The sequence below is a fragment of the Nonomuraea rhodomycinica genome (genome assembly GCF_013363995.1).
Classification (GTDB): Bacteria; Actinomycetota; Actinomycetes; order Streptosporangiales; family Streptosporangiaceae; genus Nonomuraea; species Nonomuraea rhodomycinica.
The window spans coordinates 283,032-398,374 of the sequence record NZ_JABWGO010000002.1 but is presented as its reverse complement, the minus strand read 5'-3'; the positions used below and the strand labels follow the sequence as shown (position 1 = coordinate 398,374).

The 115,343-nt window shown below is 72.1% G+C and carries 90 protein-coding genes and 1 pseudogene (1 of these 91 only partly in view); 34 read left to right on the top strand and 57 right to left on the bottom strand.

Annotated elements, in window-relative coordinates:
• The first annotated feature begins 179 nt into the window (after positions 1-179).
• The gene (locus tag HT134_RS12870; protein ID WP_175600590.1) at positions 180-740 is read left to right on the top strand and encodes an SMI1/KNR4 family protein; all 561 of its coding nucleotides are present in this window, start codon (positions 180-182) and stop codon (positions 738-740) included.
• Between the two features lie 170 nt (positions 741-910).
• On the opposite strand, the gene HT134_RS12865 is transcribed toward HT134_RS12870, so the two are convergent.
• The 3 genes from HT134_RS12865 to HT134_RS12855 all read right to left on the bottom strand — a co-directional run bounded on the left by HT134_RS12865 (position 911) and on the right by HT134_RS12855 (position 10,018).
• Entirely contained in the window at positions 911-7,744 is a 6,834-nt protein-coding gene (locus HT134_RS12865; RefSeq protein WP_175600589.1) for a DNRLRE domain-containing protein, read from the bottom strand.
• 315 nt (positions 7,745-8,059) lie between these two features.
• Entirely contained in the window at positions 8,060-8,722 is a 663-nt protein-coding gene (locus HT134_RS12860; RefSeq protein ID WP_175600588.1) for a DUF4240 domain-containing protein, read from the bottom strand.
• A gap of 132 nt (positions 8,723-8,854) precedes the next feature.
• On the bottom strand, positions 8,855-10,018 hold the full coding sequence (locus HT134_RS12855; protein ID WP_175600587.1) for an acyl-CoA dehydrogenase family protein: 1,164 nt from the start codon (positions 10,016-10,018) through the stop codon (positions 8,855-8,857).
• A gap of 96 nt (positions 10,019-10,114) precedes the next feature.
• On the opposite strand from HT134_RS12855, the gene HT134_RS12850 reads away from it, so the two are divergent.
• Complete coding sequence (locus HT134_RS12850) at positions 10,115-11,458, top strand: UDP-glucose dehydrogenase family protein (protein ID WP_205302018.1); 1,344 nt, start codon at positions 10,115-10,117, stop codon at positions 11,456-11,458.
• A 221-nt stretch (positions 11,459-11,679) separates the two neighbouring features.
• Here HT134_RS12850 and purE read toward each other — a convergent pair whose 3' ends face one another.
• The 3 genes from purE to HT134_RS12835 all read right to left on the bottom strand — a co-directional run bounded on the left by purE (position 11,680) and on the right by HT134_RS12835 (position 14,385).
• Entirely contained in the window at positions 11,680-12,177 is a 498-nt protein-coding gene (gene purE / locus HT134_RS12845; RefSeq protein WP_175601092.1) for a 5-(carboxyamino)imidazole ribonucleotide mutase, read from the bottom strand.
• Between the two features lie 97 nt (positions 12,178-12,274).
• Positions 12,275-13,423, bottom strand: a complete 1,149-nt coding sequence (locus HT134_RS12840) for a 5-(carboxyamino)imidazole ribonucleotide synthase (RefSeq protein ID WP_175600586.1) — start codon at positions 13,421-13,423, stop codon at positions 12,275-12,277.
• A gap of 83 nt (positions 13,424-13,506) precedes the next feature.
• Entirely contained in the window at positions 13,507-14,385 is an 879-nt protein-coding gene (locus HT134_RS12835) for a hypothetical protein (RefSeq protein WP_175600585.1), read from the bottom strand.
• A 293-nt stretch (positions 14,386-14,678) separates the two neighbouring features.
• Between HT134_RS12835 and HT134_RS12830 the strand changes: the two genes are divergently transcribed.
• On the top strand, positions 14,679-15,158 hold the full coding sequence (locus HT134_RS12830; protein WP_175600584.1) for a GtrA family protein: 480 nt from the start codon (positions 14,679-14,681) through the stop codon (positions 15,156-15,158).
• A gap of 19 nt (positions 15,159-15,177) precedes the next feature.
• Here the strand turns inward: HT134_RS12830 and HT134_RS12825 are convergent, their stop codons facing one another.
• The 9 genes from HT134_RS12825 to HT134_RS12785 all read right to left on the bottom strand — a co-directional run bounded on the left by HT134_RS12825 (position 15,178) and on the right by HT134_RS12785 (position 22,414).
• A complete protein-coding gene (locus HT134_RS12825; protein ID WP_175600583.1) occupies positions 15,178-16,455 on the bottom strand; it encodes a sensor histidine kinase in 1,278 nt (425 codons plus the stop codon).
• 3 nt (positions 16,456-16,458) lie between these two features.
• On the bottom strand, positions 16,459-17,127 hold the full coding sequence (locus HT134_RS12820) for a response regulator transcription factor (RefSeq protein WP_043620820.1): 669 nt from the start codon (positions 17,125-17,127) through the stop codon (positions 16,459-16,461).
• 359 nt (positions 17,128-17,486) lie between these two features.
• On the bottom strand, positions 17,487-17,966 hold the full coding sequence (gene bfr, locus HT134_RS12815) for a bacterioferritin (RefSeq protein ID WP_175600582.1): 480 nt from the start codon (positions 17,964-17,966) through the stop codon (positions 17,487-17,489).
• A 16-nt stretch (positions 17,967-17,982) separates the two neighbouring features.
• Entirely contained in the window at positions 17,983-18,159 is a 177-nt protein-coding gene (locus tag HT134_RS12810; RefSeq protein ID WP_175587630.1) for a (2Fe-2S)-binding protein, read from the bottom strand.
• Between the two features lie 107 nt (positions 18,160-18,266).
• On the bottom strand, positions 18,267-18,887 hold the full coding sequence (locus HT134_RS12805; RefSeq protein WP_175600581.1) for an MBL fold metallo-hydrolase: 621 nt from the start codon (positions 18,885-18,887) through the stop codon (positions 18,267-18,269).
• Positions 18,887-19,972: an S-(hydroxymethyl)mycothiol dehydrogenase gene (locus HT134_RS12800; protein WP_175600580.1), complete on the bottom strand. Its 1,086-nt coding sequence runs from the start codon at positions 19,970-19,972 to the stop codon at positions 18,887-18,889. Before HT134_RS12800 ends, HT134_RS12805 begins: the two co-directional genes overlap by 1 nt.
• 15 nt (positions 19,973-19,987) lie before the next feature.
• Entirely contained in the window at positions 19,988-21,022 is a 1,035-nt protein-coding gene (locus tag HT134_RS12795) for an adenylate/guanylate cyclase domain-containing protein (RefSeq protein ID WP_175600579.1), read from the bottom strand.
• Entirely contained in the window at positions 21,019-21,531 is a 513-nt protein-coding gene (locus HT134_RS12790; RefSeq protein WP_175600578.1) for a PH domain-containing protein, read from the bottom strand. The genes HT134_RS12795 and HT134_RS12790 overlap by 4 nt, the downstream gene beginning before the upstream one ends.
• Positions 21,532-21,592: 61 nt before the next feature.
• Positions 21,593-22,414, bottom strand: a complete 822-nt coding sequence (locus HT134_RS12785) for a biotin--[acetyl-CoA-carboxylase] ligase (RefSeq protein WP_175600577.1) — start codon at positions 22,412-22,414, stop codon at positions 21,593-21,595.
• A gap of 80 nt (positions 22,415-22,494) precedes the next feature.
• Here HT134_RS12785 and HT134_RS12780 point away from each other — a divergent pair, with 80 nt between their 5' ends.
• From HT134_RS12780 to HT134_RS12765, 4 genes are all read left to right on the top strand, one after another.
• Positions 22,495-24,699 carry an FdhF/YdeP family oxidoreductase gene (locus tag HT134_RS12780; RefSeq protein WP_175600576.1) on the top strand — a complete coding sequence of 735 codons (2,205 nt, stop codon included), beginning with the start codon at positions 22,495-22,497 and terminating at the stop codon, positions 24,697-24,699.
• Entirely contained in the window at positions 24,696-25,535 is an 840-nt protein-coding gene (gene fdhD / locus HT134_RS12775) for a formate dehydrogenase accessory sulfurtransferase FdhD (RefSeq protein ID WP_175600575.1), read from the top strand. The genes HT134_RS12780 and fdhD overlap by 4 nt, the downstream gene beginning before the upstream one ends.
• Positions 25,536-25,563: 28 nt before the next feature.
• On the top strand, positions 25,564-26,028 hold the full coding sequence (locus HT134_RS12770) for a hypothetical protein (protein WP_175600574.1): 465 nt from the start codon (positions 25,564-25,566) through the stop codon (positions 26,026-26,028).
• 91 nt (positions 26,029-26,119) lie between these two features.
• Positions 26,120-27,229 (top strand): epoxide hydrolase family protein, encoded by a 1,110-nt coding sequence (locus HT134_RS12765; protein ID WP_175600573.1) that lies wholly within the window; start codon positions 26,120-26,122, stop codon positions 27,227-27,229.
• Positions 27,230-27,240: 11 nt separating this feature from the next.
• On the opposite strand, the gene HT134_RS12760 is transcribed toward HT134_RS12765, so the two are convergent.
• Complete coding sequence (locus HT134_RS12760) at positions 27,241-28,452, bottom strand: MFS transporter (protein ID WP_175600572.1); 1,212 nt, start codon at positions 28,450-28,452, stop codon at positions 27,241-27,243.
• A 126-nt stretch (positions 28,453-28,578) separates the two neighbouring features.
• Here HT134_RS12760 and HT134_RS12755 point away from each other — a divergent pair, with 126 nt between their 5' ends.
• Positions 28,579-28,929 (top strand): ArsR/SmtB family transcription factor, encoded by a 351-nt coding sequence (locus HT134_RS12755; protein WP_175600571.1) that lies wholly within the window; start codon positions 28,579-28,581, stop codon positions 28,927-28,929.
• 124 nt (positions 28,930-29,053) lie between these two features.
• Here HT134_RS12755 and HT134_RS12750 read toward each other — a convergent pair whose 3' ends face one another.
• From HT134_RS12750 to HT134_RS12740, 3 genes are all read right to left on the bottom strand, one after another.
• On the bottom strand, positions 29,054-31,675 hold the full coding sequence (locus tag HT134_RS12750; RefSeq protein WP_175600570.1) for a phosphoenolpyruvate carboxylase: 2,622 nt from the start codon (positions 31,673-31,675) through the stop codon (positions 29,054-29,056).
• A gap of 80 nt (positions 31,676-31,755) precedes the next feature.
• A complete protein-coding gene (locus HT134_RS12745; RefSeq protein WP_312888100.1) occupies positions 31,756-33,324 on the bottom strand; it encodes a hypothetical protein in 1,569 nt (522 codons plus the stop codon).
• On the bottom strand, positions 33,321-34,166 hold the full coding sequence (locus tag HT134_RS12740) for an ABC transporter ATP-binding protein (protein WP_175600569.1): 846 nt from the start codon (positions 34,164-34,166) through the stop codon (positions 33,321-33,323). Before HT134_RS12740 ends, HT134_RS12745 begins: the two co-directional genes overlap by 4 nt.
• A 36-nt stretch (positions 34,167-34,202) precedes the next feature.
• Here HT134_RS12740 and HT134_RS12735 point away from each other — a divergent pair, with 36 nt between their 5' ends.
• The 3 genes from HT134_RS12735 (at position 34,203) to HT134_RS12725 (ending at position 37,033) form a co-directional block, all read left to right on the top strand.
• The gene (locus tag HT134_RS12735; protein WP_175600568.1) at positions 34,203-35,786 is read left to right on the top strand and encodes an acyl-CoA carboxylase subunit beta; all 1,584 of its coding nucleotides are present in this window, start codon (positions 34,203-34,205) and stop codon (positions 35,784-35,786) included.
• Positions 35,783-35,983 (top strand): acyl-CoA carboxylase subunit epsilon, encoded by a 201-nt coding sequence (locus HT134_RS12730; protein ID WP_175600567.1) that lies wholly within the window; start codon positions 35,783-35,785, stop codon positions 35,981-35,983. Before HT134_RS12735 ends, HT134_RS12730 begins: the two co-directional genes overlap by 4 nt.
• 108 nt (positions 35,984-36,091) lie before the next feature.
• Positions 36,092-37,033 carry an NYN domain-containing protein gene (locus HT134_RS12725; RefSeq protein WP_175587645.1) on the top strand — a complete coding sequence of 314 codons (942 nt, stop codon included), beginning with the start codon at positions 36,092-36,094 and terminating at the stop codon, positions 37,031-37,033.
• On the opposite strand, the gene HT134_RS12720 is transcribed toward HT134_RS12725, so the two are convergent.
• From HT134_RS12720 to HT134_RS12705, 4 genes are all read right to left on the bottom strand, one after another.
• A complete protein-coding gene (locus HT134_RS12720; RefSeq protein WP_175600566.1) occupies positions 36,991-39,261 on the bottom strand; it encodes an MMPL family transporter in 2,271 nt (756 codons plus the stop codon). The two genes, HT134_RS12725 and HT134_RS12720, sit on opposite strands and share 43 nt — an antisense overlap.
• A gap of 120 nt (positions 39,262-39,381) precedes the next feature.
• Positions 39,382-39,651, bottom strand: a complete 270-nt coding sequence (locus HT134_RS12715) for a hypothetical protein (RefSeq protein ID WP_175600565.1) — start codon at positions 39,649-39,651, stop codon at positions 39,382-39,384.
• The gene (locus HT134_RS12710; protein WP_175600564.1) at positions 39,648-39,977 is read right to left on the bottom strand and encodes an ArsR/SmtB family transcription factor; all 330 of its coding nucleotides are present in this window, start codon (positions 39,975-39,977) and stop codon (positions 39,648-39,650) included. The genes HT134_RS12715 and HT134_RS12710 overlap by 4 nt, the downstream gene beginning before the upstream one ends.
• Before the next feature lie 53 nt (positions 39,978-40,030).
• Complete coding sequence (locus HT134_RS12705) at positions 40,031-41,002, bottom strand: ArsR/SmtB family transcription factor (protein WP_175600563.1); 972 nt, start codon at positions 41,000-41,002, stop codon at positions 40,031-40,033.
• A 61-nt stretch (positions 41,003-41,063) separates the two neighbouring features.
• Between HT134_RS12705 and HT134_RS12700 the strand changes: the two genes are divergently transcribed.
• The 4 genes and pseudogenes from HT134_RS12700 (at position 41,064) to HT134_RS12680 (ending at position 44,562) form a co-directional block, all read left to right on the top strand.
• Positions 41,064-42,308 carry an MFS transporter gene (locus HT134_RS12700; protein WP_175600562.1) on the top strand — a complete coding sequence of 415 codons (1,245 nt, stop codon included), beginning with the start codon at positions 41,064-41,066 and terminating at the stop codon, positions 42,306-42,308.
• Between the two features lie 143 nt (positions 42,309-42,451).
• Positions 42,452-43,000, top strand: a pseudogene (locus tag HT134_RS48065) (bifunctional transcriptional activator/DNA repair enzyme AdaA); the annotation flags it as partial.
• 222 nt (positions 43,001-43,222) lie between these two features.
• Positions 43,223-44,059, top strand: a complete 837-nt coding sequence (locus HT134_RS48060) for a DNA-3-methyladenine glycosylase family protein (protein WP_376768093.1) — start codon at positions 43,223-43,225, stop codon at positions 44,057-44,059.
• Positions 44,056-44,562, top strand: coding sequence for a methylated-DNA--[protein]-cysteine S-methyltransferase (locus tag HT134_RS12680; RefSeq protein ID WP_175601090.1), 507 nt, complete (start codon positions 44,056-44,058; stop codon positions 44,560-44,562). The genes HT134_RS48060 and HT134_RS12680 overlap by 4 nt, the downstream gene beginning before the upstream one ends.
• On the opposite strand, the gene HT134_RS12675 is transcribed toward HT134_RS12680, so the two are convergent.
• Positions 44,502-45,713 carry an MFS transporter gene (locus HT134_RS12675; RefSeq protein ID WP_175600561.1) on the bottom strand — a complete coding sequence of 404 codons (1,212 nt, stop codon included), beginning with the start codon at positions 45,711-45,713 and terminating at the stop codon, positions 44,502-44,504. The genes HT134_RS12680 and HT134_RS12675 overlap by 61 nt on opposite strands.
• Positions 45,714-45,802: 89 nt before the next feature.
• Between HT134_RS12675 and HT134_RS12670 the strand changes: the two genes are divergently transcribed.
• Positions 45,803-46,234 carry a MarR family winged helix-turn-helix transcriptional regulator gene (locus HT134_RS12670; protein WP_175600560.1) on the top strand — a complete coding sequence of 144 codons (432 nt, stop codon included), beginning with the start codon at positions 45,803-45,805 and terminating at the stop codon, positions 46,232-46,234.
• A gap of 156 nt (positions 46,235-46,390) precedes the next feature.
• Here HT134_RS12670 and HT134_RS12665 read toward each other — a convergent pair whose 3' ends face one another.
• The 12 genes from HT134_RS12665 to HT134_RS12610 form a co-directional block, all read right to left on the bottom strand.
• Positions 46,391-47,458, bottom strand: coding sequence for a hypothetical protein (locus tag HT134_RS12665; protein ID WP_175600559.1), 1,068 nt, complete (start codon positions 47,456-47,458; stop codon positions 46,391-46,393).
• A complete protein-coding gene (locus HT134_RS12660; RefSeq protein WP_175600558.1) occupies positions 47,455-48,150 on the bottom strand; it encodes a hypothetical protein in 696 nt (231 codons plus the stop codon). Before HT134_RS12660 ends, HT134_RS12665 begins: the two co-directional genes overlap by 4 nt.
• A 275-nt stretch (positions 48,151-48,425) precedes the next feature.
• Positions 48,426-51,410, bottom strand: a complete 2,985-nt coding sequence (locus tag HT134_RS45485) for a hypothetical protein (RefSeq protein WP_312888099.1) — start codon at positions 51,408-51,410, stop codon at positions 48,426-48,428.
• A gap of 851 nt (positions 51,411-52,261) precedes the next feature.
• The gene (locus HT134_RS12650) at positions 52,262-52,654 is read right to left on the bottom strand and encodes an Rv3654c family TadE-like protein (RefSeq protein WP_175600557.1); all 393 of its coding nucleotides are present in this window, start codon (positions 52,652-52,654) and stop codon (positions 52,262-52,264) included.
• 266 nt (positions 52,655-52,920) lie between these two features.
• Positions 52,921-53,289 carry a TadE/TadG family type IV pilus assembly protein gene (locus HT134_RS12645; RefSeq protein ID WP_175600556.1) on the bottom strand — a complete coding sequence of 123 codons (369 nt, stop codon included), beginning with the start codon at positions 53,287-53,289 and terminating at the stop codon, positions 52,921-52,923.
• A gap of 158 nt (positions 53,290-53,447) precedes the next feature.
• The gene (locus HT134_RS47605; protein WP_312888098.1) at positions 53,448-53,840 is read right to left on the bottom strand and encodes a TadE family protein; all 393 of its coding nucleotides are present in this window, start codon (positions 53,838-53,840) and stop codon (positions 53,448-53,450) included.
• 350 nt (positions 53,841-54,190) lie between these two features.
• On the bottom strand, positions 54,191-54,412 hold the full coding sequence (locus tag HT134_RS12635) for a Flp family type IVb pilin (protein WP_175600554.1): 222 nt from the start codon (positions 54,410-54,412) through the stop codon (positions 54,191-54,193).
• Entirely contained in the window at positions 54,412-55,332 is a 921-nt protein-coding gene (locus HT134_RS12630) for a type II secretion system F family protein (protein WP_175600553.1), read from the bottom strand. The genes HT134_RS12635 and HT134_RS12630 overlap by 1 nt, the downstream gene beginning before the upstream one ends.
• 335 nt (positions 55,333-55,667) lie before the next feature.
• Positions 55,668-56,510 carry a type II secretion system F family protein gene (locus tag HT134_RS12625; protein WP_175600552.1) on the bottom strand — a complete coding sequence of 281 codons (843 nt, stop codon included), beginning with the start codon at positions 56,508-56,510 and terminating at the stop codon, positions 55,668-55,670.
• Positions 56,510-57,805 carry a TadA family conjugal transfer-associated ATPase gene (locus HT134_RS12620; RefSeq protein WP_312888097.1) on the bottom strand — a complete coding sequence of 432 codons (1,296 nt, stop codon included), beginning with the start codon at positions 57,803-57,805 and terminating at the stop codon, positions 56,510-56,512. The genes HT134_RS12625 and HT134_RS12620 overlap by 1 nt, the downstream gene beginning before the upstream one ends.
• The gene (locus HT134_RS12615; protein WP_175600551.1) at positions 57,802-58,518 is read right to left on the bottom strand and encodes a CpaE/TadZ family protein; all 717 of its coding nucleotides are present in this window, start codon (positions 58,516-58,518) and stop codon (positions 57,802-57,804) included. The genes HT134_RS12620 and HT134_RS12615 overlap by 4 nt, the downstream gene beginning before the upstream one ends.
• Before the next feature lies 1 nt (position 58,519).
• On the bottom strand, positions 58,520-59,185 hold the full coding sequence (locus HT134_RS12610) for a hypothetical protein (RefSeq protein WP_175600550.1): 666 nt from the start codon (positions 59,183-59,185) through the stop codon (positions 58,520-58,522).
• A gap of 1,112 nt (positions 59,186-60,297) precedes the next feature.
• Here HT134_RS12610 and HT134_RS45475 point away from each other — a divergent pair.
• Positions 60,298-66,063, top strand: a complete 5,766-nt coding sequence (locus HT134_RS45475; RefSeq protein WP_246364372.1) for an FtsK/SpoIIIE domain-containing protein — start codon at positions 60,298-60,300, stop codon at positions 66,061-66,063.
• Between the two features lie 469 nt (positions 66,064-66,532).
• Here the strand turns inward: HT134_RS45475 and HT134_RS12595 are convergent, their stop codons facing one another.
• Together HT134_RS12595 and HT134_RS12590 are read right to left on the bottom strand one after the other, a co-directional pair.
• Positions 66,533-67,468: a DUF418 domain-containing protein gene (locus HT134_RS12595; protein WP_246364371.1), complete on the bottom strand. Its 936-nt coding sequence runs from the start codon at positions 67,466-67,468 to the stop codon at positions 66,533-66,535.
• 829 nt (positions 67,469-68,297) lie between these two features.
• Entirely contained in the window at positions 68,298-69,164 is an 867-nt protein-coding gene (locus HT134_RS12590) for a TetR/AcrR family transcriptional regulator (RefSeq protein ID WP_175600548.1), read from the bottom strand.
• A gap of 454 nt (positions 69,165-69,618) precedes the next feature.
• Between HT134_RS12590 and HT134_RS12585 the strand changes: the two genes are divergently transcribed.
• Both HT134_RS12585 and HT134_RS12580 read left to right on the top strand, forming a co-directional pair.
• Positions 69,619-70,515, top strand: coding sequence for an ABC transporter ATP-binding protein (locus HT134_RS12585; RefSeq protein WP_312888096.1), 897 nt, complete (start codon positions 69,619-69,621; stop codon positions 70,513-70,515).
• Complete coding sequence (locus tag HT134_RS12580) at positions 70,512-71,846, top strand: FtsX-like permease family protein (protein ID WP_175600546.1); 1,335 nt, start codon at positions 70,512-70,514, stop codon at positions 71,844-71,846. Before HT134_RS12585 ends, HT134_RS12580 begins: the two co-directional genes overlap by 4 nt.
• A gap of 297 nt (positions 71,847-72,143) precedes the next feature.
• On the opposite strand, the gene HT134_RS46880 is transcribed toward HT134_RS12580, so the two are convergent.
• Positions 72,144-73,592: a WXG100 family type VII secretion target gene (locus tag HT134_RS46880; RefSeq protein ID WP_175600545.1), complete on the bottom strand. Its 1,449-nt coding sequence runs from the start codon at positions 73,590-73,592 to the stop codon at positions 72,144-72,146.
• A gap of 18 nt (positions 73,593-73,610) precedes the next feature.
• Positions 73,611-73,991 (bottom strand): hypothetical protein, encoded by a 381-nt coding sequence (locus HT134_RS12570; RefSeq protein ID WP_175600544.1) that lies wholly within the window; start codon positions 73,989-73,991, stop codon positions 73,611-73,613.
• A 128-nt stretch (positions 73,992-74,119) separates the two neighbouring features.
• Between HT134_RS12570 and eccB the strand changes: the two genes are divergently transcribed.
• From eccB to HT134_RS12555, 3 genes are all read left to right on the top strand, one after another.
• Positions 74,120-75,544: a type VII secretion protein EccB gene (gene eccB / locus HT134_RS12565; protein ID WP_175600543.1), complete on the top strand. Its 1,425-nt coding sequence runs from the start codon at positions 74,120-74,122 to the stop codon at positions 75,542-75,544.
• A gap of 81 nt (positions 75,545-75,625) precedes the next feature.
• Positions 75,626-75,970, top strand: a complete 345-nt coding sequence (locus HT134_RS12560) for a hypothetical protein (protein WP_175600542.1) — start codon at positions 75,626-75,628, stop codon at positions 75,968-75,970.
• The gene (locus HT134_RS12555; RefSeq protein ID WP_175600541.1) at positions 75,967-77,439 is read left to right on the top strand and encodes a LysM peptidoglycan-binding domain-containing protein; all 1,473 of its coding nucleotides are present in this window, start codon (positions 75,967-75,969) and stop codon (positions 77,437-77,439) included. The genes HT134_RS12560 and HT134_RS12555 overlap by 4 nt, the downstream gene beginning before the upstream one ends.
• An 81-nt stretch (positions 77,440-77,520) precedes the next feature.
• Here HT134_RS12555 and HT134_RS12550 read toward each other — a convergent pair whose 3' ends face one another.
• The 6 genes from HT134_RS12550 to HT134_RS12525 form a co-directional block, all read right to left on the bottom strand.
• Positions 77,521-78,282 carry a hypothetical protein gene (locus HT134_RS12550; RefSeq protein WP_175600540.1) on the bottom strand — a complete coding sequence of 254 codons (762 nt, stop codon included), beginning with the start codon at positions 78,280-78,282 and terminating at the stop codon, positions 77,521-77,523.
• Positions 78,283-79,539, bottom strand: coding sequence for a hypothetical protein (locus tag HT134_RS12545; protein ID WP_175600539.1), 1,257 nt, complete (start codon positions 79,537-79,539; stop codon positions 78,283-78,285). It abuts the gene before it with no gap.
• Positions 79,540-79,544: 5 nt separating this feature from the next.
• Positions 79,545-80,996, bottom strand: coding sequence for a WXG100 family type VII secretion target (locus HT134_RS12540; RefSeq protein WP_175600538.1), 1,452 nt, complete (start codon positions 80,994-80,996; stop codon positions 79,545-79,547).
• A complete protein-coding gene (locus tag HT134_RS12535; protein WP_175600537.1) occupies positions 80,996-81,400 on the bottom strand; it encodes a hypothetical protein in 405 nt (134 codons plus the stop codon). The genes HT134_RS12540 and HT134_RS12535 overlap by 1 nt, the downstream gene beginning before the upstream one ends.
• A 77-nt stretch (positions 81,401-81,477) precedes the next feature.
• The gene (locus HT134_RS12530) at positions 81,478-81,798 is read right to left on the bottom strand and encodes a WXG100 family type VII secretion target (protein WP_175600536.1); all 321 of its coding nucleotides are present in this window, start codon (positions 81,796-81,798) and stop codon (positions 81,478-81,480) included.
• Between the two features lie 26 nt (positions 81,799-81,824).
• On the bottom strand, positions 81,825-82,223 hold the full coding sequence (locus HT134_RS12525; protein WP_175600535.1) for a WXG100 family type VII secretion target: 399 nt from the start codon (positions 82,221-82,223) through the stop codon (positions 81,825-81,827).
• 319 nt (positions 82,224-82,542) lie between these two features.
• Between HT134_RS12525 and HT134_RS12520 the strand changes: the two genes are divergently transcribed.
• Together HT134_RS12520 and HT134_RS12515 are read left to right on the top strand one after the other, a co-directional pair.
• On the top strand, positions 82,543-84,438 hold the full coding sequence (locus HT134_RS12520; protein ID WP_175600534.1) for a hypothetical protein: 1,896 nt from the start codon (positions 82,543-82,545) through the stop codon (positions 84,436-84,438).
• A gap of 13 nt (positions 84,439-84,451) precedes the next feature.
• Positions 84,452-85,174 (top strand): hypothetical protein, encoded by a 723-nt coding sequence (locus HT134_RS12515; RefSeq protein ID WP_175600533.1) that lies wholly within the window; start codon positions 84,452-84,454, stop codon positions 85,172-85,174.
• Between the two features lie 59 nt (positions 85,175-85,233).
• On the opposite strand, the gene HT134_RS12510 is transcribed toward HT134_RS12515, so the two are convergent.
• Together HT134_RS12510 and eccD are read right to left on the bottom strand one after the other, a co-directional pair.
• The gene (locus HT134_RS12510) at positions 85,234-85,677 is read right to left on the bottom strand and encodes a YbaB/EbfC family nucleoid-associated protein (protein WP_175600532.1); all 444 of its coding nucleotides are present in this window, start codon (positions 85,675-85,677) and stop codon (positions 85,234-85,236) included.
• Positions 85,678-85,738: 61 nt separating this feature from the next.
• Positions 85,739-87,118, bottom strand: a complete 1,380-nt coding sequence (eccD, locus tag HT134_RS12505; protein ID WP_312888095.1) for a type VII secretion integral membrane protein EccD — start codon at positions 87,116-87,118, stop codon at positions 85,739-85,741.
• Positions 87,119-87,409: 291 nt separating this feature from the next.
• On the opposite strand from eccD, the gene eccCa reads away from it, so the two are divergent.
• Both eccCa and HT134_RS12495 read left to right on the top strand, forming a co-directional pair.
• Positions 87,410-91,390: a type VII secretion protein EccCa gene (eccCa, locus tag HT134_RS12500; protein ID WP_175600530.1), complete on the top strand. Its 3,981-nt coding sequence runs from the start codon at positions 87,410-87,412 to the stop codon at positions 91,388-91,390.
• 10 nt (positions 91,391-91,400) lie between these two features.
• The gene (locus HT134_RS12495; RefSeq protein ID WP_175600529.1) at positions 91,401-93,782 is read left to right on the top strand and encodes a WD40 repeat domain-containing protein; all 2,382 of its coding nucleotides are present in this window, start codon (positions 91,401-91,403) and stop codon (positions 93,780-93,782) included.
• Here the strand turns inward: HT134_RS12495 and HT134_RS12490 are convergent.
• Positions 93,740-99,787 carry a WXG100-like domain-containing protein gene (locus HT134_RS12490; protein ID WP_175600528.1) on the bottom strand — a complete coding sequence of 2,016 codons (6,048 nt, stop codon included), beginning with the start codon at positions 99,785-99,787 and terminating at the stop codon, positions 93,740-93,742. The two genes, HT134_RS12495 and HT134_RS12490, sit on opposite strands and share 43 nt — an antisense overlap.
• A gap of 6 nt (positions 99,788-99,793) precedes the next feature.
• The gene (locus HT134_RS12485) at positions 99,794-100,099 is read right to left on the bottom strand and encodes a hypothetical protein (protein WP_175600527.1); all 306 of its coding nucleotides are present in this window, start codon (positions 100,097-100,099) and stop codon (positions 99,794-99,796) included.
• An 86-nt stretch (positions 100,100-100,185) separates the two neighbouring features.
• On the opposite strand from HT134_RS12485, the gene HT134_RS12480 reads away from it, so the two are divergent.
• Complete coding sequence (locus tag HT134_RS12480) at positions 100,186-100,497, top strand: hypothetical protein (RefSeq protein WP_175600526.1); 312 nt, start codon at positions 100,186-100,188, stop codon at positions 100,495-100,497.
• Positions 100,494-101,684 carry a WXG100 family type VII secretion target gene (locus HT134_RS12475; protein WP_175600525.1) on the top strand — a complete coding sequence of 397 codons (1,191 nt, stop codon included), beginning with the start codon at positions 100,494-100,496 and terminating at the stop codon, positions 101,682-101,684. The genes HT134_RS12480 and HT134_RS12475 overlap by 4 nt, the downstream gene beginning before the upstream one ends.
• 10 nt (positions 101,685-101,694) lie before the next feature.
• Here the strand turns inward: HT134_RS12475 and HT134_RS12470 are convergent, their stop codons facing one another.
• Together HT134_RS12470 and HT134_RS12465 are read right to left on the bottom strand one after the other, a co-directional pair.
• A complete protein-coding gene (locus HT134_RS12470) occupies positions 101,695-102,516 on the bottom strand; it encodes a WXG100 family type VII secretion target (protein WP_175600524.1) in 822 nt (273 codons plus the stop codon).
• Between the two features lies 1 nt (position 102,517).
• Positions 102,518-102,841 (bottom strand): hypothetical protein, encoded by a 324-nt coding sequence (locus HT134_RS12465; protein ID WP_175600523.1) that lies wholly within the window; start codon positions 102,839-102,841, stop codon positions 102,518-102,520.
• Positions 102,842-102,964: 123 nt separating this feature from the next.
• Between HT134_RS12465 and HT134_RS12460 the strand changes: the two genes are divergently transcribed.
• Positions 102,965-103,390, top strand: coding sequence for a YbaB/EbfC family nucleoid-associated protein (locus HT134_RS12460; protein ID WP_175600522.1), 426 nt, complete (start codon positions 102,965-102,967; stop codon positions 103,388-103,390).
• Positions 103,391-103,465: 75 nt separating this feature from the next.
• Here the strand turns inward: HT134_RS12460 and HT134_RS46875 are convergent, their stop codons facing one another.
• The 3 genes from HT134_RS46875 to HT134_RS12445 all read right to left on the bottom strand — a co-directional run bounded on the left by HT134_RS46875 (position 103,466) and on the right by HT134_RS12445 (position 107,390).
• Positions 103,466-105,673: a serine/threonine protein kinase gene (locus tag HT134_RS46875; protein WP_175600521.1), complete on the bottom strand. Its 2,208-nt coding sequence runs from the start codon at positions 105,671-105,673 to the stop codon at positions 103,466-103,468.
• A 147-nt stretch (positions 105,674-105,820) separates the two neighbouring features.
• The gene (locus tag HT134_RS12450; protein ID WP_175600520.1) at positions 105,821-106,987 is read right to left on the bottom strand and encodes a S8 family serine peptidase; all 1,167 of its coding nucleotides are present in this window, start codon (positions 106,985-106,987) and stop codon (positions 105,821-105,823) included.
• 130 nt (positions 106,988-107,117) lie between these two features.
• Positions 107,118-107,390: a WXG100 family type VII secretion target gene (locus HT134_RS12445; protein ID WP_175587694.1), complete on the bottom strand. Its 273-nt coding sequence runs from the start codon at positions 107,388-107,390 to the stop codon at positions 107,118-107,120.
• A gap of 195 nt (positions 107,391-107,585) precedes the next feature.
• On the opposite strand from HT134_RS12445, the gene HT134_RS12440 reads away from it, so the two are divergent.
• The 3 genes from HT134_RS12440 (at position 107,586) to HT134_RS12430 (ending at position 111,760) form a co-directional block, all read left to right on the top strand.
• Positions 107,586-109,340: an acetyl/propionyl/methylcrotonyl-CoA carboxylase subunit alpha gene (locus tag HT134_RS12440; protein ID WP_175600519.1), complete on the top strand. Its 1,755-nt coding sequence runs from the start codon at positions 107,586-107,588 to the stop codon at positions 109,338-109,340.
• 321 nt (positions 109,341-109,661) lie between these two features.
• Positions 109,662-111,119, top strand: a complete 1,458-nt coding sequence (locus HT134_RS12435; RefSeq protein WP_312888094.1) for a hypothetical protein — start codon at positions 109,662-109,664, stop codon at positions 111,117-111,119.
• A 284-nt stretch (positions 111,120-111,403) separates the two neighbouring features.
• Positions 111,404-111,760, top strand: a complete 357-nt coding sequence (locus tag HT134_RS12430; RefSeq protein ID WP_175600518.1) for a nuclear transport factor 2 family protein — start codon at positions 111,404-111,406, stop codon at positions 111,758-111,760.
• A gap of 319 nt (positions 111,761-112,079) precedes the next feature.
• Here HT134_RS12430 and HT134_RS44665 read toward each other — a convergent pair whose 3' ends face one another.
• Both HT134_RS44665 and HT134_RS12420 read right to left on the bottom strand, forming a co-directional pair.
• Positions 112,080-113,852: a histidine kinase gene (locus HT134_RS44665; RefSeq protein ID WP_217707793.1), complete on the bottom strand. Its 1,773-nt coding sequence runs from the start codon at positions 113,850-113,852 to the stop codon at positions 112,080-112,082.
• 231 nt (positions 113,853-114,083) lie between these two features.
• Positions 114,084-114,860 (bottom strand): CPBP family intramembrane glutamic endopeptidase, encoded by a 777-nt coding sequence (locus HT134_RS12420; protein ID WP_175600517.1) that lies wholly within the window; start codon positions 114,858-114,860, stop codon positions 114,084-114,086.
• Between the two features lie 136 nt (positions 114,861-114,996).
• Between HT134_RS12420 and HT134_RS46870 the strand changes: the two genes are divergently transcribed.
• Together HT134_RS46870 and HT134_RS12415 are read left to right on the top strand one after the other, a co-directional pair.
• On the top strand, positions 114,997-115,125 hold the full coding sequence (locus HT134_RS46870) for a hypothetical protein (protein WP_281387481.1): 129 nt from the start codon (positions 114,997-114,999) through the stop codon (positions 115,123-115,125).
• An 11-nt stretch (positions 115,126-115,136) separates the two neighbouring features.
• Positions 115,137-115,343, top strand: partial view of a sensor histidine kinase gene (locus tag HT134_RS12415; RefSeq protein ID WP_175600516.1) — the 5' portion only. Its footprint extends 822 nt past the window's final position; the window shows 207 of its 1,029 coding nt (coding positions 1-207); its start codon is at positions 115,137-115,139; its stop codon lies off the right edge, out of view.

Below are 115,343 nucleotides of genomic sequence, written 5' to 3'. Positions count from 1 at the left end.
GCCGACCACGAACGGTGTGCACGAAGCAGGCGATCATCACCACATCAGCCAACCGGCATCGCGCTTAGGAGAGCTGTGCTCCCAGGGTCCGGTGTGCTGGGTGAGCTGCGGGGACGCCAAGCATCCAGCGAGCCATGCCTGACATGCAGTACCCACTCGAAGCGGGATATTTTCCTTCCATGAGCGCCAAGTACGCATGGTCTGAATACTTCCCTGCAAGGCCTCCGGTGAGCGAGAATTCTGGTCATCCGGCGGTCAGTCCACTCGGCGATCTGTATCCCCCGGCTACCGAGGCAGAGATCCTCCAGCTTGAAGAGCGGCTGGCCACGGAGTTGCCGCCAAGTTACCGGCAGTTTCTCCTGTTCGCCAACGGGTGGGGCAGCGACGATGACTGCTGTCTCCTGCGTGTCGAAGAAGTCGGCTGGCTTCGCGATGTCGATCCCCCGGTCGCCGAGAGCTGGTCAGCACCCAAGCGGGAGAACTCCTGGAGCGTGCCCGACGAGCGTTACTTCGTCTACGGACCGGAGCAGGACTCCATCCATTACAGAGGGGAGTATGTGCGAGACACTCTTTTGGTCGGATATTGGGCTGACGGAGTCGCTCTCCTCAATCCCCACGTCAGCACCGCTGAAGGCGAGTGGGAAGCCTGGTATCTCGCGCCAGGGCTGCCAGGGGCCAACCGTTACAGGTCCTTCTGGGACCTCGCGATGGACGAGCTGAGAATGCGATACGCCCATTGACGTCCCTTTCTTCGTTACGACATGGCCTGCCTTTCACGTGATCCGCACTCGCTGGAGCGAAGGCAACCCTTGATCGGCAGCGGCCGATCAAGGGTTGCGCGGAGAGGTTCAACCCTGGATGCCGGATTCGACGCCGGCCTCGAATCCGGCCCCCAGCACTGCGTCGACCCCTAGTCGATCATCACCCAGAAAGAGTTCTCATTGCCGACCCTGAAGTCGGCGTAGAATCTACCCAGGGCATTGCCCTGGTCCTGGTTGTCCTTCGCCTTGATCGCGCGAATCGAGAAGTCCCAGTCGGTGCTCGCAGCCCCTTCCAGCGTGGACTTGAATGGATATTCGTCGCAGTTCAGATCCTTGAATCTGGCCTGGGCGACATACTTTTCCCACTGGTAGTACTTGCAGTAGTTGCTTCCGTAGTTGTCCGGCCATTCCTTCTCATTCGCCGTGCCTGGCTCAGAGATGAACGCGCGTTGCGCAAAGACGCGATTGTTCGAGTTGATCCTGATCTTGTCGGTGGTCCTGTGCAGCGGTTCGCCTGCATCGCTCCCCACAGGAGCCGCCCAGTTCCCCGGGATGCGCTTGGGCTGCTCCGTGCCGAGGACAGCCCTGATCGGCGGATTCGGGACCTCGTACTCCCCTGCGCGTTTGGGCGGGTAGGTACTCTTGTTCGTCGCGGGGTTGAGAGCGTCCTTGATGTGCTGGGCCGTCTCCGGGAATTCCGCCCCGCTGCCGGTGGACATGACGAATACGCGTTTCGACCTGGTGTTGATGCAGCCGCCGACGCGATCCTCGACCTGCGGGTCACTCGCGCCGAACGCGAGACTGTCACAACGGAAGTGGGGCATCCATCGCTTCCAGCCCACGGGCATGTCGTCGCCATGGCGCGCGACGCCGACCCATTTGCCCTTGACGTCGATGACCTTCTCGCTGAAGAGGGGCAGGCGCAACCACTCCACCCCGAGGTCGGTGTAGAGCACAGCCTCAGGGCTGAACGCGCAGGTGACTACGCCCGGATCATCGATGGTCGTTCGAATGTTGAAGATATCGTACGGGCTCGATTGCCAGCCAGAGATGTCCTTCTTCTTCTCTCCGTCACCGGTGGCGCAGCCCTCATCCGTGTGAAGAGGATCTGGAATATAGACTCTCGTTGTGATGGGTAGGCCGTTCAACTGGTCTCCGGGCTTGAGCACGCGCCCGTCTTCACCGATGAGCACGAAATCATCGAGCTGGATGAACATCTTCATGTCCGTCGGCTTGAGGCCGGTCCCGGATCCACCCACCACACCGGTCCCGGTCGCGTTCCCGAGATAGCTGTGGATGACCACCGTGGCCCGGAACCGGAGGGCGATGTCTTCATCGAACGGCTCGTCCAGCTGCTTACAGGCCCATTTGAGAACCGGATTCTTGAACACGCTCTTGCAGCCGGCTTTCACCCATCTGCCGCTCGACTCGTCCTCCACGTAGTCGTTCACTTGAAGGTAGGAGGACCAGCAGGAGTTGTACGGCAGCTCACGGATTCGCGCATCGTACTCGCCATGCCCGGTCTCACTTCCGCTGACCTGGCATGTCTGCAGATTGATGCGCTCGTAATCGAAGCCGCCGGTCGCGGCCACGGCCTGGGTGGACGTGGTCTTCTGCGGTGCGGGCTCGGCCACAGGCGTCGGAGCCGAGGCCATCGCACTGGCGACCTCATCAGCGCTGAGCGGGCGTTGGAAGATGCGGACCTCGTCGATGCTCCCTGCCATCGCCGCGCCGATCCGTAGCGAGGCCTGGGCGTTCCAGACGGGAGTGGACAACTGCGCGGTCCCGGCCTGTGCGCCGTTCACGTACAAGGTCGCTGTACGGGTATCCGCGTCGTACACGCCGGCCACGTGGAACCACTCGCCCACCGGTGGCTCGACGCCGGACAGCACGCCTTCGACCGTCGCGTCGGCGGTGTCGGCGCTGGTGAAGGTGAACACCAGTCCGTGGTCCGGGGTGTTGCCAAGGCGGAAGGGCGCCTGGTGGGTGCCCTTCTGCTCGAGGACGGAGTGGTCGCCGTCCTTGTCGCTCCAGCGCAGCCAGGCGGCGGCGGTGAAGCTCTGGTCGGTGCGGATCACCGGTCCGGTGGTCTGGGCCAGGGGCTCCTGGCCGGGCTGGGTGACGTCGACGGTGATCTGCTGCCAGTCCGACCAGGCCGAGGAGACGTCGCCGGCCACCGCGCGCAGGCGCCAGCGCACCTTCCACCCGTCGGCCAGCTTGCCCGCCGGGACGGTCATGCTCACCTGGGTGCCGGAGGCGACGTTGTCCGTGGCGCCGGTCCAGATCTGGCCAGTGCCCTGGCCGGTCGCGGCCGGGTCGTGCTCGATCTCGGCCTCGGCGCGCGACGCCTGGCCGGCGGGGTGGGTGAGGGTGGCCTGCAGCGTGGGGGTGAGCGCGGTGGTCACCGTTACGCCGTTCACCACCTTCGACGGGGTGACGGTCAGACCGGTGGCGGTGGGCTTGGGCAGGCTGACGGTGAAGGACTGCCACTCCGACCAGGCGGAGGCGGCGGTGGATGAGACCGCGCGGGCCCGCCAGCGCACCTTCCACCCGTCGGCCAGCTTGTCCGCCGCGACCGTGATGGTCGCCTGGGTACCGGCCGGGACGTTGTCGGCGCTGCCGGTCCAGATCTGGCCCGATCCCTGGCCTTCGGGTGCGGCCGGGTCGTGCTCGATCTCGGCCTCGGCCCGCAACGGCTTGTTCGCCGGGTCGCTGACCTGCGCCAGCAGAGCCGGGGTGCGGGTCGGGGTGACGGTGGTGCCATCCGCCTGTGTGGACGGAGTGACCTGCAACACGCCCACGGCCGGTTCAGAGACCTGGTCCGGCACATCCACGGTCAGGGCCTGCCAGTCCGACCATGGCGAGCCCACCGTGGTGACGGGGTTCACCGCCCGCACCCGCCAGCGCACCTTCCACCCGTCGGTCAGCTTCCCGTCGGCAATGGTCGCCGAGGCTTGGGTACCGGAGGGGACGTTGTCGACGGCGCCCGTCCAGATCTGGCCGGTGCCCTGCCCGGTCGCGGCCGGATCGTGCTCGACCTCGAACTCTGCCCGTACCGGCTGGGCGGCCGGGTCGGTGACCGTGGTGCGCAGGGCCGGGGTCAGGCTCGTGGTCACGGTAACGCCGTTCACCACCTGGGAGGGGGTGACCTGGAAGGCGCCGACCGTCGGATTCGGCACGTCCACCGTGGCCGTCTGCCAGGCCGACCAGGCCGAGGTGGTCGCTGCGGTGGCGTTGGCCGCGCGGGCCCGCCAGCGGATCTTCCAACCGTCGGCCAGTCTCCCGGTGGGGACGCTCACCGTGGCCTGGCCGCCGGAAGTGACCACCGCGGAGGCTCCGGCCCAGATCTGGCCGGTGCCCTGCCCGGTCGCGCCCGGATCGTGCTCGACCTCGAACTCGCCGGTGAGACGTCCGCTCGCGGTGTCGGCGACGGTCGCGGCAAGCTGCGGGGTGAATGAGGTGGTGACGGTGACGCCGTTCACGCTCTGCGCCGGCGTGATGGCCAGGTTGGAGACGACCGGCTGCGAGGCGGGTCCGCTGGTGGTGATGGTCAGCGTGGGCGGCTGGTTGAAGTCGGTGTCTTCGGATGCTGTGAGGTAGCGCCAGTTGGTCGTGGTTCCCTCGGTGGGTGACTGCACCACCAGACCGTGGTCGGCGGCTCCTGCTGCCCAGTCCTGGGCGATGGCGGTGACGTTCCACCCCAGGTGTTTGGCACCCTCGGCGCATGACTGGTCGTAGCCGGCCTTGTTGATCTGCGCGTCCTCGGTGGTCGCCGCAGGCTTGTTCGCCCAGTAGAGGTTGTCGGCGTTCCAGGCGCCGGTCACCCGGCGGACCTGAAGGCCGTCACTGACCGACGCCCCGCAGGCCGAGCTGACGATGTTGTACAGCGACAGCTTCGCGTCGGTCACTGTCTGCCCCTGCAGACTTCCCGTGGGGAAGCGCAGGTACGAGCGCATCTTCTGCCCCTGCTGCACGCCGGCGATCATGACAGGGCCGTCGGGGTACGCCGGTGAGTCCACCGTGTCGGTGCTGGCGAGTGTGAGGTCCTCACTGCTCGTCGACGCCGCCATCGGCTGAATCCGGACGGGGTAGGTGGTGGCGGAATCGGCCATGAAGTGGTGGTCGGGCTTGACCACCAGCTCGGTGCGGCCATCCCGTGTCGTCACCTCGGTGCTGACCGGGACGCTCTTGGCCAGCGGGCGCCGTCCCTCGGCGCTGCCGTCCCACATGAGCGGGCGCGGCGCCGAAACGACAGTCTTCTTGTCCTTGCCCTTCAACAGCAGCCGGCCGCCCTTGCCCCGAGTCAGGGTCAGGCCGTCGTCTTCGACGCCGATACGCAGCTCCAGCGGCTTGGCCGGCCTCTGCCGCAGCACCACCTCGTGCCGGAACCCGGCAGGCAAAGCCGTCACCACCAGATCGGCGCCCACGCCCGCCGCGTCGGTGTAGGTGGCCACACTGCCCTTGACCGTCGGCTTGGGCAGCGGCGTCGGCCAGCGCAGCGCGTACGACTTACCGTCAGCGGACATCTTCACGAACGGATCCGTGCCACCGGCGGAGATCTCCACGACCGCGCCCTCGGCGAGGGTCTTGGGCCGCAGCTTGCCGCCCTGCTCGGCCAGGGTGGTGTCGATCGGCGTCCAGCCGCTGCCCTGCCTGGCCCGGACCGGACCGGTCGTGACCTCGGTCTTGAACGTCTTCCCGTCGGGCTGTGCGTAGGTGATGCTGGTCGCGGTCGTCTCGTCGGCGACCGCCACGGCCTTGCCTTGCTGGGCAGCCGCCCTGGAAGCGGCGATCCGCGCCTGAGACGGCATGTTGGAGATCGCGTGCCCGCTCTTCCCGGTGATCCACGCCGCCGTGTCGCTGAGCGATGCTTTGTGATCATTGCCGGACGAGTCGGCAGCGATCTCCCCAGTGCCCTCGTCGAACGTCCAGTGGGCGGCCGCCTGGTCGATGGTGCGGAAGGACCAGGTGTACGGAACCATCTCGTTCTCCGAAGCATCGATCGCTCCTGAGATCTCAACGGTGTACGCCGTGCCGGGGTGGAGCGGCTGCGTGGGACTGAAAGTCGCGATTTTCTTCGTGTCGTCCAGCGTGGTGGTGCCCTGGATCTGGACGCCTTGCGCGCTCTTCACCACGACCTGTGGATCGAAGATCTCCTCAGAGAACGTCACCCGAACCCGAGAGTCCAGGGAAACATCGGTGGCTCCACTGGCTGGCTCTGTCGCCAGCACCCGTGGCGGCGTCGTGTCCTCACCCTCGGGATTGGTGGTGTCGTCGCTGTCGCCGGGATACGGCACTGCGGGGGAGAGCTTGTCGGTTCCGATCAAGGTGCCTACCCCGTCCCGCTGCCCTTCATTCGCAGCGATCAGCTCATCGCTCAGCGGTTCGATCAGCTCATCGGGTTGTGGCACGTAGACGGACTTGGTGAGAGCTTCCTCGTATTCAGGAATCGAGGTGAGCGGCTCCCGTGAGGTGGTGACCACCGTCTCCAGTCGTGGCGGCGTGGGTGCCTCGAAGTCGATGGTGAGGATGGGTGGATGGAGTTGCCCCTTGCAGGCCTCCAGCGGGGTGCTCCTGCAGCCGCCTGCTTCGTCGGTCCGATAGCGGCGCCAGTTGGTGCTGTCCGATTCGCTGCCGGCAGTGAGTTGGACACCGTAGTTGGCTTCGCCGTTCGACCACGCCTGAACGATCTCGTCGATCGAGTAGACCAGGTCCCATTCTTTACCTGCCCAGCTCGCGGCCCCACTGGTGCAGTTGGGGCTGTAGGCGGCATATTCGGTGATCTGCCCTGTGGAGGTGACCGACGGCTGGCTGTTCCACGTCATGGTCGCTTCGTCCCAGGCCGACGTGATCCGCCGGGTGGTGATCCCGGAGCCGACGTAGGTCCCGCAGTCGCTGGACAGGTGGTTCCACAGGATCAGGTCAGCGTTCTGGACCTTGAGGCCGCGGAACTCGGCGGGCATGTCGGGGAACTTGATGTAGCTGCGCCAGCGGACGGTGCCGCTGTTGGACTTGCCGACGAGAATTCGGTCCAGCCGGAAGTTGTCCCAGCTGTCCGGGTAATCCTTGTCGTTGACGAAGGTGTCCGAGCCCTGTTTGGGCAGGCCGCCTGCGCCGGTATGGCTCTCCCACCAGTCGGCTGCCACGGCCGCCATGGTCACGGGGTAGGTGACCGCAGGGTCGGCCAGGAATGTGGCGTCCGGGGTGAACACCAGCGACTTGCCGTCGTCATCGAGGCTGACGGCGGCCTTGCCGACCTTGCCCGCGTCGATGGGGGCGTAGGCGTCGGCGGCCGTGGCGTCCTGCAGGAGCGTCGGCCGCACCTCGGTCAGCGTCTTGCTGTCCTTGCCCACGATGATGGGCCGGCCTTGAGCGTTCTTGCTGAAGGAGAGTCCGGCGGGCAGTGCCACCGGCATGGTGAAGGTGACCGGGCCGGTGGGCCGTTCGGTGATGACAACCTGCTGCCGGAAGCCGGTCGCGGTCGCGGTCACCAGGAGGTCGCGGCCCTTGCCGTAGGCGGCCGGATATCGCGCGGTGTTGCCCTTCAGCGTGGGCTTGGGCAACGTCGAGGGTGTGGTGATCTTGGCTGTGTCGGCGCCTGCTGTTGCTCGGCTCTTGAGCAGAGTCTTGTCCTGCCCGGCAGACAGCGTGAGGGTGCCGTTGATCGCCTTGGGCTTGATCACGCCGCCCTGCTCGACGAGCGTGGTGTCGATCGCGGTGAAGCCCTTGCCGTCGGTGTTCTTGACCCGGACCGGCTGGCTGTGCAGCTCCATCCGGAGGGTCTTGCCGTCGGGGTTGGCGTAGACGGTGGCACTTTCTGAGCGTAGCGACTCGATTTCGACGCGACGGTTGTCCTTCTTCGCCTGCGTCAGCGCTTCGCTGGTGGGGGAGTCATGCGCGCTTGGCGGGGGTGTCGTGGCGGTGCTTGGAGGAGTGGTGGTGGGGGGTGGCGTGGGGCCCTGGGCGATCGCGGGTGCGCTCATCAGCGAGAGCGGCAGTGTCAGAGCCGCGAGCAGGGCAGCGCGACGGCGCGTCCGGCCGGATAAGCCCGACGCTGTTGGTGATGTGTTCACTCCAGCCTTTCGAACATAAGTGGCAAAACGGAGTGATCATCACATGTGTTGCGATCTTAGTAAAGATCCTTTCGGTGACGGAGCAGGTGGTCTTCGGTGAGCATCGGCCGCGTGGATCGGCATCGTGCTGGACGCCTGCGTCATGCAGGCAGACGATCGATAACCGGCTTTCCAGCCTTCGGCCACCAGGATTGAGACCAAGGATCTCGGCTGACACTCGACGCATCAGCCAAGGCCGTAGTGCCGTGCCAGCCGTGGAAGACGACGAGCGAACTCCGCCTCGTCACCGAAATCCCAATCCTCGCCATCAGGCTCCGCGTGGTAGGTCAGAAAGGGAAACTTGCTGCGGACGCCTCGTGCGCGAACGGCATCCCCCAAGCCGTCCGTTTCGAGGCCGGTCGCTCGCTTGTAGGGCTCGAAGGTGACGTAACGCAGGAGCTCGAACTTGGGGTAGTCCTCACCTGGCCACAGCTCTCGCCGGATGCGAGTGACCCGCCTCAGGCGGAACTCGCCATCCCGGCCCCAGGTCGTCCTCTCGTGAGAGAAGTTCTTCGACAACTCGAAGAGGCGCTGTACTTGCGGCAGCTCAAGGATCCGATCAGGACAGTCGGCGACCTTCTCGAAGGCATCGCGGCCCAGGCTGATCAGCCAGTTCATGAAGTATTCGAAGCCATCGGACGACCCGAATCCGGTGATGGTCCAGAACACCGCGTACATGTCCCAGGAGCAGGCCCGGTTGGCGCACACCGTGAACCAGACGTCGAAGTCCACGATCTCCTCGGCGGACAGGCCGCAGAGCTGGTCCTTCAGCCATGCCACTCGTGCTTGCCGGTTCTCGGTCTCGCGGGCCGAGCGCTCCACCAGCTCCCAGAAGCCGTCGATGTCCACGGCTGTGATCATGACACCCTCACGGGCCTCTTGCCCAGTGATCACGGAACAGCGCACTTCCGATCCGCTCGACCGACATACCGAAACCCGGGGCCGTACGCGCTCAGCCCCGGGTTTCTGCTGGTCATGGACCTACTTGAGAAGCTGACGGGCCATCACCATGCGCTGGATCTGGTTGGTGCCCTCGTAGATCTGGGTGATCTTGGCGTCGCGCATCATGCGCTCCACCGGGAAGTCCCTGGTGTAGCCGTACCCGCCCAGCAGTTGCACCGCGTCCGTGGTGATCTCCATGGCGGCGTCCGAGGCGGCGCACTTGGCGGCGCTCGACAGGAACGTGAGGTCCTTCTGCGGCTGCCCGTGCATGGCGAGCTCCGACTTGGCCGCCGCGTGGTAGGTGAGCTGCCGGGCCGCCTCCAGCTTCATGGCCATGTCCGCGAGCATGAACTGCACGCCCTGGAAGTCCGCCACCGGCTTGCCGAACTGCTTGCGCTCCTTCACGTACCCGACCGCGAAGTCCAGGGCGCCCTGGGCGATGCCGAGGGCCTGGGCGGCGATGGTGACGCGGGTGTGGTCGAGCGTGGCGAGGGCGGTCTTGAAGCCCGTCCCCGGGTCGCCGATCATGCGGTCGGCGGGGATGCGGACGTCGTCCAGGATGACCTGGCGGGTGGGCGACGCCTTGATGCCGAGCTTGCGCTCCTTCGGGCCGAAGGAGACGCCCTGGTCCGACTTCTCCACGACGAACGCGGAGATGCCGCGCGCCCCGGCGGAGGGGTCGGTCACGGCCATGACCGTGTAGTACTCGGACACGCCCGCGTTGGTGATCCACATCTTGGTGCCGTTGAGCACGTAGTGGTCGCCGTCGAGGACGGCGCGGGTCTTCATGGACGCCGCGTCCGAGCCTGCCTCGGGCTCCGACAGCGCGTACGAGAACATCGCCTCGCCCCGGGCGACCGGCGCCAGGTAGCGGGCCTTGAGGTCCTCGGAGGCCGACAGGAGCAGCGGCACGGTGCCGAGCTTGTTGACGGCCGGGATGAGCGAGGACGACGCGCAGGCCCGCGCCACCTCCTCGATGACGATGACCGCGGCGAGCGCGTCCGCCCCCGCGCCGCCGTACTGCTCGGGGACGTGGACGGCGTGCAGGTCCGCCGCGACGAGCGCCTTGTAGACGTCCCAGGGGAACTCCCCGGTCTCGTCGGCCTCGGCGGCCTGCGGGGCGATCTTCTCGTCGGCGAGGGCCCGGACCGTCTCCCGGAGCATGTCGTGCTCTTCGGCGGGCGCGTAGAGAGGGAAGCTCATGCTCAGATACTAGGACGTCCGACCAGTTTGTTACCAGCCGGTACGGTTTGTGAAATGGCACAGGTGGCACAGAACGAGATAACGCGGGCCGGTAACATGCCCTGGCGCATCGAAAGGAGCCGACACGTGCCATATCGCCTCACGGTGATCGGGACCGGATACCTGGGCATCACCCATGCGGCCTGCATGGCGGATCTCGGATTCGACGTCCTGGGCCTCGACATCGACGCCGACAAGATCGATCGGCTCAACAACGGTGAGCTGCCGATCCACGAACCGGGGCTCGAACCCGTGCTCCGCCGCGGGCTGGACTCGGGACGCCTGCGTTTCACCACCTCCTACGAGGAGATCGCCGAGTTCGGCGACGTCCACTTCATCTGTGTCGGCACCCCGCAGAAGCGCGGCGAGTACGCCGCCGACGTCTCCTACATGGACGCGGCCATCGACTCCCTCGCCCCGCTGCTGAACCGGGAGTGCCTGGTCGTCGGCAAGTCCACGGTGCCCGTCGGGACCGCCGGCCGCCTGGCCGACCGGCTCGCCCGCCTCGCCCCCGCCGGGGTCCAGGCCGAGCTGGCCTGGAACCCCGAGTTCCTGCGCGAGGGCTTCGCCGTCCAGGACACCCTCAAGCCCGACCGCATCGTCATCGGCGTCCGCTCCGAGCGGGCCGAGAAGGTGCTGCGCGAGGTCTACGAGCCGCTGGGCGAGGTGCCCATGGTGGTCACCGACTTCGCGACGTCCGAGCTGGTCAAGACCGCGGCCAACGCCTTCCTCGCCACCAAGATCTCGTTCATCAACGCGATGGCCGAGGTCTGCGAGGCCGCGCACGCCGACGTCAAGCAGCTCTCCGAGGCGCTGGCGTACGACGACCGCATCGGTGGCCGGTTCCTCAACGCCGGGCTCGGGTTCGGCGGCGGCTGCCTGCCCAAGGACATCCGGGCGTTCATGGCCCGGGCCGGTGAGCTGGGCGCCGACCAGGCGCTGACGTTCCTGCGCGAGGTGGACGCGATCAACATGCGCCGCCGCGCCCGCATGGTGGACCTCGCGCGCGAGCTGGCGGGCGGCTCCTTCCACGGCTGCACGGTGGGCGTGCTGGGGGCGGCGTTCAAGCCGAACTCCGACGACATCCGCGACTCCCCCGCGCTCGACGTGGCGGTCACGATCGGCCACCAGGGCGGCCGGGTCACGGTCTACGACCCGATCGCGCTGGACAACGCCCGCAAGGCGCACCCCGAGCTCAGCTACGGGGAGTCGGCGCTGGAGGCGGTGCGCGGCGCCCATGTGGTGCTGCTGCTGACGGAGTGGCAGGAGTTCGTGGAGCTGGACCCGGAGGAGCTGGGCGCCGCCGTGGCCACCCGCCGCATCGTGGACGGCCGCAACGCGCTCAACGCCGAGGCGTGGCGGTCGGCGGGCTGGCATTATCGCGCCCTCGGGCGTCCTTGATCTTTCTCGTTACGGCACAGCCCCGCCGGCGCCACCCGCCGCACGGGGCTGGGGGCCTCCAGGGAGACGGCCGCTGACCGGATGACGGCGGGGCGCCGTCACGGCGTCTTCCAGGCCATGGCTTCCGTCAAAGCGTGACCATGGCTTCCTCCTGAGCCTGACCATGGCTTCCGTCAAAGCCTGACCGGGGCCTCCACCAAGCGGCGGAGGCCCCGATCGGCTCAGTTCTCGCCGGCCCCGGCGCCCATCGTGGACGCCTCGGCGCGCAGCCGTTCGCCCTTGGCGTGGGCCTGTTCCTTCAGCCGGTCCTGGAACTCCTCCATGCGGCGCCGCAGCTCCGGGTCGGCGGCGGCCAGGATGCGCACGGCCAGCAGCCCGGCGTTCCGCGCCCCGCCCACGGCGACCGTGGCCACCGGCACTCCGGCGGGCATCTGGACGATGGACAGCAGCGAGTCCATCCCGTCGAGGTACTTCAGCGGCACCGGCACCCCGATGACCGGCAGCGGCGTCACCGAGGCCAGCATGCCCGGCAGGTGGGCCGCGCCGCCCGCCCCGGCGATGATGACCTTGAGGCCGCGCCCGGCCGCCTGCCGGCCGTAGTCGATCATCTCGACCGGCATCCGGTGCGCGGAGACCACGTCGGCCTCGAACGGCACGCCGAACTCGGCCACGGCCTCGGCCGCCGCCCGCATGACGGGCCAGTCGGAGTCGCTGCCCATGACGATGCCGACGCTCACGCCGCTCCCTCCGTCGACACGGTCCCGCGAGCCGTCGACGCGGTCCCGGAAGCCGTCGACGCGGTCCCGCGAGTCCGGCTCACGTGTACTCCCCCGTGGTCAGGTAGACGGCGGCGTGGCGGGCGCGGGCGCGGACCTCGTCGAGGTCGTCGCCCAGCGCGGTCACGTGCCCGATCTTGCGGCCGGGCCGCACCTGCTTGCCGTAGAAGTGCACCTTGACGCCCGGGTCGTGCGCCATCACGTGCTCGTACCGCTTGAACAGGTCGGGGTCGTCGCCGCCGAGCAGGTTGGCCATGACGACCACCGGGGCGGCCATGGCGGGCGAGCCGAGCGGCAGGTCGAGAACGGCCCGCAGGTGCTGCTCGAACTGCGACGTCCGGGCGCCCTCGATGGTCCAGTGGCCGCTGTTGTGGGGCCGCATGGCCAGCTCGTTGACGACCAGCCCGGCACCCGAGTCGAACAGCTCCACCGCGAGCAGCCCGGTCACGTCGAGCTCGTGGGCGATGCGCAGCGCGATGTTCTGCGCCTGGGCGGCGCGCTCCGGGTCGAGGCCGGGCGCGGGGGCGAGCACCTCGACGCAGATGCCGTCCTGCTGGACGGTCTCGACGACGGGGTAGCTGACGCCCTGGCCGTGCGGCGAGCGCGCCACGAGGACGGCCAGCTCCCGCTCGAACGGCACGAACGCCTCGGCCATCAGCGGCACGCCGGCGGCGAACGCCTCGGCGGCCTCCTCGGCCGTGCGGCACACCCACACGCCGCGGCCGTCGTAGCCGCCCCGGACCGCCTTCAGCACCACGGGCCAGCCGTGTTCGCCGGCGAACCGGGTGACGTCCTCGACGCCGGACACCCGGGCCCAGGCGGGGCAGGGGGCGCCGATGGCGGTCAGCCGCTCGCGCATGACGGCCTTGTCCTGCGCGTGGACGAGCGCGTCGGCGCCGGGGTGGACGGTGAAGCCGTCGGCGGCCAGCGCCCTGATGTGCTCGGTGGGCACGTGCTCGTGGTCGAAGGTGATGGCGTCGCAGCCCTTGGCGAAGTCGCGCAGGTCGGACAGGTCACGGTAGTCGCCGATGCGCGTGTCGACGATCACGCGCGCGGCGCTCTCGTCGGGGGCGTTGGCCAGCACCCGCAGCTCGACTCCGAGCGCGATGGCGGGTTGCTGGGTCATCCGGGCGAGCTGACCCGCGCCGACCATGCCGACGACCGGGCCGATGGGGCGGTAGGAACTCACGTGTCGTGAGCATACCCGGCCCGACCAGGCAGGCAGCAGGCGAGGCCGGGCCGGCTCCGGAGTCGCCAGGGCCCCGCGGGCGGTCAGTCGGCGATGCCGCGGCGCGTCCCCACGGTCGTCAGGCCCTTCGTGGCGCTCAGCACGCTGGCCAGCTCCACCAACTCGGTCCCCTCCGGCGACAGGCCCTCCAGGGGGTGCCGGAGAGCCGTCCTCCCGGCCTGGGGCCGCTGCCGGTAGGTGAGCCGTACGACGTCGAAGACCAGCATGGAGTCGGCCGACAGCGCGACCGCGCGGGCCGGCCCGTCGACCAGCTCGACGTCGATGTCCAGCCGGTCCGGCCGAACCTGCGCGGGCCGGGCGAGGATCTCGTCCAGCAGGCCGCGCATGGGGTCGCCGGCGGGGAAGCGCACGCCGTTGACGCCGGCGGGGTCGGTCAGGAACGTGAGGTGGCGCTGCGGCACGAGCGCGGCCTCGGTGACCAGGTCCGGGTCAGCGGTGACGCCGGCGTCGCCGGGCCGGACGGGCTCGCCGCGGGCGGGGATCGGTCCCGCGCCGAGCCGCCAGCGCCCGTCCTCGAAGACGAACACGAAGTACGCGGGCGACGGCTTCCTGGCCAGGGCCGCGAACCAGCCGGGCTCGTCCGGCAGGAAGAAGACGGGGTCGCTGTGGAGGGCTGGGCGGCCGTTCCGGGTGCCCTCGCAGGCACGGCCGCCCAGCGGCTTCTCCGCCCACGCGGTGAGGTCGGCGATGCCGATGCAGTCACGCTGCTCCCAGGCCTCGTCGAGCTCGGTGAGCACACCGAACGCGGGCTCGGCCGTGGTCGCGTCCACCCGGGGCGGCGGGGAGGCCGGGGCCGTGGGCGGCTCCCGCTCGGCCACCACGACGTCGGCGGGCGTCGTCCCCCCGCATCCCGCCGCCAGCACGGAGAGGCCGGCGAGCAGCGCGAGCAGTCGTAACGGCACGGTGGGGTCCCGAGGGTCGTGGCCGTGAGAACGGCGGTCCGTCTGAGCCCGACATCGGCGCGCGGGGACGCGCCGATGATCTGCCTCCGCAGCGTAATACCCAAGATTCACATTTGTCCGGGCATAAGCCCATATTCGTGGGGCTGTTGGTAGGGGCCCCGATCTTTACCGCTCGGGACCGCGCGCGGGGGTTCGCCAGTACGCTGGAGTGGTCAGGCCCGGCTGCGGGCAACTGTCACATATGCGGACACCTGACAGTCAGGACGCAGAGCGGGAAGGACCGAGCCGGAGACGTGGATTTCATCAGGGTCCTGTACCAGCGGTTCTCGTCCCTGCTGCACGAGCTGACCAAGTTCGGGCTCATCGGAGCCGCGGCGTTCGTCCTCGACACGGGCCTCTACAACGCCTTCCTCGTGCTGTTCGAGGGGCCGCTGACGTCCAAGGTGCTCGCCACGACCATCTCGGCCACCTTCGCGTACGCGGGCAACCGGTTCTGGACCTTCCGCCACCGCGAGCAGAGCGGGCTCGGCCGTGAGTACTTCCTGTTCTTCCTGCTCAACGGCATCGCGCTGCTGTTCGGCCTGCTGGTGATCGGCTTCACCAAGTACACCCTGCACCTGCACGACCTGTTCAGCCTCAACGTCGCCAACTTCGTCGGCGTCGGGCTCGGCACGCTGTTCCGCTACTGGTCGTACAAGCGGTGGGTGTTCCTGGAGGCCACGGAGCCCATCCCGACCGAGCTGCCCGACGCCGAGGTCCGCCAGGACCGCTGAGCCAGGCAGGCTCCCGAAGTCAGGCGGGTCCGCTCACCACCCGCGTCCGGTTCTCCTCCTCGGCGGGCCGCAGGAAGATCGCGAACGTCGCCGGGCGGCGGCGCACCAGCTCCAGCCGTCCCCCGTCGGCCGCGGCCAGCGCGCGGGCCAGCGTCAGGCCGAGGCCCGTGCCGCCTCCCCCGCTCACGTTCCGCTCGAAGACCTTGGGCGCGATGTCGTCGGCGATGCCGGGCCCCTCGTCGGCCACCTCGATGACGATGTAGCTGTCGCCCTGCGTGGTCGTGACGACGACGGTGCCGCCGCCGTGCCGCAGGGAGTTCTCCAGCAGGGTGGCGATGACCTGCCCGAAGCCGCCGGTGGTGGCCAGCGCCTTCAGCCCGCGGGTGCCCTCCAGCAGCAGGGTGCGGTCCAGGCCGCGGAAGACCGGCTCCCACTCGGTGATCTGCTGGATCAGCACCTCGTCGATGGAGACCGGCTCGGCCTGCGCGTGACGCTGGCGGCGGGCCGCGGCGAGCAGCTCGTCGATGACGGCCGTGAGGCGCTCGGCCTGCACGATGGCCGCCTCGCCCTCCTCCCGGACCACCCCGGGCTGGTCGGAGGCGGCGACGATCTCCTCCAGGCGCATGGTCAGCCCAGTGAGCGGCGTGCGGAGCTGGTGGGAGGCGTCGGTGGCGAACTCCCGCTCCCGGGTGAGCAGGTCGGAGATGCGGGTGGCGCTGCGGTCGAGCACCTCGGCCACCTGGTCCAGCTCGGGTATGCCGTAGCGGTGTCTGCTCGGCCGGGCGTCGCCGGAGCCCAGCCGTTCAGCGATCTTGGCCAGGTCCAGCAGCGGCAGCGTCAGCCGGCGCGACTGCACGATGGCCAGGCCGACGGCCACCGCGAGAGCCGCGACGGCGAGGGCCACGATCAGCAGCAGGCGCGCTCGGACGTCCTGCTCGACCTGGTCCCGGTCGCGGCTCACCCGGACATAGATGCCGTTCTCGGACTGGGCGTCCTCGGCCATCTGGTGCCCGGGCGGCGACGCCTTGCCGACGATGGTCGCCTTGGGAGGGTTCGCTCGTTCGTAGATCTGGATGTAGCGGCCGGGATACTTCTGTTCGAGCTGCTGAGGGTCCAGCGGCGTCTCCTGGATGCGGGCGTACTCCACCTCCCCCACCAGTCGCGTCGCCTCCGCCCTGAGCTCCTGGGCCGCCTCGTCGACGATCAGACGGCTGACCACGATGCCCAGGGGGACCCCCAGCAGCAGGACCGCGATGACCGCGACGACCAGCGTGGAAGTGAGCAGGCGGCGGCGCATCGCCTACTCGCGTTCGAAGCGGAAGCCGACTCCCCGGACGGTGGTGATGTAGCGGGGCTTCGCCGCGTCGTCGCCGAGCTTGCGGCGCAGCCACGAGATGTGCATGTCGAGCGTCTTGGTCGAGCCCCACCAGTTGGTGTCCCACACCTCGCGCATGATCTGCTCGCGGGTGACCACCTTGCCGGCGTCGCGGACCAGCACGCGCAGCAGGTCGAACTCCTTGGTCGTCAGATGCAGCTCCTTCTCCCCCATCCAGGCGCGGCGGGAGTCGGCGTCGATGCGCACGCCCTGGACCACCGGAGTCTCGGACGTGCCCCGCCGCAACAGCGCGCGCACCCGGGCGAGCAGTTCGGCCAGGCGGAACGGCTTGGTGACGTAGTCGTCGGCGCCGGCGTCGAGGCCGACGACCGTGTCGACCTCGTCGACGCGGGCGGTGAGTATGAGAACCGGGGTGCCGTGCCCTTCGGCACGGATCCGGCGGGCGACCTCGAGCCCGTCCATTTCTGGCAGACCGAGGTCAAGGACGATCAGGTCGATGCCCCCCGACAGAGCCCTTTCCAGGGCCTGCGGGCCGTCAGGGCTCACCTCAACCTGATAGCCCTCACGGCGAAGAGCGCGCGCGAGCGGCTCGGAAATCGAGGTGTCATCCTCGGCGAGAAGTACGCAGGTCATGAAGCGATCGTAGGACCTTAGGCGATCGTTTCCCGGGCACAGCGCACGGTTTGACTTGTCGTTGACCTATCCATTGACCTGGGCAAACGCTGATAAATATCGGTTAGCCGGGCTTAAATTACCGCGATTGGCGGCCGGCGCGCGGAATCGGATCACAAGGCGGCCGGAAATGCCGCGTGGCGCGCGGGTTTCGCACCCGGGCGTGTCGCGGATGAAAAACCGCGAAGAATGTACGGTCTTGTTCTTTCCATCCCGCCACGCTGTTCCCAGGAATCGCTTTCGCCGCTCCGAGAAACGACGACGCCCGCCGGAGGAGCCCCGGCGGGCGTGACGTGCGGCGTGTCGCGTCGTGGGTCGGGTCAGACGGTCGACGGCTCGGTGTAGCGGGCGAGGTAGAGCTGCTCGCCCAGGCTGTGGATGAGCGCCAGCTCGGTCTCGAGGTAGTCGATGTGGTGCTCCTCGTCGGCCAGGATCTCCTCGAAGATGCGGGCCGAGGTGACGTCGCCCTTCTCACGCATGAGCGTGATCGCCGGGCGCAGCCGCTGCACCACCGACAGCTCGATCTCCAGGTCGGCCTTGAGCTGTTCCTCGACGGTCTGCCCGATGTGCAGCGTGCCGAGCCGCTGGTAGTTGGGCAGCCCTTCGAGGAAGAGGATGCGGTCGGTCAGGCGCTCGGCGTGCCGCATCTCCTCGAACGACTCGTCGCGGGTGTGCTTGGCCAGCTTCGTGTAGCCCCAGTTCTCCTGCATCTTGGCGTGCAGGAAGTACTGGTTGATGGCGGTGAGCTCGGCCGTCAGCTGCTCGTTGAGCAGCTCGATGATCTGCTTGTCGCCCTGCATGTACGGGCCCCTCGTGCTATGCGGTCGTCAGTTCCTCAGACCGTTTCAGCATCGCACAGATTTTCCGGACACAAGAGGCACAGTCCCCACCCGCACCAGTGGTGTCGCGCACCTGGCGAGCCGTCCGCGCGCCGGCGGCGATGCAGTCGTGCACCTCGTTCTCGGTCACGGCACGACAGACACACACGTACATGCGGGGGACAGCCTCTCACTCTCTGGGCCGGTAGGTTAGGCAAACCTAAATGTAGCCCACTTTGGTAAGGCTTGCCTACGTTACCTCCGCCACATCGAGGTAAGGGTTCAGTGTCCTCTGGCCAGCCATTCCTCCAGGTGAGGCGCCTCGGCGCGGATCGAGGTGGACTCGCCGTGCCCGGTGTGGACGACGGTCTCGGGCGGCAGCGTGAGCAGCCGGTCGCGGATCGAGGCGATGATGGTGTCGAACGACGAGTAGGACCGGCCGGTCGCGCCGGGGCCGCCCTTGAACAGCGTGTCGCCGCTGAAGAGCACGCCGAGGTCGGGGGCGTGCAGGCAGACCGCTCCCGGGGAGTGACCGGGGGTGTGCAGCACCTCCAGCGTGACGCCGCCCGCCTCCAGCTTCTCGCCGTCGGCCAGCGGCTCGTACGGCACCGCGTCGCCGTACACCTGCTCCCACAGCACCTGGTCGGCCGGGTGCAGCCGGATCGGCGCGCCGGTCAGGCCGGCCAGCTCCCTCGCGGCGTTGATGTGGTCGTTGTGCGCGTGGGTGCACACGATGGCCCGGACGGCGCGCCCGCCGACGCGCTCGGCGATGGCCCGCGCGTCGTGGGCGGCGTCGATGACGACGACCTCGCGCGCGTCACCGGCCAGCCAGACGTTGTTGTCGACGTCCCACGTGCCGCCGTCGAGCGAGAAGGTCCCGGAAGTTACTACTTTGTCCAGCATCAGAGGACTACCACCGATCGCAGCACCTCGCCGCGTCCCATCTTGGCGAACGACTCCTCGACGTCGTCCAGCCCGATGGTCTCGGTGACGAACTTGTCGAGCGGGAGCCGCCCCTGCAGGTAGAGGTCGATGAGCATGGGGAAGTCGCGGCTCGGCAGGCAGTCGCCGTACCAGGACGACTTCAGCGACCCGCCGCGGCCGAAGACGTCGAGCAGCGGCAGCTCCAGCGTCATCTCCGGGGTGGGCACCCCGACCAGCACGACCGTGCCGGCCAGGTCGCGGGCGTAGAACGCCTGCCGGTAGGTCTCGGGCCGGCCCACCGCGTCGATGACCACGTCGGCCCCGAACCCGCCGGTGAGGTCGCGCACCGCGTCGACCGGGTCGTTCTCGCGGGAGTTGACCGTGTGGGTGGCGCCGAAGTCGCGGGCCCAGGCCAGCTTGCGGTCGTCCACGTCGATCGCGATGATCGTCGAGGCGCCGGCGAGCTGGGCGCCCAGGACGGCCGCGTCGCCGACGCCGCCGCAGCCGATGACCGCGACCGAGTCGCCGCGCGTGACGCCGCCGGTGTTGAGCGCGGCGCCGAGCCCCGCCATGACGCCGCAGCCCAGCAGGCCGGCGACGGTCGCCGGGGCCTCGGGCGAGACCTTGGTGCACTGCCCGGCCGCCACCAGCGTTTTGCCGAGGAACGCGCCGATGCCGAGCGCGGGCGACAGCTCGGTGCCGTCCTCCAGCGTCATCTTCTGGCCGGCGTTGTGGGTGGCGAAGCAGTACCACGGCCGGCCGCGCAGGCAGGCCCGGCACTGGCCGCACACGGCCCGCCAGTTGAGGATCACGAAGTCGCCCGGCTCGATCCCGGTGACGCCCTCGCCGACGGCCTCCACGACCCCCGCCGCCTCGTGGCCGAGCAGGAACGGGAAGTCGTCGCTGATGCCGCCCTCGCGATAGTGGAGGTCGGTGTGACAGACCCCGCACGCCTGCACGGCGACGACGGCCTCGCCCGGCCCCGGGTCGGGCACGACCACGTTCTCGACGGAGACTTCCCTGCCTTCACCTCGGGCGATGACGCCCCGCACTTCGTACGGCATGGCAGCCATCCTGCGTCAGGAGGATGATCGTCGCAAGAGATGGGGCCGCACCATGCCGAGACCTCGCAGGCTCCGGCGCCGCATGGGGCGCACCTCGAAGCCCGGCTCGCCCGCCAGTCCCTCGGCGAGGGCCGCGGCCAGGCCCTCCGCCATGCCGGAGTCCACGACGATCGTGCCCGGCCGGGCGGCGGCGGTCAGCCGGGCGGCCAGGTTGACCGTGGTGCCGTACACGTCGCCCATCATCGGCACGACCGGCCCGTAGGCCAGGCCGATGCGCAGCTCGGCCGTGGCGGCCAGGTCGAGGGCGATCGCGGCGGCCACCGCCGGGGTGGGCGCGGTGAAGAGCACCTCGTCGCCGAGGGTCTTGACCAGCCGGGCTCCGTGGGCCGCCACGATGTCGGCCGCCCGCGCCTCGAATCCCTCGACGAGGTCGGCCAGCTCCCGCTCGTCCAGCTCCCTGGCCCGCCGGGTGAACGCCACCAGGTCGGCGAAGCCCACGGCCAGCGACACGCGGCCCAGCGCGGCCTCGGGCCGCAGGTCGGCCAGCGCCAGCAGGCGGGTGCCCGCGGCGGCGAGCTGGGCCCGCCAGACGTGCACGAGGAGCTGCTCGAAGTCGGGCAGCAGCTCGCGGGCCGTGGCCAGCACGCGCTCCAGGTCCTCGTCGGACGGCTCGCCCTGCGCGGGCAGCAGGTGGCCGATGACGATCTCGGCCTGCCACTGGGCGAGCCGGGCCGTGGTCTGGCCCAGGGCGCGGGCCATGCGGATGGCCGTGGGCTCGTCCAGCAGGCCGCGGTCGAGCATCGCCCGCACCCTCCGCAGGGCGGCCACGTCGGCCTCGGAGAACGCGACCGCGTCGTCGGCGGACGTGGGGAATCCGAGGGCGCGCCAGATCCGCTCGGCCAGCCGCCGGGACACGCCGGCGCCGTCCGCGACCTGCGTGCGCGTGAGGCGGGCGGGCGTCCCGGCCAGCAGCAGCCCGATCTCCTCGGCCGTCGGCCGGCCCGGCCGGTCCTCGGCGGACGTGCCGCCGGGCCTGTCGTCGGCGGTCAACGGCCGTCGATGTCGCCGTCGGTGGCGTCCTCCAGGAGCCGGAACAGGTCGGCCCGGACCTCCTGGATGTGCGGGATGTCGCGCAGGACGATCTGCCCCCGGTCACCCGCGGACTCCACGGTGAGCGTGCCGCAGCCGAGCAGCCGCTCGACGAACGTCTGGTCGGAGCTGACCGTGTTGACCTTGGCCATCGGGATCTCGTCGGTCGACTTGTTGAGCACCCCGGAGCTGATCGTGAAGCGGTGCGTGGTCAGCACGTAGCCGGTGTTCTTCCACTGGAGGTACGGGACGAACGACCAGACGACCAGCAGGACGAGCGCGATCGCGCAGACGGCGATCCTGGCGTAGAAGGAGTACTCCCAGCCCCCGGGGACGAGGAGCAGCGCCGCGCCGGAGGCCGCGGCGACGAGCACGAGCGCGGCGACGGGGCCGACGAGGCGCTTCCAGTGGGGGTGGAAGGACCTGACGCGGCGTTCACCCTGCGTGAGGTGGTGGTCCGGGATGGTCATGCGCAAATCGTGCCACCTCAGGGGACGCGCGGCTACGCCGTCGCGCGCCGGAGCGCCGGCGCTAGGCGGACGGGCGCAGGTGGACGACGTCCCCGGCGCTGAGCGTGTGACTCCCGCCCTCGGCGGCGAGCTCCAGCCGGCCGCTCTCGTCGACGCCCGTGGCCCGGCCCGTCAGGAAGCGGTCGCCGGGCAGCTCGACCCGCACCTCACGCCCGATCGTGGCGCTGGACGCCTGGTAGGCGGCGCGCAGCCCGGCCTGGTCGGCGTCGCCGCCGGCGTCGGTCCAGTCGGCGTAGTGGCTCTCGACCTCGCGCAGCACGGCCCGCAGCAGCGGGTCGCGGTCGACGCAGGCGGACTCCTGCAGGGCCAGCGACGTGGCCGTCGTCACCGGCAGCTCGTCGGCCCGCAGCGACACGTTCAGCCCCATGCCGACGACCACGGCGCCCTCCACCCGCTCGGCCAGCACCCCGGCCAGCTTGCGGTCGCCGATGAGCAGGTCGTTGGGCCACTTGAGGCGCACGTCCACCTCGCCCAGCCGGCGCACGGCCGAGGCGGCGGCCACGCCGAACAGCAGCGGCAGCCAGCCGTGCGTGGTGATCGGCGGCTCCGGCCGCAGCACCACCGACACGATGAGGCTGGAGCGGGCGGGCGCGCTCCAGGCGCGGCCGAGGCGGCCCCGGCCGGCCAGTTGCTCCTCGGCCACCAGCACCGTGCCCTCGGCGGCTCCCTGCCGGGCCAGGTCGGCCAGGTCGGCGTTGGTGGAGCCGGTGCTCTCGACCACGGTGACGCCCGTCCACAGGCTGCCCGGCCGGACGAGGGCGCGGTTGAGCGCCGCCTGCGACAGGGGCGGGCGGTCGAGATCGGAGTAGCGGGAGTCCGGCACCCGTCCATCTTCGCCGACCCGGCACCCCGCGCTGACCACCGGGGTTCCCTCCGCCGGAGGTGGAGCAAGAAGATGGAGGGGTGAGCAAGCTTCTCGATCCACGCAACTGGGCGTCCTGGCGGCCGTTCGGCCTGGGCCTGCGCAAGCCGAACAACTACCTGGAGCTGCTGAAGGCGTTCCGCGCGGTCAAGGGACGCAGGAGGTACGCCTGGCGCATCCTGACCCGGGGCACGTGCGACGGCTGCGCGCTCGGCACCAAGGGCATGCGCGACTGGACCATGGACGAGATCCACCTGTGCAACATCAGGCTCCGCCTCCTGCCGCTCAACACGATGCCCGCCCTGGACGCCTCGCTGCTGCGCGACGTGTCGGCGCTGGCCGGGCGGCGCAGCGCGGAGCTGCGCGAGCTGGGACGCCTGCCGTACCCGATGCTGCGCCGCGCGGGCGAGCCGGGCTTCACGCGCCTGTCGTGGGACGAGGCGCTGACGGTCGCGGCGGCCGGGCTGCGCGACGCGCGCTTCGGCGTGTACCTGACCAGCCGGGGCGTGCCGAACGAGAACTACTACGCCGCGCAGAAGGCCGTGCGGGCGCTCGGCGGCAACAACATCGACAACGCGGCGCGCATCTGCCACTCGCCCTCGACCGTGGCGCTCAAGCAGACGATCGGCGCGGCGGCCACCACCTGCTCCTACACCGACTGGATCGGGTCCGACCTGATCGTCTTCATCGGCTCCAACCCGTCGAACAACCAGCCGGTGGCGATGAAGTACCTCTACCACGCCAAGAAGGCCGGCACCCGGGTGGCCATGGTCAACGCCTACCGCGAGCCGGGCATGGAGCGGTACTGGGTGCCCTCCAACGCGGAGTCGGCCGTGTTCGGCACGCGGGTCACCGACGAGTTCTTCGGCGTGAACGTGGGCGGCGACATCGGCTTCCTCAACGGGGTGCTCAAGCACCTCGTCGAGCGGGGGTGGGTGGACGAGAAGTTCGTGGCCGACCGTACGACGGGGTTCGAGCGGGCGCGCGAGGCGGTCGCCGGGCAGTCGTGGGAGGAGCTGGAGGCGCTGTCGGGCGCCTCGCGCGAGGAGATGCTGCGGCTGGCCCGGCTGCTGGCCGAGGCGAGGTCGGCGGTGCTGGTGTGGTCGATGGGCGTCACCCAGCACACCTTCGGCGAGGACAACGTGCGCGCCATCGTCAACCTGGCGCTCGCCCGGGGTTTCGTGGGGCGCGAGCACTGCGGGCTGATGCCGATCCGGGGGCACAGCGGGGTGCAGGGCGGCGCCGAGATGGGCGCGTACGCCACCGGCCTGCCGGGCGGGCTGCCGATCACGCCCGAGAACGCCGCGCGGTTCACCGAGCTGTGGGGCTTCGAGGTGCCTTCGACGCCCGGCCTGACCGCGACCGACATGATCGACGCGGCCCACGCCGGCGAGCTGGACGTGCTGGTCTCCAGCGGCGGCAACTTCCTGGAGGTGCTGCCCGACCCCGGCTACTGCCGCGAGGCGCTGCGCCGGCCGCGCCTGCGCGTCCACGTCGACATCGTGCTGTCGTCGCAGATGCTCGTGCCGTCCGAGGGCGACGTGCTGCTGCTGCCCGCGCAGACCCGCTACGAGATGACGGGCGGCGTGACGGAGACCTCCACCGAGCGCCGCATCATCTTCTCCCCGGAGGTGGAGGGGCCGCGGGTCGCCGAGGCGTGGCCGGAGTGGAAGATCTTCACCGAGCTGGCGGCCCGCGCCCGGCCCGCGCTCGCGCCGAAGGTCCGCTTCACGGGCACCCCCGCGATCCGCGAGGAGATCGAGCGGGCGGTGCCGTTCTACGCGGGCATCGCGGGGCTGGGCGCGTTCGGCGACAACGTCCAGTACGGCGGGCGGCGCCTGTTCGCCGACGGCCGGTTCCAGACGCCCGACGGGCTCGCGCGGTTCTCGGCCGTGCCGCTGCCCGCGCTGGAACGGCCGGACGGGACCTTCATGGTGGCCACGCGGCGGGGCAAGCAGTTCAACAGCATGGTCCACGAGCGGATCGACGGCTTCAACGGCGCGACCCGCGAGGCGGTGCTGATGAGCGCCTACGACGCCGACCGGCTCGGCCTGCCCGACGGCACCCCGGTCGAGCTGCGCTCCGGCGAGCGCTCCTACCGGGGCAGGGTGCTGCGCGCGCCGATCGTGCCGGGCAACCTGCAGGTCCACTGGCCCGAGGGCAACGTGCTGCTGGACGAGTCACGCCGCTCCCCCGACGCCCGGATCCCCGACTACAACGCGACGGTGACGGTGAGCCGGGCATGAGCGAGCGCCCCGGGCCCACGGCCCGCGTCCGCGTCCGGGAGCTGACCGGCGCGAGCGCCCGTGACCGCCGCGACGACCTGGCCACCGAGGAGCCGCTGGAGATCCGGCTGACCTCGCTCGACGGGGCTCGCCGGACGGTCGCGATCACCATGCGGACGCCGGGCCACGACTTCGAGCTGGCGGCCGGGTTCCTGCACGCGGAGGGCCTGGTGACGCCGGGCCGCATCGCGGCCATCGGCTACTGCACCGACGAGGACGTGCCGCCCGAGGCCCGCTACAACACGGTCACCGTGCGGCTGCGCGGCCCGATCCCCGACCTGCCGGCGCTGGATCGCCACTTCCTGACCTCCAGCGCGTGCGGCGTGTGCGGTTCGGCCAGCCTGGACGTGCTGCGCGACCGCTGCCGTCCCGTGCCGTCCGGTGACGTGGAGCTGACGCCCGAGGTGCTGTACGGGCTGCCGGACCGGCTGCGCGCGGCGCAGGGCGTCTTCGGCAAGACGGGCGGGCTGCACGCGGCCGGCCTGTTCACCCCGGAGGGCGAGGCGCTGGCCGTACGGGAGGACGTGGGGCGGCACAACGCCGTGGACAAGCTGACCGGCTGGGCGGCGCTCGCCGGGCGGCTGCCGCTGGACCGGCACGTGCTCATGGTCAGCGGCCGGGCCAGCTACGAGATCATGCAGAAGGCGCTGGCGGCCGGGGTGCCGGTGGTGTGCGCGGTGTCCGCGCCGTCGTCGCTGGCCGTGGACGTGGCCCGGGAGTTCGGGATGACGTTGGTGGGCTTCCTGCGCGGGGAGCGCTGCAACGTCTACGCGGGGCACGAGCGCGTCCGCGCCTGACATCCCTCGAATCCGTGGAGTTCTCGCTGTGCGTTCCCGTCTCGTCGCCTGTACCTCTGCCGTGCTGCTGTGCCTGACCGGCTGCGCCAACCGGCCGGAGCCGCAGGCGGCGCCGTCCTCGCCCGCCACGTCGGCGCCGTCCGCGCCCGCCGCGTCGGCGCCGGCCGCCTCCCCGGCCGGGCCGCCGACGCGGCGGCCCTCCCCCAGGCCCTCACTGGCCGGGCCCGGCACCGTGTGCGGTGAGATCCAGCCGCCCGGCGACGGCCCCATGGCCGCGGTCGCGATCTCCGCGGGCCGCGCCGCCTGCGGTGAGGCGCTGCGGACCTTCCGTACGTACTACCGGAGCCAGACCCCCAAGCAGGGCAGCGCCGGGGTGGCGACCGTGGGCGGGTGGCTGTGCGCCAGCAACTCGGCCGCCCAGGCGAACGTCAGCGGCCGGCTCTCCACCTGCCGGAAGGGCACCGCCAGGATCGTGGCCGACGTCATCCCCTGACCTGTCGCCCTCAACTAGTGGAACAAACCATTCCGTTCTGCTATTCTGGAGACAGAACAAAGCGTTCCGTTCCTTTCAAAGAGGTGTCAGCATGACCGCCATCAGCGCCGAGATCCGCCCCTTCCGCGTCGAGATCCCCCAGGCCGAGCTCGATGACCTGCAGACCCGCCTCGCGCTGACCCGCTTCGCCGACGAGATCCCCGGTGTCGACCAGGGCGTCGGCGTCGAGCGCGTGCGGCGGCTCGTCACCCGCTGGCGCACCGGCTTCGACTGGCGCGCCCAGGAGGCCCGCCTCAACGCCTTCCCGCAGTTCACCACCGAGATCGACGGCCAGCGGATCCACTTCCTCCACGTCCGCTCCGCCGACCCGGACGCCCTGCCGCTGATCCTCACCCACGGCTGGCCCGGCTCGATCGCCGAGTACCTCGACGCCGTCGAGCCGCTGTCGCGCCACCACCACCTGGTCATCCCGTCGCTGCCCGGCTTCGGCTTCTCCGGCCCGACCACCGAGACCGGCTGGGACAACGTCCGCATCGCCCGCGCGTGGGCGGAGCTCATGGCCCGCCTCGGCTACGACCGCTACGGCGCGGTCGGCAACGACGCCGGCTCCATGATCTCCCCCGAGCTGGCCCGCGTCGCCCCGGACCACGTCGTGGGCGTGCACGTGACGCAGATCTTCTCGTTCCCGTCGGGCGACCCGGCCGAGTTCGCCGGGCTGAGCGAGGAGGACCAGCAGGGACTGGCCGTGCTCGACTGGTTCTGGAAGGAGAAGGGCGCCTTCAACGTGCTGCACTCGCAGCAGCCGCAGACGCTCGCCCACGCCATCGCCGACTCGCCCGCCGGCCTGGTCGGCTGGCTGGCCCAGCTCTTCGACGAGGACCTCGACGACGACTTCGTGCTGCTGAACGCCGCCATCCACTGGTTCACCGGCACGGCCGGCTCGGCGCTGCGCCTGTACTGGGAGAACGCCCGCGCCCAGCAGAGCGGCGAGCAGGCCGCCAAGGAGCCGACGACGGTGCCGATGGCGCTGGCCATGGCCGAGGGCGACTTCAAGTCGATCCGCGCCTTCGCCGAGCGCGACCACGCGGGGATCGTCTCGTGGAAGACGCTGCCGGCCCCGGCACACGGCCACTACACCGCCCACACCGCCACGGAGGCCCTCACCTCCGACGTCCACGCCTTCTTCGCCGGCCTGAGCTGAGCGGTGGGTCGTCACGTGAGGTAGCCGCCGCTTCCCGGAGCGGCCGGAAGCGAGCCCGCGGCCCCTCCGGACGGAGGGGCCGCGGGCGAACGGCGGCGTGCGGTTGCCAGGTGGTGGAGCAGCGCCAAGGCAGTGACACCGGCGGCCGGCAGCCCCAGCGCGGCGGGAACGATGGCGAACCACTCCTGGACCAGTCCGCCCAGGCCGCCACCGAGAGCCATCCCGGCGTAGATGGCCGAGGAGTTGAGGCCGAGCAGAACCGGTGCCGCGGCCGGGCTGAGAGCGATGAGCCGGTGCTGCTGGGGCACGACGACGACGCCGAGGGCCACGCCCCAGATCGCGGCCCACGCCAGGGTGGACACGAGCGTGGCGGTCGCCACCGAGGTGAGGGCAAGGGCGACTGCGGCGACGGCGAGAGGGCCGGTCAGCACGCGTGCGGGGTCGTGCCGGTCGACCAGCCGGCCGGCGACGACGTTACCGGCCAGGACGCCGATTCCCCACGCCAGCAGGATGACGGCGAGCAGCGATTCGGAGCCGCCGGTCGCGTCCCGCAGGGCCGGGCCGATGTAGGTGTAGAGGGTGTAGGCGCCGAGGAAGACCAGCATGGTGACGGCCAGCAGCGCCAGGACCCGGCCCTGCCTGAGCGGGCGCAGCCGGTCGCCCAGCGAGGCGGCGGGGAGCGTCACCCTGGGCAGGCCGGCGGCGATCCCGAGGGCGGCGACGAGGCCGATCCCGGCGACGGCCCACAGGGTGATGTGCCAGTCGGTACGGCCGATCAGCGTGCCGAGCGGAAGACCCGACGCCGTCGCCAGCGTGAGGCCGCCCATCACGAAGGCCAGGGCCCTGCCTCGGCGTTCGGGGGGTGCGATGGCCCCCGCGGTGCTGGAGGCGGCGGAGTTGATCATTCCGGCCCCGACCGCGGTGACCATGCGGGCGATCATCACCAACGCGTAACCGGTGCCCAGGGCGGTGACGGCGTTGCCGGCCACGAAGACGCCCAACGCGATCAGCAGCGCGGTCCGCCTGTCCAGTCCACTGGTGAGCGCGCCCATGACGGGTGCCGACAGGGCCATCACCAGGGCGAACACCGTCACCAACTGCCCGGCGGCGGGAGTGGAGACCCCCAGGTCGGTGGCGATGGCCGGGAGCAGGCCCGCGATGACGTAGCTGTCGGTGCCGACGGCGAAGGTCGCCAGGGCCAGGGGAAGAAGTCGTCTCAACACCGGGTGCTGCCACCTTTCGGGAGGAACCTCGGACGTGCCGAGGGGAACCCTAGGCAATACATGGATGCTTGTCCATATATCCATGAGTTGGTAGCGTGGCAGGCGTGCGGAACACAGGGGGCGGCGATGCGTGAGGTGTCACAGCCGGCGACCGAGGCCATCCGGCTGGTGGAGGTGCTGCGCGCTCTGGCCGATCCGGTGCGGCTGGACCTCGTCCTGCGGCTCGACGAGATGGGCGAGGACTTCTGCAACGCGATCGGCGCCGAGATCGACGTGCACCAGACGACGCTGTCGCACCACTACCGGGTGCTGCGCGAGGCCGGCGTGACCTGGACGAAGGTGCAGGGCCGGTCCCGGCTGGTACGCCTGCGGCGAGAGGACCTCGACGCGCTGTTCCCCGGCCTGCTCGACTCCGTGCTGGGCGCGCAGCGCCGGGCACGCGACACCACGGCCACCGGCGCTGTCGAGGCGTCGTAGACCCGGGCTCCCCGGCACCCGCCGCCCGGTCCTGGCGTCCCGGCACGCCGGCTCGTGCGCACGCCAGGTGAACAAGACCCTTCCGGTGAGCGGCTCATGGACCGCCCACCGGAAGCTCCGCGGCTCAGCCGGTGTTCTGCAGGCCGGCGGCGACGCCGTTGACCGAGAGCAGGAGGAGCGTGGACAGACGCTCGCGCTCATGCTCCGACGGGGCGCCCGTGCGCAGGGCGCGCAGCGCGCGCAGTTGCAGGTGCGACAGCGCGTCCACGTACGGGTCGCGGAGCTGGACGGCCCGCGACAGCACCTTGCGGTTCTCCAGCAGCCGCGTGTGCCCCGTCACCTCCAGCACCAGGCGCCGCGTCAGGTCGTACTCCTCCAGCACCTGGCGGGCGAAGTCGGGCCGGCCGCCCAGCTCCAGATAGTGCTCGGCGATCGAGCGGTCGGTCTTGGCCAGCGACATCTCGGCGTTGTCGAGCAGGGCGTTGAACAGCGGCCACTCCTGGTAGGCGGCCCGCAGCTCGTCCAGTGAGCCGACCGCGGCCAGGCCGGTGCCCAGGCCGTACCAGCCGGGCAGGTTGACCCGGGTCTGCGCCCAGGCGAACACCCACGGGATGGCGCGCAGGTCGTCCAGGGAGCGCGGCGCGCCGAGCCCGCGGCGCGCCGGGCGCGAGCCGAGCCGCAGCGAGCCCAGCTCCTCCAGCGGGCTGACCAGGCCGAACCACTCGGGGAAGCCCGGCGCCTCGGTGAGCGCCCGGTACGCGGCCTCCGAGGCCGTCGCCACCCGCTCGGCCAGCGGGCGGAACCGCTCGGCGGCGGCGGCCGTGCGGGCGCCGACCACGGGCGAGGAGGCGAGCAGCACGGCGTTGGCCACCTGCTCCATGTGCCGCCGGGCGATCGCCATGTGGCCGTAGCGGGCGAAGATGACCTCGCCCTGCTCGGTGACCTTGAACCGGCCCGCGACCGAGCCGGGCGCCTGGGCGAGCACGGCGCGGTTGGCGGGCCCGCCGCCACGGCCCAGCGCGCCGCCGCGGCCGTGGAACATGCGCAGCCGCACGTCGTGCTCCGCCGCCCAGGCGGTCAGCCGTTCCTGGGCCTCGTACAGCCGCAGCGTGGCGGCGGCGGGGCCGAGCTCCTTGGCGGAGTCGGAGTAACCGAGCATGACCTCCATGCGCCGGCCGTTGGCGGCGAGCCGGTCGCGCACCTGCGGGATGTCGAGCATGCCGGACAGCACGTCGGGCGAGTTGGCGAGGTCCTGGCCCGACTCGAACAGCGGCACCACGTCGAGCACCGGCGCCCGCGAGCCGAGCGCGTGCTCGGCCAGCTCGTGGACCGCGGCGACGTCGTGCGCGCCCCGGGTGAAGGAGACCACGTAGCGGGAGCAGGCGCGCACGCCGAACCGCTCCTGGATCCAGCCGATCACCCGGATCGTGGACAGCACCTCCTCGGTGCGCTCCGACAGCTCGCCGCCGGCCCGGATCTCCTCCAGGGCCGCGGCGTGGACCTGGGAGTGCTGGCGCACCTCCAGCTCGGCCAGGTGGAAGCCGAACGTCTCGACCTGCCAGATGAGGTGCTGCAACTCCCCGTACGCCTGGCGGGCGGCGTGGCGGGCCAGCGACTCCTGGGCCAGCCGCAGGTCGGCGAGCAGGTCGCCGGGCGACAGGTAGGCGAGGTCGAGGTCGCGGCGCCGGGTGGCGGCGATGCGGGCGGCCACGAACAGCAGCCACTGCCGGTGCGGCTCGCGCGGCGAGCGGGTGGCCAGCTCGGAGACCAGCTCCGGATGGGCGTCCTCGGCCGCGGCGATGGCGCCCTTCAGCTCGGGCGAGGGCGGCGCGAACTGCGCGGTGGCGGTGAGGGTGCGGCCGATGCGGGTGGTGGCGTTCTCCAGCGCGGTCAGCACATGCTCGGCCTGGATCTGCACGGCCTCGCGGGTGACCTTGGCGGTGACGTTGGGGTTGCCGTCGCGGTCGCCGCCGATCCAGCTCCCGTAGCGGATGAACGGCCGGGCGAGCGGCGCCCGGGTGCCCGTGCCGTCGGCCAGCGCCGCGTCCAGCGAGCGGTAGACCTGGGGCACGACGCGGAACAGCGTCTCGTCGAAGGCGGCCATGGCGGTGCGCACCTCGTCGAGCGGGTCGAGCTTGCTCGGCCGCAGGTGGGCGGTGCGCCAGAGCAGGTCGATCTCCTCCAGCAGCCGCCGCCGGCTCTCCGCGCGCTCGGAGGCGCCGCGGCCGGGTGCGTTGTACTCGGTGAGCTGGCCGCTGATCCGCTGGATCGCGGTGACGACGGCCCGCCTGCGCGCCTCGGTCGGGTGGGCGGTGAGCACCGGGTGCAGCTCCAGGCTCTCCACCAGCTCGGCGACGCGGTCGGCGCCCAGCTCGTGGACGGCCTGCGCCAGCGACTCGCGCTGGACGCCGCCCTCGGTGTCGCGCTCGCGCAGGGTGCGGATGCGGTAGTGCTCCTCGGCGAGGTTGGCCAGATGGAAGTAGCAGGTGAACGCGCGGGCGATCTGGACCGCCCGGTCGATCTCCCATGCCTCCACCATGGCGGTGATCTCGTCGGCCGACACCTCGCCGCGGCGCGCGGCGATGACCGCCTTGCGCAGGCGTTCGACGTCGGCCAGGAGGTCCTCGCCACCTTGCTCGGCGATGACCTGGCCGAGCAGCTTGCCGAGCAGCCGCACATCGTGCCGCAGCTCGTCGGGCATCTCGGTGACGGCGGCGCTGCGACGCTGGATCCCCTGGTCAATCATGTCTCGAAGGGTATCCAGTCGCCGTCGGAGGCCGTAGTCCGGTCTCACCAAATGGACTAGACCACTGCTGAGGTGGGGGTTCAGGAGGGGCGTGACACGGCGGCCACGAGCTCCGGCATGCGGGCGAACCCGATGGTCGCGCCCAGCCGGCGGCCGAGCGTCTCGATCAGCAGGCCGTACACCGGGGCGACGGCGCACAGCCAGCCGAGCCCCAGCGCGATCGGGATCGCGAGCGGCAGCGACAGGGCGAAGATGCCGGCGAACGCCCCCATGGCGGAGGCGAACGCCTGGCCGCCCTGCCCGGGCGCGGCGCCGGTGAAGGCGTTCATGCGCTCGGGCACCGTGTACGGGATGGTGACGCTGGTGACCGCGCCGACGCCGAGCCCGACGCCGAGCGCTCCCCACGCGGCGAGGACGGCCGGCGCGATCGCCCCGGGATGGCCGGTGAACAGCGACGCCGCCACGGCGACGACGACGAGCAGCGGCGTCGCGGCGATGGCGCTCGCCAGGTGGCGGCCGGCCAGGTCGGTGCGGAAGCCCTCCTCGGAGCCGATGGCCATGACGTTCATCCACAGGGACGGGCCGTCGATGCCGAAGAGGTTGCCCGACTGGAGCGCGATCATGACGGCGGCCATCGAGGTGACCGCGACGGGCAGCCACGGGCCGGCCCCGCCGGGGGTGTTGGAGCTCAGCGAGAACGCGATCACGCCGCTCACGGCGATCGCGCTGAACCACAGCACGCGGAAGCGCGGCTCGCGCCGCAGGTACTTGAGCTCCTTGGCGACGACGGCCGCCAGCGGGCCGTCGGGCAGGATCCGGTCGGCCAGCCCGCCGCCCTCGCGTACGGAGGCGGCCTGGGTGGAGGCGTCCGGCGTGACCAGCGCCCGGTTCAGCGCCTTGATCCACAGCCAGGCGGCCAGCACGACGAGCAGCGCCACGACGGCCACCTCGGCCAGGCCGGCGAGCCCGCCGTCGGCCATCGCGTGGGCCAGCAGGCCCGGCGGCGTCCACCTCAGGACGCCCGCCGCGCCGCGCAGCATGGCGGCGGGGTCGCCGAGACTGGCGTTGAGCAGCAGGTTGGGCAGCTGGGCGAGCAGGACCACGAACAGGGCGGCCACGGCCAGCAGGTCGCGGCCGCGCCGGGTGCGCAGCGCGCCCGACAGCGAGGTCGTGACCAGCCGGGACAGCACCAGGCAGAGCGCGAACTGCAGGAGCACGGCCACCAGCCCGACCAGGACGCCGCCCGGGCCGTCTGCCAGGCCGGCCAGCGCGCCGGCGACGACGGCCAGCGTGGCGACCGGCCAGGCGCCGGTGGCCGACGCGGCGAGCAGGCCGGTCGCGAGGTCGCGCGTGCGCAGCGGGAACAGCGCCAGCCGCGCCGGGTCGAGGGTGTCGTCGAGCCCGAACGCGAGCAGCGGCACCACCAGCCAGCCCACCAGGATGGCGGTGTAGGCCACGATGACGACGTCGGTGGCGACGTCGCGCGGCGCGAGGCGCACGAGCGTCAGGAGGCCGAAGCCAAGCACGGCGATGCCGGCGGCCATGACGAGGGTGAAGCCGAAGCCGAGCTTGCGCTGGAGGTCGCCGCGCAGGGCCCCGGCGATGAGGCGGAGCTTGAGCTGGGCGAACAGCGCGGCCGTGCCGATCACGCCTCCTCCTGGCGGACGGCGGGCTCCTGGGGGACGACCGGCTCCTGAACGGCGGGCCCTCGGGGAGCCGCCGGGCCGGCGGGCTGGGCGCCGAGCCAGGACAGGCCCGCGTCGCCGCCGGTGCGCGGGCCGCCGACCAGCCGCAGGAACGCCTCGTTGAGGCTGTGCCCGCCGCGCACCTCGCCGATCGGGCCCTGGGCCACGATGCGCCCGCCGCTCATGACCGACACCCAGTCGCACAGCCGCTCGACCAGGTCCATGACGTGGCTGGAGAAGATGACGGTGGATCCGGAGGCGGTGTAGCGGCGCAGCACCTCGGTGAGCGTGCTGGCGCTGACCGGGTCGACGCCCTCGAACGGCTCGTCGAGGAAGAGCACGGCCGGGTTGTGCAGCAGCGCCGCGGCCAGGCCGATCTTCTTGCGCATGCCGGTGGAGTAGTCGACGACGAGCTTGCCCGCCGCGTCCTCCAGGTCCATGACGCGCAGCAGCTCGCCGGCGCGCCGCTCGACGTCGGCCCGGGGGATGCCGCGCAGCCGGCCGCAGTAGAGCAGCAGCTCCCGGCCCGAGAGCCGTTCGAACAGCCGCAGCCCCTCGGGCAGCACGCCGATGCACGCCTTGACCTGGAGCTGGTCGCGCCACACGTCGAGGCCGCCCACCTCGGCGCGTCCGCCGTCGGGGCGGAGCAGCCCGGTGACCATGCTGAGGGTGGTGGTCTTGCCGGCGCCGTTGGGGCCGACGAGCCCGGCGAAACTGCCGGCCGGGACGACCAGATCGACACCCGCCACCGCGACCTGCGGTCCGTAGCGCTTGAGGAGGGAGTGCGTGCGAACCGCGTCCGTCATGGATCCACTCTAGGAGGAGGGATTACCCTTGCGCGCATGACTGCGGACGCCATACCAGAACTGCCGGACATCCACACCACGGCGGGGAAGATCGCTGATCTGGAGCGGCGGCTGGACGAGGCGGTGCACGCCGGTTCGGCCGCGGCGGTGGACAAGCAGCACGCGCGGGGCAAGATGACGGCCCGTGAGCGGGTGCTGGCGCTGCTGGACGAGGGCTCGTTCGTGGAGTTCGACGAGTTCGCGCGGCACCGCTCGACGATGTTCGGGCTGGAGCGGCGCAGGCCGTACGGCGACGGCGTGATCACCGGCTACGGCACCGTGGACGGGCGCCAGGTCTGTGTGTTCTCGCAGGACGTGACCGTGTTCGGCGGCTCGCTCGGCGAGGTGTACGGCGAGAAGATCGTCAAGGTGCTGGACATGGCGCTGAAGACGGGCTGCCCGATCATCGGCATCAACGAGGGCGGCGGCGCGCGCATCCAGGAGGGCGTGGTCGCGCTGGGCCTGTACGCGGAGATCTTCAAGCGCAACGTGCACGCCTCGGGCGTGATCCCGCAGATCTCGCTGATCATGGGCGCCGCGGCAGGCGGCCACGTGTACTCCCCCGCGCTGACGGACTTCGTCGTCATGGTGGACCAGACCTCGCAGATGTTCATCACCGGCCCGGACGTGATCAAGACGGTGACGGGCGAGGAGGTCACGTTCGAGGAGCTGGGCGGGGCGCACACGCACAACACCAAGTCGGGCGTGGCCCACTACCAGGCCGCCGACGAGGACGACGCGCTGGAGTACGTCAAGGCGCTGCTGTCCTACCTGCCCTCGAACAACCTCGACGAGGCTCCGGTGTACGAGGCGGCGGCCGACCTGGAGCCCGATCCGGAGCTCGACACGCTGATCCCCGACTCGGCCAACCAGCCGTACGACATGCACGGGGTGATCGAGCGCGTCCTGGACGACGGGGAGTTCCTGGAGGTCCAGGCGCTGTTCGCGCCGAACGTCGTGGTCGGGTACGGCCGGCTGGACGGGCAGTCGGTGGGCGTGGTGGCCAACCAGCCCATACATTTCGCCGGATGTCTGGATATCGACGCTTCCGAGAAGGCTGCCCGTTTCATACGAACATGTGATGCATTCAATATCCCAATCCTGACATTTGTTGATGTTCCGGGATTCCTCCCGGGTACAGATCAGGAATGGAACGGAATCATCCGGCGCGGGGCGAAGCTCCTCTACGCCTACGCCGAGGCGACCGTCCCCCTCGTCACAGTGATCACCCGCAAGGCGTACGGCGGCGCGTACGACGTCATGGGCTCCAAGCACCTCGGCGCGGACATCAACCTGGCCTGGCCGACCGCGCAGATCGCGGTGATGGGCGCCCAGGGCGCGGTCAACATCCTCTACCGGCGCGAGCTGGCGGCGGCCGAGGACCCCGACTCCGAGCGGGCCCGGCTGGTCACGGAGTACGAGGACACGCTGGCCAACCCCTACATCGCGGCCGAGCGCGGTTACGTGGACGCCGTGATCAAGCCGTCGGAGACCCGCGCCCAGGTGGTGCGGGCGCTGCGGGCGCTGCGCAACAAGCGTGCCTCGCTCCCCGCCAAGAAGCATGGGAACATCCCGCTATGAAGCCGCATCTCAGGATCGTCCGGGGCGACGCCACGCCCGAGGAGATCGCCGCGCTCGTGGCCGTTCTGGCCACCCGCGCGGCGCCCCCGCGACCGGCCGCCGCCCCCGCTCCACAAATGTGGCGAAACCCAGCTAGAAGCATGCGTAAGCCTCTGTCTCCGGGGAAGGCGGCTTGGCGGATGAGCGCCCTGCCCTAGCGAGATCCCAGGAAACGGGTGTCAACTCCCCAGGGACTTGGGACTATCTAGAAAAAAGCAGGAGTATATAGTCGGCCGATCAACTAACGCTGCGGCCTGGAGGACATCATGGCCATCCCAGACCTCATGCCGCATCCTGTGGCGGCCAAGTACGCCGTCCTCGTGGATGTCGGATATCTGTACGCCGCCGCGGGTGAAGTCCTGCTGGGGGCCAAGGAACGCAAAGAATACCGGGTGGCCGCGGACGAGCTGATCCAGAGTCTGCAGAAACACGCGATGGCCCGCATTTCCGGTGAGCTGCTGCGGATCTATTGGTATGACGCCGCCCGTGACCGCGTGCCCACCGTCGACCAGCGGGTCATCGCCCAGCTGCCCTGGGTGAAGGTGCGGCTTGGCAACCTCAACGCCCGCGGCCAGCAGAAGGGCGTCGACGCGCAGATCAGGAGCGACCTGGAGGCGCTGGCCCGCCACCACGCGGTGACCGACACGATCCTGCTGGCCGGCGACGAGGACATGGTGCCCGCCGTGGAGGCCGCCCAGGCGTACGGCGTGCGCATCCACCTGTGGGGCGTCGAGCCGCCGTACGGCACCAACCAGGCCGAGCGGCTGGTGTGGGAGTCCGACACCGTCGAAGTGATCTCCGCTGATTTCCTGAGGCCCTTTTTCAGCCGTGCTCCGCAGCCCGTCCCGGTCGCCCCGCCGGTGGCCGCGCCGTCGCCCGCGCAGGTGTTCGCCGGCCGGGCGCCCAGCAAGCCGCAGGTCAAGCCCGGCCAGGTCGCCAAGCTGGGGCCCAGCCGGCCGCGGGTGGAGGACGTCGGCGAGCACGTGGCGCAGAAGTGGATCCTCACGCGGGGCCGCGACAACATCCGCGACCTGCTGCCCGGGCCGATCCTGCCCACGGTCATCGACACGGAGCTGCTGATCGAGGCCGAGAAGGAGCTGGGCCACTCGCTGCGCCCCTTCCCGGAGGCCAGGGTGTGGCTGCGCGACGGGTTCTGGGCCCGCGTCTACCGGGAGTTCGACCTGGGGGTCGGCGTCTCGTCGAAGTGAGCGCCGGGGAGCGGGCCCGGCCACGCCCGCTCCCCCAGCAGCGACATCCCGGCGGGCAGCAGCACGCCGCGCACCACGGTGGCGTCGAGCAGGATCGCCAGGGCCATGCCGAGCCCCAGCATCTTGTACTCGATGGCGGACAGGGTCACGAACACGGTGAAGACGCCCGTCATGATCAGGGCCGCGCCGCTGACCACGCCGGCGCTCGCCGCGATGCCCCCGGCCACCGCCTCCCGGGCGGAGGCGCCGTTGGCCCGGCGTTCCCTGATCCGGCTGAGCACGAAGATGTGGTAGTCCATGCTGAGCCCGAACAGCACGATGAACATGAACATCGGCAGCCAGCTCACCACCCCGCCGTACGAGGTGAACCCGAGCAGCGACTCCAGGTGGCCGTCCTGGAAGACCCAGACGAGCACCCCGTACGAGGCACCGATGGACAGCAGGTTGAGCCCGATCGACATCAGCGACACGGCCCATGACCGGAACGTCACCGTCAGCAGCACGAACGCCAGCACGAGCACGAACCCGAAGACGGCCGGGGTCCGCGCGTCGACCTGCTCGGCGAAGTCGTGCGGCATGGCGGTCTTGCCGCCGACGGCGAAGGCGACGCCGTCCACCGCGCCGAGCGTCGCCGGGAGGGCGCGCTCGCGCAGCGCGGCCAGCGCGCGGTCGGCCACGGGGTCCGTGACCGCGCCCGCCAGCGGCACCCGCACCACCATCGCCCGGCCGACCGGCACCGCGGTGATCGGCTCCCGCAGGAGGCCCCCGCTGGCGGCGGCCTGACGGTGCAGCCCGCCGATCGCCCGGCGCACCGCGGCGGTGTCCGCGGGCCTGCCGTCCGTACGGGTGACGACCACCCGCGCCGCGGTCGCCGCGCCCGGGAACACGCGCTGCATGGCCGAGGCGGCGTCCACGGCGGCCGACGCGCCGGGCGGCAGGCTGGCCGTCACCGCCGCGTCCTGCAGCCGGATCCCCAGCACGGGCAGGGCCATGGCGAGCAGGACCGCGACCGTCGCCACGCCGGTCACCACGGGCCGGCGGACGACCGTCCGCGCGATGCCGCCCCACAGGCGCGACTCGGAGGCGGCGATCCGCCGCCGGCCCAGCCAGGGGATGCGGGCCAGGTCCACCCGGTCGCCGAGCGCCGCGAGCAGCGCCGGGAGCACCGTCACGGAGCCGAGCACGGACAGGCCGACGACCAGCAGCGTTCCCATGGTGAGTCCCTGGAGGACATCCACCCCGGTCAGCAGGAGCCCCAGGGCGCACACCATCACGGTGACGCCGGACGCCACGATGGCATGTCCCGAGGTGTGCGCCGTGATCCGCAGCGCCTCGCGCGCCCCTCTGCCCGCGGCCCGTTCCTCACGCACCCGGCGCAGGTAGAACAGCGAGTAGTCGACGCCCACGGCCATCCCGATCAGCAGCACGATGGCCGAGGCGGCGCTGTTGAACGGCACCCACAGACTGACGACCTGCAGCAGCCCGAACGCGCCCGCCAGCGCGGTCGCCGCCAGCAGCAGCGGGATGCCCGCCGCGACCAGCGAGCCGAAGACGCCCAGCAGCACGAGCACGGTGAGCGGCAGCGAGGTCCGCTCCGCCCGTCCGAAGTCGTCCTTGATCCCCTCGTTGACGGCCGCCGACAGGCTGCGGTCGCCGGCCTGCAGGAACCGCACGCCCGGATGCCGTTCGCCGGCCTCCTCCACGGCCCGCACGGCCGCCGCGTAGTTGTCCTCGAAGCGTTCGTCCGGGCCGGTCACCTCGAAGGTGACCAGCGCCGAGCCGCCGTCCCGCGAGATCCAGCGCTCTCCGTCCGCGCTCTGCGGCGAGCCGACGTCGCGCACGGCGGCCCCCGTGCGCCGCAGCCGGCTCACCAGGTCCGCGGCGGCCTCACGCAGCTCCGGGTCGTCCGTGAACCGCCGGCCGCCGCCCGGCGCGCTCGGCTGGATCAGCACGTTCTCCCGGGCGGAGTTCTCCGCCCGCTGCGCGTCGAGCATGAGCTGGGCGCGGCCGGCCTCTCCCGGATCGACGGCGCGCGCCGGATCACCGCCGGTCAGCGCTCCGGCCAGGATCGCGAGTGCGACCAGCGCGAGCCAGCCGCCGATCGCGAGGGCGCGGTGGCCGGCCGACCAGTTCGCGACGGTCTCGACGACGCCGGGACGGGTCCGGGACCGCGCGGGCGTGCCCGGACCGGGCGGCGGAGAGGGGTCGGATTTGCTTTCGGGCAGCATCGGCTGCTCTCCTGTCCTTGGTGGAACGTGCCTGTGGAAACTCGCCTGGTGCGAGGTGGTTCGTCTCCCCGTGCCTGGGCCGCCGAGTTGCCGCTCGGCGGCCCAGGGTTGTCCACGGGGTCACTCGACGTCTTTGAGGATCCGTTCGATCGAGTCGGTACGGCTGCTCAGCTCCGTGACGTGCCGGCCTATCTCCTCCAGCCGCCGTTCGACGGCCTGCTGCCCCGCGATCGCGCTCTCGGCCAGCGCCCGGTACTCGCTCTCGCGCGCGAGCCGCGCCTTGGCCCGCCAGGTGACGGCCACCTGGCAGAGCACCGTGATGATCACGGCGGTGAGCAGGACGAAGATGCCGATGGTGCCGATGACCTCCTGCCACTCGTGTTCGTTCACCGGGACGATCCCTTCTCGTCGGTCAGTGTCTCCACGGCGTCCGCGATGGATTCCGGGGTCAGATGGATCGAGAAAGGCTTCATCTCGTAGAACTTCATCGCTTTTCCGTCTTCCGACAGTTCGAGCTGGGAGCTGACCAGGCCGGCCGCCTCCAGCTTCTTCAGGTGGACCTGGAGGAGTGCCCTGCTGATGTCGAGCTGGCGCGCCAGCTGGCTCACGTAGGTGCGCCCGCGCGCGAGAGCCGCGACGACGCGCATCCGGTGCGGGTTGGAGAGGGTGGCCAGCACCCGCACCAGGTCGTCTCCCGTCGGCGCGGGATCGCTCATGTCAACGTCCAGCGGCACATGCCAACAAAACTTAGCATGTGCCAGCGATCGCTCTAGTCGCGGTGGGCGAGAAGTGCCTCGGCCACCGCCGTGCGCGCGTACAGGACGTATCTGCCGGTGCGGTGCGCCGTGCACAGGCCCGCGGCGCGCAGCGCGACGAGATGCCGGCTCACGCCGGGCTCGGTCAGCTCGGTGCGCCGGGCGAGGTCCTGCGTGGAGGCGGGCTGGTCGAGCTCGGCCAGCAGCCGCGCCCGTGTGCGGCCGAGCACCGCGGCCAGCGCCTCGGGCGCGTCCACGGCGGTCCGCTCCCAGAGCGTCGCCACGCCGCGGGGCGGGTAGCGGACCGTCGGCTGGTACGGCGGCGTCGTGACGGAGAAGACCCTGGGCCAGGCGAACACGCACGGCACCAGCAGCAGCCCGAGCCCGCGCAGCGAGCGCACGCCCGAGACATGGCGGTGCCGCAGGTGCAGCCGCCCGTCCTGCCAGGTGACCGAGTCGTCGAGGTCGGCCAGCATGCGGTCCGCGCCGCCCTCGGCCAGCAGCCTGGCCCGGCGCAGGACCTCGCCGTCGAGCAGCGACCTGATCCGCGGCCAGTACGGGGCGATGGCCGCCTCCCAGTAGGCGGCGACCTCCTCGGCGAGGCGTTCCAGCCCCTTGTCCGGGTCGTCGTAGAGGGCCTGGACGCGGGGGGTGCGGGGGCCGCCCACGTTGTCGAGGTCCGAGCGGACGCGGTCGCCGGCGGCCCGCATCGTGGCCAGCTCCACCTCCAGGTCGGGCGTCGAGGTGGACGGCGGGGTGCAGGTGAACCCGGCGATCGAGACGGTCGGCACGGGCACGAGGTCGGACAGCAGCCGCCAGTCCACGCCGGCCAGGCGGCGGCGCACCTGCTCGGCCCAGGGGCGCAGCGCGGTGTGCGCGGCGGGGTTCTTGACCACGCGCACGCTGGCCACGACCTCGCCGATGGGCGAGACGGCGAAGCGGATGTTGGCCATGTCCTGGGCGGTGAAGGACAGCGTGAGGGGCATTGGATGAACGCCTCGCTTCATCAATAGCGCTATACCCCGACATTTCAGCATCGTCGGCTGTATGGCCTCTACCTCTCTTCCCAGCCCCGCCGCGTCCGCCGAGACGCCGTTACTGCGGCAGCGCGGCTTCCGCAACCTCTACACCGCCGGCGCGGTCAGCGGGCTCGGCAGCCAGATCAGCCAGGTCGCCCTCCCCCTGCTGGCGGTCACCGCGCTCGGCGCCGGCCCGGGCGAGGTGGGGCTGCTCAGCGCGCTCGGCACGCTCACGGTGCTGGTGCTCGGGCTGCCCGCCGGCGTCTGGGTGGACCGCGCCCGGCGGCGGCGCCTCATGGTCGTCATGGACCTGGCGCGGGCGGCCGTGCTGCTGTCCGTGCCGGTCGCCTGGTGGGCGGGATGGCTCGGCATGGGCCAGCTCTACGCGGTGGCGATGCTCGTGGGGGCCGGGACGCTGGTGTTCGACCTGGCTGCTCTGAGCGTGCTGCCGGCCCTGGTCGGGCGTGACCGGCTGACGGCGGCCAACGCGCTGCTCGTCGGCACCTCGGCCGGCATGGACGTCACCGGCAAGAGCGTGGGCGGGATCCTGGCGCAGGCCGTGGGCGCGCCGGTGGCGCTGCTGCTGGACGCCTTGAGCCACCTGTGGTCGGCCGCCTGGCTGCGCCACGTCCCCGAACCGCCGTCCGGCCGGGCCGCCCCCGCGGAGGGCGTGGGCCGGCAGATCGCCGAAGGCGTGCGCTTCCTGCTCGGCAACCCGGTGCTCGTCGGCATGTCGGTGATGGGGGCGATGGCGAACCTCGCCTTCCCCCTGTGCTCGGTGCTGCTGCCCGTCCTCCTGGTCCGACAGCTCGGCTATCCGGAGTGGGTGCTCGGGGCCTACCTCGCGACGGGCGGCCTGGGCGCGCTGGCCGGGTCGTTCTCGGCGCACCTGTTCGGCCGCCGCCTCGGCCCCGGGCGGGCGACGCTGCTCGTCAGCCTCGCCGCCGCGCCGGCCGCGCTGGTGATCCCGTTCCTGGACCGCGGCCCGTGGCTGTGGGCCGCGGCGGGAGCGTGGTTCGTGCTGGCGTTCCGCACAGGGGTCAACAACGTGCTGCTGGTCAGCGTGCGGCAGCGGATGACTCCCGACGGCATGCTCGGCCGGGTGAACGCCACGCTGCGCCTCGTCCTCACCGGCGCGGTCGGCGTCGGCGGGCTGCTCGCCGGGGTGCTGGGCGAGGTGTGGGGGGTGCGGGCGGCGCTCTGGACGGGAGCGGTGATCATGGCGTCGAGCTGGCTGCCGGTCGTCCTCTCGCCGCTGCGCCACCAGCGTTGAGGCCCGGCCGCCGGAGTTGATCTCACCCTCCGGTCGGGTCCGATTTCCGCCAGTCATCCCGTACGACCTGCCGACCTGCGCTTTCACGCTGAGGTCCGATTTCCGCCAGCCGCCTGTCGGCGCCGGCGCATAACGTCGTAGGCATGTCACCACTCGAGCTCGACTTCGACTCCTGTTACCGGGCGGTCTCCGCCCGGGACGCCCGCTTCGACGGGCGTTTCTACACGGCGGTGACGACCACGCGCATCTACTGCCGGCCGATCTGCCCGGCGCGCACCCCCGCGTCCAGGAACGTGCGCTTCTACCGGCACGCCGCCTCGGCGGAGGCCGCCGGCTTCCGGCCGTGCAAGCGGTGCCGGCCCGAGCTGTCCCCGGGCGACCCCGGCTGGGACGTGCGGGGCGACCTCGTCGGCCGGGCGCTGCGCCTGATCGACGACGGCGCGGCCGACGAGCGGGGCGTGGCCGGGCTGGCCGCGCGGCTGCACATCACCGAGCGCCACCTGCACCGGCTGTTCGTCACCGAGCTGGGCGTCGGGCCGCTGGCCGTGGCCAGGACCAAGCGGCTGCTGCTGGCCAAGCAGCTCCTGACCGAGACCGGCCTGCCGGTCACGGACGTGGCGTTCGCCTCCGGGTTCGGCAGCGTGCGGCAGTTCAACGCGGCCATGCGCGAGACGTACGGGTTCACGCCCAGCGAGCTGCGCGCCACGGCCGGCGGCCCCGCCCGGAGCGCCGCCGACGCGCGCGGCTCGGACGTGCGAAGCTCCAGAGCGCGACGCCCCGAAGCACGAAGCCCCGAGGCGCGAGGCCCCGAGGCGCGAAGCTCCGAGGCGCGAAGCTCCGAAGCGCGAAGCTCCGAAGCGCGAAGCTCCGAAGCGCGAGGCTCCGAGGCGCGGGGCGACGGCGCGCGGGCGTCGCTGGTCGGGTCGCCGCTGCGGCTGCGGCTGCACCGGCGCGAGCCGTACGACGTGGAAGGCGTCTTCGCGTTCCTGACCGCGCGCGCGATCCCGGGCCTGGAGACGGTCACAGCCGGCTCCTACAGCAGGGCCGTGCCCGGCGGCGTCATCACGCTCACTCCGCGACCCGGGCACATCGCCCTGGACGTGGCGGTGGACGACACGCGGCAGCTCGCCCGGATCGTCGCCCGCTGCCGCCGCCTGCTCGACCTCGACGCCGATCCCGGCGCGATCGCCGACGCGCTCGGGCAGACCTCGCTGCGTCCCCTGGTGGAGGGGCGGCCGGGGCTGCGGGTGCCGGGGGCGTTCGACGGGTTCGAGCTGGCGGTGCGGGCCGTGGTGGGGCAGCAGATCTCCGTCGCGGGCGCCCGTACGCTGCTCGGACGCATCGTCACCCGCGCCGGCCGCCCGGCGGGGGGCGAGAGCCCCGACGCGCCCGGCCTGCTGTTCCCCTCGGCCGGGGAGCTGCTGGAGGCCGACCTGCAGGGGCTGGGCCTGACCGGGCGCCGCGTCGTCACCCTCAAGGAGCTGGCCACCCGCGTGGCGGACGGCTCGCTCGACCTGGACGGCGGCCAGGAGCCCGCCGAGGCCGTCCAGACCCTGCTCGACGTCCCGGGCATCGGCCCGTGGACCGCCAGCTACATCGCGCTGCGCGCGCTGCGGGACCCCGACGCCTGGCCCACCGGCGACCTGGTGCTCACCAAGCGCATGGCCGCCCTGGGCATCCCGCACGACCACATCGAGCGGTGGCGGCCCTGGCGGGCCTACGCCGCCCTGCACCTCTGGAGTTCATCATGATCGAAGCACAGGTCCTGTCCACGCCGATCGGCTCCCTCTCCCTGCTCGTACGGCAGGGCGTGCTGATCGCGGCCGGCTTCACCGGCGAGCCCGGCGAGATGCTGGCCCGGCTCACACCCGAGCTCCAGGCCGAGGGCATGAAGGTCGTGGACGACCTCGGCCCCGTCAGCCAGGCGGTGCGCGCCTACTTCGACGGCGACCTCGACGCGCTGGACGAGATCCCGGTCGAGCAGCCGGGCAGCGCCACCCGCAAGCGGCTGCACCAGGCGCTGCGCGAGGTGCGGGCGGGCACCACGGTGTCGTACGCCGAGCTGGCCGAGCGGGCGGGCCTGCCGCGGACGGCGGCCCGGGTGGCGGGCTCGGCCTGCTCCCAGAACCTCATCGCGCCGTTCGTGCCGTGCCACCGCGTGCTGCCCAGCAGCGGCGGCTACGGCGGCTACCTCTACGGCGTGCCGGTCAAGGAGTGGCTGCTCGCGCACGAGTCCGCGAACCGCCCGGCCTGATCCCGGGTCCGTACGCGCAGCGCGTGGAGCCCCGCCAGCGCCGCCACCGCCAGCCCGGCGACGCCGAGCAGGGCGGCGGTCCAGGCGGGGGCCACGTACCCGAGCCCGGCCTCGATCGTGAGGCCGGCCGCGAACGAGCCGATGGCGTTGCCCACGTTGAAGGCGCCGATGTTGGCGGCCGAGGCCAGCGTGGGCGCGCCCGCCGCGGCGTCCAGCACCCGGGTCTGCAGCGGCGGCACCGTGGCGAACCCCGCCAGGCCGAACAGCGTGATCACCACCATGAACGCGATCTGGTTGCGCGCCACCAGGGCGATCATGACGGCCAGCACCGTGAGCAGCCCGACCGAGCCATAGATGGCCGGCATGACGGCCCGGTCGGCGAGCCGCCCGCCCAGGAGGTTGCCCACGACGAGCCCGACGCCGAACAGCGCCATCACCACGGGCACCGCGCCGGCGGAGAACCCGCCCACGTCGGTCATCATGGGCGCCACGAACGTGATGACCGCGAACACCGGGGCGAACCCGAACACGGTCATCGCCAGCGCCAGCCACACCCCACCGGAGCGGAACGTGGCCAGCTCGCGCAGCACGCCTCCCTCCGGGCGCGGCCGGCGCGGCACCAGGACCAGCACGCCCGCGAAGCCGACCACGCCGATCGCGACGACCAGCCAGAACGTGGCCCGCCAGCCGAGGCCCTGGCCGACCCAGGTGCCGAGCGGCACACCGGCCACGTTGGCCAGGGTCAGGCCGGTGAACATGAGCGCGATGGCGCTGGCCCGCTTCTGCGGCGCGACGAGATCGGCGGCCACCACGGAGCCGACGCCGAAGTAGGCGCCGTGCGCGAAGGCGGCCAGCACCCGGCCCACCATGAGCACGCCGTACGAGGGCGCGAGCGCGGAGAGCAGGTTGCCGGCGATGAACAGCACCATCAGCGCCAGCAGCATGGTCTTGCGGGGCAGCCGGCCGCCGAGCATGGTCAGCGGCGGGCCGCCGACGGCCACGCCGAGCGCGTACCCCGAGACCAGCAGACCGGCGGTCGGGATGGTCACGCCGAAGTCCGCCGCCAGCTCGGGCAGCAGCCCGTTGATGATGAACTCCGTGGTCCCGATGCCGAAGGCGCTGATCGCGAGGGCGAACAGAGCGAGAGGCATAGAATACTCCTCAGACGACGTTAGTAAGCGTGGACATTATTTGCACACGCCGACTAACTCACCATACAACGATGCCTGGGAGGTGTCACATGCCGCTGCCCGACGACGCCGCCGAGGCCCGCGCCCAGGGCTGGCGCCGGCTCGCCGCGCTGCACGCGCGGATCGAGGACCGGCTGGAGAAGGCCCTGCAGAAGGAGCACGAGCTGAGTGTGAGCGAATACACCGTGCTCGACGTGCTGGCCAGGCAGGACGGCTGGCACATGCGCATGCAGCAGCTCGCCCGCGCGGTCGTGCTCAGCCAGAGCGCCACCACCAGGCTCGTCACCCGGCTGGAGAACCGCGGCCTGCTCCGCCGCTACCTGTGCGAGGACGACCGGCGCGGCATCTACTCCGAGGTGACCCCGGAGGGGCGGGAGCTTCTCGCCGCGGCCGGGCCCACGCACGACACGGTGCTGAAGGAGGTGCTGGCGGAGGCGGCCGAGGTGCCCGAGCTGGCTCCCCTGGCCGCCGTCATCGCCTGACCCGTCCCCGTCCCCGTCCCCGTCCCCGTCCCTGTGCCGCCCCGCCCGGCGCCGGTGCCGCCGCGCCGCTCGGGGTCGGTGCCGCCGCGCCGCTCGGGGTCGCTCCGGGTTGCTCGCTCAGCGGGTGGTGCTGTCCCGCCGCTCGGGGTCGCTCGCTCAGCCGGTGGCACCGTCGTCGCGGACGCTGCTCTGCACCTCGCCGACCGGCACGTCGCGCGTGACGCCCACCCGCACCGGCTGGTACTGCACGTCCACGCCCGGGTCGGCCACCTCCACCGGCCAGACGGTCGTCACCGTGAGCTGGTACACCTCACGCGGCTGGTCGAGCGACGCGCGCAGGTAGCTCACGCCGCAGGTGTACGTGCCGCCCTTCACGTACGGCTTGCCCGAGGCCCCGCAGTCCTCCGCCACCTTGGCCCGGTCGCCGGAGGTGCCCGGGTCGATGTCGATGCTCTTGAGCGTGGCCACGACGGTCGCGCTCATGACGCCGGGGATGGTCGCCGTGGCGGTCCGCCTGGTCTCGCCTACGCCGTCCAGCCACACCCAGGTCGGCAGGTTCACGAAGCTCTTCGCGTCGGGGTTCAGCCGGACCTTCGGCTCCGGCACCGTCAGCGCGGCCCGCGCGATGTCGGTCAGCTCGCGGACCGTGATGCCCTGGGGCGGCGTGGTGTTGGGAGGCACGAAGATGAACATCTCCAGACCGGTCCAGCACGAGATGCCCCGCGGGTCGTCCTCGCTGTAGGCGGGCGTCCACCAGCGCCCCGGTTTGCCGATCTTGTCCTTGAACTGCTCCAGGAAGCGCAGGAAGCTCTCCTCGCCGGCCTTGATCCGGTTGAAGTGGGTGGCCGAGTCGGACTGCTGCTTGAGCATCTCCTCCGGGGTCGGGCCCGGCTCGTACCAGCAGGGGCTGGTCAGCCGGTAGCCGTCACGCCGGCCGGCCTTGACGCCGTTGCCGCTGAGGACGATCCGCGAGTTCTTGAGGCTGATGACGCTGGTGCGGCCCTTCTGCGTACCCGTCACCTCGGGGGAGCCGCCGCCCGGATCGCGCGCGGGCGCCTTTCCGCGTACGGCTGCGGAGACCCCGCGGACACCCGCGGCGGCGGCCGGGCCTGCGCCCGTCGCGCGGACGCCCGCGCCCGTCGTGTGGACGCCCGCGGCGGTCGCGTGGACACCTGCGCTGGTCGCCAGCAGGCCGGCGACCAGCGCCGCGATCAGTGGCTTCATCGGGTGCACCCTTCCTCACCGGTCACGAAGGCCCGGATGCGCCACACACCGCCGTCGTAGCGGTGCGCGGCGACGCCCTGCATGTACGGGGCGCGCGTCCAGGGCGGCTGCCGCGGGACCGCCTTGCCGGTGCGCGTGGACACCAGGCGCACTCCCGTCTCGTCGACGCACGCGTTGACCTGCGCGCCCTTGCCCATGACGGACGCGACGCGCAGGTTGTACAGGCGGGCGACGCCGCGCAGGGTCCGCTCCTGGTCGGCGAACTCGTCCACCCACCGGCCGGCGATGTCCACGGCGTCGTACTCCAGGTTGTCGAGGTAACCGTCGTCACCGGTGACCACGGCTCGCCGCGAGGCCACGTAGTAGTCGGCGACGAGCCGCACCAGCGGGTCGGCGCCGGACGGCCATTCGATGCGGACCCGCAGCGTGTCGCCGATCCGCACCGTCTGGGTGCCGCGCGGGATCGCCGGGCTGCTCGCCGACGGCTCGCCCGAGCCTTCCGTGCTCGGCGGGGTGACGGCGGTGTCCGCGCTGCTCGCGGCGCTCGGCCCGCCGGACGCGGCGGCGGCCGGCGTCCCCGTCCCCGTTCCGGGGCCGTCCCCCGGCGTGTACGGGCGCGCGGCCTCACCGCACCCGGCGAGCACGACCGACGCCGCCACCAGCAGCGCCGCCCCCCACCTGCGACGTCTCACCGGCAGCACACCACCGGCCCTCTCACCGAGCCGAAGCCTCCGCACGTTCCGCACGCCAGGAACCGCCCCGCTCAACCACGCCCTGTGCACGATCCGCGCGCCAGCGACCGCCGCGCCCATCCGGAACGCAGGCACGATCAGCCCGCCAACGACCGCGGCGCTCAACCGCATCTTCTGCGCGGTCCACGTGCCACCGACCGCCGTGCCCAGCGGGAACCCCCGCACCGTCGGCGCGCCGCCGACCGCCTCGCTCAGCCGGAACCCTCCTGCGGATGTCATGCCGTCGACTCCCTCACCACGTGGATACGCCAGGCGGGCAGCAGTTCGTCGATCAGCGCCTCGGTCTCCGGCGCCAGCCCGCCCGTGTAGGCGTACGCCCCCGATCGCCTGGTCAGCGCGTCGACCACCGCGCGCAACCGCACGAAGTCGCGCGTCGCGTGCGTCGCGCGCAGCAGGTCGCGCCACAACCCCTCGTCGTCGGCCGCCAGCAGCAACGCCGCCCGTACAGCCGCTACCGCCGCCTCCGGCTCCCTCTGCGCGAGCCGCAGCTCACACAGCCGGTGGGCCGCGTCCGCAACGGCCGCCGACACGTCGTACTCCAGGTCGTCGGCCGCCAGCCAGGCGTACCGGCCCGGCGGGCGCCCGCTCAGCAGCGGACCGCGCACCAGCCCGAGCGCCCGTTCGAGCAGCACGGCCCGCGCCGCCGTGTCCCGGTGCGACCGGCGCACCAGCTCCCGGAACAGCGCCCAGTCCGTGCGCACCCCCGGCCCGAGGCTCAGCCGGCCCGCATCGTCCACCCGCAGGTGCGCCTCGCCGAGCCAGTCGGCCACCCGCGCGATCGTGGCGTCGCGGACCATGGCCTGCACGCCGCGCGGCCACAGCACGCCGCCCAGGACGACCGGATGGACACCGCCGGGATGCGTGGCCAGGTACACCAGCATCTCCGCGGCCAGCGCCATCCGGCCCTCCTCCAGGGGGCGGAGTCCGGCGATCTCGATCGGGCCGAGCATCCGGACCTCCACCTCCGGGGGCTGGAGGTCCTCCAGCGGCTCGGCCTCGGCGATCGGCTCGCCGTCGTACCTGCCGGCCGTACGGAACAGCTCGACGAGCGCCTGGTAGTGCCGGCGCGGCAGGAGCTGGGCGGTCACCTCGAACCCCAGCTCGGCGATCCGGGCCTTGCCCTCCGGGGTGATCTCCAGGGTCCAGGTGGCGTGGGGGACGTCGCCGGTCACCACGTAGCCGGCCGTGTCGTTGCGCGCCAGCAGCGCGAGCCGGCGGGCCTCCTCCTGGGTGGGGGTGACGGCGGACAGCAGGTAGTGGGCGTCGCGCCGGCGCCCGGTGACGCGGCCCGTCAGCACCTCCTGGCGGGGGGCGGCGGACGCCTCCAGTTCCGGCAGCACCTCGGCCAGGCTGCCCACCGACCTCACCCGGTCGGGCGCGATCGCGGTCAGCTCCTCGCCGAACCCGACGAGCGTGACGCTCATGCCGTCGGACCAGCGGTTGGTGGCCAGCTCGACGGCCAGCGCGGCGAGCGCCGCGGTGGTCTGCGGGCCGCGGATGTTGATCAGGCCCTGTGCCGCCTCCAGGTCGACGAGCACCCTGCCGCCGGCGTCGGTTCCCAGCGACACCAGCCCGGGGTACGGCGCGCCACCCGGCCTGCCCGCCGCGTACGGGACGCCGCCTGCCGGCCCGAGCCCACTTCCCGCATACGAGACATCTCGGGACCTTCCACCCGCCGGACCCGGCCCATCACCCGCGTACGGGACACCACCCGTCGGGCCAAGCCGCCCTCCCGTGTATGAGACATCGCCCGACCTGCCACCGACCGCAGCCGACCCACCACTCGCATACGGGACACCTCCCGATCTGCCACCGGCCGGGCCGACCCCACGGACCCCACCGGTGGCGGAAGCCTGGGCGGTGACGTTGCCGGTGGCGGCAGCCTGGCCGGTGACGTTGCCGGAGGCGGAGGCGGTGACTGCGGCTGCGGCTGTGGCGTCCCAGCGCTCGGCCAGCAGGCGTCCCTCGTGCGCCGGCAGCCGCCACACCTGGCCGCCGTCCTGCACGGTCCACGGGGCGGGGGCGTCCCCGTCCGGAGGGTGGATCCACAGGTCGAGGTTGCGGGCCGACAGGTGCGCCGCGTACACGGTCGGCGGTGTGCGGCCCTGCGCGGCCAGTTCGGCGCCCAGCACCCGGAGGCCGATGTCCAGCAGGCGTGTGCCGGGGGCGTCGGCGCCGATGCGCAGCGCGACCTCGGCGCTGGCGGCGTCACCGCGCGGGCGCGCGATGCGACGGCCGAACGCCCGCCGCCACAACTGCTCCCGGCGCCGCCTGCCGAGCAGCGCCAGCAGCCCGGCGGCGGCCAGCGAGGCGCCCGCCAGGTAGTCGACGAGGTCGAGGCCCTGCTGTTGTTCCTGCTGCTGCCGCTGCTCCGGGGCTTGGCGGTGCTCGGTGCCCTGCCGCTGGTCGGCGTGGTGCCTGGGGGCATGGTGCGTGACTTCCTGGCGTACCTCGTCGGCGGCGCGACCCGGGCCCGTGGAGACCCGCCCCGGGTGCTCGCGCAGCGTCTGCGCCCGCGCCTGGTCGGCGGGGACGACGTGAGCGTGGCGGGCGTCGTCGGGCATGTCGAGGACCCAGCCGGGCCTGATCAGGTCGGCCATCCGCAGGCGGGCGCCGTCGGGCTGCTCCTTGTGCTGGTTGAGCCGGAAGATCTCGGGGTAGCGGCGGCCGTCGCCGAGGCACTTCTCGGCGATCTCCCACAGGCTTTCGTGGTGGCGGCCATGAGGCGGCTGCACGACGTACACCTTCTTCACGCGCGCCGTGTGCGGCTGCTCCTCTTGCTGGTCCGCGACCGGCGCGGTGAACGCGACGGTGGCCACGGGCGGCGCGGCGGGCGGCGTCATGCCGAGGCGCGCGACGGGCACGGCCACGGCCCCGGCGGTGAACAACAGCAGCACCGCCGAGACGAGCCGGTTGGCCAGGGCCTGGGTGGTCCCGGAGAACGGGACACGGGCCGGCATGCCGACCCGGCGCACCCCCGCGTACACCTCGACCATGACGCACGCGACGAGCTGCAACCAGGCGATCCACACGAACAGGACGAGGACGGCCACGATCGTCGACGGGCCGACGCTGCTGGTGAGGAGGTCCAGGTCGAGCAGTTCGGGGGCGATGGGCGGCCCGGCGAACCTCAGCAGCGCGTACGGCACACCACCGACGAGCGCGACCAGGACGACGAGCGCCCCGAGCCCGGCGACCACGTCCCCGGGGCCTCGGCGGGGGGAGACACGCGCATGCCCCGGCCCCTGACCGCGCCCTTGCCCGAAACCACGCCCCTGCCCCGAACCGACCTGCCCGAAGCCACGCCCCGAGTCCCCCGAGCCTTGCCCTTCCAGCCCTGGCCCTCGCCTCTCCTGCCGTGGTCCCGCCGGCCCTTGCCCCTGCAGCCTTCGTCCTGCCGGCCCTTGCCCCTGCAGCCTTCGTCCCGCCGCCCCCTGCCCCGCCGACCATTCGTCCCGGTCAGCATCTCGCCGACGTCCGCGCCCGAGCCGCCCTTCGCGCTCCCGCCGGTCGGCGGCCTGCCGTTCGCGGTCACGCTCGCGTTCGCGCTCGCGGCTCTGCCAGGCTTCCCGAACCCGTTCCTGAGCGGACATCGACTCCCGCACCCGGTCACCACGTGATCCCAGAGCCTGTCTCGGCCCGCTGTCACGCGCCCCCGCCCGGCCACTCGGCTCCTCCGCAGCCCGTTCGCCCTCGGAGAGCTCATCGCGGGAACGTTCCCTTCCGGACCGCCCCCGCCCCGTCCCGCCGGAACGCCAGTCCCCCGCGTACTCGGACGGCCGCGGAGCCTGCCACGGCCCCGCGGCAGGCCGGCCACCCGCGGAGGGGTCGGAGGAGCCGCCGGACGACCGCGAGCCAGGAGCGGTCGGCGAATCATCCGCCCCCCGCGCGGGGGGCGGAACCGGACGGCCGGGGAGGCGTGGCCGGTCGCCGGTGGGGTCGCGCCATGGCGGTCCGGGTGGCTCTGGCGTCGGCATCGCCTCTCCTTCCTCAGGTCAAGCGTGGGTGCTCATCGCTCCCGCATCCATCGACCGGCGGGAATCGGTCTGGCTCATCTCGCCTCGGGCCCGGCCGACGCCTCTCCTCGCATCTCGCCGCCCTGGAACCCGAGCGCGCCCAGGAAGAACGCCCGCCATGCGACGTTCACCCCGACCGTCACGACGGCCTGGTCGCCGCCCACCTCGCACGAGGCCGAGCCCACCCCGTCGCCGCCCTGCGCGGTGATCAGTTCCTCGGCGCGGGCGCAGACCTCGCCCTGGTCGAGCAGCCGCGTCTCGCCGGTCGCGCGCAGATGGTCGATGTCGATCTTGTCGGCGCCGGCGCGGGCGGCCTGTTCGGCGATGTCGGCCGCCCGGAGCCGCGCGTTGATGGCCGCTCCCCCGTCGACCAGCAACCCGGCGAGCATGAACACCACCACGGAGAACAGCACGGTGAACACCGACATGGACCCGCGCTCGCGCCCGCCCCTCGCGCCCGGCGGTTCCGCCCTCCCGCACGGGAGACCGGCGCTCAGGTCCAGCGATACGGCATCCCGACGGGGCACACCCGCCCTCCAACGCGGCGATACGGCACCCCAACCGGGCACACCCGCCTTCCAACGCGGCAGTACGGCGCCCTTGCCTGACACACCCGCCCTCCAGCCTGACGATTCCGCCGGCGTCGGGCGGGTTCGCGCCGCCGGGCTCAGCCTCCGCCTGCGCTGAAGCGCGTTCACTCCACCCTCCTGAGCTGCTCCAGGGGCACCACGGCGGTCCCCGTCATCCGCCGCGTGGCCCCGAACCCGAGGAACCCGAGGTCGAGCTCGCAGGTGACCTCGGCCGACACCTGGCCGCCCGCCTCGAAGCGGGACCGGCCGAGCGAGACCGCCGGCTGCGCGCAACTCCCCTGGAGCGCCGCGGTGGTGGCCTCTTCGGCCGCCCGTCCCGCCGCGTCGAGATCGCGCTGTACGGAGGCGGCGCGGGCGGCGTCGCGGGCGGCGCCGTTGACCTCGCCCTGCGCCTCCACCACCCGCCCGGCCCCGGCCAGGAACATGAGGAACAGCAGGAAGACGGGCGCGAGCATGACGGTCTCCACCGCCATGGATCCGCGATCCGCCCGCCGCCCCGGCCTACGACGAGCCGTCCCATGCCCGGGCCTACGAGGATCCCCCTCGCCCAGGACCGTCCCACCGCCGACGGCACCACGCGTTCCGGCCCGGCGGCAGGCCGCGGCCCCGTACGTTCTCACCCCGTTCCCCGTCATTGGCAGTCGTCGCCCCCGTTGTCGGGACGGAAGCACTCGACCGGCCCGCCCGACGTGGCGGTGATCGTGAACGTGAGCTGTGGCAGCAGCGGGATGACCTGCACCGCGTTGCCCGTCACGGTGACCCATCGCTGGTCGGGTTCGCGTTCGGAGGTCGTCGCCGTCGCGCCGGCCAGGAGCTGTGGCCCGATCGCGCGGATGACGTCCGTGGCCTTGGTCGTGGCCGCCGTCTCCCAGTCGCCCGAGTCGAAGGGCGCCGAGCGCGCCACGCGGGCGCCCTCGCGGGCCGCCGCCTCGGCCACCTGGCGACCGTGGAACCACAGCGCCACCTGAATGATGAGCAGCACGACGGCGAGCACGACCGGCATCAGCAGCGCCAGCTCGATCACGGTGGCGCCCCGCTCGCGCCCGGACCGCCTACCGAGGCGCCCGCGAACACTCCCGCTTCTCGGACGAGCCCCCTGGGTGCGCAGGCGAGTGCCCCCGGAACTGGGACGATCCTCCGGGGAACCCGGACGAGCCCCCTTGGACCCTGGACGAGCACTCCCCGCGCGTGGACCAACCCCCTGCGAACCTGGGTGAGCGCTCCGGGCTTGTGGACCGAGCTTCTGCGATTCTGGGCGAGCGCCCTCAGCGCGTGGACCAAGCCCCTGCACCTCCGGGTGAGCACCCCAAAACCACGCACGCGCTTCTCGCGAGCGCGAGCGGCGGCGGAGACGGGGCCGGGACCGAACGGCGATCATGTGTTGCCGTTGCCTCCACCGAAGCTGTTCTGAATGTCGCCCTGCTTCTGCTCCACGAGCGTCCGGATGAGCGTGGCCAGGCCGAGCGCGACGCCGGCGATGATCGCGGTGATGATCACCCATTCGACGGCCGAGGCTCCCCGGCTGGGCGCGGTGCGGGCGCGGTGGATGCGCACGCCGAGGTACGCGCGCAGGTAGACGATCCAGGGATGGTTCATCAGGACCCCAACATCTTCATAGCGGCCGGAAAACTGAGAAAGATCACGAACCCGGCGCAGAGCAGAAGCTGCGCCACGAGCATCGACTGGGAGCGCTCGCCCGCCCGGCCCTCGACCTCGGCCAGTTCGCGGCGGCGCAGCGTGGCGGCCCTGGCCGTCAGCGAGGCGCGTACCTTGGCCCCGTCGTCGGCGACCAGGCCGAGCGCGGCGGACAGGTCGCGCAGCTCGTCCACGTTGATCTCCTCGCCGAGCTGCCCGAGCGCCTGCCACGGCGTGATGCCGACGATCCGGGCGCCGCTCAGCGCCTCGCGGATGCGGGACATCGCCCAGTTGGGCTGGTCGCCACTGATGGTGACCGCCATCATGAGCGCCTCGGGCACGCCGCGCCCGCCGGCGAGGTTCATGGAGACGAGGTCCAGGAACGCGCTGACGACGTGCCGGAAGTCGCGCCGTTTGGCCGCCGCGTCGCGTTTGACCTGGAGGTCGGGCAGGAAGAAGAAGACGGCGGCCGCCGCCACGGCCGCCCAGAACGGGATCGTCAGCGACACGCCCCAGCCCATGAGGAACAGCCAGGCGATCAGCACGGGGAAGGCCAGCAAGCCCGCCGCCGCGAGCAGCGCCTTGGTGGCCAGGAAGCCCTCGAACGACCGCCCCACCAGCGCCAGGTCGGACTTGGTGGAGCGGACCTCCCAGCCGCGCGCCCGGTACAGGCGGGCCAGCCGCACGCCGAGACCGCGCCGGAAGGCGCTGACCTCCTCCTCGGCGGTCACCAGCTGAACGCGCGGCGCGCCCGTGTCCTCGCGCACGGCCTCGATCGCGAGCAGCCGCGCCACCAGACCGGGACGGGCCGGGAACAACGCCCGTACCAGCAGGAACAACCCGAGGCCGAGCACACCGCCCGCCAGCACTCCCTCAACCACGACCGCCTCCCGGAGAACTCGGCGCCACCACGGGCACGTCTCCGACCACGCCAGCTCGCGGACCACCAGACGCCACCACCACGGGCACGCCCCCCATCACGGCAACCTCCGGACCACCCGACGCCGCCACAGGAGCGCCGCCGATCACGGCAACCTCCGGACCACCCGAGGCCGCCACAGGAGCGCCGCCGATCACGGCAGCTTGCGGAGGACCCGGCGCCCTCACCAGCGCGCCGTCGGCCACGGCAACCCGCGGCAGGCGACCACCCGAGGTCATCACAGCCACCCGGCCCGTCACAGCCGCGCCGGCCTCCGACCTCTCCCGGGTCAGCACGTCAGCCATGGCCGCCTCCGACGAGGAGCCGCGTGGGCTTGTCGAAGCGGGCCAGCCGCCGCATCCAGGCGAACCCCGCCCCGAACAGCCCCGCCACGACCACCAGCACGGCCTGCCCGAGCAGGCTGGTGTACTCGCTGACGTACGACGGGTTGAACACGATCAGCAGCCCCGCGAACACCAGCGCGGTGATCACCACGATCTGCACGCTGCGGCGGGTGGCCCGGCGCTCGGCCTCGACGCGGCGGCGCATGTCGAGCTCCTCGCGCGCCGACACGGCCAGCGCGCCCAGCACGTCGCGCAGGCCGGGACCGCGCAGCCGCGCGTTCAGCATGAGCGCCGCCACCACCAGGTCGGCGGACGGGTCGTCGAGCTCGTCGGCGAAGAGGGCGAGCGCGTCAGGCAGGGCCATCCTGGTGTGCAGGCGGTCGATGAGGGCGCGCAGATGCGGCCGGAGCATGGGCGCGGCGGCCCTGATGGACGACGGGATGGCCTGTTCGAGGCCGGCGGCGCCGGCGATGGTGTCGCGCAGCGACTCCGTCCAGGCTGCCAGCCCTTCGAGGCGGCGCATGGCGGCGCGTTCCTCGGCGGCGCCGCCGGACAGGCCGCGCCAGGCGAACACCAGCAGCACCGTGCCGGCGGCGAACACCGGCCAGCGGGTCACCGCGAGGACCACGGCCGCGGCCACGGCGGCGATCGCGCCGCGCGTGGTCAGCATCCTGACCAGGTCGCGGCGCTGCCGGGCGGGCCGGGGCCGCATGCCGTACAGGGAGAGGACGAGCAGGTAGAGGCCGCCGCCGACGGCGGCGCCGGTGAGCAGGGCGAGCGGGTCGAGGCCGGTCATCACCACACCCCCGGGGTGTAGCCGTGGGCGATGAGCTCCTGGAGGCAGGCGATCGGCGCGTGGGGCACGGCCGGGCCGTCCGGTCCGGGCACGAACACCTCGCTGGACAGCACGCGGCCGTCGCAGCCGTTGACCTCGCGGATGCTGGAGACGTACCGGCGCAGGGTGCCGCCGCGCTGGTAGTCGTTGCGCTTCTCCACGAACACCACGAAGTCGATGGCTCCCGCGATGAGCATGTGGGTGGCGTCGATGGGCAGGCGCTCGCTGGCCTGCAGCGCGTAGGTGGCGATGCGGTTGAACACCTCCATGCTGGAGTTGGCGTGGATGGTGGACAGGGAGCCGTCGTTGCCCTGCGTCATGGCGTTGAGCATGGTGACGATCTCGTCGCCGAGGACCTCGCCGACGATCACGCGGCTGGGGTTCATGCGCAGGGAACGGCGGACCAGCTCGGCCATGGTGATCTCGCCCTGTCCCTCGGAGTTGGGCAGGCGCTGCTCGAAGGCCACCACGTTGGGATGCAGCTCGGGGAACTGGTCGAGGCCGAGCTCCAGGGCGCGTTCGACGGTGATGAGCCGCTCCGTCGGCGGGATCTCGTTGGCCAGGGCGCGCAGGAGCGTCGTCTTGCCGGCGTTGGTCGAGCCGGCGATCATGATGTTCTTGCGCGCGGCGACGGCGGCCGTGAGGAACCTGCCGATCTCGGGGCTGATGGTGCCGTTGCCGGCCAGGTCGCTGAGGAACACCTTGCCCAGGCGGGCGCGGCGGATGGACACGGCGGGCCTGATCGTGACGTCCATGACGGCGCTCAGCCGGGAGCCGTCGGGCAGCCGCAGGTCGAGCTGGGGGTTGGCGGTGTCGAACGGCCTGCTGGACAGGCCGGAGTAGGCCGCCAGGATCTGGATCAGCTCGATCAGCTCGTCGTCGGACTCGGCGACCGGCTCCTGCATGAGCTCCTGGCCGTCGGCGTAGCTCACGAAGACGCGGTCGCAGCCGTTGATGTCGATGTTCTCGACGTCGGGGTCGTCGAGCAGCGGCTGGAGGCGGCCGACGCCGAAGAGCGCGGCATGGATGCCCGCCGCCAGCCCTTCCTCCTCCTCGGCCGTGGGGGGCGTGCGGCCGAGGCCGATCTCGCTGCGCGCGTGCTCCTCCAGCACCTGGGAGATGAGCGCGCGGGCGAACTGGCGCTCGTCCTCGCCGGTCATCGCGGCCAGGCCGTTGGCCTGGTCGAGTCTGCGCTGGTGGGCCAGGCGGTCGCCGACCTCCTGCCGGAACCGCTTGACGAGGCCGTGGTCGATCACGGGTGGCTCACCAGCCGTCCCGCGAGGTCGCGTGCCGTACGGATGAGCAGGGAGCGGTCGAGCCGGCCGCCCCACTGGCCGCGCAGCAGCTCGGCGCCCTTGGGGTCGTGGGCGAGGCCGTGCACGAACGCCACGCTCGGCCCGACGATGCGGCGGACGTCGTCGATCGAGGAGCGGTAGTTGCGCGGGTCGGCGATCACGACGACGCCGTGGGCCTTGGTGATGGACAGGCGTTCGCGCAGGTGGGCGACGTGGTCGAGGGTGGCTCGGGTCAGCAGGAGCACGGTCTCGGCCTCGGCGAGCAGGTCGCCGAGCTGGGGATGGGCGCCGAGCCGGCCGCAGTCGGCGATCACGTCGGCGTTGGGGATGGCGGCCAGCGCCCGGCCCAGCGGGCCCCACAGCCAGGTCAGGCCGGCGGCCTGCTCACCGTGGGTGAGCCCGGCGAGGACGTCCAACCCGCCGACGATCTTCTGGGTGTGCTGGTGGATCTGGCCCGGCTCCAGGCCGCGCCGCGCGCCGGCGGCGAGGGTGAGCAGGCCCTTGCCGGGGTTGAGCACGCCGCCGTCGGCCGCGGGGAGCCGGTAGGCGATGTCACCGCCGGCCGGGTCGCACTCGGCCAGCAGCACGGGCCGCGGCCAGACGGCGGCCAGCGCCGTGGCGGCGGTGGTGACTCCGGGCGCGCCCTTGTCGGCCGCCAGCACGATGAGGGCCACGTCAGCGCGCTCCCGGCAGCTCGGCCACGGCGATCTCGCCGCTGGAGGCGTAGCGGAGGATCTCCGGCGAGGCGGTGGCGTCCACGACGACGGTGATCAGGCCGGTGCCGCCGGTGCGGCCTGGGGTGCCGACGCTGAAGACGAGCGCCTTGTCGGCGAGCACCCGGCTCTCGGCCTGGCTCGTACGGGCGGGCACGTAGACCACCTGCACCCGGTCGCCCTGCCGCAGCCCGGCCGGCGCCTGGCCGGCCTTGAGCGCGAGCCCCACCTTGGCCTTGCCGGGGACGAGTTCGGAGCTGGCCCGCACGCCCATGGTGTTGGTGAGCAGCGTGCCGGGGAGGATGGTGACCGCGGCGAAGCTGTTGAGCACCTGCTCCCGCTGCGTCCAGCTCACGTAGTCGAGGCCGGTGTCGGCGATCTGCACCTCTTGGAGGGCCTCCGCCGTGAACTGCTGGCCCGCGCCGATCTGCTGGGTGACGCGGATGGCGGAGATCCGGTCGCCGCTGCGCATGACGAGCAGCGTCGTGGCGAGCGCCCCGCCCAGGATCAGGAGCACCGCGAGGGCGGCCAGCGCAGGCTTCCGCTCACGAGGAGGGACGGGCAGCTTGCGCGAGGCCGGGCCGGACAGCCCCGCCGCGTCGACGGCGGGCTTTTCGCTGGTCCTCATGGGTGGGGGGCTCCCATTAAGTGGAATTTTCGGAATTCACGCCATTATGTGCAGCCCGACCTCGGGGTGGGGCGGGAATGCGAGGAACCATGCTCGTTTCGCAGGTGGGGACCTGTCAACTCAACGTATTCAATGCTTATTGTTTCTACCAAGTTGACGGCATTGGCATTTTGGGGCTATGTGTCACAACTGTCACATCAGTCCCTATATGTTCGGGCCTTTATGTCACTTTTCAGCGGGCCGTACCGATCCGGTGGTTCGGTACGGGTCGGCCGGTCGCCCGCCCACTCGCCAGTGGCGACAACGAGGACAAGCGCCTGGCGACCGGAGACGCATCGGCGCTCACCTGCCCGGGAGACAAAACAGAGATGTCACCCGACGCAGGCGAAACCAGAACCACACACCGGAAACCGGAGGCGAACGGCAAGCTGCGCCGCCACGAACACTACGCGCGGCGGCGAGAAACCCGGGCGTGTCATCCACAGGCCATTCCTCGGGGCGCCCGGTTATCCACAGCCGGCCGTTTCCATGCCATTGGCGTCAACCCGGAGGCCTAATCTCGCGGCGGGCGCTACCTTGGCGCCGAGATCCGACTGAGGAGACGGCACATGCGGATCATGCTCACCGTGCTCGGCGAGCGGGGCGACCGTGACATCGTTCTCGACGGCGACGACGGCACCACTGTCGCCGCGGTGAGCGAGGCACTCGACCAACGGGAGCCGCTCACCAACGTGGTCCGTCTACCCCGTTCGCGCGCCCCCTACGACTCCTCCGGGGCCGCTTCTCCGTCGTGGCGTGCCGAACCAAGCACAGGAAGGACCGATCGCGGCGCTCCAAGGACCGACACGGGCACTACCCGGGGACACCACACGGGCACGTGGGAAGCCGACACGGGCACGTGGGGAGCTGACACGGGCACGTGGGAAGCCGACACAGGCGCGTGGAGGGCCGACACAGGCGCGTCGCGAGCCGACACGGGCGCGTGGAGGGCCGACACAGGCGCATGGCGGGCCGGGCGCGGCAGGCGACGGGCGGAGCCCGGAGGGCGAAGCGTCGCGGCAGGCTGCACGCTGTGGCGCAACGGGCGGCCCCTCGATCCCCGTGCCCCCGCCATGGCCGTGCTGCGCGACGGCGACAAGGTGACGCTCGACCCCCACCTGGCACGCGCGACGATCATCGAGGAGCCGGGCGGCGTGGCCGAGGTGCGCGTGGTGGGCGGTCCCGCCGCCGGCGCGGTCCACCGGCTGGGGCTCGGCGTCCATGTCATCGGCTCCGACCCCACGTGCGCGCTCACCGTGGCCGACCCCGCGCTCGCTCCTGAGGCCGTCGTCCTGCGCGTGACCCCCGGCGCGATCACCGCTGAGCCGGTCCGCCGGGCAGTCCCCGACGCCCCCAGGCTCAAGCTCAAGGGCCGGTGGGCCGACGAGGTGGCCGAGATGACGGCGCGGGTCGCGGAGCGGCAGGCCGCCGAGGCCGCGTCGGAGTCGTGGCAGCCGCCCGAGCTCGACGGCCGCCCGCTCGACGGACCGGCCGACTGGCCGGAGCACGCGGTGCTGACCTGCGGATCCTCCGTGTTCGCGCTGACCGGGATCGAACCTCAGGACGCGCATCTGGCCCCCAGGCCCGAGGGCGGGGTCGCCTACAACCGGCCGCCGCGGTTGCGCCGCTCCGCCGGGGAGCGCGCGTTCGAGCGGCCCGCCGAGCCGCGCCGCTCCGAGGGCATGCGGCTGCAACTGCTCGCCGCGTTCCTGCCGGCCGTCCTCGGCTGCACGCTGGCGTACGTCATGCACCAGTGGTACTTCCTGCTCATGGCCCTGATGACGCCCGTCATCATGATCGGCCAGTGGTGGAGCGACCGGCGGCACGGCCGCAAGCAGCATCGCAAGGCCCTCAAGGAGTTCCACGAGCGGCTCAGGGCGTACGAGCGGGCGGTGGAGCAGGCCAGGGCGCGCGACGAGGTGACGCGCCGGTCCGACGCCCCCGACCCCGCCGAGGTGCTGCTCACGGCGACGGGCCCGCGCCGGCGGCTGTGGGAGCGCCGCATCCACGACCCCGACGCGCTCCGCCTCCGGATCGGGCTGGCCGACCTGCCCGCCGACCTCGACCTGACCGAGGAGCAGGGCGGGCCGATCGACCCGCCGATCTGCCGGGCTGTTCCCGTGGCGCTGGCCATGCGCCGGCTGGGCGTCGCCGGCATCACCGGGCCGCGCGACGCGGCGACGGGCCTGGCCGCCTGGCTGGTGGGCCAGGCCGCCACCCTGCACAGTCCGCGCGACCTGGCCATCGTGGTGCTGTCGGCGCGCGGCGACGGCGAGCGGCGCTGGGGCTGGGTGCGCTGGCTCCCTCACTGCGCGCCCCGCGCCGGAGAGGACTGCGTGGCCCTGGTCGGCACCGACCCGGAGTCCGCCGCCCGGCGCGTCACCGAACTGGCCGCGCTCATCGACGAGCGGCAGAACACCGCCATCCCCGAGCTGGGCAAGATCCCCACCGGCTGGGACGATCTCGGCGGGCCCGAAAGGCCCGTCTTCTCCACCTACGACGACCGTCCGTACGACGTGCTGGTCCTCCTCGACGGCGCCCAGGCCCTGCGCGGCCTGCCCGGCATGCCGCAGGTACTGCGCCAGGGCCCGCGGGCCGGCGTCTACACCCTCGCCATCGACGAGGACCAGCGGCTGCTGCCCGAGGAGTGCGCGACGGCGGCCGCGTGCGGCACCGACGGTTTCGTACGGCTGCGCGGCGGCGGCCTCGACGTCATCGGGCCGGTCCTGGCCGACCTCGTGTCGCCCACCTGGTGCGACCGGCTGGCCCGCGCCCTGGCCCCCATCCGTGACGTGAGCCGCGACGACCCCTCGGGCAACCTGCCCGCCGCGGCGCGCCTGCTCGACCTGCTCGGCCTCGCCACGCCCACCGGGCAGGCCGTCGCCGCCCGCTGGCGCGGACGCGGCACCACCAGAGCGACGATCGGCATCGGCCCCGAGGGCCCGTTCGCGGTCGACCTCGCCCTCGACGGCCCGCACGGGCTCATCGCCGGCACGACAGGCGCGGGAAAGTCGGAGCTGCTCCAGACGCTGATCTGCTCGCTGGCCGTGGTCAACCGTCCCGACCAGCTGACGTTCGTGCTCATCGACTACAAGGGCGGGGCCGCGTTCAAGGAGTGCGTCCGGCTGCCGCACACCGTGGGCATGGTCAGTGACCTCGACGGCCATCTGACCCAGCGGGCCCTCGACTCGCTCGCCGCGGAGCTGCGGCGCCGCGAGCGCCTGTTCCGGGCGGCCGGGGCCAAGGACATCGACGACTACATCGGCGATCCGCTGCCGCGGCTGGTGCTGATCATCGACGAGTTCGCGGCGCTGGTGTCGGAGCTTCCCGACTTCGTCGCCGGCCTGGTGGACGTCGCCCGCAAAGGCCGCTCACTGGGCATCCACCTGATCCTCGCGACCCAGCGGCCCGCCGGCGTCGTCACGGCCGAGATCCAGGCCAACACCTCGCTCCGCATCGCCCTGCGGGTCACGGAGCCCATGGAGTCGTCCGACGTCATCGACATGCCGGACGCCGCGCACATCTCGAAGACGACACCCGGACGCTGCTACGTGAAGTCGGGGACGGGCGCGGCGACGGCCGTCCAAACGGCCAGGGTGGGCGGCCGCAGCCCCCTCCCCCGCGCTCACGCCCCTCGTCCTCTCCTCTCGGCGCCACTCCCCGAAGACGACGGTTTCCTGACGGCGCCACTCCCCGAACACGACGCTCCCTCCCCGGCACCCCTCCCCGAACACGACCCCGCCCTCTCCGCGCCACTCCCCGAACACGGCCCTGCCTTCTCGGCACCCCTCCCCGAAGATGCCGCTCGCTTCTCGCCGTCGCTCCCCGAGAGCGACGCTCGCTTCCCGCCGTCACCTCGTGGCGGCAAGGGCTTCCTCCCGGCGCCACTCCCCGAAGGCGACGGTTTCCTCTCGGCCTCATCTCCTGAAGGCGGCGGTCTCTTCCCGGCGTCACCTCCGGACAACGACGGCTCCCGCCCGACTTCACAGCGTGGGGAGGGCGGTTTCCCCCCGGCTCCGCCTCCCGGTGGTGACAGCCCTCTCTCAGCGCCATCCCCCGGAGATGGTGACCTCTTCGCGGCGTCATCCCCTGATGGAGCTGGCCTCTTCGCGGCGCCACACGCCGGGAGTGACGACTCCCACGCGGCGTCACCCCGTCCCTCGAATGACGGCACGAGCAGGAGAGGCAACAGCGCCGACGACACCGGCCGCACAGGTCGTGGTGGCGGCACGAGCCCGGAAGGCATCGACTCCAGCGGCGACGCAAGCGGACAGCCCGCCCCCCGCCACTCGCGTCCGCGCCGCGACGGCCATCCTTACGCCCCTCGCACTCAGCCCGGCGACGCCGCCAACACGCCCCAGAGCAGGCGAACCTCAGACGGCCGTCACCACGCCCCCTACACCCGCCCGGCCAACGACGCTCTCCCCGGACAAGGCGTCCACCCCCCAGGCGACCGGTTCCCCGGTGTCACCTCACTACCCCGTACGGATGGCTTGTCAGTGCGCGGCAGTGCACCAGGTGAGGATGGCGCGCGAGGGCACCTCAACGCACCGGGCGCAGATGACGTACGCGTCGGCGAGCCTCGAGTCACCGGACGTGGCTCCGGCCAGGCCGGGCTTCATGAGGCTTCGAATGTTCTCGGCGCCCCCGCCGGCCTCGGGAGGCCGGGCGGTGACAGTGGTGGTCGGTCCGAGATGGGCGACGGGGGTCCGGGGAGCGTACGCGTCGTGGATGTGGACTGGCGGTCTCTGGGCCGCCCCCTGCCCGCGCCGCCCGAGCCTCCGGAGGAGTCGACCGTCACCGACCTGTCCATCCTGGCGGACGCGATCGTGGAGGCGACCCGGCTGACGGGAGTACGGCGGCAGCCCAGTCCATGGCTGGAGCCGTTGCCGACGCATCTGGTTCTCGACCAGGTCCCTGCCATGACCGGGCGCCCCCAGGCGTACGCGGGTATGGGCATGCCGACCGGCGATTCGACCACGCACCAGGGTCAGCCCCGACGCCCGGGGGCACACACCGGACCGATCCCCCAGATCGGCCGCTCGGGGGTGCCCCGGCATCCGGCGGAACACCTTGACGCGCACACCAGACCGGACCCTCAGCTCGGCCACTCGGGTACATACCGGCATCCAGCCGAACACCCTGACGCGCACACCAGACCCGATCCTCGGAGCGGCCACCTGAGGCCACACCACGATCCGGCCGAACACCTGGATGAGTACACCGAGCCGGACCCTCGGATCGGGCAGATGGGGACGCGTTCCGGATGGGGTTCGTCCGAGTTCGTGGAGGTGGAGCCGATCCCGTTCGGCGTCATCGACCGGCCATGGGCCCAGGATCGGCGGCCCCTCGCGCTCGATCTGCGTCACGGTGGTCACCTGCTCATCGCCGGATCTCCGCGTACCGGACGGTCCACGGCGCTCCGGACGGTCGCGGGAGCGATCGCGGCACAGGCGTCCCCGGCGGACGTGCACGTGCACGCCATCGACTGCGGTTCCGGGGCGCTGCTGCCGCTCGTGGCGATGCCGCACTGCGGTGCCGTCGTGACGCGCGACCAGCTCGACCGCGTCGAACGCCTCCTCGGCCGGCTGCGCGCCGAGGTCGGCCGTCGTCAGCAGTTGCTCGCGGAGGCCGGACACGCGTCCTTGGCGGAGTACCGCGCGGCGGGCCACCGGCTTCCGTGGCTGGTGTTCATGCTGGATCGCTGGGAGGGGTACGTCGCCGCGTTCGAGAGCTACGACTACGGGCGGCTGATCGACGCGGTGCTGCAGCTGCTGCGGGAAGGGCCGGCGGTGGGGCTGCGGGCGGTGGTGACGGGCGACAGGTCGTGCCTCATGGGACAGGTCTCTACGGTGTTCGACGACCGGCTGATCCTGCGGCTGGCCGATCCGGCCGACTACGGTCTCGCGGGACTGCCGCTCAAGGGCTTGCCCTCGTCCATGCCGCCCGGACGGGCGCTGTCGATCGGCGAGCACGGCGTCGTCGAGAACCAGATCGCCCTTCTGACGGCCGATCCTTCCGGTCCGGCCCAGGTGGGAGCCTTGCAGGACCTCGCCCGGTCGGCGTTAGGCGACGGGAGGGGCCGGGATGCGGTGATCGCGAGGCCGGGCGGCGCCGGTCGAGGGGCGTGGCTGTGGGAGGGCGAGCCTCCGCTCCGGGTGGACGCGCTGCCCATGCGGATCACCGTCGGCGAGGCCGAGGCCCTGGCCCCCGGATTCAGCCGTCCCTCGCCGCTGTGGGCGCTGGTGGGAGCGGGCGGGGACGCGCTGGCGCCGCTCGGCATCGACCTGTATGCCCAGGGGCCCGGCGCGGTGATCGCCGGACCGCCCCGCTCCGGCCGGTCCTCGGTGCTGCTGACCGCCGCTCACTCGCTCATCGCGCACGGCACGCCGGTGGTGGCGATCGCGCCGAGACGCAGCCCGTTGCGCGACCTGCGGGGTGCCGTGGCGGTCCTGGACGGCAACGCCACCGATCTCCAGGAACTGCTGGCCGCGTACGAGGAGTACGTGGTGCTCGTGGACGACGCGGAACTGATCAGCCCGGACAGCCCTCTCGGCATGGCGCTGGAGGAGGTGCTGCGGTCCGGGCGCGACGGAGACCACGGGCTGATCATCGCGGGGTCCACCGGCGATCTGACGCAGGCCTACCGGGGTTTCGTGGCGGAGACCCGTAAGTCACGGACGGGAGTGTTGTTGTCGGTGCAGAGCCCGGCGGATGGGGATCTGCTGTCGGTACGGCTGCCGCGTGGTGCCGTAGGGGGTCCGCCAGGGCGAGGGCTTCTCATCACGATGGGCACCATGACTCCCATCCAGGCAGCCCTCCCGGAGGGCCATGTGTAGGGCATCACCACGGCAACCCTCATCCCCGCGCGTGATGCGGCCGGTGTCAGGATCTTCGCGCCTGGCCATCCTCATCGCGCTCTCTCCCCGCCCCGGAGGTCGCCGCTCTGGAGATTCCACTGGCATGGAGGTTCACCGCTCTGGAGTGCACCGCTCTTAAGATCGCCGCTCTGAGGATCAGCTGTGGAACTCATAGACGGGCCGTGGGACATCCGCACCGCCGCCCCCCTGCAGATCCGCAAGGTGAAGGGTGGGCTGTTGGACGGGGCGGGACGTGCCCTCGCCATGTTCCCATGCCGACACGGGGGCAGGTTGCCGGTCCGACGCAGGTAGGTCTCCCGGCCCGACACACCGTACGTCCCCGGCCCGACGCCGAGTACGTCCTTGACCCAACGCGGAGTAGGTCCCCGCCCGACACAGAGTCAGCGGGCGTCCTGCTGCGGGACGGCATTGGGGTGGGTCGTCGCGGTTACCGCAGGGGTGGGCGGCGGGCCCAGGTGGCCCAGCGCCACAGCCATTCCAGGGGGCCTTGGCGGTAGCTCCTCAGCCAGAGCGTGGACCACAGCCACTGGACAGCGAGGATGCCGCCGGCGATCGGCACAACCGTCGCCGAGGTCCAGCTGTCGGGTGAGCCGCCGATGAGACTGGCGGTCAGCAGGACGAGGAGCGTGGCGGTCAGGTAATTCGTCAGCGCCATCCGGCCCAGCGGCGCGAAGATCCTCTGGAGCAACGACCGGAGCGGGGTCTTGAGGAGGAGCAGCACCCCGCACACGTACGTGCCCGCGGTCAGCAGCCCGGCGACGCCGAACCACGGGTTGAAGTGCGTGTCATCGGCCGATGCCTCGATCTGCAGCCAGGCGGCGGCCACCGCTCCGGCCACGAAGACCAGGAAGAGCGCGACCGGCCCCCATGTGGCACGCTCGATCCCGGCGATCACGCCGTACCGGGTCAGCGCCGAGCCCAGCAGGAACAGTCCGGGCACCAGTGGCACGCCGTTGCTGCCGAGGATCGGCGGCAACACGATGAGGATGGCGGCGAGCCCCGCGACGGCCCAGCGCGGCAGCCAAGTGGAGGGCAGGAGCACCACCAGGCCGACGACGGCATAGATGGTGAGGATGTCGCCCCGCCACAGCAGGAACATGTGGACCAGGCCGATGGCGAGCAACGCCAGGAGGCGGCGCAGCAGGAGTACCCGCGGGCGCGCGACACTTCGGCTCGCGGAGTCCAGCAGCAGCGAGAAGCCGACGCCGAACAGCAGAGAGAAGATCGGGAAGAAGCGCTGGTCGACGAAAAGGCCCGGCCATTCCTCACCGCCCTGCCCCTTCGTCACCACAGCCTGCGTGACCGGTACGGCGTCGACCATGTGGGCGATGGGCTTGACGTTGGCCAGCAGGATTCCGCACAAGGCGAACCCGCGGATGACGTCGAGTGCGGCGATGCGAGGACGGGACGGTGGGGGTGCGGCGGCGCGTGCCTCGTGCTGGCTTGGCAGTGGTGGTGCGGGAGAGGCCGGGCGGCCGTCGGGTTCGGTGTAGCTGGGCCGATGTGGTGCTTGCTGCGGCCGGGGGAACTCTTCCTGTGACATGAGGACACATCCTGCGGGCCCGGGAGTGGGAGCGGCACGGGTCGAAAGCAGGGTTCGCGGTGGGGGACACCGTACTTTCGGCTGGTTCAGGGAGGGTGCGCGACGGTCCGGCCGACCGCGTCACGGCCTCACGGCCTCACGGCTTCACGGCTTCAGCGGTGACAACTGACGGTAGTGGCGATGGTTCGGCGCTCATGGGCTGTGTAGGGAGGTCAGTGGGCGTACGGAGGGGGCAGGGGCAGTGAGTTCGCGGGGGCCGGGCGAGCGTTCGCGTTGCGGGGTCGCTGACATCGGGGTTGCGTAAGCGATCGCGGCGCTGAGCCGCTGACACAGGTGTGGGATGCGTGAGCGCGATGTGGGCATCCGCGGTGTGGGCATCCGCCGGCCGATGCCGGTGTCGGTGTCGGCGAGACACCGGTGGTCGCGGTGCTGGATCACTGACACAGGCGTGGGTGCGGGAGCGGTGTGGGCATCCGCCCGTGCGGGTGCAAGGTGCCGGTGCCGGCGTGACACCCGTGGTCGCGGTGCTGGATCACTGACACAGGCGTGGAATGCGTGAACGGGCTGCGAGTATGCGCCAGGTGCGGCGTGACACCAGCGGTCCGGGTCCAAGGCCACGGAGGCGGCCTCGGGCCGGCTGCTATGGGTGTCAGGTCCCATCCCGCTCTCGCGCCTTCGCGGGTGCCGAGCTGGTGCGGTCGAGGAGGACGGCGATGCCGTCGAGCATGCGGTGCAGTCCGAACTCGAAGATGTTGTCCGGCTCGGCCGCCTCGAACGCCTCCGACCCGAACTCGGACACCATGGGCAGCCGCGCTTCCCGTATGGAGCGGTCGAAGCTCTCGCGCCGGGCCTCCGTCCACTGTTCCCGGGTGTGGCGGGTCCTGCGGGCCGCCTGTGTCTCGTACGCGAGGGGCGCGGCGGCGCTCTGCAGGTAGGTGCCGATCATGATGGCGATCTTGGTCAGGGTGGCGAAGTCCAGGTCGTGACCGGCCAGGGCCCGCATGCGCCAGTCCGTGTACGCCATGAGATGCGGGGCGTTGGGCGGCCGGGTGGTGGCGACGACGAGCTGCGACAGCCAGGGATGCCTGCGGTGCAACGCCCACTCCTGGCGCGCGGACAGCTCCAGCTTGTCGCGCCATCCGTCGGGCCCCGGCTCGGGAAGGGGGTGGTCGGCGAAGACCGTGTCCACCATGAGATCGTTGAGCTCCTCCCGGCCGGCCACGTACCGGTAGAGCGACATCACCCCCACCCCTAGGTCGGCGGCGACGCGCCGCATCGAGACGGCGGCCACGCCCTCGCGGTGGGCGCAGGCCAGAGCGGCCCGGACGATGACGTCCCGGTCCAGGACCGCGTCGGCATGGGCGGGTGGCTGCCGTCTGGCCTCGACCGTCGCCGGGCGTTCGGCCATCCGGGCCCGGTAGGCCCGCGTCCGGCAGGCGCGCGAGCAGTAGCGCCGCGGGCGTCCCCGCTCCGCGGGGCGCAGCGCCCTTCCGCACATCTCACACGTCGTCGACATGATCATCCTTACTCACCGCACGCCGCTCCCATCGCAAGGCCACTCCGCACCGCAGCCACTTCACACCGCAGCCGCTCCGCAGCGCAGCCACTTCACACCCCAACCACTCCAAACCGCAGCCGCTCCGCAGCGCAGCCACTTCCCACCGCCGCGCGCCGCTTCCACCGCGCACCTGTGCTGTCGCGCACCTCTGCTGTCGCATGCCGTCGTTCCTTCCGGGAACCGCTGCTGTCGCACCACGTCTCTCGGTCGCCGCTTCGCGGGCCGCCGGTTCTCAGTGGCGCCGCTGCTTGGAGTGTTTCGGCTCACACAGCGCTGCCTACATACATCGTCCCAGCTCGCTTTTCGTCACAGCGAAATGTCGTGACGAAATTATAGTTCTTCCCTTTTCAAATGCACTAATTTGGTTGTGGAGTACGGTGTATTTATGACTCGTGCAGCGTACGCACATCAAGTGACGAACAAGACCACGCACGCCCTGGAGCTCCACGACGTGACGAAACGCCACGGCGTGGGGGACACGGCCGTGACCGCGTTGGACCGAGTCTCGCTGTCGATCCCGCGTGGCACCTTCACCGCCGTCATGGGACCGTCCGGATCGGGGAAGAGCACCCTGCTCCACTGCGCCGCCGGGCTCGATCGGCCCGACTCCGGGTCCGTGGTCCTGGACGGCCATGAGCTGACCGACGCCGACGAGACGGCGCTGACCCGCTTGCGCCGGGAGCGCATGGGGTTCGTCTTCCAGTCGTTCAATCTGGTGCCGACCTTGACCGTGGCGCAGAACGTGGCCCTGCCCCTGGAGTTCGCCGGCCGCCGGGTGGACGGGCGGCAGGTGCGCGGGCTGCTCGCGCGGCTCGGGCTCGGCGACCGGCTCGACCACCGTCCCGCCGAGCTGTCCGGTGGACAGCAGCAGCGGGTGGCGATCGCGCGCGCCATGCTGTCCCGGCCGGCCGTCGTCTTCGCCGACGAACCCACCGGGGCGCTCGACACCCAGGCCGCGCGGGACGTGCTCCGCATCCTGCGCGAGGCGGTCGACGCGAGCGGGCAGACGATCGTGATGGTGACGCACGACCCGGTCGCCGGCGCCTACGCCGACGCCGTCGTGTTCTTCAGCGACGGCCGGATCGTGGACGGCATGACCCGGCCCGACCCCGCCTCGGTGGCCGCGCGCATGGCTCGCCTGTCCGCCTCCGTCCGGCAGAGTGGTAGCGGCCCGTCCGCACACGTCGGGCAGGGCCCCGACGCCCTCTCCGCGCACGTCGGGCAGGGCGGGAACGTGCCCTCCACGCACCTCGGGCACGGCGGGAGCGCTTCCTCCGCGCAGGTCCGGCAGGGCGGTGACGTTCGATGAGGTGGCGGCTGGCCTGGGCCACGGTACGCGCGCACCGCACCTCCTCGCTCGCCTCAGCCGCCGTCATGGCGGCCGGCACCGCGCTGCTCACCGCGTTCGCGAGCCTGCTGGAGACCGGGCTCGCGACCGGCCGGGACAGCGGGTTCCTCATCATGCTGCCGGCGATCCTGGGCGGCTGGACGGTGGCGATCGTGGCGTTCGGCGTGGTCTCCACCGTGTCGCTGACGATCCAGCACCGCGAGCAGGAACTGGCGTTGCTGCGGTCGATCGCGGCGAGCCCCCGGCAGATCCGGCAGAACGTGGTCGTGGAGACGCTCATCACGGCCGTCCCGGCGGCGGTGGCGGGCCTCCTCCCTGGGTTCGGGCTGGGGGCGGTGGTCCTCGGCCGGCTGATGGGCAGCGGGCTGGTCGGCCCGGAGACACACCTGGCGACGGGCTGGCTGTGTGTGGTGACGGGCACGGGCGCCTCCTTGCTGGCGGCGCTCGCGGGGGCGCTGATCTCCAGCCGGCGCGCCGCCTCGATCCCGCCCGTCCGGGCGCTGGCCGCGGCGGCTCCCGCCGAGCCCGGCCGGGCACTGTCCCGGGGCCGGGTGGCGGCCGGGGTCGCTCTGCTGGCGGTCGGGCTGGGCCTGTCGGCCGGGACGCTGTTCATGGACGACGGGCCGCTGCTGTCGAGCACCGCGGGCCCGGCAGGGGTCGCGGTCGCCGTCGGGCTGGCGCTGCTCAGCCCGGCGGCCGTGCGGCCGGTCCGCCGGCTGTCGGACGCCCGGCTGGGGGCGACCGCGCGGCTGGCCGCGCGCAACGTCCACGCCCGCGCCAGGCAGAGCGGCAGCGTGGCCTCCCCGCTGATCCTCCTGGTCGGCATCGCCGGCGGGACCCTGTACATGCAGACCACCGAGGACAGCGTCCCCCACGCCGCCGGTGACGTGAGCCCGCAGCTCGCCTCGGTCAACTACCTGGTCGTCGCCATGATCATCGCGTTCTCGGCGATCGTGGTGGTCAACACGCTGATCGCGGCCACCCGGCGGCGGCGCCGCGAGTTCGGGCTGTTGCGGCTGTCGGCCGCCACCCGCGGGCAGGTCCTGGCCATGGTCGCGGTCGAGGCCGCGATGACGGCGGCGCCCGCGGTCGTGCTCGGCACGGCCGCCGCCGCGGCGACCAGCGTCCCGTACAGTCTCGTCAAGACCGGCTCGCCGCTTCCCTCGGGGCCCGCATGGATGTACGCCGCCATCGTCGCGGGGGCGTTGCTGCTGGTCATGGTGGCTGTGATGCCGACCGCCGCGGCGGCGCTGCGCACCCGGCCGGTCGACGCCTTGACCGCGGCGGCTTGAGTACGGCACCGGCACCGGGAGGAAACGGGAGAGCCGGGAGGCGAGAGGTGAGAAGCGGGAGGCGAGGCCGGTCGATGGCGTCGGCGACCGCGACGGCGCGAGCGAGGGCGGCGGCGGCGGCGACGCGGACGCTGACCGGCCATGGGTTCGGCGTGGTGACGTGGGCGCCCGGCGGAAGCCCCGCCGGCCCAGGCTCTGGCCGGCCCAGGCTCTGGCCGGCCCAGGCTCTGGCTCTGGCCGGCCGACATCGACCGGCCGGCCAAGCCCTGGCCACCCCGCGGGTCCCGGGGTCGCGTGCTACCCCAGGCGGTCGGAGACGGCCCCGTCGTAGGCCCCGCCCGTCCAGTTCTCGTCGTCGATGTTCAGCCAGTACTGGCTCTGCAGCTCCGACTCCTGTTCGCCGCCTCCGCCTCCGCCCGAGTGCGGGACGATGGGGAAGCCCGACCCCATGCCGCTCACGCTGGAGCCGCGGGCGGCGAGCTGCTGGGCGTTGCCCGCCGCCGAGCCCTCGCCACGGCCCGTCGTGGAGACGCCGTCCGCCGACGACGCGCCGTTGGGCTGGTACAAGCCGTACGGGGAGGAGGTGCCGTGCGGGTTGGTGGTGCCGTTCGGACTGTGCGGGCTGGTGGTGGGCGAGGTGTAGCTGGTGGGGCTCCAGCTGGAGGTGGTCGCGTCCGGGACGGTGGGCTGGTGGTAGCCGGCGAACTGCGTCGCCGTGGAGCCGCCGGGCATGGTGATGCCGTTGGTCGGGTCCGTGACGCCCTTGCTGGGGTCGGTGACGTGGGTTCCCGGCGTGGTGCCGCCGCGCGAGGGGTCCGTGACGCCGCCGCCGGGCATGTTGGCGCCGCCGGAGGTGTCGCTCCCGCCGGGCATGTCGACGCCGCCCGTACCCCCGTGTCCGCCCGTGCCGCCACCCGACGTGGAGCCGCCGGCGCCGCCCGGCGCGCCAGGGACGTTGACGTCGCCCGAGCCGCCGTCGTGCTTGCTCGGGTCGTCCAGGTGCAGGCCGCCGCCCGGGCCGTTGACGCCGTTGCCGTCGACACCGCTGCCGTTGAAGCCGCCGCCGGTGAAGTCCCCGCCGTTGTACCCGGTGGGCATGGCGCGGCCGCCCTTGTAGGGGTTGTCGAATTTGAGGTCCTTGATGTCGCCGGGGTCCGGCGGCATCGGGTCCTTGATGTCAGGCAGGTCCTTCTGGACGTAGTCGGGGAAGCGGGCGTACGCCTCGTAGAGGTCCTTGTTGAAGGCGGCGAGGTGCTTGCCTGCCAGCTCGTCCTGCGAACCCCACTCGACGCCCTTGTCGATGGTGTTGTAGAAGTCCGCGACGGAGTCGTTGAAGGTGAACTGGTTGTCGCTCCAGGCCATGGGCTTGTTCTGGACGAAGTCCGTGTGCTCGCGGACGCGGTCGGCGAGGGTCTGCATCGGCTTGGCCATGCCGTCCATGCCGCCGGAGAGGTTCACGATGGTGTCGTGGAGCTGCCGCAGGGCCTTCTGCGCCTCGACGGACGCCTTGCCCTTCCAGATCTTGGCCAGCTCGCCGCTGACCTCGTCGATCACGTCCAGCGTCTGCGCCAGCCGCTTCGCGGCGTCACCGTACGCGGTGGCGGCGTTGTCGAAGGTCTCGGGAGAGAGCCCCATGATGAAGTTCTTGATCTCGGCGACGCTTCTGCCGTCGTCGTCGACGCCGAAGTTGTCACACTGGGTCTTGATCCAGTGCGTCGCCTTGGGACTCTTCGTGGGGTCAGCCATGTGCCATCACGCGTTTCCCTAGATCTGCTGGTTGGCCTTGTCGTAGATCCCGCCGCCGAACAGGATGAGGTCGATGGCGATGCGGAGCTTCTCGTTGACCTGCGTGTAGATCTCGGTGAGCTGCTCCTGGCCCCTCTGCGACGTGTCGAGGAAGACCTTGCCGCCGTCCCAGCGCTTGACCTGCTTGAACTGGTAACGCAGGCTCGACAGGTCGGCCTTGGCCTGGACGTCCGGCAGGGAGCCGGGCTTTCCGCCGGTCAGCGCGGTCAGTTCGGCGGTGAGCTGGTCGGCGAGCTCCTGGAACTTCTTCTTGGGATCCTCGGGATGCTCGACTCCGTCACGGTCGGCATCAAGTCCGGGCCACTTCTGGCCGCAATGCCGGTGATCCTTCGCAGGCACGACACCCTCCCCAATGGCTCTTGATCCGCAACTTTACTCGCCTGGCTATCGTGCCGTACAGAAGTTGACATATCCCCCATGCCGCTCAGCCGTAACATTACGCGGGAGCCGGACCGGAACGGAGTGGCATGCAGACCCGCAAGGATCTCTACCAGGCGCATCGGTTCATGACCCAGCGCCTCGGGATGGCCCTGTTGCAGGGCGAGCCCGACCTGCCGGAATCGCCCATGCGCCGGCACAACGTCGCGACGTTCGCGGGCGTGCTGATCGCGATCCTCATCGCGGCGGGCTTCGGCATCTACGGCATGCTCAAGCCGGGCGGGGCCACCAAGCTCACCGACCCCGGACAGCTCCTCGTCGAGGAGGAGACCGGCGCGACCTACGTCTACAGCGAGCAGGAGAGCCGGCTGCTGCCGGTGGCCAACTACGTCTCGGCGCGCCTGCTGCTGGACAGCGACCAGATCAAGGTGCGCAACGTCTCGTCGGAGTCGCTGGCGGGCTTCTCGCGCGGGCCGATGGTGGGCATCGCGGGGGCGCCGAACTCGCTGCCCAAGCCGCAGCGGATGGTCAAGACGCCGTGGTCGGCCTGCGTGACGGAGGGCCAGGACGCCGCGGGGATCCGCCGGTCGTACGTGACGCTGGTGGGCGGCACCGAGGTCGGCGGCGTGTCACCCGCCCCCGCCGACGCGCTCCTCGTGAACGACGGCAAGCAGGACTGGGTGCTGTGGGCCAACCAGCGGATGGCGGTGAACAACGTCGACCGGCTCACCGACCAGGCGCCGCGCCGGGTGCCCCTCTCGTGGATCAACTCCATCCCCGAGGGCAGCAGGTTCGCCGCGCCCGGCATCACCGGACGCGGCAAGCGGCTCCCCGGCAGCTCCTTCCGGGTCGGGCAGGTCCTCAAGGTGGACGCGCTGGCGGGCACCCCCGCCCGCTGGTACGTGCTGCTCTCGGACGGCCTCGCGCCCATCACCCAGACCCAGGCGACCCTGCTGATCCAGGACCCCGCCAGCCAGGCCGCGTACGGCCGCAACCGCGTGCGGGAGATCCCGATCGACGCGGCCAGCGCCAACGCCACCAAGCAGTCCGCGCAGAACATCAGGGGCGGCGGCATGCCGGAGACCATGCCGCGCTTCCAGAGCCCGGCGGCGTCGGCCCCGCTGTGCATGGTCTACGCCGACCTGCTGAAGGGCTCCGTCAAGGGCCGGCTGACCGTCGGCAGCACGGTGCAGATCAGGGCGCCGAAGTCCGCGGGCGGCACGGAGAAGTTCGACCAGGTGGTGCTGCCGCCGGGCGGCGCCGCGGTGGCCGGTCTGCTGCCGGGCGAGGGCCAGCTCCCGTCGGTCACCCAGTTCTACCTGATCAGCGATCAGGGCAGGAAGTTCCGGATGGTCACGCCCGACGTCGTGACGAAACTGGGCTACAGCGCCGCGGACGTGGCGCCCCTGCCGGCCCATCTGCTGCGGCTGATCCCGGACGGGCCGGCGCTGGACCCCGCCGCCGCCCGCACCCCGATGACCGACACGCAAGGACTGCGCACTTCGGGGTCGTGAACTGCGCATTTCATAGACGGTAAATGGCGGTAAACGGTAGTATTCATGGGTTTAGTGTTCCTTTAGTGGTTTGGGGGGCATATGGGGGACGCTGCCGACGGGTACGACGTCATACCGCCAAATCTGACCAAGGCCGTGCAGTCCTGCGCCGACCAGAGGCAGCCCGTCAAGGACTGCATCGCCGTCTTCGCACCCGCCAGGCTCGTCAAGAGCGACTTCTCCCAGGCCCCTCAGGCTGACGAGCTGGCCGCCGCCTACGTCGACGGCACGCAGGAGATGAACCACCAGGACAAGCGGTACGAGTCCGTCGTCGACTACCTGAACGACCTGTACGACGCGCTGGAGTGGCTGTCCGAGTCCCTCGACGCGTCGGCGTACAACTACAAGATCGCCGACGTGGCGAGCCAGGGCAAGGCGGGACAATGAGCGAAGGCCACATCAACCCGCTGCAGTGGAACTGGACCAGGTGGCCCTTCGACTTCGACCTCGGCTCGGTCCTCAACCCCGAGCCGCTGATCGCCACCATCAAGGCGATGTGGTTCTCCATCCCCTCGCTGGTCGGCGCCGACGACTCCGAACAGCGGCTGCGGCACGCGGCCGACGCGCACGAGGCCATGGCCGAGAGGCTCCGCAAGATCTTCGAGGTCCTCGACACCCGGGCCCAGGGCCAGAGCGACGGCTACATGGACCGGATCATCAAGGAGTGGAAGGGCAAGGCCGCCGACGAGTTCCGCAAGGTCTGGGGCGAGGTCGTCAAGCAGGACAACCGCCAGGCGGTCGCCACCAGCGCGGCCGGCATCGCGAAGATCCTGCGGGCGGTGGCCGACTCCGCGGCGATGACCAAGAAGGCCCTGATCGAGCTGCTCAAGGCCGCGGCCATCTGGGCCGGCGCGTTCATGGCGCTCAGGTGGGCCGCCAGGGTGTGGGGCACCGCCCTCGCCGCCCAGATGGCCAGCTACGCCGCCTACCTGCGGACCACCCGCCTGGTCGGCATGGCCCTGCAGGTGCTGATCAGGTTCCTGTCGATGCTGCGCACCTGCGCGCTGGCGCTGCGCAACCTGCCCGTCGTGGGCCGGCTCCTCCTGCGCATCACGCCGGGAGCGGCCAGGCTGCGCTCGATGAAGGCCGCGGCCGCGATGACCAGGATCGAGGTGGCGGGCGCCAAGTTCACTAAGTACGCGGGTTATGCCGAGAAGGCCGGGAAGACGAGCTTCGCCAGCTTCGCGAAGACCTCCGGCTGGGTCTACACCGGCGTCATCGGCTCCCAGATGCTCTCCCAGGGCATGCAGGGCAACAGCATCTTCAACCTCGACCCGCTGACGTTCGCCCAGGCCGCCCGCATCACCACGGGCGCCACCCTGGCCGCCACCTTCGCGCCCCTCTCGGGCCTCAGCACCAAGGGCCTCGCCAGCGGCGGCACCGCCGGGTCCTTCACGGCGCCCCTGACCAAGTCGGGCCAGGCCGTGGTCGAGTCCGGCGAGGCGTTCGGCGGTTTCGTCGCGATGCGCAACCCGTTGTACGAGAAGCTCAAGGGCCGCCTGCCGACGATCGGCGGCACCCGGGGCAACGCGCACAAGACGTTCTACCAGGCCATCCCGACGGCGGTCTTCCGCGTGTGGCGCCCCCTGCACACCACGGAGAAGCCCGAGGAGCTGCCGCAGTGGCAGCAGCCGAGCACCGGCGAGCAGACGTTGCAGGCACCGCCGCGGGTGCAGCTGCAGACGACCAAGGTCGGCTACTGGCCGGTCAACGGCTCCCTGTACGAGATCTCACAGAAGGTGTACGGCGACCCGGGACGCTGGCGCGAGATCTACGACGCCAACCGGGACATCATCGGGCCGGACCCCAGCAAGCTCCGGCCGGGCCAGATCCTGCGCATCCCGCTGGACGACTGAGCCGCGCCGGGGCGGCCGGGGGGGGCACCCCGGCCGCCCCGGGCCCGCGCGTGTCGAGCCCGGGCCCGCGCGTGACGAGTCCTAGATCTTCATCGTCTTGGTCGGGTCGTCCATCTTCTGGCTCAGGCCGAGGTTCTCGTCGTACTGGAGCCCGGTGCCGGAGAACGGCGGCATGCCGTTGCCGGACTTCAGGGCGCTCATCTCCGTCGGCAGACCCGTCTTCATCATCGGGAAGAGCTTGCCGGTCATCTCGGCCTGCTGGTTGGCCATGTAGATGAGGCCGCCGAGCGTGCCGAGGAAGATGAGCTGCTTCTTCGCGGCGCCCTTGACCACGCCGGTCGTCGTGGCGCCCTGGACGGCGGACTCGCCCTCGCCGATGACCGCGCCCGCCGGGTGCACGATGCTCATGATCCGCTTGCGGATACCGAAGATCAGCATGCCCGTCGCGACCACGCCGAACATCAGCACCATGTTGCCGAAAATGCTCTTGGCCGCCTTCACTCCGTCACCGTTGAGGTTGCGGAGCTTGGCGAGGTCCTCGGCGCCCTTCCGGAACGTGTCGTAGACGCCTTCGAACGCCTCGTATGCGGAGCCCTCCCACTTGCCCTCGTCCTTGAGGCGCTTCTTGAAGGCGGCCATCCCCTCCATCAGCTCGTCGAGCTCGTCGATCAGGCCCTGCTCCGCCGTGGTCTTCCACAGCTGGGTCGAGTGCCCCATCCCGCTGATGTGTCCGTAGCACACGCCCATGAGGCCCACCACATACCAGGGCCACCTGCCGCCGATGAGGCCCGCGGCCGCCGTCGCCGTGGCGATCGCGGCCGCCATGAGTCTCTCGTCGGCCATTTAGACGTCCACCCCGATCGTGCTGGGCGACGTGGGATCGTCGCCGCCCCAGACGCTCTCCTCCGCACGGAGCCCGTACTTGTCGTCGCTGTCGCCGGACTGGTCCTGACTGTGCGCCGGCGAGCCCATGGGCATGAACGGCGTCATCGGCATGCCGCTGCCGGACAGGCCGGCCGTCGCGGAGCGCAGACTGGCCTGCAGGGCGGCCGCGTTCGCTCCTCCGCCGCTCATCGTGCCACCGCTGCCGCCCGGGCTGGTGGAGGTCTGGACCGGGTTCACGGCCCTCGCGACGCTGTTCGGGTCGGTGTTGATGGCGCTCATGTCGGGCGTCCTCAGCTGGGGCGCACGGTAGTCGGACAGCTCCGTGCCCGTCGGGACCTTGGCGTTGAGGCCCGACATGTCGGGCATCCGCTGGCCGTTGAGCGCCGACTCGATGTCGGGCACCTTGCTGTTGACCCCGCCCAACCCGTTCGGCAGGTCGGTGCCGGGCATCTTCGGCAGGTCGGTGCTCGGCATCTTCGGGAGGTCGGTGCCGGGCATCTTCGGCAGGTCGGGCTTCGGCACGTTGGGCTTCGGCGAGTCCGGGATGCCGTCGCCGTTGAGGTCGACGTCGGGGATCCCGTCACCGTTGAGGTCCTTGTCCGGGATCCCGTCGCCGTTGACGTCCACGTCGGGGATGCCGTCGCCGTTGAGGTCGACGTCGGGGATCCCGTCACCGTTGAGGTCCTTGTCCGGGATGCCGTCACCGTTGACGTCCATGTCGGGGATGCCGTCGCCGTTGAGGTCGGGCAGCCCCTTGCCGCCGAGGTCGGGCAGCCCTCCGGGATTGGGAAGGCCCTTCAGTCCGCCCATGTCCCCGAGGCCGCCCAGATCGCCCAGGCCGTTGCCGATCTCCTTCATGGTGTCGCTGCCGGCGCCGGTGTAGTTGGCGTCGGACGCGTAGAGCGCCTGTTTCCAGGTGTCCAGCGACTCCCGCGCGAGCCGGCTCGCCTCCATGTGGGTCGTGATCGCCTTGTCGTGCAGGTTGTTGACGCCCATGCCCATCAGGGAGAAGTGCGGCCAGGGCACACCGAGGGCGCCGTTCTTCCCGTCCAGGCTCGCCAGCGTCTCCTTCTGCTGGTCGAGCCCCTTGCCGGCGTTCGCGAGCTTTCCCTCGGTGAACGAGACACGCGACACCGCCCCGGCCGTCAGCCCGGTGAGAGCGCTGTTCTGACCGAGAGCGCCGAGCGCGCCGTTCGGATTCACCGAGTTCGCCATCTCGCCTACACCTGCTCCTGTCCTCCGAGGACCCCACCGGGCAAGCCATGGCTTCCCGCGACGTCCCAGTCCTGCGGAAGGTAGTAGTTCCGCGGCAGCTCCTCGCCGTCCTGGCCGCCCCCGGTGCCGCCGAGCAGCGGCGCGACGGGCATGCCGGTCGAGCCGCCGCCGGATCCGCGCACGGAACCGGCCGGCAGCACCTCTCCCGCCATCGAGCCCGAGCCGCCGTGCGGGTTGCCCAGCACCGACGGCACGTACGGCGTGCCACCCGTGGGGGTGAGCTGGTTCAGGGGCGTGAACGTCGTGGTCGTGGGGGTGGTGAACGGGTTGGAGTACGTCGTGGTCGTCGGCGACCAGCCGGTCGTGGTGGGCGGGGTCAGCGTGTTGGTCGGCTGGTAGCCCTCCATCTCGGTCCGGCGCGACGGGGCGTCGTCGCGACCGAGGACCGGCGGGGCGGTGCCGTCCTTGCTGCCGGAGGTGGAGCCCGGGTCCTGCGTGCCCGGGGTCTGCCCGTCGTGGCCGCCCGGGGTCTGGCCGTTCGGGTCGCCGGGGTGCTGCCCGTCGGTGGAGCCGTCGCCGGTGCCCGTCCCCGTGCCGCCGTCGGAGCCGTCCTTGCCACCGGTGCCGCCGGTGCCGCCCGTGCCGTCGGAGCCGCCGGTGTGGCCAGTGCCGCCCGTGCCGCCGGTCGAGCCGCCGTGGCCGCCGGTGCCGCCCGAACCGCCCGTGCCGCCCGAACCGCCCGTGTGGCCGGTGCCGCCGCTGCCGGTGGAGCCGCCGGTCCCGTCGCCGTAACCGCCGCCCGCACCGCCGTTGCCGCCGCCGTCGATGCCGCCGACGCTCTTCGGGTACGGGGTCGAGCTGTAGGTGCCCGTGCCGCCGTCGACCGAGACGGCGGGCAGCTCGTAGGAGACGTCGTGCGGCACCTGGAGGGTGTACAGATCGACGATCTTCTTGTTGAGCTCCCGCATGGCCTGCTGGGCCTCGCGGTCCTCGGCGGCCTTCTTGGCCGCCGCGTCGGCCGCGGCCTTGGTCTCGGGGTCGCCGTACGTGCCGCCGCCGCTGTTCTCCTCGGTGGCCTTGATGCCCTCGACCTTGGAGATCGTCTCGGGGAGGTAGCCGGCGTACTGGCGCAGCGCCGAGCCCATCATCTCCAGCTTGGTGGCCAGCTCGCCGCCGGTGGCGTGCATCATCTGGATGGCGTGCTTGGCCTTGGCGGCGTCGGCGCCCTTCCAGACCTGGAGAATCTTGCCGGCGTGCTCCTCCAGCGTCTTCATGCTGCTCTCGACGGCGCTGGCCGCCTTCTCGTACGCGAAGCCCGCGTCCTCGATCTGCGACGGCTGGGTCTTGTTCAGCAGCCGCAGGATCTCGTCCTTGGACGCGTTGACCGTGCCGCCCTCCGGCATCTTGTCGAAGGACAGGATGACGACGACCTGCCGGCCCGTCTTGCGCTCGGCCATCACTTACCGCCTTCGGTGGCGACGTCCGCGGCGCCATGGTTGGCGGCGTTCGCCTCGATGGCCGTGGCGACGTCCTTGAGGGCCTGGATGTATTGCTTGTACACGTCGGCGAACTTCTGCGCGCCGCTGTTCTTGCCCACCGTGGACGCGAAGGCGCTGGCGTCGTGCCACGTGCCGATCTGCGCCTCGGTGAGCTGGCAGTGGTCGAGGATGGCGTTGACCGACCCGGTCGTGTACCCCTCGGCCGAGCCGGAGCCCTCCAAGGCACTGATGGCGGTGCGCAGCTCCTCGGCGATCTTCCGCATCGCGGAGGGGGAGTGCTCCCGCGCCCCGCCGCCATCGAAGAGATCAGGATCGACGTACAGGGGATCGGTGCCCCCGTCCATCGCGTCCTTCTGGGTCATCCCAACCCCCTAGACGAGCGAACTCGGCCACCGCGCCACGCGATGACCGAGAGAGAGAACGGCTGCCGCGTGCGGCGTCAGTCGGACCAGATCGCGATGTTGCGCTTCTCGGCGTTGCGGTAGTTGCCGTTGGCGATCTGCACGACCTGGGCCGCGTTGAAGAGCTGCTGGCCCATGCGGACCTCGTGCTCGTTCCACTCGCGCTTCTTGTCCTCGAACCAGTCGCGGGCGCCGCCGACCCAGATCTCGGAGAGCTCGTTGTAGAGGTCCTTGTAGAGGTCGTCCGTGGCCTTGTCGAGCTCGGTGATGACTTTCTTCAGGTCCTCGTACGCGAGGTCCATGTTGCCGAAATGGATCTTGACGCGATCGTCGAGGTAGTCGTTGGGGTTCTTCGCCATGATGATCCTCCGTGTCGTTCAGGCACTCAGCGGTTCTGGAGGGCCGGGGCGGCGACCTCGTCCTTGTGCGTGTGCGTGTTGATCAGCGAGTCGATCCCGCCGGTCTGACCCGTGTTCATGAGGCCCTGGACGAGGTCCATGTCGTCATCGGCGGCGTTGGCGTACACGCCCGCACCGATGTTGAGCTTGTCGTAGATGCCCTCGAGAATCTTGATGACCTGGTTGAACTCGATGTCCCACTGGTCCAGCGCCCGGCCGAAGGCCCGGGCGGCGTTGGACTCCCAGTTGACCATGATGTAGGCCTTGATGTCCTGGACACGTCGGCGCTGGCCTTCGATGTACTGGGCAGTGGTCTGGCAGTAGCCGGCCGCCTTCTTCAAGGACGTCGGGCTAGTTGCGGCCAGAGCGGCGTCGATGTCCGCCATTGGACCTCCATGTCAGCAGGGCGTGATCTGGCTCGCGGCGCCCCGGGTCTCACGACCCGATGATCCCCGCAAAACATCATCAAAAGGCATGTTAGCTACCAGGCGCCCCAGAAATAACAGAGACTTAACATAACAGAAAGATCACGGGAAGGCGACTTTTTGGGAAACGCCCTGGTGGGAGCGATGCGTTTTCCTGACTCCCCCGAAGGGGCTTTCGTGGCCGTACGCGGTAAAGCTTGTTGTCTGTACGGTTCGCGGATCACGCGGCTAGGCTTTTCCCGCGTTTCGCCGTTTGACCAGCGTGGTTGGAGGGGCATCGGTGACTGAGGTCACGGGCGGGGAGCGGCCGAGCATCGAGAGCCTGCTCAACTGGAGCAGCCCACCCCCCGGCACGGCCGGGATCGCAGTCGGTGAGCCGGATCCGCACGGGCGTCCCGGCGGTCCGGGTGAGCCCGGCGGCCCCCGCGAGCCCGGAAACCACGACTGGCCCGGCGGCCATGACGGTCCTGGCGGCCCCGGCGGCCATGGCGACCACGGCGGTCATGACGGCCCTGGCGACCATGGCGGCTCCGGAGGCGACGACGGCAGGTACGGCGTGCCTGGAGGCGAGGCCGGCACGGGTGACGCGGGCCCGGGCGACGACGGGATCGGCTGGGGCGTCAACGGGCCGGACGCGAACCTGGAGGTCATCTTCACCGGCGACGGGACCTCCAACCGCGACCACACCGGCGCCCAGGACGGCACCAGCCGCGACGACACCGGCGGCCAGGACGGCACCAGCCGGGCCGACGACGGCGGCCAGAGCGACTCCCAGGACGGCGGAGACGAGCCGGTGGACACGGAGCCCGGCATGGTGGACCCGCAGGCCGCTGAGGGCGACCCGCAGTGGGAGCCGTCCGACGCTCAGCAGGACGACCCGGACCTCGGGACGGACGACAACCAGGCCGTGGACCCGCTGGACCCCGACGGCCCGGACGCGCCCGTGGAGGAGGCCACCGACCCCGAGTCCGACGGCAAGGACGGCGACGACGCCGGGAACGACCAGGGCGACCAGGGCGACTCGGACGGGCAGGACGACGGCTCCCAGGGCGACGGGTCGCCGAACGACGGCTCCCAGGGCGACGGGTCGCCGAACGACGGCTCCCAGGGCGACGGCTCAGGCGGCAACGACCAGGGCGACTCCGGCCAGGACGGCACCGGGGGCACGGGCGACCCGGGCACCGGCGATCCCGGAAACGGCGACCCGGGCACCGGGACCGGCGACGGCACCGGGACCGGCACAGGCGACGGCACCGGCACGGGTACCGGCGACGGGACCGGCACCGGCACCGGTGACGGCACAGGGACCGGCACGGGTACAGGTGACGGGACGGGGACCGGCACCGGCGATGGCACCGGAACGGGTGACGGCACCGGCACCGGCACCGGCACCGGCGATGGAACTGGGACAGGGACCGGAACCGGCGACGGCACCGGCACAGGCACAGGCACGGGCACGGGCGACGGCACAGGCACAGGCACAGGCACAGGCACGGGCGACGGCACCGGAACTGGCACTGGCACGGGCACGGGCACGGGCACGGGTGACGGCACCGGTACGACCCCGGGTGTCGAGGACCCCACCACCGGCGGCGGCTTGGGCGGTCTTCCCGGCGGCGGCACGGGTGGCGGTGGCGGCGGCGACGGCACCGGGGGCAAGGGCACCGACGGCAAAGGTGCCGACGGCAAGGACACCGGCGACAAGGACGCCGGCCTGGGGGGAAGCGGCACCGGCGGCGGTGGCGGCGGTGACGGCACCGGCGGGAACGGCCGTGGGAAAGGCACCGGCGGAGACGGCGCCGGCAAGACGCCCAAGGCGAAGCGGGAGCAGATCCTCGCCGAGGGCGGCGTGGGCGGTGGCTGGCGCAACGGCGACGGCACGACCCTGAAGAAGCTCGGCGACAAGGTGGGCCCCACCGACGACGGCAAGGGCGACACACCGGGCGACAAGATGGGGCAGGCCGAGCACAAGGCGCGCAACGGCGACCTCGGCTTCCCCGGCTTCGGCGTGGCCGGGCACTTCACGTACGGCCTGGCCTATGACCGCGCCCGCTCAGCCGCCGCCGAGTACCTCGCGAACGCCAGGAAACAGACCGACATCCACCGGGAACAGCTCAAGGCCGGCGCCGCGGTCCTGGCCGCGGCCAACGACGCAAGCGACGTGAAGAAGAAGTGAACCGGGGACGGCCATGACGAATTTCGACCAAGGTGTCGTGCTCTACCTCAACGGCATCGCCTGCCATTCCTTGGCGGCGGCCATGGCGACGAATCCGGCCCTCAAGATGATCGCCCGGGTCCTCGCCACCTCGTGCGGCACCATGCTCTCCAGCCCGAGCGCCATTCAGGCCGGGGCCGACAACTGCGACGCCATGGGCAACGACGTGGTGGCGGCCGGCAAGTCCCATCGGGCGGCCTTCAACAGCGTGGGCAAGGAGGACTGGGAGAAGATGGGCCGCGCGGAGGCCGACGCGACCTCGTCGGCGTTCGAGAAGGAGGCCAGTGAGGTCAAGCTCGTCTTCGACGCCCTCAAGGGCATCATGTCGACGCTGTCCGGCCACTCGTGGGCCGGCGGCGTGGCGTCCTCCGCGAGCGGGCTCATCATGGTGGGGCTGGTCATGGCCAGCAACGCGGGGTGGTTCCTGGGTCCCGGGAAGGCGGCCGTCGAGGTCGGCACGCTCGCGTCGGGCAACTCGCTGCTGGCGACCGTGCGAGGCGTCGTGGCCAAGAACGCGATGGTCTACGCCACCGCGGCGGGCATGGCGATGGCGCTGCAGAACATGCTGGCGCAGCACTCCATGACGGCCATGGACAGGGCCGCGCACCCCACCGAGAAGGTCCCCCAGTTCGAGCAGGTGTACATCCCGGACCTGCCCACCACGGACAAGAAGGGCAAGCCGCTCGGCGAAGCCTGAGGCCGCCGGCCCGCGCGGGCGGCCTCAGGCCGCCGCCCGCGCCGAGGGACCCGGGCGGGTCAGAGGTCGAGGCGGCGGCGGATGCGGTCGAGCTCGCCCATGACGTCCTCGAACGTCCGGTTGTACGCCGCCTCAGCCTCCTTGATCTTGTTGAGCGCCTCGTCGGGGTTGTTGACGTACTTCATCGGGTTGTCGTCCTCGCCGAACGCCTCCGACATGGCGCCGCTGACCTGGTTCTGCAGGTCGGCGGCCGCGTCCCGGAACACCACCTTGATCAGGTCGGCCAGTTCCCCCGAGGACAGCCGCATCGCCTTGGGGTGGAGCTGGAGCTCGCGCAGTCCCTCGCTGCCGTACTCCACGGTCACCAGGCCGTCGTCGTCCTGCGCGCGGCCGACGACGGTGGACATGGACTTCTGGAGCTCCTCGATCCGGGCGAACTGCTCGTCAGCCCCCTTGAGCAGCTTGTCGATGTCAATGTTCGCGAAGTCTCCGAATTCCTGCATTACCGCTCCACCTTCGCATCACAGTTAAATCGCGCAGCAACCTACCAGCCGGACAACCGACTCAGCCGGACAATCCGCGCACCCACGTATAGACCTCAAGCACCCCGAGCGCGAGCGGGAAGAGCTCGACGATCAGCACGACGTCCAGGATGTCCCCCGCGCGTCCCCAGAACGGCGACGGCTTGCCCGAGGGCAGCCACAGGCCGATCCCGACGGCCATCAGCCCCAGCCACAGCGCGCCGACCGCCACGGCCACGGCCCCGATCACGCCCGAGCCGGAGCCGAGGGTGAAGGCGAGCACGCCGAAGGCCGTCAGGCCCGTCATGATGAGCCACAGCCGCTGCCGGACCCCGCGGAAGATCCGGGCCCGCATGATGAGCGTCAGCCCGAGCGTGCCGATCATGAGGTCGGCGATCCACCCGTCGTCGGTGGACAGCAGCACCATCGTGAGCAGCGACGTCAGCGCGATCGCGATGATCATCCCGGTGGCGTAGCGCTGGGCGATCGCGGTCCGCTCCTGGATCGCCGCGCTGTCGAGCCGCTGGTTGTCGCTGCGCAGCTCCTCGGCCGTGGTGGGCATGGCCGGCAGGGGCACCTTGGCCAGGCGGAACGACAGCGTCGGCACGAGCGGGCTGAGCGCCAGCAGCACCGAGATCTCGACGGCGGCCACGCCCGCGGGCGGCGCGGCGAACACCATGATGACGGCCGCGCCGATGGCCCCGGCCGTCGAGGCGATGGACGTGCCGAGGAAGCCCGGCACGCCGTCCGAGATGAGCACGCCGCCGATCGTCGCGACCAGCGCGGTGCAGGCGAACGCGGCCAGCGCGTGCGGCGCGCCGATGTTCGCCAGGACGCCGCCGCTCGCCGGGGCGAACAGCCCGGCCAGGAAGCCGTACGGCAGCGCGGCGTGGCCGATGAGCGCGCCCGCGAGCGAGTCGCCGACCGCCCTGGACAGCACCGCGCCCGTCGCCAGCAGCACGATGGAGAGCACCCCGGCGACCACCGTGACGACCAGCGCCGGCGCCCCCGAGGTCATGAGCGCGATCGCGCCGGCGACCAGCACGCCGAGGGCGCCGGTGGCTCCGGCGAGCCGGGTGTGCCGGTTGGACCAGGGGCCGGAGGCGTTCTTCACGCCGGTCGCGACCACGTCGGCCACGTCGTCGAACAGCGCGGGCGGCAGGATCGCCTCCCGCGGGCGCAGGTAGAGCACCTCGCCGTCGAGGATGCCGAGCTCGCCGAGGCTCTGGCCGAGGTCGAGGGGGGCGCCGCCGAGACGCTGGAGGGTCCAGCCGGGGGCCGCCGCCGCCTCGCCGCCCACCTCGTCGAGCGCGCGCAGCAGGTTGGGCAGCACGTGCGGGAGGGGGATGTCGGCGGGCAGCGCCAGGTCGGCCTTCTTCCTCGGCCCCACGATCGTCACGTGGCACAGCGGGGGCAGCGGCACGGGCACCTGCGCGAGCGCGCCCTGCCGGATCGGCCCCTGGAAGGGTCCCTGCGGCGGTCCCGGCAGGTGCGGGGGCCCGGGCGGATACGGCGGCCCGGGCGGGCCGGGTGGCCCGGGTGGACCGGGCGGCCCCGCCGGCGGGCCGTGCGGGATCGGCCCCGATACGGCCGGCCCATGGACCATAGGTCCCATGTGTCGTCACTCCGTCCCACGAACGCCATGGACAACAGAGAACATACTGGGTCCCTTCTGGTAAGAAGGGCACCAATCGATACGGAGGACCGTCTCACGGTGAGCATCGTCGTAGTAAGGCGTCCCGAGCGGCGCCCAAGCCCCAAACCACCCCGCGGAGAGATCCTGCTGGAGTCGCCGCCGGAGATCCCGGAGGTGCAGGGGCAGGGGTTCATGATGGTGCTCACGTACCTGCCGATGCTGGCGGGCGGCGCGGCGATGGCGCTGATGTTCACGGCGGGCGGCAACTCCAACCCCATCATGTACGTGGCCAGCGGCATGTTCGCGGTGTCCATGGTCGGCATGACGATCGGCCAGATGGGCCGGCAGGCCGGCGAGCGCAGGTACCGGCTCAACGGCGCCCGCCGCGACTTCTTCCGCTACCTGTCGCAGGTGCGGAGCAAGGTCAGACGGGCCGCCAAGCAGCAGCGCGAGGCGCTGGAGTGGAGCGGCCCCGAGCCCGACGCGCTGTGGTGGATCGCGATGGGCCCCCGTCTGTGGGAGCGCCGCGCCCGCGACGACGACTTCAGCACGGTACGGCTCGGCACGGGCGTGCAGAAGCTGGCCATCCAGCTCATCCCGCCGGACTCCAAGCCCGTCGAGGACCTCGACGCCCTGTCGGCCGGCGCGCTGCGCAGGTTCGTGCGGGCGCACGCGACGGTGGCCCGGCTGCCCGTGGCCGTCGCCCTCGGCTCGTTCGCCCGGATCAGGATCACCGGCGACCCGGTGGCCGTGCGCGACATGGTGCGGGCCATGGTCGGCCAGATGGCGGTGTTCCACTCGCCGGACGACCTGCGCGTCATGGTGTGCGCCGACGAGGAGTGGATGGCCCACTGGGACTGGATCAAGTGGCTGCCGCACGCGCTGCACCCCGACGAGACGGACGGCGCCGGCCAGGTCCGGCTCATGGCCGAGAACCTCAGCGAGCTGGACCGCCTCGTGGGCAACGAGCTGAAGGAGCGCGCCCGGTTCCGGCCCGGCTCGGCCGGTGACGCGCTGCCGTACCACGTGCTCATCGTGGACGGCGGGCACGTGCCGCACGACTCGCAGCTCGGCACCGACGCCATCCAGGGCGTCACGGTGCTCGACCTGTCCGGCAACACCGGCGCGGTCGAGGAGAAGAGCACCCTGCGGCTGGACGTGCAGCCCGACGGGTTCCACATGGTCAAGATCGACCACACCGGCAAGGAGACCAAGACCCGGCTCGGCGACGCCGACCAGCTCGACTACCTGCGCGCCGAGGGCCTGGCCAGGCAGCTCGCCCCGCTGCGCGCCTCGGCCGCCAGCGCCGGCGAGCCGGAGGACGTGCTCGCGGCCAACACCACGCTGACCGACCTGCTCGGCATCGGCGACCCCCTGCGCCTCGACCCGGCGCTGACCTGGCGCCCCCGGGCCGGCCGCAACCGGCTGCGCGTGCCCATCGGCCTCGGCGCCGACGGCCGCGTGGTCGAGCTGGACATCAAGGAGTCGGCGCAGGGCGGCATGGGCCCGCACGGCCTGGTCATCGGCGCCACCGGCTCCGGCAAGAGCGAGCTGCTGCGCACGCTGGTGCTCGGCCTGGCCGTCACCCACTCCTCCGAGATCCTCAACTTCGTCCTCGTCGACTTCAAGGGCGGCGCCACGTTCCTCGGGCTGGAGTCGCTCTCCCACGTCTCCGCGGTCATCACCAACCTGGAGGACGAGCTGCCCCTGGTCGACCGCATGCACGACGCGCTGCACGGCGAGATGGTGCGCCGCCAGGAGCTGCTGCGGGCGGCCGGCAACTACGCCTCGCTGCGCGACTACGAGCGGGCCCGCGAGCAGGGCGCCGACCTGGCGCCGATGCCGACGCTGTTCGTGGTGCTGGACGAGTTCAGCGAGCTGCTGTCGGCCAAGCCGGAGTTCATCGAGCTGTTCGTGATGATCGGCCGGCTCGGCCGCTCACTCGGCGTGCACCTGCTGCTCGCCTCGCAGCGGCTGGAGGAGGGCCGCCTGCGCGGCCTCGACACCCACCTGTCGTACCGCATCGGCCTGCGCACCTTCTCCGCGATGGAGAGCCGCGTCGTGCTGGGCGTGGCCGATGCCTACGAGCTGCCGTCGGCCCCCGGCAACGGCTTCCTCAAATTCGACACGACGGGCATGACCCGGTTCAAGGCCGCGTACGTGTCCGGGCCCTACCAGGCCGACCCGCGCCACGTCCCGGCCGACGGCGGCTCGGTGATCCAGACCCAGATCGTCGAGTACGGCCCCGGCCACGTGCCGATCCCCGTCGTCGAGCAGCCCGCCAAGGAGGTGGCGCCGGCCGAGGAGAAGGGGCCGCAGCGCAGCCTGCTCGACATCGTCGTGGAGCGGCTGGCCGGCCAGGGCCCGGCCGCCCACCCGATCTGGCTGCCGCCGCTCGGCGAGCCGCCCACCCTCGCGCACCTGCTGCCGCCGCTGTCCGTCACCCCCGAGCTGGGCCTGTCCACGCCGGGCTGGGACGGCCGGGGCCGGCTGCACGCCGTCGTCGGCATCATCGACAAGCCGTTCGAGCAGCGGCGCGACCCGTACTGGCTGGACCTGTCGGGCGCGGCCGGCCACGTCGGCGTCGCCGGCGGCACCCAGAGCGGCAAGAGCAACGCGATCCGCACCCTGATCACCAGCATGGCGCTCACCCACACACCTCGCGAGGTGCAGTTCTACTGCCTCGACTTCGGCGGCGGCACGCTCGGCTCGCTGGAGGGGCTGCCGCACGTCGGCGGCGTGGCCAGCCGCCTCGACGCCGAGCGGGTGCGCCGGACCGTCGCCGAGGTCGCCGGCCTGCTCCAGCGGCGCGAGCGCGACTTCACCGACAGGGGCATCGACTCGATGGTCACCTACCGGCGGCAGGTCGCCGACGGCACCATCGAGGGCGACGGCTGGGGTGACGTGTTCCTGGTGGTCGACGGCTGGCTGACGATCCGCCAGGAGTTCGAGGGCCTGGAGGCCGTGATCACCGACCTGGCCGCCCGCGGCCTCGGCTACGGCATCCACGTGGTCGCCTCCACCAACAAGTGGTCGGAGTTCCGGGCCAGCATCCGGGACCTGTTCGGCACGCGGCTGGAGTTCAAGCTCGGTGACGCGTACGAGTCGGAGGTCAACCGCAAGGCCGCGCTGGCCGTGCCCGAGGGCACCCCGGGCCGCGGCCTGACCAAGGAGGGCATGCACTTCCTGTCGGCGCTGCCCCGCATCGACGGCGTGCGCGGCACCGAGGACCTGGCCGACGGCGTGCGCTCGCTCGTGGACATCATGAGCGCCTCCTGGCAGGGGCCGCAGGCCCCTCCGGTGCGCCTGCTGCCGTCGTTGCTGCCCGCCGCGTCCCTGCCCGGGCCGGACGAGACCGGGCCGGGCCGGATCGCGCTCGGCATCGACGAGGCGTCGCTGTCGCCGGTGCTGCTCGACTTCGACACCGATCCGCACTTCGTGGTGTTCGGCGACACCGAGTGCGGCAAGAGCAACGTGCTGAAGCTGATCATGGAGGGCCTGGTCGCGCGGAAGACGCCCAGGGAGGCCATGATGATCGTGATCGACTACCGCCGGGCGCTGCTCGACACGGCGGTCACCGACCACCGCATCGGCTACGCCGCCTCCAGCAAGGCCGCGACGGACCTCGTCAACGACGCCCGCAGCGCCCTGCTCAAGCGGCTGCCGCCCGCCGACCTGACGCCCGAGCAGCTCCGCTCCCGAAGCTGGTGGGAGGGGTCCGACCTGTACATCGTCGTGGACGACTACGACCTCGTCGCGACCTCGTCGACCAGCCCGCTGCAGGGGCTGGCCGACCTGCTGCCGCAGGCCCGCGACATCGGCCTGCACCTCATCCTCGCCCGCCAGATGGGCGGCGCCAGCCGGGCCCTGTACGACTCGGCGGTGCAGCGGATGAAGGAGATGGCCTCCCCGGCGCTGATCATGTCGGGCAACAAGGACGAGGGAGCGCTGTTCGGCAACGTCCGGCCGCAGCCGCTGCCGCCGGGCCGCGGCTTCTACGTGGACCGCCGGTTCGGCGCGCGGCTCGTCCAGACCGCGTACCTGGAGCCGTCCGAGTAGGTTGGCCGCCATGTCCGAGGTGCGTTACCGGGTGACGGGGCCGTCCTTCCCCGGCCTGGCCGACCTGACGGCCGGGCCGGAGGGCGTCGTCCGGCTCCGGCACGAGACGGCCGCCGGGGTGCGGGGCTGGACGGCCGAGCCGGACCCGGCGGTGTGGCCGTGGCTGCTGGACGCGCTGCGCGCGGCGGGCTTCCCGGACGCGGCCCCGGAGCCGCCAGTGCCGGGCGGCCCGCTGTGCGAGATCAGGGTCACCGGCACGGAGCCGGCGGGCACGCTGGTCGTGGCGTGGCCGGGCGGCGGGGCGAGCGGGCGCGGAGACGCACCCGGAGGCCCCGGAGGCGCGCCCAGAGGATCCGGAGGTCCAGGAGACGAGCCCGGAGGTCCAGGAGACGAGCCCGGAGGACCTGGAGGCTCGGCGGGCGGGCTCGGGGCCGCCCTGCGGATCCTGGACGCGCTGGTGCGGCAGGTCGGCGGGGCCGCGCTGGGCGAGCGAGGGCCGGGCGTCCCGGACGAGCTGCCCCCACTCGCCCGCCGCCGCGCCCCGGAGCCCGCCGCGTCCTCGGGGTCCTCCTTGTCCGGCTCGACGCACGGCGAGGCCGGGGAGCCGTCCGGCGAGGCCGGGGAGCCGTCCGGAGGCCCGGTGAGCGGGCGCTTCGGCGTGCCGGGCGCCGCCGCGTTCGGCACGGCCGGTGGGCGGCCCGCGTACGCCGTTTCCCGCCCAGGAGCCTCCTTCGCCCTGTACGGCCTGCCGGACGACGAGCCGCTGGGCGGCGCCGCCGTGACGGACGCCCCCGCCCACGCCCTCGCGCTGGGGTCGGCGGGCGGCCGCGACCTCGTCGCCACCGGCGGCGACGACGGCGCCATCCGGGTCTGGGACACCGCCGACGGGCGGCGGCTGCACGCCGCGACCGGCCACGACGGCCCGGTCAGGGCGCTCGCGGCCGTCGGCGGCCTCGTCTACACGGGCGGCGACGACGGCCGGGTGCGGGTCTGGGACGCCGACGGGTCGCTGGGCGCCATGCCGGACGGCCACGAGGGCGCGGTCACCGCCGCCTGCGCCCACGGCACGCTGCTGGTCACGGGCGCGGAGGACGGGGCGGTCCGCCTCCTGGACGCGGCGGACGGCCGTCTCCTGCGGGTCCTGCGCGGCCACGACGGCTGGGTGAACGCGGTCGCCGCCCGGGAGGGGCTGGTGGCCTCGGCGGGCTCGGACCGGGTGGTCCGGCTCTGGGACCCGGCGACCGGCGAGCCCGCGGGCGCCCTGGACGGGCACGGGGCGAGCGTGACCGGGCTGGCGTTCCTCACGGTGGGGGGACGGGCGGCGCTGGCCTCGTGCGGCCTCGACGGCGAGGTGGTGGTCTGGGACCTCGGGGCGGGGGCGCCGACGGCGCGCTGGCGTACGGGCGCGTGGGCGGCCGGCCTCACGGCGGTGGGCGGCGGCGCGCGCGACCGGCTCGTGAGTGCGGGTGACGGGGTGCGGGTCTGGGAGGCGGACGGCACGCCCCTGACGGTCCTCTCGACGGCCCCGGCGACGGCGGTCGCCGCGGGCGCCGGGCAGCGGGGAGAGCGCGTCGTCGCGGGGTTCCCGGACGGGGCGATGCGGGTCTGGCGGCTCCCGGACGGTGAGCCCGGCGTCGAGGAGGCGCCGTCGCAAGGCGTCACGGCCGAGGTGTCCCGGGTGGACGGCGGGGTCACGGCGCTGGCACTCGACGGGGCGACGATCGTCTGCGGCACCTCCTCCGGCACCGTACGCCTCCACGGCACGCCCGGCGGCGCGACGGTGGTGCCCACGCCGCACTCCGGGCCCGTGACCGGGCTCGCGTTCGACGGCGGGCTGCTGGTCTCCGGCGGCCTGGACGGGACCGTGCGGACCTGGGACGGGCTCTCCGGACGGCCGCTGCGCCGCCTGCTCGGCCACGCGGCGGGCGTCACCGCCGTCGTCACCGGCCGGGTGAACGGCCGGCGGGTCATCGCTTCGAGCGGGTACGACCGGACCGTCCGGGTCTGGGACACGGACACGGGCGAGCCGCTGCTGATCGTCCACGGGCATCCCTTCCCCGTGTACGCGCTGGCGTTCGGCCGGACCACGGACGGCCGCACCGTCCTCGCCGCCGGCAGCTACGACGGTCGCGTCCCCGTGCGCGACCCCGTGACCGGTGAGGACGTGGTCGTGCTCGGCGGCGCCCCCGGCGTGGTCCGGTGCCTGGGCTTCCTCGGCCCCGGAGTCCTGGCGGCGGGCACGGGCGACGGCGCGGTGCGGGTGTGGCGCCTGCCCGCGGAGGAGCCGGTCGCCGAGACGCGGCTGACGGGGACCCCGCTGGCCCTGTCCCCCGGCCCGTACGTCGTCACTCAGGGCGGGGTGATCAACCTGAGCACGTGGTACCCGGGATAGCGGATCTCGGCGACCCCCGCCGCGATGTAGGCGTCGTCCAGCATCTTGCTGCCCCGCGTCCACGCCATCTTGACGCGCTGGGCGTCGACCGGCCGCGCGTACGGCGCGAGCGAGGGCGCGTAGTGCACGGCGACCAGCCGCCCGTCCGACGTCTCCAGCAACGTGTACTGCGCCATGGCCAGGGGAAGGCCCCGCGACCCCGGACCGTCCACGGAGCGGAAGTAGAGGGAATAGGTGAGCCGGCCGCCGTCCAGGCTCCACTCGCCCAGCTCGGCGCGGACGCCCGCGCCCGGGTACTCGACCTCGGCGACGCGGCGCAGCCACGCCTCGAGCGCGTCGGGGTCGGCGGTGCCGGAGCGCAGCACGTCCCGCAGGGTCTCCCCCGGCGGCAGCTCGTGCGGCGCGGCGGCGACGACGTCCTCGGCCCGGTCGCCCCACCGGGCCGCCTCGCGCTCCAGCGGCGTGGCGGAGGCGTCCAGCGCGGCCCGGACGGTCAGCGGCGCCTGGTCGAGCTCCCGCCTGGCCCGCTCCAGCAGGGCGGCGGGTGAGCGTTCCTCGCGCGTGCCCAGCGGCGTCCGGTCGTGACGGCTGGCGAGCCCGCCCAGGAAGTGGACGTCCTTCTCGGTCAGGGGCCGGTCCGCCGGACGGCCCAGCAGGTCGTTCACGGCGTCCCGCAGCCAGCCGCCGTCCGGGAGCGCCTCGTACGGGCCCCGGCCCAGCCACACCGTCAGGCCGTGCAGGCGGATCAGCTCCTCGGCGTTGAACGAGTGGTCGCGCTGCGCGCCGTACACCTCGGCCGCCAGGTCTCCCAGCGCCCTGACGTAGCGCAGGTGCTCGTGCGTGATCTGGTTGAAGGTGAGCCGGTCGTCGACGCGGTTGCCTCCGAAGAGGGCCACCACGCGGTCCAGCAGCCGGACGTGCTCCAGCCACGAGCCCTCCACGGGGAAGCGCTTCAGCAGGATGCGGATGTGGTTCGGCACCACGCCCCGCTCCGGGTCCGTCCTGCTCCAGGGCGTCGGCACGACCGGCTCGCCGGCCGGCACCCTGCGCAAGGGGACCATCGGCTCGGGCACGTCCTCGCGGATCAGGTGCTCGTTCAGGGTCCACAGGTGACGGTCGCGCAGCCCGGAGACCTCGGGCACGGCGAGCCGCTGGAGGTCGTGCACGCCCGCCCATCCCCGGTCCGGGCGGGTCGCCCACTGCACGACGGCCGGGCCCATGACGCTGCCGTCGCGAGCCGGGCGCTCCAGGTCCAGGACCCGCGTGGTCTTGCGCATGCGCGGGTCCAGCGACTCCATCTCCAGGCCGAGCAGCTGCCCGATCTTCTGGGCGTGCAGGTTGAGCGGTGCGAGCTCGGCCAGCACCGGCCGCTCCACCCGGAGCTTCCAGTTGTCGGGGAGGCGGCGCGTCAGCTCCACCCGCTCGCCCCTTTCGGCGCCGGCCGGCGCCCGCTCGAACCGCACCCGCACGTGCAGCTGGGAGCCGTCCACCGGGAGCCGGTGCTGATGGTTGAAGTGCAGGTCGACGGCGTCGCGCACGTCGGAGAAGATCTTCAGCAGGGCCTCGGGCGACAGGTCCTTCGACACGCCGTACCGCAGGGTGAGCGTGAACTCGGTGACCCGCTGGAGCGTCCCGTCGGCGGCGCGCGCCTGCATTCTGCGCGCCTCCACCGTGTGCGCCTCGTCGCGGGTGATGACGTGGGCCTCGACGTACTTGCGCGCCGCGGCGATGGAACGCTCGCTCACCGTCTTGCGCGGGTCGAGGGCGTAGGCGTGGTCCTGCCGGAGGACCTCTCGCACCTCCCCCGCCGCCACCAGCGGGGAACGGGCCCCGGCGTCGGTGGCCGGGGTGCGGGTCTCGGAAGGCGCGCCGTCCCGGCCGCCGGCGGGATCGGTCTCCTCGTCATGCCGGACGAGGTCGGACCGGTCCGCCCATGCCGGGTCGAGCCAGGTGGGCGCCCTCACCGGCTCCATGCCGAGCTGGCGGACGACCTGCTGCACCAGGTGGAGGGTGGGTGCTTCGGCGCGGAAGTCCAGCGGTCCCCGCGTCATGGAGTGGTCGCCGTGGGCGATCGTGGCCCTGGTGGGGCCGACGGCCACTTCGAGCCTGACGCGCACGTGGAGCTGGTCGCCGTCGGCCGTGCGGTGCCTGCCGTTGACGTACCGGTCGAGCCCTTCCTGCAGACGGGCGTTGAAGGCGCGGATCTCCTGCGGTGACAGCTCGGACGAGGCGACCCGGAGCCGGACCGTGTACTCGGTGATGTGCCTGAGCTCCCCGGCGGCGTCGTAGCCCTCGAAGCGGCGCTGCTCGACGCGGGCCTCCCGGGGGTCGGCCGCCCGGAGCGCCACGACGTCGGCGTGGGCCCGCTGGGACTCCGACCGGGACGCCGCCACGGCCTCCTCGGGGTCGAGCGCGAAGGGGTGCGCCCCCCAGTCGTCGAGCATGGCGGCGATGACGGCCCGCTCGCGCGGGGTGAGGTCGTGGTTGGGCGGGAACTGGTGCGGCCGGCCATCGGGTGCGTGGGACGACGTGGGACCGCCCGGCTTGCCGTCGAGGCCGTAGAGCCGGTCCACCATCCGGGCGAAGTCCTCGCCGTCGACGACCCGGCCCCACCACGGGCCGTTCTGCGACCGGCGCAGCTCCAGCATGATCGCCACGTGATCGACTCTGCCGTCGGACAACTTCACGGAGTGCTCGGCCGCCGTGGCGAACAGCTCGGCCGCCCGCCGCGTGAGCTCCGGGCTGGGGGGCTTGGCGAAGAACTCCGCCGCCGCCCTGTGCACCGCCTCCGGGCCGATCTCGTCCGGCCGCGGCGTGCCCAGGGCGTGGCTGTTCCACTCCACGAGGCGGGACAGCCCCTCGACCACGCGCGGCGTGACCGGTTCGCCGTCCCCCAGCACGGCGGCGACGCCCTCGAGGATCGAGCGGCCGTCGGAGTCCGCGCCGAGGTAGTACACGAGCTGGTGGACCCGCTCCACGTCCTTGACCTTCAGGTCGGCCGGGGCGGCTCCGTAGATCGTGCGTATGGAGTCGTGCAGTTCCCTGACGTAGTCGATCTGGTCCCGGGTGGTGACGCCGCCTTCGAAGAGCCAGTCGGCATGGTCCAGCACCCACAGGTGGTCGAGCAGGTCGCCGTCCTGGTGGGGGAACTGGTGCAGCAGGTCGAGAATGTGGGACGGCATGACGAGGTTGTCGGCCACGTACTCGGAGCGGGAGAACTCGTCGGCCCGCACCCGGTACCCGGCCTCGCCGACGGCCGGCCCCTTTCCGTGTCCGGGCGGGTCCGCCCGCCGGTCGTCGGCCTCCGCCCGGTGCAGAAGGCCCTCGATGCGCTGCAGGTGATGGTCCAGGAGGCCGGCCAGCGGGGGCACGCCGTAGCCGTGATGGTCGACCATCAACTCCCTGCTGCCCCAGGAGGGGACGCTGGCGTTGCCCATGAGGTTGGCCGCGAACCCGCGGGCGCCACTGGTCAGGGTCCGGCGTTCGCCGATGCGGACCTCGTGGTACTCGTCCACCAGGCCGAGGTGGTGCCCCAGCTCGTGCGCGTGGATGTGCGGCGGGTCACCGAGGTACCAGGTGTTCTGGTTGGCCCGCCCGTCTCCCGCGCGGAAGGTGACCACGTCGTCCGCGCCCGCCCTGGCGTTGTCGGCCCGCTCGAACGTGAGCCTGACGTGGAGCTGGCTGCCGTCCGAGAGCCGGTGCTGGTGGTTGAAGTAGAGGTCCACGCCGTCCATCGCGCTCGCCTGCAGCCGCAGGACGTCGGCATGCGTGACACCGGCGTCGGCCACCCAGCGGACCTTGACCGCGATCTCGGTGACCCATCGGGTCTCGCCGCCGGTGCGCACCCCGATGCGGCGGACCGTCACGTCCGCCGACCGGTCGAGGGCCGCCTTCTTGCGCGCGTTCGCCTCCGTCTCGGGCGCCCGGCTGTCCACGCACAGGCCCGAACGGCCCTCCACCCGGTACGCGGTCGCGTGCTCGCGCAGGTGGGCCCATTCGCTCGCCCGCAGGGCCCGATGCGGGTCGATGCGGTTGGCGTGGACGCCCCGGAGCTGGGCCAGCTCCGCCGCGGTGTGGACCGGCAGGAGGGGGCGGCGCGTGTCCGGGCTGACCACGGTGCCGCCGGGAGCGCGGACGATCGGATGGGGGCCTTTGCCCTCGGCGCCCGAGGGTGACGCGGGGGCGTCCGCGTGTGTCTGCTCGGCCGGGGCGTCGCTCCGGGCGCCCTGGGTGTGCTCGCCGGGGTGGTGGGAGGAGGCCGGCGGTTCGGCGCGGCGGCCGGTGAACGTGGTGCCGGAGTCCTCGAAACGCACCGGGCCCGCGGGCGGCCCGCCGTCCCCCTGCCGGGCGGCGGCGGGCGAGGCGGGGGCGGCGGAGGCGTCCGGGGGCGGGGCGTCGGCGGCGTGCGGCGGGGCGCCGGCGGTGTGCTGCTCGGACGCGGCGGCGGCTTGGTGGGTGGGCTGGTGGGCCGGCTGGTGCGCCGGCTGATGAGTGGGCTGGTGGGCGGGCTGCGGGTCCTGGGGGACGGCGCGGTTGATCATCGCGTCCACCGTGCCGCGGTCGGGCGTTCCGGGGCGGGGCCGGTCGTGGCCCCCCGGCCGGGCGGCGTCCGCCTGGCCGTCGGGCACGGCCCGGTGACCGGCCGCCGCAGGAGGCTGGTCGGCCCGTACGGGAGCCTGCTCGGCCCGGACCTGAGCCTGCTGGTCGGGCGGCGTGTGGGAGTGGTCCGGCCGTGCGCGCGGCGCCTCCGCGGCCTGGGCGTGCCCGCCGGGGTCCGGCCTGGCCTCCGGCGCGTCGGCGAGAACGGTGTGCCGGGAGTGCTCCCCGGCAGCCGCCTGACCGGCGTGCGCGACGTCCGCTCCGGCCCTGTGGGCGGCGTCCGCTCCGGCCCTGGCCCGTACGAGCTCGTCCATCCCGGGCACCGCGTGCGGCACGTGCTCGCCGCCGGCGCGGGCGGCGGGCGCGCGGCCGACAGGCGCCGAGTCACCGGGCGCGTGGGCGGCGAGCACGGGCTCGCCGTCCGCCTGGTGCGAGAACACGTCGGCGTCCGGCCGCCGCCGCGCTCCCCCCACCTCTCCGTCGGCGGGATGGCCGCCCAGCGGAGGCTCCGGATGGGTGGACGGGGGCATGTCGAGGTCCGCGCCGAACGCCTTCGCGGCGTTCCCCAGGTGCTTCACCCCACCCCCGGGGCTCCAGGTCCCCCAGTGGCCGTCGGCGCCTCCGACGGCGCCCGACGTCATGCCCTTCAGCACGAGCTCCCAGTCGACGCCGTCCCTGCCGTCCAGGAGCTCGGAGGCCAGCGTCGCCCCGCCGTTGGCCACCGCGGAGTGCGCCATCAGCGTCCACAGCGACCGTACGGGCATCGCCCACGCCAGGCCCGTCATCAGCCCGCCGGTCAGCGCGCCCATGCCCGCGGACGTGCCGACCTGCTTCCAGTCCACGCCGTCGCGTCTCGACTGCGTCGCCTGGACCAGCAGGTCCAGGCTGCCCATCAGGCCGCCGAACAGCGCGATGTTGAGCAGCAGCCGCCTGCCGAACTCCTTGATCGTCCACCGTGCGGCCTGGGCGCGCAGCTTCATCAGCCGCAGGGCCAGGCGCCCGGCCGGGGTCACCAGGGCCACCGACAGGGCCACGAGCTGCGCGACCAGCAGCAGCACCGTGAGGCGCATCAGCCGTTTGGTGAACTGGATCTGCACCCCGAGGTCGTTGCAGGCGATGGCCAGCCCGACCAGCCGGGACACGAGCGTGGCGCGCCGGCCTCCCACCTCGCGCTGGACCCGCGCGACGAAGGCGCGCAGCGCGGCGCCGTCCCAGGAGTCGCCGATGCCCCGCAGCAGCCCGGCCCCGTCGCCGTCGGCTCCCCGCGCGACGCCCTTGGCGGCGCCGAGCAGCGCGTCGGCCAGCCTGAACAGGGCGTTCTCGTCGCCCTTCGGCCAGTCGGTCCCCAGCACCCACCCGACCCACGGGCGGACCCAGGCCGGCACCGGGATGCCGTCGATCCACATGCCTGCTCAGTGCTCCGACTGTCGCCGGGCCACGTCGTAGTTCTTCGCGGTGAGGCGCATGTCCTCGTGGGTGGCGTCCAGCTCGTCGATGTAGGCGTCGAAGGCCGCGATGACCGCCTCGCGCCGTTTGGGGAAGGACTTGTCGAGCTCGGCCCCGTAGACGTCGTCCCCCATGGGGCGGCCCTCTCTGGCGAACACGCCGAGCAGCTCGTCACGCAGGGCGCGCACGTGGGCGGCCTCCTCGCGGGCCTCCTCGGCCCGGCGGCGGATGCCGGACGCGCTCGCGTCGTAGCCGTCGGAAGGGTGCCCCAACAGTTTCTCCTTCACCACGGACATCAAGATTGTTGTCCACTATGCTCGGTTTTCGCTCGCTTCGTAGCAAGAAGGCGGTTAGTTCCATGAGTGAATGGGTGGACGTCCACTTCCAGGCTCTCGAAACGTGCGGCAAGAGGGCCCGCACCGCGGCGAACATGCTGACCGTGGAGGACGTCTTCCAGGACTCCTCGGCGAAGCAGCCCGCCGACGCCGCGCAGGCGAGCATGTTCGGCGACCTGAGCCATTCCGGGGCGCTCGCCGGCAAGGTCAACGACGTCTGGACGGCTCTCAAGGAGGAGCTGGGCACGGGCCGCAGCCGTCTCCAGGGCGTGGAGAAGGCGATCGACCAGGTGGAGACGAACTTGCGCAAGGCGACCAGGGCGGCCACGGTATGAGCGGCGGGAGCATGGCGACGCTGGCCGGGATCGCCGCGCTGCGGGCCAAGGTCAAGGGCGACCCGCAGGCCATCCGCGACCACGCGGCCGCGCTGCGGGTGGCCGCCGGCCACGTCGCGAGCGCCACCGGCAAGCTCCCCTCGGCCGTCAAGGCGGTCAACGCGGCCTGGGAGGGCGCCTCGGCCGACGCCTTCGCCGGCTACATGAGCGCCTACCCGAAGGCCGGCACCGGCCTCAAGGAGGCGCTCAACGCCTGCGCCGACGCCCTCGACCGGGCCGCGGGCACCCTGGAGGACGCCTACTCCAAGATCGGCACCCTGTACGACGACGCGGTGTCCCGCTCCGACACGTACAAGCGGCAGTACCTCCTGCAGAACCCGGGGACCACGGAGAGCGACGCCGAGACGGCGCTGGCCGCCACGACGATCGTCAGCGGCAACCTCACCCGGGCCCAGGAGATCGTGGACAAGGCCGACTCGGTGCTCGGCGAGGTGAAGAAGACCCTGGACGGCCAGGTCGGCTCCGACAAGGAGTTCGGCTTCTTCGGCGCGATCAGGGTCGCGGGCGGCGCCGACTTCGAGCCGGGCACCAAGAAGGTGGAGTGGATCAGGACGTCCTCCACGGAACGCACGGCGCTCCAGGCCGCCGCCACCGACGGGTCCGGCGTGACGACGGTCGTGAGCGGCAACGGAGGCGTCGCGGGCGGGGGCGGCGGAGGCGGGTACGCCTACGCCGGCGGCACCTCGTCGGCGGGCAGCGTCCCCCTGCCCCGGGACGACATCGTCAAGTACATCAAGGAGGCGATCCGGATCATCAAGTCGCCGGAGATGGCCTCGGCCGTCGAGGCCAAGCAGCGGGGCCTGCTGAACAAGCTCAAGGACCTCGACCCGGACGACCCCAAGGACATCCAGCGGATCTGGACGATCATCTTCTACGAGTCCAGCGGCAATCCCAGCGCCATCAACACCGAGGACGAGAACGCCAGGAACGGCATCCCTTCACAGGGCCTGATGCAGACGATCCCGCCCACGTTCCGGTCGAACGCGCTGCCGGGCCACGGGCAGATCCTGGAGCCGGTGGACAACATCATCGCCGGCCTCCTCTACACCTACCGGCGCTACGGCTCGCTGGCCGAGCATCCCGGCATCAGGTCGCTGGAGAGCGGCTACGGGTACCGGCCCTACTGAGCCGGCACCGTCAGGGCGTCCGCGGCTCGGCCTTCTTCTGCAGGGGCTCGACCCAGTCGAACTGGTTGTAGCCGGGCGGCAGCTCGCCCGGCTTGGCCGGCGCGCGGAACGACGGGTAGCGGCTCACGTCGATGGTGGCCTGGGTGAAGTCCACGGCCGCCGCGCCGCTCGGCAGCACGTAGCCGAACTGGTGCTGCCTGCGGACCATGGTCATGACGTTGTCCAGCGCGCCCTGCAGGGAGGAGCCGAGGATCAGCGTCATGGCGGCCACGCTGCCGTTGGCCCCGGCCGCGATGGCCGCCTCCAGCATGCCGCCCCAGAACTTGGTGTGCGGGAACGCCTTGAGCCTCTTGGCGAAGAGCAGCAGGCTGACCGTGAGGGAGGCGAGCACGGCGAGCCGCACCCAGTAGCTCCGGTAGCCGGCGGCGACCTCGTCCAGCACTCCCGCGATCTCACCCAGGGCGCCGCGCAGCGCGCCGATCTCCCGGCTGAAGAGCGCCACCACGCGTTCGAACTCCTGCTGGTCCGCCGCTATCCAGCCGTTCTGCGAGGCTCGGGTGATCTGCGGCAGGAGCTGCTTGATGCCGTCGTCGAGGCGGGCCGCCACGCCGTACTTCCAGTTGGAGGCGGCCTGCGCCATGGCCGGCTCGTTGGCGATGGCCATGCTGGCGATGACGCCCGCCGGCACCAGCCAGAGCGACATCTTGCCGAGCCGCTTGACCTGCGGCAGCACCTTGGGTCCGAGCGGCTCGGGGGGCGGGGGCTGCGGGTACGGGCTGTACGGTCCGAGAATGGGCAGCGGGCCGTACGCGGAGCTGGCGAAGGGTCCCATGTCAGCGGTACTTCACGATGCTGTGGTCCTCGGCGGCCCGCCAGTTGCGCCGGCACTGGTCGAGCGTCCGCACCCAGCTCTCGACCGCCTTCTGGGCGTCGCCGAGCAGGCCGTCGGCCTCGCGGCAGATGGCGTCGTAGGTCCCTCCGATGACCTGGTCGCCCACGACGCCGAAGCCGGGCGGGCCGATGGTCAGCGTGGCGACGACGTGCCGGAGGTGGACGAGCCACTCCTTCAGCTCGTCGTCGCACCGGTCGCGGACGTGCGCGATCGTGTGGGACGTGACGTGAATCTCCTGCGCGGGCGCGGCTGCCAATGTGCTCACATGTACGGATTTTGCAGGATTTGCCGGGGCGCGAATCGTGATCCGGACAGCTTTAATGATCAGTTGGTCGGCCCGTCAGGCGTCGATCAGCATCCGTTCACCTGCCGCCGGTGGCGTGAACGCATGGATTCCACGGACCCCCGCCTCGGCGACCTCGACCGGATCCTCCGGGACAGCGAGCGCACGATGCGCGAGCTGGAGCAGGCCATGCAGGAGCTGAGCCGGCTGACCGGCATGGGCGAGAGCCGAGCCGGAACGGTCACGGCCCGGGTGGACGCCGAGAGCCGGCCGATCGAGGTGCGGATCAGCAACCGGGCCATGCGCCTCGACCCCGACGAGCTCGGACAGCACGTGGTCGAGGCCGTGCGCGCCGCCCAGGAGGACCACGAGCGCCGGGCACGCGAGCTGATGCCCTTCTCCCCCGCCGCTCCCGACCCCTCCGTGCTGGGCACGTTCAGGCGCGACCTGGACGAGATGCAGGACTCCTTCCGCCGTGAGATGGGCGAGCGCATGGACGACGTGCGCAGGCGCCGCCAGGACGACTACTGAGCCCTGCCACGGACCCGAAACGGCGGCCGGGAGGATCGTCCTCCCGGCCGCCGCCGTGTCAGGTCCTGCCGGGGGTCAGCCGCAGTTGCCCCAGTCGCTGCTGGTGCTGCCGCCACCGGTGCTGCCGGAGTACTTCACGCACTTGCCCTTGGCCGGCAGATAGACCGGGCCGGCGTAGTACTTGTAGTTGCCGCTGTCGGTCTTGCTGCCGCCGCCCTGCACGTCCAGGGTGGCGCTGACGGCGGTCTCCTTGCCGATGTCCGTGGTCTTGAGCGTGACCACACAGTTCTGGCCGGTGCTGTTGTTGTAGAGCTGGTACGTCGCGCCGCCCGCGAACGAGCTGGACCGCTGGACACCGTAACCGGATCCGCACACCTGGGTCGGGCTGTACGGGTTGGTCCGCGGCGCCTCGGTCGTCTTGGTGGGCGTCGGCGTCGGCTTCGGGGACTGGGTCGTCCTGGTGGGCGTCGGCGTCGGCTTCGGGGACTGGGTCGTCTTCGTCGGCGTCGGCGTCGGCTTCGGAGACTGCGTGGTCTTCGTCGGCGTCGGCTTCGGCGCCTCGGTCGTCCTGGTCGGCGTCGGGTCCGGCTGCCTGGTCGGCTCCCGCGTGGGCTCCTTCGAGGGCTCCGGCTCCTTGGACGGCTCCCGCGTGGGCTCCTGCGTCGGCGTCGGCTCCTTCGAGGGCTCCTGCGTCGGGGTCGGAGTCGGCTCCGGCGCCTTCGTCTCGGTCGGGGCCGGCGACGGGTCCTCGCCCGGCTTCTTGGTCGGCTTGCGGGTGTGCCGCTCCGCCGGCGTCTCCGTGGGCTGCTGCGCCGGAGTGGTCGCCGTCGGCTGGACCGGGACGGTCGGCTGCGCGGTCGGCTGCGTCACCACCGGCTCGGTGGGGATCGCGGCCGGGGTCGGCACCGTGCTGAACTCCGGCGGCGTCGGCCCCTGCGTCGTCGGCCACTCGGTCGGCAGCACGATCGGCGCCACCTCCGTCGGGTCCGGGCTGGCGGAGGCCGCCCAGGGCACCGTCAGCTCCGGCTGCGACTGCTCGGGAGCGGGCTGGCCCGGCTGGGCCGGCTGCTGGCCCACCGGGGCGTCGCCGCCCGAGCCGCCGATCGCGGCCACGCCGCCGCTCGGGGTGGTCGTGCCCTGCGCGGCGACCGGCGTGAGGGTCTGCGTGTCCGCGTACCGGCCGGCGCCCCACAGGCCCACGGCCGAGAGCACCACCGCGGCGCTGACAGCGGCGACCAGCCCCACCGGGAACGACCGGCGCGGGGAGCCGCCCTGCTGCTGGCCGCCGGCGGACATCTGGTAGACCGGCCCGTTCGGACCCTGAGGGCCGTGCGGGCCGTGCGGGCCGTTGGGCCCGTTGGGGCCCTCCCAGCCGTTGGCGGGCTGGGGCACCGGCGGCGGGCCCCACGCGGGCTGCGGGTTCGGGACCGGCACGCCCTCCAGCGGGGGCAGGTACTCGGTCATCTCCTGCGACGGCTGGTGAAGGTGCTCGGTGGACTGCGTCGGGACCGGGACCGGCGCGATGACGCCGCCGGGAACCGGCCCGCCGGGGACGGAGCCGTCCGCGGTGCCGATCGCGCCCTTGTCGCCGAGGAGCTGGAGCAGCGCGGTGTACGTGGTGGGGCGCTGCGCGACGTCCTTGGACAGGGCCGACAGGACGACGCGGCGCATCGGGTCGGCGAGCGTGCCGACCTCGGGCTCGGCGTTCAGCACCGCCTGCTCGTCCTGGCCGAACGGCGCGTGGCCGGTCGCCGCGAAGGCGATCACGGCGCCCCAGGCGAAGACGTCGGCGTAGGGGCCGTAGCGCAGGCCGCCGATCTGCTCCGGCGAGCGGTAGCCGACCTCGCCGACGGCCTCGCCGAGGTCGATGTCGGTGACGCGCGGCCCGTCGGGGCCGAGGATGACGTTGTGCGGGGTCAGGCCGCGGTGCGTGACCCCGGCCAGATGGATCGCGGTCAGCGCGGTCAGCACGCCGACCGCGACGCGCTCCAGGGTGTCGCCGTCGAGCGGGCCGTCCGCGGCCACGGTCTCGGCGAGGCTGCGGCCCTCGATGTGCTCACGGACGACGTACGGCTGCTCGCCGTGCATGCCCGCCTCGATCGTGCGGGCCACGTAGACGCTGGAGATGCGCTGGACGCCGGTGAGACGCTCGGCGTGCTCGGGGCCGGCGCCCGGAACGGCCGGCAATAACTTGATGACTCGCGTGGGCGCGTCGTCGGCCTCACGGCCGAGGAAGGCGGCGCCGCGCGCCCCTTCATCGAGCCGTCCGAAAATCGCGTACACGCCCAACCGCTCAGGATCCCCCGGCCGCAGAGGGTGCATTGTGGTCCCTTCAGGTCAAAGCATGAACTCAGGCATATTCAACCAAAGTCGCCACTTTTGTATCAGGAGTTTCGGGCGGTCACCTGACAGTTCACGGTCAGGACATGTTCACGACGGACGGCCCGCGCGCCACCGGCGGCGCCTGCCCATCGGCAGCACCCGTGTCCCAGCAGCGACGATGCCCGCCAGTGCCATCGCGCCGCCCATGACGCCCAGCGCCACGTTGACGGTTTTGTGATCGGGTGGCGGCACCTTCGTTATGGCGCCGGCGGGCAGCGGGGACGCCGCGGGCAGCGCCACCACGGGCGCGTTCGCCGGCTGGTATGGCAGGACCGCCGTCACGGCCAGCGTCGGGTTGACCATCCCGGTACCGGTGGCCTTGCCGACGGTGCCGTCGGCGGTCGCGACGATGCGCTGCCGTACCTGCTGCTGGTCGAGCTTGGGGAAGCGCGAGCGCACCAGCGCGACCACGCCCGTCACGAACGGCGTCGCGAAGCTCGTGCCCTCCAGGTTCACCTGGTACCCGCCGCCGGGCCACGGCGCGGTGATGTTCACCCCCGGCGCGAGGACGCTGACCGGCGTCGCGGTGCTGGAGGAGTCGGCGCGCCGCCCGTCCGGGGCGGCCGAGCCGACCGACAGCACGCCCTCGTAGGAGGCCGGGTACGCGGGCTCGGAGACCCCGTCGTCCTTGTCGATGTTCCCGGCCGCGGCCACGATCACGATGTCGTGGGCCAGCGCCTCCTGGACAGCCGCCCGGAGGTCGGGGTGGTCCGAGGCCTTGATGGACACGTTGATGACGTCGGCCTTGGCGTCGATCGCCTGCCTGATGCCCGTGGCGAGGTCGCGGACGTCGCCGTCCTTGCTGTTGCTCTGCTTGATGGAGACGATCCGGGCCTCGGGCGCGACGCCGTGGAAGGGCACCCCCGTGACGTACCTGCCGCCCACGATGCCCGCGATGGCCGTGCCGTGTCCCACGCAGTCGCGATAGCCGGTGTGGGTGATGTCGATGAACTTGGAGACGCGCAGCTGCGGGTGCCGGTAGTCGGTGCCGCTGTCGATGATGGCCACGGTCACGCCGGCGCCCCTGGTGAGGCGCCAGGCGTTCTTGATGTCCAGCCGTTTCTGCGCCCACGGCTCCTGGGCGGAGAGCTTGACCGTGCCCTTCTCGGGGTCGCACTCCTGGGGCGCCGTCACGGCCTGCGCCGGACGCGCGGCCACGGGGGCGAGCACAGGTTGCAGGGCCAGCAGGCTTGCCAGAACGACGCGACCCATCATGGCGGAAAAGCGTAGCTTGCCGGATTCAACGGCACGACGTCGTCGCCCGTTCGCGCGCGGTCCGGCCCGTTCGCGGACGTGCGGCGTGACGGAGCCCCGGCGGGCGGGCGCCGGGGCTCCGGGGAGGTGCTCAGCGGGTCGCGGACTCGATGTTGCCGCGGTAGGTGTTGATGACCCGGGCGGCCTCCTGCAGCTCCTCGGTCATCCGCTGGAACGCGGTCCGGTAGTTCTGCCATGCGCCCTGGAAGCGCTCGGCCCCGGGGCCGGTCCAGGCGGTGCCGACCTTCGACGCCTCGCGGTCGAGGGCGGTCATCGTGGTGCGCACCGCCTCCGACTGCTGGGTGAACTGCGTCGCCATCGACTGCATTTCCGCGGGGTCGCCACCGAGCAGGCTCTGGCCCATGCATACCTCCTGGATCGTCGTGATAGCGCACTCACCATAGGCTCGTGGCGGGGGCCCATCGCCCCAGTTATGCCGAGCGGCTATGGTCGTCCAGAGGATCATTCGGCTTCTCCCGCGTGGACCGGGGCACCCGGGGGAAGGCGAAGGCCGGCACCTAGACTCCGTTGAGTGCCCGTCGAGGAAGGACGAACGTCGGTGCAGAAGGTTCTCATCGCCAACCGGGGCGAGATCGCCGTGCGCGTCGCCCGCGCCTGCAAGGACGCCGGCATCGCCAGCGTCGCCGTCTACGCCGACCAGGACCTCGACGCCCTGCACGTCAGGACGGCCGACGAGGCGTACGCGCTGGGCGGCCAGTCCCCCGCCGAGACCTACCTCGACATCGCCAAGCTGCTGGACGTCGCCCGCCGCTCCGGCGCCGACGCCGTCCACCCCGGCTACGGCTTCCTGTCCGAGAACGCCGACTTCGCGCAGGCCGTGATCGACGCCGGCCTGGTCTGGATCGGCCCGCCGCCCGCCGCCATCGCCGCGCTCGGCGACAAGGTGCGCGCCCGGCACATCGCCCAGAAGGTCGGCGCGCCGCTGGTCGCCGGCACCAAGGACCCCGTCTCCGGCGCCGACGAGGTCGTCGCGTTCGCCGAGGAGCACGGCCTGCCGATCGCCGTCAAGGCCGCGTACGGCGGCGGCGGGCGCGGCATCAAGGTGGCCCGCCGCATCGAGGAGGTCGCCGAGCTGTACGAGTCGGCGGTGCGCGAGGCCGTGGCCGCCTTCGGCCGCGGCGAGTGCTTCGTCGAGCGCTACCTCGACCGTCCCCGCCACGTCGAGACCCAGTGCCTGGCGGACCGGCACGGCGGCGTGGTCGTCGTCAGCACCCGCGACTGCTCCCTGCAGCGCCGCCACCAGAAGCTCGTGGAGGAGGCGCCCGCGCCGTTCCTGACCGACGAGCAGCTGGAGACCCTCTACGCCAGCTCGAAGGCCATCCTGCGTGAGGCCGGCTACGTCGGCGCCGGCACCTGCGAGTTCCTCGTCGGCCAGGACGGCACGATCTCCTTCCTGGAGGTCAACACCCGGCTCCAGGTCGAGCACCCGGTCACCGAGGAGGTGTCGGGCATCGACCTGGTGCGCGAGATGTTCCGCATCGCCGACGGCGAGCCGCTCGGCTACGACGACCCGGCGCTGCGCGGCCACTCGATCGAGTTCCGCATCAACGCCGAGGACGCCGGGCGCAACTTCCTGCCCGCGCCGGGCACGCTGACCGAGCTGCGCCCCCCGGCCGGGCCGGGCGTGCGGCTCGACTCCGGCTACGAGGCCGGCATGACCGTGCCGGGCACGTTCGACTCGCTCATCGCCAAGCTCGTCGTCACCGGGCGCACCCGGCGGGAGGCGCTGGAGCGCAGCCGCCGTGCGCTGGCCGAGTTCGAGATCGGCGGCATGCCGACCGTGCTGCCGTTCCACCGGGCGATCGTGTCCGACCCGGCCTTCACCGCCGAGCCGTTCTCCGTCCACACGCGGTGGATCGAGACCGAGTTCGACAACACGATCCCGCCGTACGACGGCGAGCAGGCCGCGGCCGAGCCCGCCGCCCGCGAGAGCGTGACCGTCGAGGTCGGCGGCAAGCGCCTGGAGGTCGTGCTGCCGGCCGGCCTCGGCGCGACGGCCGGCGCCGCGCCCGCCCCGGCGGCGGGCAGGCGGCCCAGGCGGGGCGGTGGCGGCGCGCAGAAGACGGCCGCGGGCGGCGACGCCCTCGTCAGCCCGATGCAGGGCACGATCGTCAAGGTCGTGGCGAGCGACGGCGACACGGTGTCCGAGGGCGACACCGTGGTGGTGCTGGAGGCCATGAAGATGGAGCAGCCGCTGGCCGCCCACAAGTCCGGCACGATCACCGGGCTCAGCGCGGCCGTGGGCCAGACCGTCACCTCGGGCGCCACAATCTGCGAGATCAAGGACGCCTGACCGGGACCCGTCCGCGAGACGGCCGGACGGCTTCCACGGCCGGATGCCGTCCGCGAGACGGCCGGACGGCTTCCACGGCCGGATGCCGTCCGGCAGATCGGGGGACTCCTCCGGGGACCGCCCGCGAGATCGCGCATCGTGGCACCCGGCGCCGCAGACCGTCCGCCCGACCAAGGACACGCGACCGGGGACGATCCACCAGACCGAGGACGCCTGCCCCGCGGGACACCGGGTAGGACACCGGGACACCCGACTCCGGCGGCCCCTCAGGGGGCCGTCACCCGCCGCACCCACCTCATACGAAACGAGTAACGTGCCACAGTGAGGAACTTCGCCGACCGCCCGTTCGTCCTCAAGGACGAAGGAGGCATGCTGCCCATGACCCATTCGCTGCGCCGAGCCGGGGCCGCGACCGCGGCTCTGTTCGCCGGTCTACTCGTCGTCCTCGCGCTGTCCCCCGCCGCCACGGCGGCCACGGCGCCGCCCGACGCCCAGTCCATCGTGTCCTACTGGAAGGACAAGAAGGACCGCCTGTACGTGGAGCCGGGCTCGCCGCTCACCTCGGACCAGCAGTCGGCCATCCGCGACACGCTGAAGGACTCCAAGAGCAACGTCTACGTCGCCGCGCTGCCCGACGGCACGGTGACCGACCCGAAGAGCTACGTCAGCGGGCTCGGCAAGGCCACGGTGCAGGCCAAGGGCGGCGGCCAGGTGACCGTGGCCGTCCTCGACGGCACCTCGCTGTACGCCATGTCCAACTTCGGCCGTCCCGGCATGACCGACCAGCTCTCCAAGCTGGCCGTCCGCAACCACAAGGAGGACCTGGCCGCGGGCATCGACGAGTTCGTCTCCCGGGTCAACCTCATGGCCGAGGGCAAGCGGGCCGCGCTCGACTCCGGCCCGGTGGGCGGCGACGGCGGCGGCACCGGCGCGCTCGTCGGCCTCGGCGCGATCGCGCTGGTCGGCGGTGGCGGCTACTTCCTGTACTCCAAGAACAAGAAGAAGAAGCAGGCCATCCAGGACGCCAAGGACCTGGCGGCGGTCAAGCAGACCGTCGAGGAGGACGTCACCAAGTTCGGTGAGGAGATCACCGCACTCGACACCGACGTCACCCTGGCCGGCCAGGGCGGCTCGCACATCCAGGAGTGGCAGCAGGCGCTCGACGCCTACGAGAAGGCCAAGACGCAGCTCGCCGCCATCCAGCGGGCCGACCAGGTGCGCGAGGTCACCCAGACGCTGGAGGACGGCCGCTACGCGCTGGCCGTCGTGAAGGCGAAGGTCAACAACCAGCCGGTGCCCGAGCGGCGCGCGCCCTGCTTCTTCAACCCGCAGCACGGCCCGTCGGTGCGCGACGTGCGCTGGGCCCCGCCCGGCGGCGCGGTGCGCGACGTGCCCGCCTGTGCGGCCGACGCGGAGGCCGTCGAGCGCGGCTTCGACCCGCAGACCCGCGAGGTCATGATCAACGGTGAGCGCCGGCCCTACTACGACGCCGGTCCCGCCTACCAGCCGTACGCCTACGGCTACTACGGCGGCTTCGGCGACGTCATGACCGGCATGTTCATCGGCACCATGATGGGCAGCATGTTCCACGGCGGCTGGGGCGGCTACGGCGCCGGCTACGCCGAGGGCTACTCCGACGCCGGGGGCGACTTCGGCGGTGGCGGCGGAGACTTCGGCGGCGGTGGGGGCGACTTCGGCGGCGGCGGTGGCGGCGGCTGGGGCGACTTCGGCGGCGGAGACTTCGGCGGTGGCGACTTCGGCGGCGGCGGCGACTGGTAGGCCGTCACGTCGCACGGCACGTTCGGGCGCGTCCCCTCAGGGGCGCGCCCGTCGCGTTCCCGGGGCGGGCTCGTCACGTCCCGGTGCGGGCCAGTCATGTTCCCGGGGCGGGCTCGTCACGTTCCCGGGGCGCGCCCGTCACGTTCCCTGGGCGCGCCCGTCACGTTCCCGGGGCGGGCCCGTCACGTTCCCTGGGTGCACTTGTCACGTCTCCGCGACTCGGCGGTCGCATGCGCCACGCCCCATCGCGCGCTCTGCCGGGCGAGTTCGCCACACTTGGTGTCATGAACGCCCGCCTTCACGCCGACCGCTGGCTCACCGCATGGAACAGCCACGACCTCGACGCGATCATGGCCTGCTATGCCGACGACGTGGACTTCAGTGCATCCACCGTGGTCACCCGCTGGGGACGACCGGACGGCCGCCTGCACGGCAAGCAGGAACTGCGCCGCCACTTCGCCCGCGGTCTGGACCTCGCCCCCGACCTCAGCTTCACTGAAGTGGCGCTGCTGACCAACCCCAGCGGTTACGCCCTCCTCTACCAGCGCGACAACGGCAACCGCGTCCTGGACGTCGTCGAACTCGACGAACACCACCTCGCCACCCGAGTCCGCGCCTACTACGAGAACACCCAGCGCTGAACAGGCTCAGGTCCCAGCCTCCGGCAGGAGCACTTCAACACCTGTGCAGGCTGCGGGGGTTTCCCTACCAACGCGGGCCGTCGAGTTTCCGCGAACGCTCCGGGATCGCCTCCCCTCACAAGCACACCATCCAGCCGACCTGGGGACAGCAGGAGCAGCGGCTCCCCTCGGAGCGCGAAACTTCTCGCGATGCCCGCGAAGACGCGCCCGGCCCCCTAGCCCCGCACGGGTCGGGAGATCCTCGGCAGGCGCTCGGCTCCATCAACGCGGGCTTCCAGCTCCCATGACGAGGGGATGACGGCGATGCCCGCGGGCGCGCTCATCTCTGTGGCCCCACCACGGACTTCGAAGCAAGCCGGCCGTCCGCGAAGCACAGCCGGTAGGCGCCGTCGTCGAACGCCCGCACGGTGTAGTACACGCAGCTCTGGCCGTTCGGGGCGGGCGGGGCGCCGTCGGGCGGGCCGTCCCGGGTGAAGCTGGGCAGCCGCGCCTCGACCTCGGCGCGCGGAGCCCCCACCGCGAGCCCGTCGTACGTGCCGCGCGGCAGGACGGACAGCGACGTGCTGAGCACCCAGACCGGGATCATCAGCACCAGGATCCCGGTCAGCACGGCCAGCGGCACGAGCACGGTCTGGGTCAGCCCTCGGCGCACCTCCCGCTCGGCTCGGGCCAGTTCCCGGGCGGAGGTGCTCAGGCCGGCGTCGGTGGGTGGGCGGGCGGCCGCGTTCGGCTGGGTGGGCAACTCGGCCACCACCTCGAACCCGCCGCCCCGGACGGGCCCCGCCCGCAGGGTGCCGCCCGCCAGCCGTACCCGCTCGTCCAGGCCCGCCAGCCCGGCGCCGCCCGAGATCGCGTCCACGGCGGGCGCGACAGGTGGAGCGTTGGCGACGCTCACGCGCAGCGCGCCGGCCTCGCGGACGACACGGACGCGCACCGGCGCGCCCGGGGCGTGCTTGGCGGCGTTGGTCAGCCCCTCCTGCACGACGCGCCGTACGGCCAGGACCGTCATCGGGGGGATGCCGGTGAGATCGTCCAGGCGTTCGAGGGTCACCGCCATCCCGGCGGCGCGGGCCCGTTCGACCAGCGGGAGAGGGCCATCGTCGGCATGGCGCCGCTCCCCCGACGGGAGAGGGCCGCCGACGGCGCGGGCGCCTTCGACCGGTGAACGAGGGCCATTCAGGTCGCCCGGTTGCGCGGCTGTGGCGGAAGGGGGCTCGGGCGAGGTGAAGGGCGGCTCGGGCCCGGTGAAGGAGAGTTCGGGCGAGGCGGATGGGGGTTCCGGCGAGGCGGATGGGGGTTCGGGCGAGGTGAAGGGCGGCTCAGGCGAGGTGAAGGAGGACTCGGGCGGGGGCTCGTCGTCGTCGGTGCGGAGGACGCCGACGATGTCGCGCAGCCGCTCGGTCGCCTCGGCGGCTGCCTCCCTCAGTTCGGCCACCACCGCCTGGTGGCGGGGGTCGAGCGTGGGATCGAGCTGGAGTGCGGCGGCCCGCATCGCCATGAGCGTCAGGTCGTGGCCGAGCGAGTCGTGCATGTCGCCCGCGATGCGCGCCCGTTCGCGGATGCGGGCCCGGTCGGCGATGATCCGCTGCTCGCGTTCCATGCGGTCGGCCAGCCGCCACCCGGCGCGGGCGAGGGCGGCGTACCGGCGGCGGTAGCGGCCCAGCTGCCACGGCAGCACCACGACGATCAGCAGGGCGAGCAGCAGCGACGGCCACCCCCACAGGTGGTCGGGCGACAGCACCATGCACAGGGGCAGTCCCGCGACCGCCACCGCCGCGTGGAACCACAGGGCCGGACGGGTCGCCGCCCGGCTGCCGGCCAGCCACGCCAGGGCGGCGAGCGCGGGCCAGTACGGCACGGCGAGCAGTTCCACGTCCAGGGCCAGCCCGAGCGCGACGGGCACGGCCAGCGCCACGAGCGGCCACCGCTCGCGCACGGCGACGGCGACGCCCAGCAGCGGCACCCCGGCGGCCGACACGAGCGCTTCCCGGCCGTGCAGGAGGAGGGCGCCGGCGACGGCGGGGGTGGCGAGCAGCAGCCACAGAGCGACGCCGCTGTGCCGCTCGAAGCGGGCGAAGAAGGCGTCACGCACGCTACGCATGCTCGCAGCTCGGCGTCCTCCGCCCACCACCCGCCCCCTTCTGACGCTGGTCCTGGCCTGGACTGTAGGGGGTGGGGCGGGCGGTTGGGACCCTCCTTTCGGCGTCCTTGCCCCCTGACGAAAGTCGGGGGTGGTCCGGAGGCTTCGGGTGGTGCCGGCAGGACGAAGCCTCCTCTGCCGGACCCCGCCGAACCCCACCGAACCCCCGCCGCAGCCGCGCCGTCAGACCTCCGCCCGCTCCGGGGTGCGCGGGGTGGGCGAGAGCAGGCCCCGGCCCTTCAGCAGGACGGCGCCCGCCACAGCGAGCATGACCGTCTGGAGCACGACCTGCACGCCGTAGTCGACCGCCTGGATGGGCAGCACCCGCAGGCCGATGTGCAGGCCCCAGTGCACGCCGACCGCCATCCACAGGCCACCCCCGCGCAACCGGGCCGCCGTGCACGCGAACCCGAGCGCCACGGCCATGACCATGTGCAGCACTCGCTCCAGGACCGTGTCCGCGTCGCTGGAGGACAGGATGTGCAGCGCCCCGAAGACCGTGGAGGAGATGACCAGGACCGCCCGGGGCGACAGCCGTACCAGCAGGGTGTCGACGAGGTGCCCGCGCCACAGCAGCTCCTCCGGGAACGCCTGGTTGAGCAGGACGACGACCATGACCAGCGGCAGCCACGCCAGGAAGGACCCGTCCACCGGCACCCAGGTCACCGCGCCCACGGCGAGTGAGATCCCGTTCGCGACGAGCACCGGCACCAGGCCGGCGACCACACCGATCATGATGTGGGACGGCTTGTGCCAACCCAGCGCCGCCCACGGCCGCCGGTCGACGTAGCGGCGGACGAGATGGACGAGCAGCAGCGAGGCGAGCGTGATGCCGACGGCCGCGAGCGGCTCGCGCAGCGGGCTGTGGCGGTCCAGGAGCAGGGACACCGGAATGGCGGCCGCCAGGACCTGGACGAACATGGTGACCACGACGATGACGACGGACCAGATCGGTTTCATGTCACGAACCGTAGGAACGCGCCGTCTTCCGGCGCATCGGGCTTGAGAAGGATCCGGCCATGACCGGCGTCATGGTGCCTGAGGAGGATCACAACGCGGCCGGGGAGTCGTAGGGTCGCTCACATGTCGTGGTTGCGTGACCCCGATCGTCGTCCGCTCCCGCCGTGGCTTCGTGGTCGTCCGCTCCCGCCCCGGCTGCGTGATCCGGATCGTGCGCTCCCGCTCGGTCTGCGTGATCCGGATCGTCCGCTCCTGTTCAGCCTGATCTTCTGGCTGATGCTCGGGGCCGTGGTCGCCGTCAACCTGCTGGACGCCGGCTACGCGCCCTACCGGGGCCTGTTCGCCGTCAACATCGCGCTCGTCCTCGGCCTGTGGCTGGTGCTGCCGTGGAGTCGCGGACACCGTGGCCGCCGCCTCGCCTCCCCCGCGTTCCTGGTGGCCACCTTCGCCCTCGGCCTCACCGGGTCGGCGGGCACGCACGTC

Coding starts and splice junctions, on each gene's coding strand:
- HT134_RS12870 (WP_175600590.1), top strand. CDS start 180: ATGAGCGCCAAGTACGCATGGTCTGAATACTTCCCTGCAAGGCCTCCG.
- HT134_RS12865 (WP_175600589.1), bottom strand. CDS start 7,744: ATGAGCGCACCCGCGATCGCCCAGGGCCCCACGCCACCCCCCACCACC.
- HT134_RS12855 (WP_175600587.1), bottom strand. CDS start 10,018: ATGAGCTTCCCTCTCTACGCGCCCGCCGAAGAGCACGACATGCTCCGG.
- HT134_RS12850 (WP_205302018.1), top strand. CDS start 10,115: ATGCCCTGGCGCATCGAAAGGAGCCGACACGTGCCATATCGCCTCACG.
- purE (WP_175601092.1), bottom strand. CDS start 12,177: ATGGGCAGCGACTCCGACTGGCCCGTCATGCGGGCGGCGGCCGAGGCC.
- HT134_RS12825 (WP_175600583.1), bottom strand. CDS start 16,455: ATGCGCCGCCGCCTGCTCACTTCCACGCTGGTCGTCGCGGTCATCGCG.
- HT134_RS12820 (WP_043620820.1), bottom strand. CDS start 17,127: ATGACCTGCGTACTTCTCGCCGAGGATGACACCTCGATTTCCGAGCCG.
- bfr (WP_175600582.1), bottom strand. CDS start 17,966: ATGCAGGGCGACAAGCAGATCATCGAGCTGCTCAACGAGCAGCTGACG.
- HT134_RS12810 (WP_175587630.1), bottom strand. CDS start 18,159: ATGTACGTGTGTGTCTGTCGTGCCGTGACCGAGAACGAGGTGCACGAC.
- HT134_RS12805 (WP_175600581.1), bottom strand. CDS start 18,887: ATGCTGGACAAAGTAGTAACTTCCGGGACCTTCTCGCTCGACGGCGGC.
- HT134_RS12800 (WP_175600580.1), bottom strand. CDS start 19,972: ATGCCGTACGAAGTGCGGGGCGTCATCGCCCGAGGTGAAGGCAGGGAA.
- HT134_RS12790 (WP_175600578.1), bottom strand. CDS start 21,531: ATGACCATCCCGGACCACCACCTCACGCAGGGTGAACGCCGCGTCAGG.
- fdhD (WP_175600575.1), top strand. CDS start 24,696: ATGAGCGAGCGCCCCGGGCCCACGGCCCGCGTCCGCGTCCGGGAGCTG.
- HT134_RS12765 (WP_175600573.1), top strand. CDS start 26,120: ATGACCGCCATCAGCGCCGAGATCCGCCCCTTCCGCGTCGAGATCCCC.
- HT134_RS12755 (WP_175600571.1), top strand. CDS start 28,579: ATGCGTGAGGTGTCACAGCCGGCGACCGAGGCCATCCGGCTGGTGGAG.
- HT134_RS12750 (WP_175600570.1), bottom strand. CDS start 31,675: ATGATTGACCAGGGGATCCAGCGTCGCAGCGCCGCCGTCACCGAGATG.
- HT134_RS12740 (WP_175600569.1), bottom strand. CDS start 34,166: ATGACGGACGCGGTTCGCACGCACTCCCTCCTCAAGCGCTACGGACCG.
- HT134_RS12735 (WP_175600568.1), top strand. CDS start 34,203: ATGACTGCGGACGCCATACCAGAACTGCCGGACATCCACACCACGGCG.
- HT134_RS12730 (WP_175600567.1), top strand. CDS start 35,783: ATGAAGCCGCATCTCAGGATCGTCCGGGGCGACGCCACGCCCGAGGAG.
- HT134_RS12725 (WP_175587645.1), top strand. CDS start 36,092: ATGGCCATCCCAGACCTCATGCCGCATCCTGTGGCGGCCAAGTACGCC.
- HT134_RS12720 (WP_175600566.1), bottom strand. CDS start 39,261: ATGCTGCCCGAAAGCAAATCCGACCCCTCTCCGCCGCCCGGTCCGGGC.
- HT134_RS12710 (WP_175600564.1), bottom strand. CDS start 39,977: ATGAGCGATCCCGCGCCGACGGGAGACGACCTGGTGCGGGTGCTGGCC.
- HT134_RS12705 (WP_175600563.1), bottom strand. CDS start 41,002: ATGCCCCTCACGCTGTCCTTCACCGCCCAGGACATGGCCAACATCCGC.
- HT134_RS12700 (WP_175600562.1), top strand. CDS start 41,064: ATGGCCTCTACCTCTCTTCCCAGCCCCGCCGCGTCCGCCGAGACGCCG.
- HT134_RS12680 (WP_175601090.1), top strand. CDS start 44,056: ATGATCGAAGCACAGGTCCTGTCCACGCCGATCGGCTCCCTCTCCCTG.
- HT134_RS12675 (WP_175600561.1), bottom strand. CDS start 45,713: ATGCCTCTCGCTCTGTTCGCCCTCGCGATCAGCGCCTTCGGCATCGGG.
- HT134_RS12670 (WP_175600560.1), top strand. CDS start 45,803: ATGCCGCTGCCCGACGACGCCGCCGAGGCCCGCGCCCAGGGCTGGCGC.
- HT134_RS12665 (WP_175600559.1), bottom strand. CDS start 47,458: ATGAAGCCACTGATCGCGGCGCTGGTCGCCGGCCTGCTGGCGACCAGC.
- HT134_RS12650 (WP_175600557.1), bottom strand. CDS start 52,654: ATGTCGGTGTTCACCGTGCTGTTCTCCGTGGTGGTGTTCATGCTCGCC.
- HT134_RS12645 (WP_175600556.1), bottom strand. CDS start 53,289: ATGGCGGTGGAGACCGTCATGCTCGCGCCCGTCTTCCTGCTGTTCCTC.
- HT134_RS12635 (WP_175600554.1), bottom strand. CDS start 54,412: ATGAACCATCCCTGGATCGTCTACCTGCGCGCGTACCTCGGCGTGCGC.
- HT134_RS12625 (WP_175600552.1), bottom strand. CDS start 56,510: ATGACCGGCCTCGACCCGCTCGCCCTGCTCACCGGCGCCGCCGTCGGC.
- HT134_RS12610 (WP_175600550.1), bottom strand. CDS start 59,185: ATGAGGACCAGCGAAAAGCCCGCCGTCGACGCGGCGGGGCTGTCCGGC.
- HT134_RS45475 (WP_246364372.1), top strand. CDS start 60,298: ATGGCCGTGCTGCGCGACGGCGACAAGGTGACGCTCGACCCCCACCTG.
- HT134_RS12590 (WP_175600548.1), bottom strand. CDS start 69,164: ATGTCGACGACGTGTGAGATGTGCGGAAGGGCGCTGCGCCCCGCGGAG.
- HT134_RS12580 (WP_175600546.1), top strand. CDS start 70,512: ATGAGGTGGCGGCTGGCCTGGGCCACGGTACGCGCGCACCGCACCTCC.
- HT134_RS46880 (WP_175600545.1), bottom strand. CDS start 73,592: ATGGCTGACCCCACGAAGAGTCCCAAGGCGACGCACTGGATCAAGACC.
- eccB (WP_175600543.1), top strand. CDS start 74,120: ATGCAGACCCGCAAGGATCTCTACCAGGCGCATCGGTTCATGACCCAG.
- HT134_RS12560 (WP_175600542.1), top strand. CDS start 75,626: ATGGGGGACGCTGCCGACGGGTACGACGTCATACCGCCAAATCTGACC.
- HT134_RS12555 (WP_175600541.1), top strand. CDS start 75,967: ATGAGCGAAGGCCACATCAACCCGCTGCAGTGGAACTGGACCAGGTGG.
- HT134_RS12550 (WP_175600540.1), bottom strand. CDS start 78,282: ATGGCCGACGAGAGACTCATGGCGGCCGCGATCGCCACGGCGACGGCG.
- HT134_RS12545 (WP_175600539.1), bottom strand. CDS start 79,539: ATGGCGAACTCGGTGAATCCGAACGGCGCGCTCGGCGCTCTCGGTCAG.
- HT134_RS12540 (WP_175600538.1), bottom strand. CDS start 80,996: ATGGCCGAGCGCAAGACGGGCCGGCAGGTCGTCGTCATCCTGTCCTTC.
- HT134_RS12535 (WP_175600537.1), bottom strand. CDS start 81,400: ATGACCCAGAAGGACGCGATGGACGGGGGCACCGATCCCCTGTACGTC.
- HT134_RS12530 (WP_175600536.1), bottom strand. CDS start 81,798: ATGGCGAAGAACCCCAACGACTACCTCGACGATCGCGTCAAGATCCAT.
- HT134_RS12525 (WP_175600535.1), bottom strand. CDS start 82,223: ATGGCGGACATCGACGCCGCTCTGGCCGCAACTAGCCCGACGTCCTTG.
- HT134_RS12515 (WP_175600533.1), top strand. CDS start 84,452: ATGACGAATTTCGACCAAGGTGTCGTGCTCTACCTCAACGGCATCGCC.
- HT134_RS12510 (WP_175600532.1), bottom strand. CDS start 85,677: ATGCAGGAATTCGGAGACTTCGCGAACATTGACATCGACAAGCTGCTC.
- HT134_RS12495 (WP_175600529.1), top strand. CDS start 91,401: ATGTCCGAGGTGCGTTACCGGGTGACGGGGCCGTCCTTCCCCGGCCTG.
- HT134_RS12490 (WP_175600528.1), bottom strand. CDS start 99,787: ATGTGGATCGACGGCATCCCGGTGCCGGCCTGGGTCCGCCCGTGGGTC.
- HT134_RS12480 (WP_175600526.1), top strand. CDS start 100,186: ATGAGTGAATGGGTGGACGTCCACTTCCAGGCTCTCGAAACGTGCGGC.
- HT134_RS12475 (WP_175600525.1), top strand. CDS start 100,494: ATGAGCGGCGGGAGCATGGCGACGCTGGCCGGGATCGCCGCGCTGCGG.
- HT134_RS12470 (WP_175600524.1), bottom strand. CDS start 102,516: ATGGGACCCTTCGCCAGCTCCGCGTACGGCCCGCTGCCCATTCTCGGA.
- HT134_RS12460 (WP_175600522.1), top strand. CDS start 102,965: ATGGATTCCACGGACCCCCGCCTCGGCGACCTCGACCGGATCCTCCGG.
- HT134_RS12450 (WP_175600520.1), bottom strand. CDS start 106,987: ATGATGGGTCGCGTCGTTCTGGCAAGCCTGCTGGCCCTGCAACCTGTG.
- HT134_RS12445 (WP_175587694.1), bottom strand. CDS start 107,390: ATGGGCCAGAGCCTGCTCGGTGGCGACCCCGCGGAAATGCAGTCGATG.
- HT134_RS12430 (WP_175600518.1), top strand. CDS start 111,404: ATGAACGCCCGCCTTCACGCCGACCGCTGGCTCACCGCATGGAACAGC.
- HT134_RS12420 (WP_175600517.1), bottom strand. CDS start 114,860: ATGAAACCGATCTGGTCCGTCGTCATCGTCGTGGTCACCATGTTCGTC.